Genomic DNA, 113,058 nt, shown 5'->3' on the forward strand with positions numbered 1-113,058 from the left:
GCAGCCCGTTCGCGGCGAGTCAGCAGATGAGCGATATTGTGACGGGTCTCACATCCGATGTTCTGGTGCCCGCCGTGGACGCCGGCTCGGCCGTCTCCCCCGATCAGCTGATCCTCGACGGCGCCCGCATCAACCTCGCAGCCCTGCGCGACGCCGCACCGGTCCTCGAGACCACCGCGGCGGCAGCGGCCGAACTCGACGCTCAAGCGAATGACATCGACGGCACCTACCTGAGCCTGATCGACGACGCACGCGTCCAATTGCAGGACCAGACAGGCGAATTGTCCGGTTTGCTCCACAACACTTCCCTCGCGGCCGAGATCGCACCTGCCATGCTGGGCGCCGACGGGCCACGCAGCTACTTCATTGGCTTCCAGACCAACGCCGAAGCCCGCGGCACGGGCGGACTGCTTGGCGGGTTCGGCATCGTGCGTGCCGCGGACGGCGCGGTACGGGTCGACGACCTGGCAAGCAACCGGGAACTGCGCACCAACTACCAACCCCTCGATCTCGGGCCGGACTTCGCCCGCACCTACGGGCACAGCCGGCCGACGGTGGACTTCCGCAACAGCAACGTCAGCTCGCACTTCCCGTACGCGGCGCAGATCTGGCAGTCGCTGTGGCAGCAGGAGTCGGGCGAGCGCGTCGACGGTGCGGTCGCGACCGACCCCGTGGCGTTGAGTTACGTCCTCGAGGTGGTCGGGCCCGTCACGTTGCCCAGCGGGGAGAAGATCACCGCCGACAACGTAGTCGAGCTGACCGAATCGACCGCCTACTCGCGATTTGCAGACAACAACGCCGCGCGCAAGCAGTACCTGCAAGACGTAGCAGCGGCAGTGGTCCAGAAGATGACGGGGAGCATCAGTCGGCCGCAAGCCCTGCTGGAAGCCCTCGGCCATGCAGCGAGCGAGGGGCGACTCGCGGTGTGGAGCGCCAACCCAGACGAGCAGGAAGTTCTTGCGGGAACACCACTCGGCCACACCGTTCCCGAGGATTCCGCCCCGTATGCGGGCGTCGTCGTCAACAACCTCGGCGGCAACAAGCTGGACTACTACCTGCGACGCGAGATCGAGTACACCGCAGGCTCGTGCGACGGCGACACACGGAACTCAAGGGTGACGGTGCGACTGAGCAACGACCTACCTGCCGGTGACTTCACCAACTACGTGGCCGGCATGTTCGACAACCCGGTGGGGGCGCCGTTCGGCGCCAACTTGACCGATCTGTCATTGATCGCCACGCAGGGCGCCAGACTCGAGAAGGTGACCGTGAACGGTAGCCCAGCCATGAACTTCACAGGCAAGGAACTGGGGCACCCCGTCTACAGCGTGCAGTTTCCGGTGCCGCGCGGCGAGACGTCCGAGATCATCTTCGAGCTGACGGAACCCGTCGTCGAGGGTGAGGCCCGCATCCCGGTGCAACCGCTGGTCGACGAGCCTGCACTCAGCATCGACGTGCCGGCCTGCGACTGAGGCCGACTGGGCACCCTACAGCCACCGGCCCGGTCCGCCGCGTCTGTACCGGCGGTAGGACGCCCAGAAGCCCCATGCTGCGATACCGAATCCGACGAACGACAGAAGGTCGGATTCGGTGAGACCGTGCCCCGGATTGAGCACGTACAGCACCCGACCTTCGAGGGGTCCGCTCAACGCGAGCCACAAGAACGATGCCACAGCGACAGCCGTGCTCGATAGAGCGTTCGGGCGCGCCAAGCACCACGCAGAGGCGGTGAAGAGCGAGCACATGAAGACCAGGGCATGGAAGATATCCGGACTGACGATCTTGCACCCCTGATCTCACGCTGCGACTGATGCGATGAGCTTCAATGCTAATGGCCGCGAGGAAGATCCTCGCGGCCAGCGCCTGCACTGTGCCTCGCTTTACGAACTCGGGCTGGCCGGTCGGTCACTTCCCGAGCACTGATTCGCCGGCATCACGGTACGCGGTCTCCGTGGCGTCCTTCTGCGGCCGCCACCAGTGCTCGTGCGTGCGGTACCAGTCGATCGTCGCGGCCAGTCCCTCGCGGAAGTCGCGGTAGCGCGGCTGCCAGCCGAGTTCGGTGCGCAGCCGGGTCGCGTCGATCGCGTAGCGCAGATCGTGGCCGGGCCGGTCGGTGACGAAGTCGAAGTCGCCGCGGTCCCTGCCGCACAACCCCAGGACGGTCTCGACGACGGTGCAGTTGTCGGTCTCCCCATCCGCGCCGATCAGGTAGGTCTGCCCGATCTCGCCCTTGTCGATGATCGTCCACACCGCCCGGTTGTGGTCGTCGACGTGGATCCAGTCCCGCACGTTCGCCCCGGTGCCGTACAGCTTCGGCCGCACCCCGTCGAGGACGTTGGTGATCTGCCGCGGGATGAACTTCTCCACGTGCTGGTACGGGCCGTAGTTGTTCGAGCAGTTCGAGATCGTCGCCGCCACCCCGAACGAGCGCACCCACGCCCGCACCAGCAGGTCCGAGCCGGCCTTGGTCGAGGAGTACGGACTCGACGGGTTGTACGCGGTGGCCTCGGTGAACCGCGCCGGATCGTCGAGGTCGAGGTCGCCGTACACCTCGTCGGTGGAGATGTGGTGGTAGCGCACCGCATGCCGGCGCACCGCCTCGAGCAGGGTGAACGTGCCGATCAGGTTGGTCTGCACGAACGGCGACGGATCGGTCAGGGAGTTGTCGTTGTGCGATTCGGCGGCGAAGTGCACCACCAGATCCGACTCGGCCACCAGCGCGTCCACCAGGTCGGCGTCGGCGACGTCGCCGCGGACGAAACGGATCCGCTCGGCGACCGGGTCGAGGGAGGCGAGGTTGCCGGCGTAGGTGAGCTTGTCGAGCACCGTCACCCGTGTGTCGGGTCGTTCCGCGACGGTCTGGTGGACGAAGTTCGCACCGATGAAACCGGCACCGCCGGTGACGAGCAAACGCATTGAATGAGCCCTCCGTGATACCTCGACTCGCCGGTAGCCAATGACAATGAAACACTGTGCCCCATGCGCGGAATCATTCTCGCCGGGGGGACCGGCTCGCGACTACATCCGATCACTCTCGGCCCCAGTAAGCAACTCGTGCCAGTCTACGACAAGCCGATGATCTACTACCCGCTCTCGACGCTCATGCTCGCCGGGATCCGCGACATCCTGATCATCACCACCCCACACGATTCGGACCAGTTTCAACGCCTGCTCGGCGACGGGTCGCGCTACGGGGTGAACCTGACCTACCGCGTCCAGCCGGAACCGAACGGCCTCGCCCAGGCGTTCGTCCTCGGCGCCGAGCACATCGGCAACGAATCCGCGGCGCTGGTGTTGGGGGACAATATTTTCTACGGACCCGGGATCGGCTCTACGTTGAGTCGATTCAGCAACATAGATGGCGGGGCGGTGTTCGCCTACCGCGTCTCCGACCCCAGCGCCTACGGCGTCATCGAATTCGATGACACTGGGCGTGCAATCTCCTTGGAGGAAAAGCCCGCGACTCCCAAATCCCCGTATGCGGTGCCCGGACTGTACTTCTACGACAACGACGTCGTCGCCGTCGCCCGCGACCTGCGCCCGTCGGACCGCGGCGAATACGAGATCACCGACATCAACCGCACCTACCTCGAGGCCGGCCGCCTCCAGGTCGAAGTCCTCCCCCGCGGCACCGCCTGGCTCGACACCGGCACCTTCGACTCGCTGCTCGACGCCGGCAACTACGTCCGTACCATCGAACAACGCCAGGGCCTGAAGATCGGCGCCCCCGAGGAGGTCGCGTGGCGGCGCGGCTTCATCACCGACGACGAGCTGCGCGCCCTGGCCGCGCCGCTGGTCAAATCCGGCTACGGCAGCTACCTGCTCGACCTGCTCGACCGGGAAGGACACTGACGGTGCACTACCGCGAACTGAAGATCCCCGGCGCCTTCGAGATCACCCCCCGCCAGTTCGGCGACGACCGCGGCGTGTTCTACGAGTGGTTCAAACAACCCACCTTCGCCGACGCCGCCGGCCGCCCGCTCGACCTGGCCCAGGCCAACTGCTCGGTCTCCGCCGCCGGGGTGCTGCGCGGCATCCACTACGCCGACGTCCCGCCCGGACAGGCCAAGTACGTCACCTGCGTCGCCGGCGCGGTCCTCGACGTCGCCGTCGACCTGCGCATCGACTCACCCACCTTCGGCCAGTGGGACGCGGTCCTGCTCGACGACGTCGACCGCCGCGCCCTCTACCTCACCGAAGGCCTCGGCCACGCCTTCTGCTCCCTCGCCGACGGCTCCACCGTCGTCTACCTGTGCTCGACCACCTACAACCCCGACCGCGAGCACGAGATCGACCCCCTCGACCCTCAGATCGACATCGACTGGCCCACCACCGGCCGCGACGGGACACCCCTGCACTACGAACTCTCCGACAAGGACAAGGCCGCACCGTCGCTCGCCGACGTGGTCGCCGCCGGGTCGCTGCCGCGCCAACAGTAACTCCTACCGGCAGGAAGGGCTACATCGCTCCGCATCAACAGTCAGCTCATACCGTCCGCGACGCAATCCCGATTCGCAGGTGCCCACCCCAGGAATCGAACACGAACCAGCTAAGGTTCACGCAACCACAACGGGACCTTTTCGGACCGCCGGAACCCCGACGTATACTGAATCTGCCTCACAATCGCGAATGACCACACTGCCTGCGCCAATAATCGTTCCCGCTCCGATCCTGACGCCTGGGAGAATCGTCACCCCGCCGCCGATCCAACACCCATCCTCAATGACGATTGGCGCATGCTTGGATTCTCCTGCCCGTCGCTCGCGGCCCCCGATCGCATGAGTACTTGTTATAAACAGGCAACACGTCGCAATATCACAATTCTTGCCGATCGTAATCCAGTCAAGCGAATCGAAAACGCAGCCATAACTAATATGCGTCCCCTCTCCGATCTGAACACGAGTACTACCAAAGAACGTACCAGGTGGAACCGAACACTTATCAACCGGGAACCGCGCGATCCGCATAGCCCTCCACCGCAGCGGTTTTGGAAGCAATGATGAACCAAGCACGCGATTTATAAACAGATCACGCCAGAAACTCCGCAACTCTACCCGTACAGACATCGAATTGCCCTTCCTCGTGAAGCTTGCCATTCGAGCGGCGAACAGTCATATCATCACCAGCGCCACAGCGAATCTCCATCTCCGCGGACGGCACCTACGGTCCGCATGCTGAACTTCCATCGCACCGATCGCAACCACCTAAGACCAACCAGGTGTCGGCCTCCACTCGAGTATCAACCGCAGGCAGCGACGCGCAGACGTCTTCGTACGTGCGCCGCGCTCGCAACGCAGAGACAATACTAAGCGCCAGCTCCTCACTCGTTGCTGACGGTTCGAGCACCACATGCCCGTGATCAGTGAGCCAAGATGCGATACCTGTTTCAGTGCTCGCCACAATTTCGCATCCGTGCGCGAGACCCTCCAAGATCGGCAGGCCAACCTGCTCCCGCCAACCACGACTAGGTTGCGATAACAACACCAAGCAGTGTGCGCTTCTAAGCAGCGAATGGATACGTCGACGGGACGGATCAACTAAAATTGATACATTTTCATGTGCACTACTCCAAGCGGTGACGCGATCGACACTCTCACCTTTTCCAGCCAAGGTAAGACTGGCCGTGGGAACAATTTGCACGACCAATTCCCACGCGTCCATTAACTTAAATACGCCCTTTCGATCCTCAAAGGCACCCACAAAGACAACCTCAAACTGAGACTTCAGAAATTCACTGGCACAATTACATCGCTGCGGCAAGGCCGGAAAATGCCTACACTCAATGGACTTTAATAGGAAGTCCCGCCCCAGGACTTCTCGGTAGAGCGCACAAGCGCCATGTGTTCCAAAGGCGACTCGCCGGACCCTTCGTATTAGTATCGAAACCACCATCCACACGACAAACTCGGCAAGAAAAATGGGAAATTTTGCACGCACAACCAGAGCCTCCACCGGACTCTTGTTCTCAATCGCGTAGACCACAATCTCGGGGCGCCGTCGGCGGACAATTTTAGAGAACATTGTAGCCACGAGCACGACGATTATTGTCGGCCATGCACTCACATAAACCGGTTCATTAATCTCGATAATGTCGGCCCTGCTTCGGAACACGTACCATCCAATCTGAAACCTGCTAAGTTGCCGCGCATGCACCCTCCGGGCAAGCGACTCATCGAAGTCATAGTACTTCCGCCGAAAAATTAGCTCACCCGGATACAGCGTATCCAAACGCTCCAAGTGTGCCGTGCGCGCAAAGTCGTAGACTCTCAACACCAACAGACGAGCATCCCGCTGACCGTTCTCGGCACCAGGCATTTGATCACCACCCATTCACGATTAAGTACAGACATACTGGGACGCCCGCCGCACTGATCCAAGAAAGAGCATATTGACGAAGACCAAGGCTGCATACCAGGACAGTCGCAAGCTGCGAGAGGCACAGCACCGCAAAGTACCCCGCAATACTAGGCCGAATCATCAAGAGAATGAGCCCGACCGAGGATAAAGTGAGATCAACAATGACTTTCGACGAAATCGCCCGGACGACTCTACGAGCGTTAACCTCGCGCAAAAGTAGTGCAGAGACCGTAAGTAGCAAGGTCCACGCACTCACAATCATGAAATATGCAGGAAAGGACTGAGCGCGACTAGCGAACGCGGCAGAGCCTAGCAAAACTCCCGAGACGACGCTGATTCCAAGGGTCCACCTTCCAGGGACCCATCCCGCGAACTCCCAATTGTACCGGGCAAGCAGAACAGAATTAACGCCAAGGCCGATAAGTGACGCACATACTTTGCTTACGACGAAGACCCAAGATGCACTACCTTCCCCAAGTTGGGTCACAGCGGCGAGCATAAGGGTCGGGAGGACGGAACTTGCCGCAACACCAGCTACTAGTGCGACCGTATGCTCGAACAGCGAACTATCATTGCCATCCTTAAGCATGGGAGTCTCTGAACCGCTCCGTGAAAATGCAGATTGCCTCTTCCGGAAGAGGCAGAGCGTGGCTAACGCCGCCAATAGCCATCCAAGAGAAGGAGCAAGATAGACAACCTGAGAACGATCGGCAAGCAGATAAACGATCGGAAGGCAGATCGCCACGCCGACATTGGGGAGAATTGAGACGGCCGACAAGGGGGCTGGAACACCGTGGCACGCCCATTTCACGCCATCTATTGCGGCCAACGCGAGGATACCGCCCCCTACCCCTTGGACCAGTATAACCGCAGATTGCAATACGCCGATATTGTCGGCCTGTATAGAGCCAATCAACGTAAGCACGAGTATGGTAACAATCGCTAGACCAGTTGAGAAGGCAAGAGCGAACGCCTTGCATACACGCCACGCGTCAAAACCAGGGCGACCAATCGCGAGGTTGTATACCACCCCTAACGCGATACCGCTTACGGCAACTGAACCGACCTGCAATCCGATGGCATACACATCTCGAAAGTCGCGGCCAAGTATTGGGATCATGCCGATGCCGAGAGCCGCGACCAACTGCGAGGCACCCGTTGCTGCCACAACATTAATAGTCTTCGAGTTTGGCCTAGCAAGTTTCAACATGTCGAAGCTTCGAGGTCCCGCTTGTGCACCCGACCGTCAGGGATGTTGGCCTTTGATTCACCTGGATGGGCGGTACACCAACTGCCCGCCAGGATCGCAACCAACAGCACGAACAAGCCAATATTCCACACGAGCAGGTCGAACGAGAAACTAAACACAAATAGCATCGCAATAAGCGGACGAGAATCCCGCACGCGGAGCATCGGAACCAGAAATACGAGTGCGGCCGACACGAGGCCAACTAGCCCCCAACTCAGAGTGACACTAACCCAGGCATTATCCACGGCGGCGAACCCTGAGTTTAGATAGCTAAATGCTTCAAGTTCATTCCGTTCCTGCTCGGAAGTTCCCATAGCGACGTGGGTAACTGGGCGGGAGAAAAGGGTTGGCCACGCCCGCCAGCCGTCCTGTCGATGAGTGAAGGAGTGTGTCGCTTCGATCCCCGAGAAGCCGAGAATCCGAACGATGTCGATCCACAAGATCAGAACACCTGCGAATACAGTAAGAACCGAGGTCCAGGCCAGCCGCTTCGATGAGCGCATATGGAGGACAGCGACGATAACACCAGCCACACACGCGAGAGCTGCCGTTCGCGTTCCGGATGCAAGTATGCCTGCAGAAAGAACCGCGATGGCGATCATCGTCGTGACACGAGAGCGAAAAACCGGCAACTGAATCAACAACACGATTGAGAAGGCGCACATCATACCCAACGGGATCGGGTGCGCTAAAGTCCCCATCCCGCGTAGATCAAACGACTGCACGAATTGATTCTGTTTTTCGTACTCGTTGACGTCTCCGAGGTATCCCCAGGCCGGCCGCGACAGGCGCGCGATTTCAATAATCCCCAACAGTGCCTCTACTACAGCAATCGCAATAAAGAATCGCAGAAAGCGAAGAACGGTAGTCCGATCCGCAATTGGATACAGCATCACGAGTGGCAGGACGGCTGCCAATTGTAGAAGCGCGGCATTGACGGCATCGATCTCGCCCCGAGTGGCGCCAACTAGGATGGTGGCGATTATGTATAGTGGGACGACCCACATGTACCGTCCGCAATTTCGGCGGTTGCGCACGCGCAGGAACACAACTACCGCTAGTACACACATTGCCAGGCTCGGAATGGCTTTGAATAGGTATGTCGGGCCAAAAGTGGGAATCCCTGTGAGAGCTGCTGCGCTCGCACACATAGTGACAAGAGTCGCCGACTGGATGTTAGCGCTCCCGACAAAGATGACGGTCACCGCAAAGACCGATACCCACAGCAGGTGAACTGGGTCTCCGACAACCACGAACAGCGCCGCAACAGCCGCCAGTGCACTAAAGCTGGCAAGGCCAAACAACGCGTCGGAACTTCCAAGAGTTGCGGACATTCGAACACGCGCCGGTGAGTTTGTGAATGTCATCGACTAGACCGATCTCCGGAAACCGAGCCATTTGGACACAGAGTCTTGGGGCACCCCGGACTCCCAGTTGGCGCGATTCCGTTCATAAAGATCGGCACCTTCGCGCGCCGCACGATGCCTGTCCATCAGAAGCGCGACGCAGCTCTCGACGATCTGATCTTCCGACCGATACGGGGTCAGATTCAGCACTCGACCGAGCGTCCCAACCGCAGCCTCGGTGCCTACGACCGGAAGACCCCGCGCACTGACCTCGAGAATTTTGACCCGAACTCCACCGCCCGTTCTGATCGGTGCGACCAGTGCTCGACACGCATGCATCACCCCTTCGAGGTCATCAACAAAGCCGAGGACGTCGACACCCTCCGGGGCTTGTGCTCGAAGTCGCGGATCTGGCCGGCCGACGATCTTCAATCTTGCATCGGGGACTCGGGTTCGAACCAACGGCCAGATCCGGTAGAGTCGCCGGACCGCGTCAAAGTTCGGACCCCACGTCTGGTCACCGATAAAGAGCATGTTCCGAGGTGAGTTCACAACATCAATCGATCTAGCGGCGGGTTCGAACGTGACGTCGAGAGATGTCAGCCAGGTGATTCCCGCCTCCCGGAATCTGTTTGCTTCGTCATCGTCGAAGCACCCGACAGACTGCGCGGCCTTCGCGACTCGCAACTCATCACGAAGCACGGCTTCCGCCTCGAGCTTTCGGATCCCGCCGCTTCCCTTTAGGACGTCGGCCTCCGACACGTGAGTATTGATCCATAAGCGGTCGGGACCTCCGAGTGTCCGAAGAACGGGCTCGGCCATGTACGTGTGTTCTGCCACGAGCTTGTCCGCGTCGGTGCGTTCGACGGCACGTCTGAACCCGTCCGTGTCAAATCGACAGTGGATCGTACTCCGCCTCGAACGCAGGACATTCCAGGCGACGTGACCGGGTCGGAGCGGAGGCTTCTGAATACCTGTGAACGTGCCACGCTTCCCGACATTGCCTGCGATCTCTACATATGCGAGCGCACTCACAGAATACGACTCCGCTGCGAGTCTCATCACGAGTCGACTGACCGCCACATCCCCGCCCTGGCGTTCTTCTGGGTGCTTTCCCAGAAGGAAACACACCGATTCAACCATTGCGTCTCCAATCGTGAAAGATCGCCTCGCGGAGGTCTTGTGGTGGAGGCCCTCCCCTCCCAGAGATGCCGTCGCGTATCCCCAGGCCGGCCCAAACAGGTCCCAAGAAGTCGCGGCGCAGGAGACACCCCACGACGCTCCTTACATACTGATAAGACACTGCAATCCCAGTCTGAAGCCGGCCAAATCTTGTTCCTGAGAACAAGATCTGATTTCGAAACTTGAGATACGGGGTGAAATTTCCGGGCTCCTGCGCTGCGCGTGCTTCCGCACATATCACGGTAGATGCACCGGAATCTGCGAGCCTATGGCAGTAGTCCACCTCCTCAAAGTAGAGAAAGTACTGTTCCTTAAATCCACGCACTCCGTCAAAAGCCGCTAATTTGTGTAGCATGATCGCTCCGTCGACCCACGGCACAACCCGAGAGGCGGTCGGAATATCCGTCATATGCGCAACTCGGCCACCGAACTTGACACGCCCGCCGCCCGAGTAGATCGTTCCTGGTTGAGACGCGCGTTCCAGGACGGGCCCGACTGCACCAACATCCTCGCTGCTGCGAATTAGCTCGAGCATCGCCGGGACGCAATTCCCGTCCATCAGAACGTCGTGTGTAACTACAAGCATATATTCTGACGCGTGACTTACAGCACCGCGCCCGATGTTCACCGCAGCCCCGTACCCTGGGTTATCTGCATAATAGATTCTCGGAGGCGGTTGAATTTCGGCAGGCAGATGTTCGGGGCGGAGGGTCCGTCCATTGTCAACGACGACTATTTCGCTTGGGCGGAGGGTCTGCGCCCAAAGCGCACGTAGAGCGCTTTCGAGGAGTTTGGGCTGGCGATAATGGATAACTACTGCGGCGTACATGTCTCTTTAGCTTCTTACTACCTCACTTCTGCCAGACCACTACTTGCCGTTTGCAGTTGCAGTTCGATCCGTCTCCATCTCTTCCCTACCAGTGAGTTGCAAGTACGCACATCGTAAGCCCTCAGCCATGAGCTGCCAATTGTTCGACTCCATAACGGATCGCGTCCTTTCGCGCACATACTGTGAATATGCGTCATCATTTCGGAATCTAAGTACACTGTCCCGCATCTCAAGAGGTGAAGTGCCAAGTAGCGCATATCCAAGTGAGGACATACTTGGAATTGACCGTGAAAGTACCGGCACGCCCGCGTGCGCAGCTTCTATAGCCGAGATCGGCGCCCCCTCCCATCGTGCGGTGTGGACATATAATGATGATGACGCGACGACTTCTCGCGCCGACTGCGGATCAATCCATCCTGTGACTTCTACCCCTGCACGTTCGAGTTGAGCCCGTAATTTGATATCTCCGTCGCCAACCCAGACTGCACGTACCCCGTCCTCACTTAGCATCTTGTAGGCCTCGGCGAAGAAGTCTGGGTCTTTTTGAGGGCAAAGGCGACCTACTGCACATATTTGGAATCTCCCAGAAGGATTATTCGCGTCATGGCCACGAATATTCCCCTCCAGCCTTGGCGGGGGATTCGGCACGATGTACACGGGCGTTGTTCGATGAAGCCGGCTCGCAATGGTCGCCTCGTGAGCACTGACGGCTACGATAGCTTGGGTTCGGCAACGAGTGAGTAACGTTTCCGTGAGATCAATTAACTTGATCGCAGTATTCCCCATGTCAAGGCGCTCCATCGCATAGCAGTGCGGGGAATAGGCTATAGGAATTGAGGCCGGGATGAGTGCCCGCAGCACGCCCGCGTAGCTGGAATGCAGATGAATCAACTCGGCGTCGCTCGCTCTCGCTACGGAAGCCGCCTTCCGTAAAAACCCGAGCTTTGTGCCATCTATCATCGTCAATGTTGTGTTCTCAGGCCAGGCGTACGTACCTTGCGACGGGCGCTCGCGAGCAACCACGGCATGCATGTACTCGGGCAGCGCGCGCGCGTAATTCACCAGTGCTGATTGAACACCTCCCCCAAGAGCCTCCGTGATGTGGAGCACCGAAGGGACACGGCCACCTCTGACGTGCCCCTTTGCGCTTTCCAGGACGCGCCGCTGCATAAAATGGCCCTTCTAGTTAAGTTCGCTTACAGGGTCCCTGCAATTACCGATCAGTGCGGTTTCCGTCATTTGCAGTACTAGATCGCGCGTCCCATGCCCCGGTACCGCCAGCCGGCGTTGATCCAACGAGCGGGATCAAGACAGTTCCGGCCGTCTATGATGGACCGGGTGCGGACGAGCTTCGCTAGACTACGCGGATCTATTTCTTTGAACTCGTCCCATTCAGTCAAGACGAGCACAAGGTCGGCGCCTGCGCATGCATCTAGGGCAGTAACCGCATAACTCAGTGTTGGGAATTGCTTCACTGAGTTCTCAATAGCCTTGGGGTCGTAGACACTCACCGTGGCACCCTGCAGCTGAAGTTGTCCAGCAATATTGAGGGCGGGCGAGTCCCGAACGTCGTCAGAATTCGGCTTGAATGCTGCACCCAAAATCCCTATCTGAGCTCCAATCAGGCTCCCGCCCACTGCCTCCCGAGCAATATCTACCACCCGGGTGCGTCGACGCATGTTGATGTTGTCGACTTCACGAAGGAATGTCAGGGCTTGATCGGCACCCAGTTCGCCAGCACGAGCCATAAAAGCTCGAATATCCTTCGGGAGACATCCACCACCAAATCCGATTCCTGCGTTCAGAAATTTCCGGCCGATTCGGTCGTCAAGCCCAATTGCGTCAGCCAGTACTGCTACATCCGCACCGGACGCCTCACAGACTTCTGCCATTGCGTTGATGAATGAGATTTTTGTCGCAAGAAAGGAGTTTGCGGCGGTTTTGACCAACTCTGCGGTCGCTAGGTCGGTTACAATAAACGGCGTTCCAGTTTCGATAGTTGAAGAATATATATCCCGGACAAGTTCCTCTGCGGAACTGCCAGAACGCTGGTGAATCCCCAATACGATTCGATCAGGGCGCAACGTGTCTTCGACTGCGTAGCCTTCTCGGAGGAATTCCGGGTTCCATGCAACTTCCACTTCCCGACCGACTGGAGCCAGGTCGCGCGCGCGCTGATTAAGGCGGTGCGCTGTCCCCACTGGCACCGTAGACTTTCCCAGTATTAGCGCCGGTCGATTTAGGAGGGGCGCAAGTACCTCTACAACTGTGTCCACCGCTGAGGTGTCCGCCGCAAGTTCACCCTTCTTCTGCGGAGTGCCAACGGCGATGAAGTGGACATCGGCAAAATTTGCGGCTTCCTCGTATGACGAGCTGAATCGCAGGCGTCCGGCCTGGCGATTTCGCTTCAGCACGTCCTCGAGTTCCGGTTCATAAAAGGGTAGTTCACCCTTCTGCAGCTTGGACACCTTCTCCGAGTCCACGTCGACTCCGACTACGTCATGGCCCAACTCCGCCATGCACGCAGCATGCGTGGCACCGAGATAGCCGGTACCGAACACTGCAATTCGACAGCTCATCTCGACGTGCGGCCTTTCACTGGTCGTCGGTTCCTACTGGGTAGTTCGCTGCAGAGCGATCGACATGGTCGACTCACCCCCGCTTAGATGTCGTTTGAAGTAGCTTGCACGCGGATGGTTTCCGGGTGGAATGGGCCGTTAGTAGGCCCCGTCACTTGCCGCCACGGCCTTGATCGTCTTGCAGACAATCAGCAGGTCGCTGATCATTGACCAGTTCTCCACATATGACAGGTCCAGTCGGACTGACTCGTCCCACGACAAGTCGGATCGTCCGCTGACTTGCCACAATCCTGTTATTCCTGGCCGGACCAAGAGTCGACGGCGAATCACGCCATCGTAGTTTTCGACCTCCCTGCGGAGTGGCGGCCGCGGCCCAACAACACTCATCTCTCGACGGACGACGTTGATGAACTGCGGAAGTTCGTCGATGCTGTATCGGCGAATAAACTTGCCGACACGGGTAATTCGCGGGTCGTCGCGCATCTTGAATAGCAGGCCGGCACCCTCGTTTCGGTCGAGAAGCGCGGTCACCTGCTTGTCGGCGTCGGTCACCATCGACCGGAACTTGATCATGCCGAAGGGCTCGCCGTCGAGACCGATGCGTTCGGAGCGATAGAACACCGGGCCCTTGCTGTCGAGCTTGATGGCGAGCGCCACGAGAGCGAACACGGGAGCCAAGAGCGCGAGAGCCGTGAGCGAGAAGACCAAGTCGAACGCGCGCTTTCCGCTGCGCTTGGCTCCGTGGTAGCTGGGCTTCTCCACATGGATAAGCGGCAGGCCGGCGACGGGACGCATCTCCATGCGAGGCCCCGCCACATCAACAACACCGGTGGCGACGACGAGATCCGCCTCATACGGTTCCAGTTCCCAGACCAAGTCGCGGATGCCCTCGTGCCCGAGGGTCTCGGTTGCGGTTACCACGACTGTGTCTGCGCCCGATTCGGCCAAGGCTTCGACGACTGACCGTTCATCGCCGTAGATTGCGATCCGGTTTCCGTCCACCTCGATGGACTCACCGCGTGCACCCGCATAGCGCGGAACGCAGACACCGACGACTCGGTATCCGTCAGAAGCTTCGCGCTGGAAGGTTCGCGTCATGTGGCGTACTGCGTGCTCGCCACCCACCACGAGGACCGACGTCTGGAACTCGCCGCGGCTCCGCTTTCGTGCCACCACCCGGCGCCACATCCATCGACTGAAGATCAGCATCATGAGCCCGGCTGGCAGAGCAATGGCGAGGTAGCCGCGGGCCAGGTCGAGCTTGAAGACCAGCGAGACGATCGCAATAGCGCCGAAAAGCCGCAGCGTTCCGGAGATTACGCGCTGGTACTCCTCGTAGCCGCTGCCGATGACGCGGCGCGAGCGGGTGCGGAAGAGTGCGAGAGTCCCGATCCACGCCGCAGCCAGACACACCGACACTACGGCGTAGTTCAACTCACTGAACGATGTGGCCGCGAGCAGGTCCGATTCCCCGAAGCGAACGAGATGCGCGAGTACGACGGCCATGACGACGGTGACGTTGTCGGTCCAGAACAGGCGCCGAACGTATGCGCTTTGCCACGACCATCGGGTGTTGCCGGAGCGGTCTCCGACCAGGTAAGGGCCGTGCCTTGCCGGCGCCTCCCTCGTGGAGTCGGCCGCGGTCCGTACCCGGTCCGACTGCTCCACTGCTGAATTCATTCCGTTCCCTCCCCGAGCCCCACACGGGCGAGTTGCCCGTACTGGTGCGATCACCTCGGACGGAACACGCGGACGGCATCGATGGTGTGCATGTACCTCCCCGTACCGCACACATCTCAAACCTGCGTTGCCCTCGGTAAGGAACATCTTGGGTCATTCGGCCGCGACTTGCATCTCGATCGGGACACGACTGGGACTGACGCTGGTGCCCGCTGACCTGCGAAAACTACCTACTTCTTAGTAACTTCTCAGGAAGTACCAGGTCAGACGGTATGTTCATGCTCTAGCCGCGGCGACCGTTCGGTTGCAAGCGATTCTTCGTTACAGTGTGAAATGTCACATGCGGCCATTGCGAGGGATTATTCGGCGTCGAGTTGGACGCATGACCAGTTTTCCGGAACGTACAGACAGAAGGATGCAAACGCTAGTACATAACGAGTATCGGCCGTGGAAGATTTCGAATCGCGAAGCAGCGGATCTTGCCGGGTCCTCGGGCGCGGCATTGCGGGCAGGTCTCCTGGAGGTCAACCGGCGAGACTGACATGCCTTGACCTGGAAGAACCTTCGAAGGTCATCGACGACGTCCCCGTTCGCTACCCCGGTGTCCCACTGAGTCGCCCGAGTGAGGTCGCGAATTTCACCCGATGCGTTAAACTCCGCACGATCGCGCATTACTGCGGGAACTCTCCCCCACCGCAACCACTCGGCGCGTGCCTATTCCGATCGATATTCCCGCTGCCACGGGTACGTCCACGAACGAATATCCGATGTGGCCCATTCGAGAGACGAGGTGTCGCCATGGGCGAATTGATCGCCGAGAATCCGTGCGTGTTCAAGACGGCGGTGGTGCCGGCTGCCGGCATGGGCACGCGGTTCCTGCCCGCCACGAAGACGGTTCCCAAGGAACTTCTGCCGGTCGTGGACACTCCCGGTATCGAACTGGTCGCGTCGGAGGCCGCCGAGTCGGGTGCGGGCCGCCTCGTCATTGTCACCGCACCGGGCAAGGCCGGCGTGGTCGCGCACTTCGTCGAGGACCTGGTTCTCGAGAATCACCTGGAAGCGAAGGGCAAGCACCACCTGCTCGAAAAGGTGCGCAAGGCACCGAGGTTGCTCGATGTCGAATCCGTCGTGCAGGCCGAGCCGCTCGGGCTCGGGCACGCCGTCGGCTGCGCCGAGCAGGCCCTCGACGACGACGAGGACGCCATCGCGGTCCTCCTTCCCGACGACCTGGTCCAGCCCTGCGGCGTTCTCGAGGTGATGGCCCGTGTCCGCGCCAAGCGTGGTGGCACTGTCCTGTGCGCCATCGACGTGCCCAAATCCCAGGTCAGCTCGTACGGCATCTTCGAAGTCCAGGAGGATCCGGGCGTCGCGAACCCCGACGTTATGAAGGTGCTCGGCATGGTCGAGAAGCCGAAACTCAAGGACGCGCCCTCCACCCTTGCCGCGGCCGGCCGCTACCTCCTCGATCGCGCGATCTTCGATGCGCTGCGCCGCGTGAAGCCCGGGGTGGGCGGCGAACTGCAGCTCACCGATGCCATCTCGCTGCTGATCGACGAGGGTCACCCCGTTCATGTCGTGGTCCACCGTGGCTCGCGGCACGACCTCGGCAATCCCGGCGGCTATCTGCGAGCCTGTGTCGACTCCGCCCTCGCCAGCCCGGAGTACGGCCCGGTGCTGCGCTCATGGCTGACGGACCGGCTCAAGCAGATCGACCCCGACGCACAGCAGTAGGGGCTGGGCCACCGGCGAACTGCTTACCGGCCCATGCCGTGATAGCGCCAGCCATGGGAACGCCACCGCTGCGCGTCGAGGCAGTTACGCCCGTCCAGAACGGTGCGGGCTCGAACCACTGCGCCGATCTCTTCCGGATCCAGGGCCCTGAACTCCTCCCATTCGGTCAGCACCAGGACTGCGTCGGCTCCCTTGCATGCCTCGGGGATGTCGGCCGCATAGGCGAGGGTGGGGAACAGCCGTCGTGAGTTCTCCATTGCCTTCGGATCGAAGACCGTCACGGCTGCGCCCTGCAGTTGAAGTTGTCCCGCCACGTTGAGTGCCGGGGAATCCCGGACGTCGTCGGAGTCGGGTTTGAAGGCCGCGCCCAGGACTGCGATGCGGGTGCCCAGGAGAGATCCGCCGCAGGCTTCCCTCGTCATCTCCACCATTGTGCTGCGACGCCCCATGTTGATGCCGTCCACCTCCCGGAGCAGGTGCAGAACGTTGTTGGCGCCGAGCTCGCCGGCCCTCGCCATGAAAGCTCGAATATCCTTCGGGAGGCACCCACCTCCGAATCCGAGTCCGGCATTGAGGAATCGCCGTCCGATCCGGGCGTCGTAGCCGAGCGCGTCGGCCAGCTCGACTACGTCCGCGCCACTCGCGTCGCACACCTCGGCGACGGCGTTGATGAAGGAGATCTTCGTCGCCAGGAATGCGTTCGCAGCAGCCTTCACGAGTTCGGCGGTGGCGATGTTCGTGACCAGGAAGGGCGTGCCCTCGGCGATCTGGCATGCATAGAAGTCGCGCAGGGTCGCTTCGGCTCGCCCGCCGCGACTGCGGTCGACCCCGACGACCAACCGGTCCGGGGTGAGCGTGTCGCGCACGGCGTACCCCTCGCGCAGGAATTCGGGGTTCCACGCCACCTCGACGTCGCCTCCGGCCGGGGCGGCGCTCCTGGCGCGCTCTGCCAGTTGCTCGGCCGTTCCGACGGGCACCGTCGACTTCCCGACGATCAGTGCCGGGCGGGTCAGGAGCGGGGCGAGCGCGTCGACGACCGCATGCAGCTGGGACAGATCCGCGGCGAACTCACCGCTCTTCTGCGGCGTGCCGACACCGATGAAGTGCAGGTCCGCGAAGTCGGCGGCCTCGGCGTAGGACGTCGTGAAACGCAGCCGTCCGCTGTCGAGATTGCGTCGCAGTGTCTCTTCGAGTCCGGGCTCGAAGAAGGGCACCTCCCCTGCCGCCAACTTCGCGATCTTCCCGGCATCGATGTCGACGCCCAGGACGTCATGCCCTAGTTCTGCCATGCAGGCGGCATGAGTGGCGCCGAGGTATCCCGTGCCGAAGACTGTGCAGCGCATGCACCCAGAGGTACCCAGTAAGGGTGTTCAGCACACCGATGCACGCTGAGGTCTGAACCAACAGTGCATGAAGAGTAGGCGCTGTCGGCCGATCAGGCCGATTCGGACCGAACCGGCGAGGTTGCCACGAACACCGTCGCGTGAGAGCTCCGGACGACGAGTTCGGGGTCCGAGCTCGGAGCCCACGCCGCCTCGCCCTGCCCGAGGTTCAAGATCCGATCGTCACACCGCAGCTGCACTGATCCCTGCACGCACAGCAGGATCCGTGGGGTCGAGCCGGCGAATGCGGCCGTGGCGGGTTCCGGCGTGCCCGAGTTGTGCAGCCTCACCCGCCACAACTCGAACTCGTGCACCGGCGGCGCGTACAGGCGTTCGTGTCCGTCGCGGCGGGCGCGCACCCACGGCACACCCACCGAGTCGAAGTCGAGCACGCGCAGCAGCTCCGGCACGTCCACGTGTTTGGACGTGAGCCCGCCGCGGAGCACGTTGTCCGAGTTCGCCATGATCTCCACGGCGGTGCCCCGCAGATACGCGTGGAGGTTGCCCGCCGGGAGGAACAGGGCGTCACCCGGCTCCATGCTCACCCGGTTGAGCAGGAGCGAGGCGAGGACGCCGGGGTCCTCCGGATACGCGAGACCGAGCTCGATGGCCGTCCGCGCCGCGACGGTGAACTCGTTCTCCGACCCGGATCGTGCTTCGAGGTAGCGCTCACAGCCCGAGAGGACGGCGTCCGTCAGCCCCACGAGCGATTTGGTCGGCAGCGTCATCCATGCGGTGAACAGGGCGCGGAGTCCTGTTGCATCGAGGTTGTCACCGAGTTCGGAGGCGTACGGCGTCAGCTCCGACACCCCGAGGTCGCGGAGGAATTCGACCGTCTCGGCGGGTACCCGGAATCCGGCCAGCGCCTCGAATCTGCTCAGCGCGACGACCATCTCGGGCTTGTGGTTGTCGTCGCGGTAGTTCCGGTGTGGGGCGTCCAGCGGAATTCCTGCCGCGTTCTCGCGCGCGAAACCTTCCCGGGCCTGCGCCCCGCTCGGGTGCGCCTGCAACGAGAGCGGCTGCTCGGCCGCGAGGACTTTCAGCAGGAACGGCAGCCGGCCGTCGAACTGCCGAGCACAGTCCGGTCCGAGCTGACCTTCGGGGTCGCGAGCAATGAGATCGCACAACGGCACCGCGCCATCTTCGGTGTCCACCGTCGCCGGGGCCACCGGATGGGCACCGAGCCACAGCTCGGCCTCCGGCTCCTCGGTCGGCGCAGGCCGGCCGGTCAGCTCGGCCAGCGCGGTGTGCGAACCCCACGAATAGTGTCGAACGGCCCCGCGAAGCGGATACATCGAACTCCTCTCCGGAACCGGATCAGCTTGTCCTGCACGTCGCTACACGTCGGTCGAGAATCGGACCCCGCCGTCCGGCAACACGACTCCCGGCCACACCCGCGCTCCGCGCAGCAGCTCGCAGCGGGCACCGACCTCGGCGCCGTCGCCGATCACCGCGTCCCGGACGAGTGCGCGCGGCCCGATGCGGGCTCCGAATCCCACGATCGACCGCTCCACCACCGCCCCGGCGTCGATGCGCGCGCCGTCGAACACGGCAACACCGTCCAGGCGGGCACCGCCGCCGACCACGACGTCGCGGCCGATCACTGTCCCACCGATCAGCATCGCGCCGGGCGCGACCCGAGCGGTGGGGTGCACGCGGGATTCGCCGCACTCCCCCGCGAGCACCGGCGACGGCGCGATGCCGCGCACCAGGTCGGACGAGCCCTGCACGAAGTCACCGGGCGTGCCCATGTCCCGCCAGTAGGCGGAGTCGACGTGCCCGAACACGCGTGCGCCGTCCACGAGCAACGCCGGGAACATCTCTCGCTCCACCGAGACGGGACGTCCGGCCGGGATCTTCTCGATCCACTCGCGGCGGAACACGTAGCAGCCCGCATTGATCTGATCGGTCGGCGGATCCTGCGTCTTCTCCAGGAACGCCGTGACCCGTCCTTCTGAATCGGTGGGCACACACCCGAAAGCCCGTGGATCGGCGACGCGCACCAGGTGCAGCGTCACGTCGGCGTCGTTGGTCTCGTGCGTGTGCAGGATCTCGCGCAGGTCGCTGCCGCCGAGCACGTCGCCGTTGAACACCATGACGTTGTCGGCGCGCAGCTGCGGGAGCACGTTCCGGATGCCGCCGCCGGTGCCGAGCGGTTCGGTCTCGGTGACGTACTCGATCTCGAGGCCGAGGCTCGTGCCGTCCCCGAAGTGCTCCTCGAAGACCTCCGCCTTGAACGAGGTACTGAGCACCACGTGAGTGATGCCGGCTGCCTCGAGCCGAGCCAGCAGGTGCGTCAGGAACGGCACGCCCGCGGTGGGCAGCATGGGCTTGGGAGCCGACAGGGTGAGGGGACGCAGCCGGGTTCCCTTACCTCCGACCAGGATCACCGCATCCGGTGCGTGTTCTGCATTCATGATTCCCCCGGTGCGACGCATGAGCGAGACGTGCGCGCACGAAGTCGTCGTCCCGGAAGCACGCCGTGGCGACATCCCGTCGAGGGATGCCGCCAGCGGGCGCTCGGGATCAGCTCTGCGAGAGGTCCGGCAGTCCGCCGAAGAGGTCGATCACGAGACCGATCAGTTCCTCGGGGGTGTCGATGATGTCGTCGGTGCTCGGCCCGTCCTCGGTCTCGGCCTGCGGCACGGTGCCCTCGGACTTGGTCGGCGCGGACTGCGCGGCCGGGGCAGCAGGCGCCGGAGCGGCGCCGTCACCGGCGATGTTCACGACGATCGGATCCTGGAACGGCGCTCCGGAGCGGAGGCCGACGTTGTCCCACTGGGTGCCGGCGGCGTCCTGGCAACCCCAGTACACGTAGTAGGTGCCGGCGGCGATGGGCTGCGGGCCCTGCGAGACGGGCTGGCCGTCCTGCACGAAGGTGATCGCGGAGGTGCTGGTGTTCTCGATGGAGAACTTCGAGCCCGGGGCCTGCGCGTCCGCGCGGCCCGACGGGTCGGCGGCGTCGAGACCGCTCTGCTTGGTCGACACGTACGACACGCAGGTGACGCCGGCGGACACGTCGACCCCGGCGAAGTCGAAGTCGACGGTGATCGAGCCCGGCGTGCCCGAGGCCGAGACGTTCGGATTGCCTGCGGCGGACGCGGTCCCCGGCACGCACAGCGCCAGCGCTCCCACCCCGGCCACGGTCACGGCAGTCTTCTTCAGAACGGATTGCATCAAAGCTCCCTCGAGTACGGCGTCTCCGCGAGAAGTCGCGGCGTCCACTTCGACCCCCCGGTCGGAATGTTCGGAGACACCGTAACCCGAGGCGGCCTCACATGCGAGTCGGTCGGTCTGTTTCCGGCGGCGCTCCACGCGCCCGCACCCCACGCCTCCAATCTGCACTCTCGGTGTCGTTTCAGCGGACTATTCCAGTCCGCGCCCGTCGCCGAGGACGAAACGATGGACTCGGGTCGGCATCGTTTAGGGTTCGACCCATGGACATCGTCTTGTGCCTGTTGGTTTTGTGGGCAGCGCTGTCGGTGCTGGTCGCGGTCGTGGCCGGTGACGCCGTCCGGCTCAGGGAGGAACGGTCCCGCCCGGCGCGTGCCACGGAAGTGCCGGCCGAACCGACCAGGCCCGAAACGATCGTCCGTGCGCCGGTCGGAGTCTGAACACGTCCGCCTCGGTCCTACCCGGCCACGGGAAGGGGCGCCGGATCGGGAGCGCCGATCACGCCGCCCGGCGCGGGAAGCGGAACGAGGGCGCAATTACCGGAACCGGATGAGATCACGCAGAGTGCAGCGGGAAGGATGTAGGGAAGCAGATCGGTACTCCCGGTAGCCGCACTTGCGGTGGCCGGCCGGGCGACGGTGCAGCACCCGCAGTGCTCGGCTCTCGACGTCACGGCGTTGGAGCGCGCTCCCGCGAGAAGAAGACCGGAACCACGAGGACGACGATCAGGCCCACCCCGGCCAGGGCCGCGGACCACGCATTCAAACGACCTTCCCGCTTCTCGAATTCGACACTCTGTTGCGCGGATTCCGCTATTGCGTTGTTTCGCTCGAGAACCGCCCGCCGGAATTCGTCGACTTGGATGAGGAACAATTCGACCGCGCGGGGCTGCAGAGCCGGGTCTGTCGCGGCCGGCGCGGTCGGCGGGGTGGGCATGGCAGGAATGTCGGGAGGGCGCGGACTGCTGACGAAAGGGGCGACGATGAAGATGAGCCCCACCGCCAGACTGAGCACACTCGCCTGAATGAAGTACCGTCGCTGCCCCGTCGCGCGATTGACCCATTCCATGAAGAAGATCAACCTCTGCATCTGGTGGTTGTGCAGGGTACCCACCGGTGGCTGCAACGTGGATCGACTCGCCGGCATGAGGAAGGCCAGATAGAACCCGGAGAAGGCGACGGCCATACCCAGGAAGAGCGGGGCGAAGACCCCGCGCAGGGGTAGCGAATTGTCGGTGACGGAGAACGAGACACCCAGCACGCCGATATAGATGGTTCCGATGGCAGCGGCGGCGGTCTGCACGAATTTCGCGCTGTCGCGACTCCGCTCGAAGCCGCCCTTCGATGCGTCGTACAGGTTCTCCTGGAACACCTTCCGCAGTTCGTACTCGGCAGCCCAGCCGGCCATCTGGAAATCGGTCGTCGCCTTGTCGAGTGCGGCGCGGCGCTCATCCTCCTCCGCACGCTCGGCCTCCAACCGGAGCCGTTCGAGTTCCTGCAATCGCCTCGTGGCAGGACACCACGATCGCACCACGGCGAGCGGTGATCTCAATCCGCTTCCTCGGCCGACTTGGACGGCATCACGTAACTGTCCGGAATTCCCCACGCTCGGCCCTGGCAGTGCATATGCACGTCGCCCCGGAACTCCTCCGCGGGGAAGAATTCGTTCTCGGCTTCGCACCACTTCTGACCGACTGGCATGGCCTGAGTGTGCTCCCGAAATCCGGGGACGGACATTGCGCAGCCACAACGACTGGGTATCGATACAGCGCACCGCACGCGCACCACCCGCCGACGACGATCGAAAACACGGGCACGGCCGGAAATGGGCCGTGACGACGACATCGGTGCCGGATACGGCCGTGGAAATCCTAGTCCTGCGCCCGGCGCGCGGAGTCCCCGTGCCCGAGATCGCGTTCGGGATCGACGACGTCGCGCACCCGCTGCTTGAGCGTGACGATGTCGGGGAAACCGCCGTCGACCTTGCGGTCCCACACCGTCCGGTCGCCGGCCGTGACGACGAAGATCCCGCCGGTGCCGGGAACGAGAGCGACCTCGCCGAGATCGGTGCCGAAGGTGTTGAGCAGTTCCTGTGCCATCCAACCGGCCCGCAGCAGCCAGTTGCACTGTGTGCAGTACGTGATGGTGATGCGGGGTGCGGTGTGCGGCTCGGTCACCGCCCGAGAGTATCGGCCGGCCGCTCGAAGAAGGTGAGGCCCCGCCGACCGTGGTGGCGAATCGGCGGGGCCTCGTCGCGAGCCGGTGATGGGGGGTAACCGGCTCGCGAGTTGTCGCCTTCGCAGGGGGGACAGGAAGGCGACACGGAAACACTAGTCCTATAGATAGTTACTCGCGAGTACAAATGATCTTGTGCCGGTCGAGGCGGTGACGCGCGGTCAGGACTGGGTGCTGTGACGGTCGCGTTCGCGCTCGGCGCGCTGGATTTCGACGAGGGATTCCTCGGTGTCGGCGACGCGCAGGACCCTGCCCAGCAGCAAGCCGAGCGCCAGCGAGACGATCAGCCAGGCGACGAGGATCGCCGCAACCCACCACCACATACACCCAGTGTGTACGAAGTTCGTCGCCGATGGGTAACGCGGACGCAAGTGTGACCGATATTGCGTCACCCTAGCGCGGCGTTGCCCCACTTGTCCCACATTCCGTACCGAACAACCGTAAAGTTCCCGACGTGCCGACCCAGACAATTCGCCGCGCCGGACACGCCCTCCTCGTCCCCGCCCTCGCCGCGCTGACCGTGCTGGCCGCGGGACCTGCCGCCGCGCAGGACCCCGTCGACCCGCCCGGCGACGTCGTCTTCGGCACGCAGACGCTGGGATTCGGCGACACCGTCGCCTTCCGCGGCCACAGCGACACCGCGACCCTCACCGTCCCGGTGCCGGACGGGCTGCGGCCCGCCACGCTCGACACGACGGTGCAGATGCCCGCCAACGTCTCCCGCGGCTGGATCGACGTCGAGTCGCAGGGCCTGCTGCTCGCCCGCATCGACCTGCCCGCCGCCGGAACCCTGGTGCCGGTGTCGCTGCCCCTGGAGGCGGCACCGATCGTCGATCGCGCCGTCACCGTCACCCTCACCGTCCACCTGCTGCCGTTCGACGGCATCTGCCCCGAGGACTGGACGGATCGTTCGGTGGTGCTGCGCGACGGACGCGTCCGCTACACCGGGGCACCGACCCCACCCGCCGTGGTCGCCGACTTCCTGCCGCCGATCCTCGAGTCGTTGGAACTCGCACTGCCCGCCGACCCCACCCCTGCCGAGTCGGCCACCGCGCTCGATCTCACCGCGGCCGTCACCGCCCAGTACACGGGCCGGCCACTGCGGGTGACGGTGCAGCCCCTGCCCGGCGACGACGCGGTGCCCCCTGCCCCGGCCGGCCCGTTCACCCGGCAGATCGCGATCGTCGAAACGGACGGTGACGGTGCCGCCACCCTCGTCGACGTGCCCGGCGGCGTTCCGGCCCTGGCGGTGACGGGTAACGCCGACGCGCTGCGCAACCAGGCCCGCCTCCTCACGAGCGACATCTCGTCGGTCGCGGTGGCCTCGGCCGCCACCGTCGGCACACTGGGCTCACCGCCGCGGCTGTCCCCCGACGCGACGACCCTCGGCGAACTGGGTCTCGGGGCCCTCACCGACACCGGGGTCGGCGTGGTGGAGGTGCCGCTCGGCATCGACCAGACCCGTCTGGGACGGCCGTCCCACAATCTGCGGATCAACCTGCAGGGCTCCTACACCCCGCTGCCCACGACCGAGGGCGGCCTGGTGTCGGTGACGGTCGGCGACACGGTCGTCGACTCGTGGCCCGCCGACGCGACGGGCCGCCTGGATCGGTGGATCACCGTGCCGGACACCGTGCTCGGGCGGGTCACCGACGTGGTAGTGTCCCTGCGCGCCACCGGCGGCACCCACCAGTGCGGCCTGGAGCAGCCGATGACGCTGACCGTCGACGCCGGCAGCCGCGTCACCACCGAACCCGCCGATCCGCCGCAGCCCGGCGGGTTCCGGTCGCTGCCGCAGGCGCTGCTGCCGAAGGTGAACGTCGCCGCCACCGAGGCCGGGATCGCCGACACGGCACGGGCCGTCGCGCTCGTGGCCGGGCTGCAGGGCCTGACGTCGGTGCCGCTCGACCCCGAGTGGGTGAGCCTCGACGAGGCCGCCACCGGCAGTACCCCCGCCATCGTCGTCGCCGCCGACGGCCGCGTCCCCGACCAGCTCGAGCTGCCGCTGGCCGGCACGCAGGGCCGCACCCTCGAACTCGTCGATCCGGCCACCGGCGATGCCACCACCGTCACCTTCCCCACCGACGTCGAATTCGCGTCGCTGCAGGTGGCGCGCGACGGCGAGCGTGCCGTCCTCGTCGCCACCGCGACCGACGTGCCCGCCGAACTCGACCGCACCCTCGGCTGGCTCGCCGCGCAACCGCAACGCTGGGCCGAGCTCGACGGCGACGTGCTGTTCACCACCGCGGACCGCGATCCCGTCGAACTCGCGCTCACCGACCCGGCCACCGAGACCACCGCGCAGCAGTCCCTCGCCGTCTCGACGAGGTGGGTGCTCGTCGGCGGCGGTCTCGTCCTCGCCGCCGGTCTCGCCGCGGCGCTGATCGGCGCGCTGCGATGGCGTCGCGGCCGTCCGCGCCCGCACTGATCGGACCCGCCATGAGCACCATGACGACCACCGAGCGCGCCGCACTGTTCGCGCACACCAGTGCCCGCTGGGCCATCGTCGTCGCCGCGACCCTGATCGGTTACTGGAGTACGTGGCAGGCGCTGGTCGAGGAGGTCGCGCGCGGCACCAGCGGCGGCTACGTGGCGCTGGTGCCGCCGTTCGCGGTGCTGGCCGCCGAGGGCGTCACCCGGCGCCGGCACGGCGAACTGCCGATCCACGACCGGCAGACCGACCGGATCGTCGGCGGTGCCGTCCTGCTGATCGCGATCGCCGTCAAGTGGCTGCTGCTGCCGCGGTACGGGCCGAACTACCAGATGATGCACCTGGATGTGCTGTCCGCGTGGCTGTTCGTGATCGGCATGTGCGTGCTGCTGTTCGGGCTGCGGGTCGCCTCCCGCTACTGGCCGGTGTGGCTGCTGCTGCTGGGCACCTCGCCGCTGGCCTACCGGGCGATGCTCGTGCAACTCGGGGGCAGCAAGTTCGCCGCCGGGTTCCTGATGGTGCTGCTGGGTTCGCTCGCGATCGCCGTCGCGGTCGGCCGCACCCGGCGCCGCGCGCTGATCGGTTTCTGCGCGACGCTGCTGCTCGGCCTGGCGCTGCTGGTCGCGGTGACCACCCGCTACCCGGATGCGCGGGTCGCCGTCGCGCAGATCGTGCCGTCGGCGGTGGCGGCGCTCGTCGTCGGCGCCGCGTTCTACCTGTACCGGTACCGGGGCCTCGCGCCGCGGACCCTGCCGCCGAACCCGGTGTCGCCGCGGGAGGCGGCCCGCACGTTGCTGCTCATCGTGCCGGCGACCGTCGTGCTGGCCGCGGCGCCGCTGCCCGATCAGCAGCTCACGCCCGTGTCGGTGGGCCCGCCGCCGAGCGGCAGCGTCAGCCAGGTCGTCCCCGCCGGGTGGTATCAACTCGAGTCCATCGACTACGACTGGCCGCGAAGGTACTTCGGGTCCACGGCCCAGCTGCGCCGGCAGATGATCCGCGCCGTCGAGCCGCGCGCCGACTGGGACCGGCTCTCGCGGCCGCGGACCGTCGCCGTGCAGACCCTGCAGGTGCGGCGGGTGGGGGTGTTCGAGGTGTATCCCGTACACACCACGTACGACCTCGGACAGGCGCGGGTGAGCCCGAAGATCCGGGTGGATCTCGGCCGGGGTGTGCAGGCCGACTTCTTCACCGTCGTCGACGACGAGCTGCTGCTCACGTGGAGCCTGATGAGTTTCATCTGGACACGCGGCGACGCCCTCGCACAGCGGGTGAGCCTGCTGACCGTCGACAATCACGAGCTCGACGCCCCCTTCCCCCAGCCCACCCCGAACATGGCGTCGAACGCGAGCGCGCTGCTGTCGGTGTTCCTGCGCGGCGGGGCGTCGGTGGAAGACTCCGACCCCGAGTACAAGGATCTGAACCTGCTGACGGAACTGGGTCGCGATCTGGTGGAGGCACAGTGGCGCGGAATCTAGTCGACGACGAATTCAAGGCCGCGGCGCTGCACGACGCCGTGTACGGGCTGCGGGAGAAGCGGCCGCTGTCGTCGGCATCGGTGGCGTTCGTGCCGTGGCAGAAGTGGTTGACGCTGAGCCTGGTCGCCGTGGCGGTCCTGGCGCTGGTGGTCGCGACGATCCCGACGCTGACCGTGCTCACGGCGGTGTGCACGGCCGGGTACATCGCCACGCTCGCCGACCGGTTGCTGCTGTTCTCCCGCGGCCTGGCGCGCGACGCGATTTTCACCGTCGACGACGACGTGGCCCGCGCGGTGCCCGAGCAGGACCTGCCGACGTACACGGTGCTGGTGCCGGCCTACAACGAGCCGGAGGTGGTGGGCGACCTGATCGCGGCGATGACCGCGATCGACTATCCGGCCGAGAAGCTGCAGGTGCTGTTGCTCCTCGAGGAGGACGACGCCGTCACCATCGCCGCGGCGCAGGAGGCGGGCCTCGGCGAGATCGTGGAGATCCTGCTGGTGCCGGCGGCGGATCCGCGGACCAAGCCGAAGGCGTGCAACTACGGGCTGCACTTCGCCACCGGCGACATCGTCACCATCTTCGACGCGGAGGATCTGCCGGAGCCGCTGCAGTTGCGGCGGGTGGCGGTGGCGTTCGACCGGCTCGGCGACGACGTCGCGTGCGTGCAGGCGAAGCTGGCGTTCCACAACGGCACGCAGAACATGCTCACCGGGTGGTTCACCGCCGACTACGCCCTGTGGTTCAACTTCGTGCTGCCCGGGCTCATGCGCTCGAATTCGCCCATCCCGCTGGGTGGTACGTCGAACCACATCCGGCGCAGCGTGTTCGACGAGATCGGCGCGTGGGATCCGTACAACGTCACCGAGGACGCCGACCTCGGGGTGCGCATCGCCGAGACGGGCTACCGTACGGCCGTATTGGACTCGACGACGCTCGAGGAGGCCAACAGCGATCCGATCAACTGGATCCGGCAGCGCTCCCGCTGGTACAAGGGATATCTGCAGACGTGGCTGGTGCACGTGCGCCGGCCCGTACAACTGTGGCGGGGCATCGGCACGGTCGGGATGCTGCGGTTCACCACCCTGCTCGCCGGGACGCCGATCATCGCGTGCCTGAACATGGTGTTCTGGCTGATCACCATCTCCTGGCTGCTGGGCCAGCCGTTCCTGGTCGAGGAGATCTTCCCGTGGTACGTGTACTTCCCCGCGCTGATCTCGCTGGTGTTCGGTAACTCCGCGGTGCTGTACATGAACCTGGTCGCGTGCCGAGAGACCGGCAACTCGGCGCTGTGGCTCGCGTGCCTGACCGTGCCGCTGTACTGGCTGATGATGTCGGTCGCGGCGATCAAGGGCACCTACCAGCTGATCCGCAATCCCTCCTACTGGGAGAAGACGTTCCACGGGCTGTCCTCATGAGGAGCAGCGCCGCCCGGGTGTTCTGGCTGTCCTGCCTGCTGTATGCGGCGGTGGGCCTGTATCTCGCGCTGGATGTCTCCTATTTCCAGGGTGATTCGCTCAGCCGCGTGGCGGCCGCGCGCAGCGCCCTGCACAGCCGCGATCCGCACCTGGCGGCGATCGGGTTCGTGTTCACTCCCCTGACGGCGCTGCTGCAGCTGCCGCTCGTGGCGCTGTCGGACTGGTGGCCGGCGCTGACCCGGTGGGGCATCACGGCGGTGGTGATGTCGGCGCCGTTCATGGCCGGGGCGGTCACCCAGGTGCACCTGTTCGCCCGCGACCGCGGGGCGTCGCCGTGGCTGGTGTGGACGGTGACCGTGCTGTTCGCGCTGAACCCGATGATCGTGTACTACGGCGCCAACGGCATGAGCGAGGCACCGTTCCTGATGCTGCTGTGCTGGGCGACCCGCCGGCTGGTGCGGTGGATCAGCACCGACGACGTGCACGACCTCGCCGTCGCCGGGATCGCGGTGGGCCTGGCGTATCTGGCGCGGTACGACGCGCTCGCCGTCGGCGCGGCCGTCACCGTCCTCGTCGCCGCGGTGACGCGGTGGCGCACGGGTGGGTGGCGCCCGGCGCTGCTCGACGCGATCCTCGTCGCGTCGCCGGTGGCGTTGTCGTTCCTGGTGTGGGCGGCGACGAGCTGGCTGATCACCGGCGAAGCGCTGCAGCAGTTCTCGTCGGCGTACGGCAACGCGGCCATCCTCGAGCAGAGCGGCGGCGGTTCGGCCGGGGGCCTGGCGGCGCTGGCGTTCTCCGTCGCCGAGATCCTGGTGCTGGGACCGGCGCTGCCGCTGCTCGCGCCGGTCGTCGCGGTGCTGGCGTGGCGCCGCCGGGACTTCGAGCCGGTCGTGCCGTTCGTGGTGCTGGGGGCGGTGCTGGCGTTCGCGGCCCTGTCGTACTTCCGGGGCATGACGTTCCCGTTCCTGCGGTTCTACCTGGCCGCGGTGCCGCTGGCGGCGATGTGGGTGGTGCAGCTCGCGCCCCGTCGCGGGCAGCTGAAGGCACGCCGGCTCGGCGCCCACGCGACGGCGCGCCCGCAGGACCACGGCTCCCTCGCGCCGGTCGGGGCGCTCGCGCTCGCGGTGTCGGTGCCGGTCACGTTCGTCGCGATGGGCGATGCGAACCTCTCGCAGGAGCAGCACGCGCTGCGCACCGTGCTGTTTCCCGACCCGGACGACACGTCGGAGCTGCGCGACCAGGAGAACCGGATCATCGCTTCGTTCGGCACGGAACGCCGCATCGCCGACTACCTCGACGACCTCGACCTGCCCGACGGCTCGGTGGTGATGGACACCGTGTACGGGTTCGCGGTGCTCACCGCCACCGACCGGCCCGAGCAGTTCGTCGTCCCCTCCGACGCCGACTTCACCCGCATCCTCAACGATCCCGCGGCGAACGGCGTGCGCTATCTGCTGACCGTGCCGAACGAGGGCCGCGGCGTGTCGGATGCGGTGAACCGCCGCTACCCCACCGTTTTCGAGAACGGCGCCGACATCGCGACCCTCGATCTGGAGATCCCCAACGACGGTGACAACCAGCCGACCTGGCGTCTGTACCGGATCGGTTGACGCACGGCGGGCAGCGTGCCACCATCGCTGCACCGACCCCGAAAACGGGGCGACCCCGGCCGGTGCGCCAACACCGAACCGGGGTCTGGGCACACGACAGAAGAGGCTGTCATGCACCGTGAGGTGGATTGTATCCACACGCCGATTCCAGGCGCGTATCCCCGGGAGTGGCCGCGTGCCTCACACCCCGACGTGGCGTCGTCCGCCGTCCTGAGCTGCGCGAGTCCGCCGACGACCTGACCTGCACCAGCCCCGCACCCGAGTACCGGGTCCGGGGCTGTCGGTGTTTCCCTGCGTGCGCGCGAGGGCCGTTCCGGTGACCGAGGCGCATGCGGTCACGTCGTTTTCCGTGCGGGTCCGACGCTAACCAACCGCATCCGGCATTCCACCGTCCCGGTGAACGGCACCGGGCACCCGATCGAGCACGGGTCGACACGTCCGACCGGGTCCAGCTCAGCCGCTTGCCTTTTCGGCAGGCGGCCAGACGTGCTGGCCGAGACGCGGTATCGGGGTATGGTCCGTGGGTTTGCTTGGGGAAGGGGCCGACGAGTCAGGGACCCGAAGGGTCTCCTTCTGCTTTGCCGTCCCGAAATCTTCTCTGCCGCGCCCGAACACGTGTACTCGATCCGGCGACGCGCACCGGCACGGATCCCCAGTGCCGGGTCTACAGCACCGGGATCAGCGCGGACTCGGCGGCAGTTCGTGCAATGCGCGCACCAGCGGCGCCAGCTCCGGGATCTCGCACGCCTCGCCGAGGGCGGCTTCGAGCGTGGCGTCGTGCGTCGGACGCGCACTGTCGAGCAGTTCGCGCCCGGCGGCGGTCAGTTCGGTGTAGATGCCGCGGCGATCGTCCTCGCACAGGATCCGCGTGAGCAACCCGCGCTTCTCGAGACGATTGACCAGGCGGGTCGTCGCGCTGCTGCTCAGCGCGGCCGCGCGGGCGAGCTGCGCCATCCGCATGTGCCAGCCGTCCTGCCGGCTCAGCGCGTCGAGCACGGTGTACTCGACCACCGAGAGCTGGTGCTGCTGCTGGAGGGCGCGTTCTAGCTCGGTGTCGAGCGCCCCGTGCAGTGCGGCCAGCGTGCGCCAACCTTGCGCGCGGATCTCCACCGCGTCGTCCGCAATGCCCACGTCGCCTCCTTGCTTTCTGCCCTCTCCGATACTACCCGCTTGCGCATGTATAGAGCGCGTGCAACTATTTATGAGGCGTCTGCAACTACTGCACACGCGCTCTATGCGCTGACGCGCAGATCTTCGAAAGGAACTCGACGTGCCTTCAGGCCTCATCGCCCTCGCCATGGGCGGATTCGGGATCGGCCTCACCGAATTCGTGATCATGGGACTGCTGCCGGAGGTCGCCGCGGACTTCGCCGTGAGCGAGTCCGTCGCCGGCTACCTCATCTCCGGGTACGCGCTCTCGGTCGCCCTCGGCGCCATCCTGCTCACCGCCGCCCTCACCCGCTTCGACCGGAAGCGGGCCCTGCTGTCCCTGATGGTGCTGTTCATCGTCGGCAACCTGCTGTCGGCCGTCGCCCCGTCGTACGAGGTCATGATGGGCGGACGCATCGTCGCGGCCCTGTGCCACGGCGCGTTCTTCGGCATCGGATCGGTCGTGGCTGCGGACATGGTCGCACCCTCCAGGCGCGCCGGCGCCATCGCCATCATGTTCGCCGGCCTCACCATCGCCAACGTCCTCGGCGTTCCGTTCGGCACCCTGCTCGGGCAGCAACTGGGGTGGCGCTCGACCTTCTGGGCGATCACCGCGATCGGCGTGGTGGCGCTCGTCGGCATCACCGCCCTGGTGCCGACCACTCCCCCGGCCGGCACACACGGCGGCCTGCGCGGCGAACTCCACGCGTTCCGCAACAAGCAGGTCTGGTTCTCGATCGCGCTGACCGTCCTCGGCTACGGCGGCATGTTCGGTGCCTTCACCTACATCGCCTTCACCCTGACCGAGGTCAGCGGCTTCGCGACATCCAGCGTGCCGTGGCTGCTCATCGTCTTCGGCTCCGGCCTGTTCGTCGGAAACTACCTGGGCGGCAAGGCAGCCGATCGGGCCCTCACCCCGGCGCTGACCTGGATTCTCGCGCTGGTGACCGCCGTCCTGGTCGTCTTCGCCGCGACCGCCGACAACCGGGCCATGACGATCCTCTCACTGTTCCTCATGGGCGCCTCCGGTTTTGCGACAGTCCCCGGCCTGCAGATGCGAATCATGAACTACGCCTCCACCGCCCCGACCATGGCCTCCGGCGCCAACATCGCTGCCTTCAACGTGGGTAACGCCCTCGGTGCCTGGCTCGGCGGTCTGACCATCGCAGCCGGCCTGGGCTTCACCTCCCCGATCTGGATGGGTGCAGTCGTCACGGCCGCCGGCCTCGTCGTGCTGCGGATGGCCACGGCGATGGACCGGCCGAGGGCCGAGGCGCCGGCGGACTCGGCGCTCGTGAAGATCTGACCCTGGTGCGCTGACCCCGCGTCCACCGGACCGCCGAAGCTCGCAGTTCGCGGTGGGCACGGGACGGGTACGCGACCGCCCATCCGCAATGCGGGGAGGGACTCGTAGCCGGTCATTCATGTTTCAGGCTCTGGAAGAACGACTTTGCCAGAGCGTTCTCGTAACTCCGCGCGGCCGCCGTCCAGCAGCAATAATTGCCGGGCCGCTCGAGTCATGAATCGCGTGGTGCATCCGTAGCTCGCCTGGAGGTGTATGCCCGATCAGTCGTGTTTCGCCTCGTAGCGCAGCAGGACCGTGCCACCCGGGAAGGTGCGGTTCTCCAACAGTCGCAGCGATATCCATGACGGCAGTGTCGGAAAGAACGGGGTGCCGCCGCCCACGGCGATGGGGGCGACCACGAGCCGGTATTCGTCCACCAGTCCCGCCTGCACGATCGGTGCGGCCAGCGTCGCGCCGGCCACCTCCAGCGTCCCGTCGGTTTCGGCCTTCAGCTTCGTCACCACCTCGACCGGGTCCCCGCGTTCCAGGCGGGAGTTCCAGTCGACGGACTCCAGGGTGCGCGAGAACACGACCTTGGGCATGTCGCGCCAGACGCGGGCGAAGTCGACGATCAGAGGGGTGGCGTCCGGGGCCTCGTCGGCAGTCGGCCAGTACGCGGCCATCAGTTCGTAGAGCCGCCGCCCGTAGAACGACAGGGCGGTCTCCCGCTCGAAGTCGTTCCAGTACTGGTGTAGTTCTTCGCTCGGATCGGTCCAGTCGATGTTTCCTTGCGCATCGGCGATGTACCCGTCCACCGACACGTTGAAGCCATAGATGAGTTTGCCCATGCAGATCAGACTGCCCCGGAGGGCAAAACTCATCGCGACGCCGCACAAGTTATTGCCGAATCGTTGTGGACGGACGCGCGTCAGGCGGCCCCCTCCCACTTGCAGGCCGGAAGCGCCGCCTCCGGTTCACGGCCGAACGATGCCGGAGTGGGCACCGGTGGCAGCGCCGGCTGACCGGAATCGACGAGATCGGGCTCTCGCTCGGTGTCAAGGGATTGGGGCGACCGGCTGTCGGAGTATGGTGCGCAGTCGGTCGGGCGCGGTCCTGCGGAAGTCGGTGAGATAGATCTCGTGATGCTTGCCGGTCAGGCGCAATCCGCTGTCCGGGACGAACTCTTCGTGAAGTTGCGCGAGTACGGCAGCTTCGTCGTCGAAGGGGCCGACGTGCAGTGTCTGCACGCATCGGCCCTCGTGAAGCGTCTCGAGGCGGACGTCGTCGAGGCCCTGGGGGCGATTCCCGGCTCCGGCGCGTTCGACGGCCGCGGCGAACATCGCGTGGTCGATCCAGTCCGGCGTCATTATCATCATGGTCCAGTCCCATCGTGATTTGTCCCGCGCCGCGGTAAACGAATCCATGTCGTCCGCCCACCACAATCCCTCGAGCGGCGGAACGACGTAGTCCCGGTCCAGATCGCGCTTGCTGGCAAACTTCAGCTTGTACGCCACGGGGTACAGAGCGCGGACTGCCCGGTCGAAGTCGGGAGAGGTATTGGGGTCGCCATGACCGTCGATCATCAGGTATTGCATCGTCGGTACGTCGACCAGGCGGAACTTGCCCCGTCGTGCCTGATAGGCGTCGAGGGTCTTCTTGAAATCAGTCTTCTCCGTCATCGGGTGCCTGGACTCGCGCTGCGAGCCACGTCCTTTCCGCCTCGAGGAGGCTGAGTGAGTACGAGAACACCTCGCGCGCGGGCCGCGGACGATACGGATCCGATCTCTGGACCGCGTGCAGCGCGGCGATTCGAGCGTCGATCTGGGCTGGTCGAGCGGTCTGAGAGTTGCGGCGTCAGGTGGAGAGAGTCACGGGGGCGAGCTGCAACTGTTCCGGCGTGATGACGGTCAGGAGAATCTGCGTCGGTAGATCATGACCGCTGCGGTGTACGAGGCGACCAGGATGCCGGCGCACCAGGCGAGGGCCACCCACAGGTCACCGGCCACGGGCTGGCCTGTGAGCAGGTCACGGACCGCGTTCACGATCGACGTCACGGGCTGGTTGTCGGCGAATGCCCGCACCGGGCCCGGCATCGACTCGGTGGGCACGAAGGCGGAGCTGACGAACGGCAGGAAGATGAGCGGGTAGGCAAATGCCCCCGCGCCGTCGACGGTGCTCGCCGACAGGCCGGCGATGACCGCGAGCCAGGTCAGCGCCAGCGTGAACAGGGTGAGGATTGCGGCGACCGTGAGCCATTCGAGGATATTTGCCCCGGAACGGAACCCCATGAGGACGGCGAACCCGACGACGAGGGCCAGTGCGGTCAGGTTGGCGACCAGTGAGGTCAGGACGTGTGACCACAACACCGAGGACCGGGAGATCGGCATCGACTGGAATCGTTCCACGATGCCGCCCTGCAGGTCGTTGAACAGTCGCACCGAGGTATATGCGACACCCGAGGCGACGGTGATGAGCAGGATGCCGGGCAGCAGGTAGCTCACATACGCGGCTGTGCCCGTTCCGGCGCCGGTGTCGATGGCGCCGCCGAGGACGAACACGAACAGCAACATGATGGCCACCGGCGTGACCGCGGTCGTGATGATGGTGTCGGGGCTGCGGGTGATGTGGCGCAGGGATCGTCCGGTGAGGGCCGCGGTGTCGGCGACGACATGGGTGGTCATTTCGGTTCCTTTCCATCTGTGGCACTGGGATTTTCGGCGCCGCCACCGACGATGCTGAGGAAGACCTCCTCGAGGGTGGGCTGCTTCTCGACGTATTCCACCTTCGAGGGAGGAAGCAGGCGCTTGAGTTCGGGGAGGGTGCCGTCGACGATGATCCGGCCCTCGTGCAGGATCGCGATCCGGTCGGCGAGCTGCTCGGCCTCCTCCAGGTACTGCGTGGTCAGGAGGACGGTCGTGCCCCTTGCGGTGAGGTCTCGAACGACCTGCCACACCTCCATGCGCGCTTGCGGATCGAGCCCGGTGGTGGGTTCGTCGAGGAACACGATCGGCGGGTTGCCGATGAGGCTCATCGCGATGTCGAGGCGCCGGCGCATGCCTCCCGAGTACGTCGAGACCCTTCGGTCCCCGGCTGCTGCCAGTGAGAAGCGCTCGAGCAGCTGGTCGGCCACCACCTGCGGATCGGGTAGATGACGCAGTTTGGCGATCAGCACGAGGTTCTCCCGGCCGCTGAGAATCTCGTCCACGGCGGCGAACTGGCCGGTGAGGCTGATCGATTCGCGCACGTCGGCGGCGTCGTCGACAACGTCGAAGCCGGCGACGGCGGCGTGCCCGGCGTCCGATTTCAGCAGCGTGGCGAGGATCTTCACGAGCGTGGTCTTGCCGGCGCCGTTCGAGCCGAGCAACGCGAAGATGCTGCCCGCCTCGACCTCGAAGTCGACGCCGCGCAACACGTGCAACTGCTCGTACGACTTCTCGACGCCCTTGACGCTGATGGCGGTGGTCATCGCTGCTCCTTGCGTTCGGCGTCCTCGATCGCCTTGGTGAGGCGAGCACGCTCCTTGTCGATCCACTGCGCGCCGGTGTAGGCCTGCGCGAACGTCTCGGCGAACTCGACGGGGTCTTCGCCGACGATCTCCCGGAGCGGAGTTCCGTCGGCCGCGGCGCGCTCCCACAAGTCGGCGGAGTCGCCGAGCATCGTCACGAGGGTGCCGCCGTCGGTGATGCCACCGTAGTAGGTGAGGTACCGCTGGAAGGCCTTCGCGGTGCTCGAGTAGGGTTCCGGGAGCTTCTCGATCCGGGCCTTGTACCGCTTGAACTGCTTCTTCTGCTCGAGTGATCCGGTGAGGAATTCGATCCATTTGGCGGCCATGATCACTTCTCTCCTTTGTGCAGCTGTTCGATACGTTCTGCGAGAAAGCTCCAGTTCCTCCAGAATTCGCCGAGTTGGTCTCGCCCCCGCGCGTTGAGGGTGTACACCTTGCGCGGCGGGCCCTTCTCGGATGGAACCTTTTCCACATCGACGAGGTCACGCTGCTCGACCCGGACGAGTAGGGCATAGACGGTGCCCTCCGCGATGTCCGTGAAGCCCTGCTCGCGTAGCTGTGCGGTGATCTCGTACCCGTAGGCGGGCCGTGTCGCGAGGATCGCGAGCACGATGCCCTCGAGGACTCCCTTGAGCATCTCGGTCGCCTGCTTGCCCATCACTCTCTCCCAGTACCTGGTGACACTGACTACCGGTACAAAGTAACACTGAGTACCGGTAGGTGGCAACACTTAGTAGTGGGAGAATTCTCGACCCTGCCGGACACGCGGAACCCGCCACTGGGACCGGCCCGAGCTTCTCGCCAGCTGGGCCGCGACGCACCTCCCGGCCCACCCGGCGACCGAACCGTCCAGCTGACCCGGACGGACGGCACCCACGACATTCAGTCGATCCTGCCTTCCCCTCCGGCAGACAAGACCTTCCGCAGCGAGAGGGAAGGATGATCCGGCGACAGCCTCTCCCCGTCGAGCAGCGCGCTCGAGCCCGGTATGGGCCGCAGCACGATCCGGAGGAGTGCAAGCGGGTTGTCGTCCCCGGCGCAGCGGTTGGCACCGAGCGTGCCGCAGGCGCGGCACCGGTGGATGATCACCCATTCCCCCGCCCCACGCACGGTTACCGAGATGGGCTCCATCCGGCCCCCACAGCCGGCGGCCCGGTCGCCGGGCACACGATCGACGTGCCTACTCGACAGGCAGTGCGGGCAGTGGTTGCGGTGCGCGGTTCCGGACGACTGCATCGGCACGTCCAGACCGCATCCGATGCAGCGGAACGATGTTCCGTGCCGTGCGGGTGCGTCGCGATGGGACGGCTTCGGCCGCTGCACCCGATCTGTTCGATTGTTCCTGCGGGACACCGAGCGCTCCTACAGTTGCGCAAGATGCTCGAGCGGAAACGGCGGCTGCGCCAGCGGTCTCACCGCGATGCGGATCAACAGCAGCTGGTTGTCGTCCTCGACCACCGGACACGCGTCGAGGGCAGCGCAGGCACTGCAGCGATGGATGAGCATCCACTCTCCACCCCGGAGCACCGCGATCGAGATCGGTTGCGTGCGTGCTCCGCACGTGGCGTCCGGACCGGGTCGGTGCTTGCCGGCGAGGCAGTTCGGACAGTGCGTCCGCGGCGCACCGGCAGGCGTCGCGGCGGGTACCGTCAGCCCGCACCGGATACATGTGAACGTAGAGAGTCGCGAGATGGATGTGCCACTGTGGGACACTTGGGTTCTCCTCTGTGAGATCAACTGTGCTGCAATGAGTGCCGAGCACTGCCGATCCCGCGAAGACCTCACACCGGACAGGCGATCCGATGGTGGTTGCGGATCACCGGTCCGAGCGCTTCACGAGATCGTGAAGGGGCTCGGCGGCTGTCCGGGGCATAGTTCACCACTTCCATCCGAGTTCGACCGGCTCTCCGCCGGATGCAGCAGACGGTATTCACCACGAGGTGAACGCGCAATCGAATTACTGCGTGCGCTCGCGGGCTCGTTCCGCGTCCGCCTGGCGGACGAGTCCGTGCGAGCGAACCGAGGGACGGTGGCTCGATACCGGACGACGGCCGGCGCAGTTCACCGGCTGCCGTGTCGCGCCAGCACCTCACGCACCGGATCGCCGGGGCCGATGTCGTAGGTGCACTGGTCGCCGCGCGGGTCGGGTACGAACGCCCACAGCAGCGCACCGGCGGCACCGGCTTCGCGGTAGCCGGTCAGGGCCTCGTCCACGCGCTGGGCACGCTCGGTGAGCGACAGGCAACTGCCGGCTTCGATGCCGAGTTCGGCCACCAGGATCGGCTTGGTCACCTGGCCGAGGCGCACCGGCAGCCACGCCGCGTCGTCGTAGTCGTGGTACTGCAGCACGTCGAGGTAGGGCGACTGCGCGAGTTGCGCGTAGCCGTCCCCGGCGCTGCCGCACTGGTCCCCGCCGATCAGACCGAGGGTGATCGGGTGCCGCGGATCTGTCTCGCGCACGATGCGGCCGACCGCGTCGGTCCACGACCGCAGCAGCTGCGCCGAATCGGCCGGGCACGAACGTCGCGGCAGGCTGCACGCCTCGTCGCCGCACACGCCCGGCTCGGGTTCGCCCAGCAGATCCCACGCGGCGAGCGCCGGGGAGACCCGCCAGCGGTCCACGGCCAGCCGCACCCAGTCCGCGAAGCTCACCGCGAAGGGTGCCCGGCGCTCGGTCCAGCCGTGCTCGTACCAGGCGCGATCCTTGTACAGCTCGTTGCCGCACGCGCCGTCCTGCGGGGACAGCACCGGCATCACGAGCTGCCCGTTTCGTTCCGCCGCGGCGAACACGGCGTCGATCGCGGAGAAGTCCAACGTCCCCGTCACCCGGTTCAGGGCGAGCGCCTGGAAGGCGTTGAACCGGGTCAGCGACGTCGGGGGCAGGGACGAGAAGTACGCATCCAGGTCCACCTGCGCGCCGCAGCCGCCGTTGACGTCCCAGTCGGAGGCGAGCTGGTACGCGTTGAGTCCGGCCGGCCACCACGGTTTTCCGTCCAAGGTCAGGTCACGGTGGTCGACGGCGACGCGCGCCGGTGGTGGCGGCTCCGGCGCCTCGGGTGGCGGTGGTGGCGCGCATGCGGTCGCCGCGATCAGACAGGCGACGACCACGGCTGCGCGCATGCGCGAACGGTAGCCTCTTGCCGGCCCGGCAGGAAGACCGTCCGCTCTGTCGACGGCAGGTGAAGACCGGTTCGGGTCCACTTGCCGCGCGAGCCCTCCGCCGGTGGTCGAAACAGAGCTCTGCAACCCGGCACTCGCCACGCACGAAGTCGAACTCCATAAGTAGCATTAGTGCTACCATCGGGTATGGAGAGTTTGGGGTTGAAGGAACTGCGCCAGCACGCCAGCGACTACGTCAAGCGTGCCGAAGCGGGAGAGACGATGCTGATCACAGTCGCCGGCCGCCCGAGTGCGATCCTCGGCCCGGCCGGCCGGAAGACGTGGTGTGCCTTCGACGAGGTCGCCGGCATCTTTCGAACCGACACCGATCCGACGTGGGAGGCCGACCGCAACCTGATCGACGACCCGATCGCGGACCCGTGGGCCCCGCAGTGAGGACGGTACTCGATACGAGCATCCTGATCGCGAGGGATGTTCCGCCCATTGACGGCGAGGTCGCGATCAGCGCCGTGAGTCTGGCGGAACTGCACTTCGGAGTCTTGGTCGCGACCACCGCGCAGCAGCGAGCTCAGCGGTTGCAGCGCCTGGTCGCCGTGGAGCGCGCGTTCGAGCCACTCCCTGTCGACGCCAGTGTCGCTCGAAGTTACGGACAGCTTGCCGCGGCCGTGCACGCGTACGGTCGCAAACCTCGGCCTCGAGCACTCGATCTGATGGTTGCCGCCACCGCGCATGCGAACAACGCCCGACTCGTCACCCGCAACGCGGACGATCTCCGCGGCATCGAACACCTACTGGAGGTCGACACCATCTGAAGGACAACCTGCGATCGCTGCAGGCTCCGATCACCGGGACTCGCTCAGTTCAGGAAGCTCCTCAGGCATGCCGGCGTGCTGCAGCGACGAGGACGAGACCGACACCGGCGTCGGGGGATTGCGGAGTTCGAGTCGACAGCGCGACCGATGCGGCAACATGTCGATCATGTGTTCCGATGTGGCGGCGAACCTGCTCGACACCGTGCCGGGCCGCATGCTCGTCCAGTGGTATCTGCGCGCCCACCGCACTGCCGATCCGCAGCCGTCCGTCACCGAGTTCGTCGAGGCGGACTCGCTCGAGGACTTCGTCGAGGACACGCTGCTGATCATCGGCGAATACCTCTACGGCAACGGCGCCAACGAGATCCTGGATCTGCCCGTCACCTCCCCCGCCGTCCGTGAGATGAGCGAGGCGATCTGCGCAGCCCTACGTGCGCCGAGCCGCGACACGCTGATCAGCCCGCAGGTGCATCAGGGCGCCGTCACCGAACTGAGCGTGCCGCGCGTGCGCAACCGCGCGCGGCCCGGGGCGCTGCCCGAGGGCGCGTTCTGGACCGCGACGCCCCTCGACGACGGGACATCCGACACGTGGGGTGCCAGCGGCGAGAACCTGCGCAGCGCGACCGACCCCGCCCGCTACACGGTGCACTTCGACCAGGACGTCGCGCGGATCGTCCGGATCGACACCGCCGACGACTGGGCCGAGCTGATCGCCGCGCATCCGCTCGAATACCGCGGGGCGCACGTCCCGGACTGGCCGTCGATCGCGGAGCGGTGGGACGCGGTGCACCTGTCGGCGCTCGGCCTGCTGTGCGCCCATCCACGGCTGTCGGAGGTGCCGTACGACCGGTACGAGGCGGGCGGCTACCGCCACAGCCAGTCCGGACCGTGGCCCGGCGTCGGAGACTGGTCGACGGTGAGCACCGCGTGGCTGCGGATCCCCGAGCGGTTCGAGATCCGCCCCACCACCCCGGTCAGGCGATGAGAACCGGGGTGACGGACTTCGACCGGCAAGGCGACAGCAACTCCCCCGCGACCGCCCGACCAGACCTCGTGGACGTCAACGCAGATCGAGATGCAGCCGTAGCGCTTCCTCGAGCGCTGCGAGTGTTCTGACCCCGAGCTTTCCGACAGGTTCGGTGTCCAGGCGGCGCACGGACACCGAACGTACCTGTTCTGCCTGAGCTTTCGACGCTCTGGCCAGACCTGACTCCTCGGGTTCCACGAGTACCTGGAACGGAAAGACGTGTGAGTGTTGGTGGTCTGTGAGGAACTGAAAAGAACTCGCGGCCGCCGCAGGCCGGCCTCTACGCTCGGCGCGATGACCGAGATCCGCCCTGCCGAACCCACCGACGTCGACCGCGCGACCCGTACCCTGGCGCGCGCCTTCGCGGACTATCCCTTCACTCGCCATACCGTCGACGCCCGAGACCACCTGCGGCGAGTCGAGGAGTTGCAGCGGTTGTACCTGACCGAGATCGGTCTGCGCTGCGGGCGGGTGTGGGTGTCCGACGACGCCACGGCCGTCGCGGTGTGGACCACCCCCGAATCCACCGGAATACCAGAGGCTTTCGCGCACATCGCCGGGCGCGTCGCCGAGCTGTCCGGCGATCGGGCCGCCGCGGCAACGGCCGCGGAGGAGGCGCTGGCTCCGCTGCGGCCGAGCGAGCCGGCGTGGTTCCTCGCGACCGTCGCCGTCGATCCGGACCGGCAGGGCTCGGGCCTCGGTGGCGCGGTCCTCGCCCCCGGCCTTCGGGAAGCCCGCAAGGCGGGGGTACCGGCGTATCTGGAGACGTCGTCGGAGCGGAACGTCGCGTTCTACCGCAGGCTCGGGTTCGACGTCGTCGGCACGGTGGACCTGCCCGGCGACGGGCCGCGCACGTGGACGATGATCCGCAAGTAGTGTCCCGTCACGCGAACCCCGTTCGCCTCGACGCTTCCGTCGGCAACGAGACCAGCTGCGCCTTCTCCGGCTCGGCGGGCACCAGCGGTTGCAGCGGCAACACGGCATCCGGGGCCGTCACCGTCGCCAGGTGCTGCAGCATCACGCCTTCGCGCAGCGCCCACGGACTGACGTCGAGGAGATCGACGTCGAGCGCCCGCATCGCCTCGTCGGCGACGATCGCGCCGGCGGGGATCTGCCGAGCCCGGGCCGGCGAGATGCCGCGCAGCCGCGCCCGCTCGCTTGTCGGCAGCTGCGTCAGCCGTCCCGCCCAGCGATGCACGTCGCTGCGGCGCAGGGTGCGCCGCACGAACGGACCGTGCCGCTGAGGCGCTCCGCCCGTCAATCGGGCCAGCTGCTTGAACGTCTTGGAGGTGCCCACCACCCGCCCGAACTCTCCCTCCCAGCGCAGCCGCTCCGCCGACTCGCTCAGCGTGTCACGCACGAAATGACGCAACGCCCTGACCTGACCCCGGCGCGGCGGATCGGAATGGAGATAGGTGCGGGTGAGCAGACCGGCGCCGAGCGGCAGCGACAGGACGAACTCCGGTTCGGCGTCGCGCCCGAATGCGATCTCCATCGACCCACCACCGATGTCGAGCATCAGGATGCGGCCCGCCGACCACCCGTACCAGCGGTGCACCGCCATGTAGGTCAACCGGGCCTCCTGCAACCCGGACAGGTACTGCGGACGAATCCCGCATTCGGTGTGGATCTGTTCGAGGACCGCATCCCGGTTCGCCGCGTCACGAATCGCCGCCGTGACGAACGGATACAGCTGTTCCACCTCGTACCGGTGTGCCGCCGCGAGCGTGCGGCTCACGGCCTGGCACACCCGTTCGATACCGGCCTCCTCCAGGCAGCCGTCGTCGCCGATCGCCTCCCCCAGCAGCGTGGAGGTCTTGACCGCGTGGATCGGCAGCGGCGGAGCCCCCGGCAACGCCTGCACGATCTGCAGTTGCGCCGAGTTCGAGCCGATGTCCAGGACTCCGAGCCGCATATCTTCGAGTATTCTCCGGTCGCCGCTCCCCCACCACCGCTCCGAACCCGGGGCCGCAGCGTCGTGCCCGTGACGACCGGCCACCGGCGGTGACGGCGTGTCGGTTTCCGATGTCACAACCGTGTCTTCGCGCGAACCGGCGGGGCCGGTGCGAACTGCCTCCGATAGGCCGTGGGGGTGACTGCGAAGGCGGCGCCGAAGTTCTGCCGGAAGGTGACGGCGCTGGTGAAGCCGCACGCGGACGCGACGGCGTCGATGCTCCAGTCGGTCGTCTCCGACTGGCTGTGCCGCGCCCCGTTCTGCGGTGGACGCTGCCGACTAGGCTCGACGCCGTGAGCGTGCGTGCAGGAATCGTCGTGACCGGGACCGAGGTACTGACCGGGAGGATCGCCGACCAGAACGGACCATGGCTGTCCCAACAGCTCCTGACGCTCGGCGTCGACGTCGCCCACATCACGATCTGCGGCGACCGGCCCGCCGACCTGACCGCACAACTACGCTTCCTCGCCGACCAGGGCGTCGACCTCGTCGTCACCAGCGGTGGGCTCGGCCCCACCGCCGACGACCTCACCGTCGCTACCATCGCCGAGTTCTGTCGTCGCGAGCTACTACTCGACCCCGAACTCGAAGAACACATCGCGGGCATCATCCGCCGCCACCGCCCGCACACCCCGGACCTCGACGCAGGGCCGACGCGAATCGGGATCCGCAAGCAGGCGCAGGTCCCCACCGATGCCACCGCCCTGCCGCCGACCGGCACAGCACCGGGCGTGGTCATCCCCGCAGTAACCGGTGACCGGCCGGTCCCGACCATCGTCGTCCTCCCCGGGCCGCCCGGTGAGTTGCAGGCGATGTGGCCGAGCGCGATCACCTCACCTGCGGTCGCCGAGGTGCTGACCCGAGCCGACGACCTGCAGCAGGGAACCGTGCGTGCCTACGGACTGCACGAGGCACAACTCGCCGAGACACTGCGCCGGGCCGAAGCAGAGATCGCAGACCTGGATCGACTCGAGATCACCACCTGCCTTCGAGACGGTGAACTCGACATGGTGACCAGATTCGCCTCCGGCGACGCGGACGTCTATCGCCGTCTTCTCGACGTTCTCGCCGAACACCACGGACCCCAGATCTTCTCGACCGATGGCTCCACCATCGACGACCAGCTGATCGACGCCCTCGACGGCCGGTCGATCGCGACTGCGGAGTCGTGCACCGGCGGGCTCGTCGCCGCGCGTCTCACCGCTCGCCCCGGTTCGTCGGCCTACGTCACGGGCGGCGTCGTCTCGTACTCCAACGACGCGAAGTCCGATCTGATCGACGTTCCGGCCGAGATGATCGCCGCGCACGGTGCGGTCAGCGAACAGGTCGCCGCAGCGATGGCCGAGGGCGCCCGACGCCGTCTCGAGGCCGACGTCGCGGTCTCCACCACCGGGATCGCCGGTCCCGACGGTGGCACCGAGACCAAGCCGGTGGGCACAGTCTGCTTCGGCGTCGCGATTGCCGGACGGCCGACATACACGCTCACCCGCCGCTTCCCCGGGGATCGCGAACGGGTCCGAACCCTCACCACCACCGCCGCACTGCATCTGGTTGTCGCACAACTCGAACGACGTTGAACCTGCACCGAACCACCGTTCACTGCGGCCGGGGTGGCAACAGCCGACGCATCGGCATGACCGACAACTGCGACCTCGCGACCGTCGCGGAAGCCGAGTCCCTGCACACCACGCTGATGGTGCTGCTGCAGTCCAACTTCGCCGCGGTCACCACGACCTCCGGGTGGATCGCGGCCGTGCGGTCCGGCGCGGCGCTACCCGAGCACAACCTGGTCGAGTCCGCCCTTCGCGGGAGGTCCGCGGTCACGGCGCATCCCACTCCGAACATCGTCAATTGATAACCGAAAGATAACAGTCGGGTTCGATTGGAGAACCAGTTTGGGAGGATGGGTGTCATGCACTCGCTCCCGCCCTCCCCTATCAGCCGCCATCGAGACCCACTCTGGGTCGATCTCTTCCGTGCGCAGCGGCTCACGGTCAACTGCTCGACCTTGCTGACCGACCTGCCGATTGCCGCCCGCGCGGAGGCCGTCCGCGCCGCGGGCTTCGGTGCGATGGAGATGTGGTGGCCGTTTCCGGGTCCGAATCCGTCCGACGCCGAGGTCGACGGTTTCGTCCGGGCGGTGCGCGATGCCGGCGTGAGGCTGTCGGCGCTGAACTTCACCGGTGGCGCGTTCGAGGCGGGCGAACGCGGGCTGGTGTCCCTGCCCGGACGCGAGAGCGAGTTCCGGGACAGTGTCGACATCGCCGTCGCGATCGGGTCCGCGCTCGGCAGCGCAGGCTTCAATGCGCTCTACGGCTGCCGCGACCACGCGCACCATCCGTCCCGCCAGGACGAGGTCGCCCGCGAGAACCTGCACTACGCCGCTCGTGCGGCTGCATCGATCGGGGCGACGGTGTACGTGGAGCCGTTGAGCGGCGTACCCGCCTATCCGGTACGTCGCATCGACCATGCCCGAGCAGTCGTCGACGCGGTGACCGGTGTGCCGCCGGGCTCGATCGGCGTACTGGCGGACCTGTACCACCTCGCGATGAACGACGACCCGGCCCTGGCCGATCCGACGGGCTGGGCCGGGGCGGTCGCGCACGTGCAGATCGCCGACGTTCCCGGTCGCGGCGCGCCGGGCAGCGGTCGCCTCGACCTGCACACGCCCCTGCGCACGCTGCACACGCAGGGCTATCGCGGATACGTGGGTCTCGAGTACTTCGACACCACGGACGACCCGTTCGGCTGGCTCCGAAAGGAGGTAGATTCATAACGAATTGATAACGTAAGTGGGTTACCGGTAGACCAATATTGGGTGCGCTTCCTACCGTAGGGGGTAATCCTCCTCACAGAGCAGACCCCGCTCCGCGACCAGCACCCCCTGACAAGGACACCCGTATGCCACCCTCCCTCCCCGACACGGAAACGATCGCGTCCCCGCCGCATCCGACCGTCGCGAAGAGCACGATGCGTCGAGCCGTCCTCGCCGGCGTCATCGGCAACTACACCGAGCAGTACGAGTTCGCCGTCTACGCCGCGATGGCCCCGGTCCTGGCCACCGTGTTCTTCCAGACCGACAACCCGACCGTCGGCACGCTCAGCGTCTACGCCGGCCTGGCCCTCGGATTCCTCATCCGCCCGCTCGGCGGCTTCATCTTCGGGCGTCTCGGCGACACGGTCGGCCGCAAGAAGATCCTGTCGCTCACCATCATCCTGATGGGCCTGCTCACGACGCTGATCGGCCTGCTGCCCAGCTACGCGAGCATCGGCATCGCCGCACCCCTGCTGCTGCTGCTCATCCGCCTCGGGCAGGGACTGGCAGCCGGCGGCGAGTACGCCGGTGCCGTGTCCTTCATCGTCGAGTACGGTCCGTCGCACCAACGAGCGCGGTACACCTCGTTCGTCTCCATCTCCGTGTTCGCGGGCCTGCTCACCGGCACCGGACTGACCTTCGCGCTCAGCGAACTCCTCGGCGACGACGCCATGCACGACTGGGCCTGGCGCATCCCGTTCCTGATCGCCCTGCCGATGACCGTCGCCGGCTTCTACATCCGCCGCGCCGTCGAGGAAACCCCCGAGTTCCGCCGCCAGAAGGCCCTCGAAGCCGAACTCGCAGAACAGCATTCGGAAGACGTCCCGGCCACCGGCATCCTCGAGACCCTGCGGACGCAGTGGAAGCCGATCCTGGTGTTCTCCGGCTTCGCGATGACCAACGCCGTGCTCTCCTACAGCTGGACGGCGTACATCCCCGGCTACCTCAAGGACAAGCAGGGCCTGACCCTGGGTCTGTCGACCCTCTCGACGAGCATCGCCCTGCTGGCCATTCTGCCGCTGCTGTACCTGTCCGGCCGCCTGTCCGATCGCATCGGCCGCCGGAAGATGCTCATCGCCGGCACCGTCACCCCGCTGTTCATCGTGCCGTTGTCGTTCACGATCGTCTCGCAGGGCGGATTCGGCAACGCGGTGATCGCCCAGCTGATCTACCTGGTGCCGCTGTTCTTCATCGCCGTGACGACCACGTGCTGCATCGCCGAGATGTTCCCCACCCGCCTGCGCTACACGGCCGGCTCGATCGCCTTCAACCTCGCCTTCTGCATCTTCGCCGGCACCTCCCCGTTCATCGCCTCGGCGCTGGTCGAGCAGACCGGCACGATCATGTCCGTCGCCTGGTACATCTGCGCGATCTCACTGGTTTCGCTCGTCGTCGTCCTCGCGTTCTACCGGGAGACCTACCGCAAGGACCTGGCCGCCGACGACTACAACGACACCCCCGCCGTCGGGCAGCGAGGCGTCTGACCATGCACTTCCCCACCGCACCGTTCACGCTTGTATTCGTTCCCGGAATGCAATGCACCGAGGACACTTTCGCCCCCGTCGTCAACTATCTGCGCGGCCGGTTCGGCGAGCGGGTACCGATGACGATCCGTCCCGTCCGAGCCTATTCGCTCGAGGAGGCCGTCGACGATCTGCTCGGGACCGGCGACCGGATCGTGCCGGTCGGGCATTCCCTGGGCGGCACCGTCGCTCTGGCTGCCGCCCGCCTCGCACCGCACCGGGTACCCGCACTGGCGACGGTGTGCGCCAATCCCCGCGGACCGCGACCCACCCAGCGGGCCGCGTGGAACGATCAGATCTCGCGGGTCGCCCGGGGCGAACTGGCCGGGTGCATCGACGAGGTGCTCCCCCAGCTCGTCGGTGACGCCTCACCGGACCTCGCGGCCCGTGTGCGCGCCATGATGGAGGCCACCGGGGAGCTGCGATACCTGCAGCAGTTGCAGATCCAGCACCAGCGGATCGACGAACGTCCGGCGCTGGCCGACTTCGACGGGCCCGTGCTGGCCGTCGCCGCGGAGAACGACAGACTCATCCCCGTTCCGGTGGCGACGGAGATCGCCGACACAGCCCCGAGGGGCACGTCGACCGTCGTCCCCGGGGCCGGTCACATGCTCCCCCTGGAACAGCCCGCCACCGTCGCCATCGCCCTCGGGTCGTGGGTCGAGCAGCTGCTCGACAGCTACGCCACCGCCCTGCAGTAACCGAGAAGGAAGAAACGTCATGTCCACCCGCCCCATCGTCGTCGACGCCGCCGAGGCCGAACGGCGCACCATTCGGCGCACCGCGCTGGTCTCCTGCAACCAGGCGTTCATCGACTGCCGCACTCCCGGATCCGACAAGAAGGAGAACTACTCCCTCATCGGCAACGGCGTCAGCCAGAATCCCGGGCAGGTCATCAACCTGCAGGAAGACCACGGCTACAACATCGGCGCCGCCGCGATGCCGAACGGTGTGACCAACAACCTGCACATGCACTTCACCGCCGAAGTGTTCCTCAATTTCCGTGGCGACTGGCTCTTCCGGTGGGGCAAGGACGGCACCGGCGGCGAGTACATCTCGCACGAGGGCGACATCGTGTCCATGCCCACGTGGATCTTCCGGGGCTTCACCAACGTCGGGCCCGACGACGGATGGCTGTTCACCGCCCTCGGGCGACCCGACACCGGTGGCATCATCTGGGGTCCTTCCGTGCTGAAGGAGGCCGAAGGCCACGGGCTGTACCTCACCGCCGACAACGAACTGATCGACACCGTCGCCGGCGATCCCCTCCCCGAGGAGGGCGCCCTGATCCGACCCATGCCCGAGGACGTGGTCGACAGCCTGCGCACCTACACCCCCGAGCAGATCCGTGCGCGCGTCACCACCGCCGCCGACCGTGTCTACTCCGAGCATCCCTTCGTCTGCTCGACCCTGCCCGGCGGCCGCGCCGAACTCGCACCGGTGATCGGGTACGGCATGATCGAGGACCGGGACGCCGCACCGCGGGTCACGAATCCCCACTCGTTCAACCTGGCGTGGATGCGGGCGACGGTGGGCGAAGGCATGCTGCGTCACTGGCATGCCGAAACGCAGGTGCTCATCGTCAAATCGGGTCGCTGGCGGATCACGCTCAACGAGCCCGGCGCCGAGACCGTCGTCGAACTCGGACCGTGGGACACCTTCTCGGTTCCGCCCCACGCCTGGCGGATGTTCACCGTGCTCGAGGCCGGCGACGACAGCGACTTCGCCGAAATGGTGGTCGTCAACGGCGGCGACGCCCGCGTGACGCTGCACTGGTCGAAGGACGTGTGGGAGGAAGCCAACCACAAGGGCCTGTCCCGTGACGCAGACGGTTACGTCGCCCCGATGTTCCTGCTCGCCATGACCACGCAGGACGACTGATCCACATGCGCGCCAACAACGTTCGCAGCATCATCGCCGACGGCCGATGCGCGGTCAACGCGTGGCTGTCGACGGACAGCCCCTACACGGCGGAAGCCCTCTCGCACTGCGGATTCGACAGCGTCACCGTCGACGCACAACACGGCATGTTCGGTCGCGACGCGCTGGTGCGGATGTTGCAGGCGATCGCCGCCGGACCCGCGACCCCGATGGCCCGGCCGTCCACCCTCGACCCGGCCGAGCTCGGCTGGCTCCTCGACGCCGGTGCCTACGGGATCGTCGCCCCGGGGATCGACACCGCCGAGGCGGCCGAGCATCTCGTCGCCGCCTGCACCTACCCGCCGCGCGGACGCCGATCGTTCGGCCCCTCCCGGGGTCTGTTGTACGGCGGTCCCGACTACCTCGACCAAGCCGACCGCACGGTCACCCTCTGGGCGATGATCGAGTCCGCGCAGGCGCTGGGCAACCTCGAGCAGATCGCCGCCGTCCCGGGACTGTACGGGCTGTACATCGGGCCGAACGACCTGGCGCTCGACCTCGGCGAACGGCCCGGCGGCCGCATCGGCGACACGGTCGCCCGGCACTGCGCCACCATCCGGGACGCCGCCCACCGGAACGGCCTGGCCGTCGGGGTGTTCTGCGCCGACGGCGACGAGGCGGCCCGGTGGCGTTTCGAAGGGTTCGACCTGGTCACGCCGGGCAACGACCTGTCGATGATCCGTGCGGAGGCGCAGAAGCGAATTGCTAGCGTGCGAGGAGTCGTAGGTGCAGCCGCTCCCGCGACCGGATCCGGATACTGAACGAGGAATGCTGTGAACGACCCGAGAAGCACCGCCACCGTCGGCTCCTTCCCGACTTCGACCCGGCACAGTGCCAGTGCCGGAGTGGAACTCACCCAGGATCTGTTGCGGTATCTCACCAGCGGACAGTTCCAGCCCAACCAGCGTCTGCCCGGGGAACGCGCCCTGGCCGAGCACATGGGCGTCGGCCGCACGGTCATCCGCGAAGCCATCCGGTCGCTCGTGCTGCTCGGCGTGCTGGAAGTGCGTCAAGGTGACGGCACCTATCTGCGTGGTGCTTCCTCGGACCTGCTGCCCCGGGTGATCGAGTGGGGCGTGCTGCTGGGCACCCACAGCATCGACTCACTCGCCGAAGCCCGCCAGTACATCGAGATCGATCTCGCCGGCCTGGCCGCCGGCAACCGGACCGACGTGGACCTGGCCCGCATCCAGCAGTGGTTCTACTTCATGGAGAGCGCTGCCGAGGCCGGGGACGTCGCCAAGTTCGTCGAGGCGGACACCGAATTCCACCTCGCCATCGCCGCTGCGAGCGGCAACACCGTCCTGGCCGGGGTCCTCACCAACATCCGCAGCCTGCTGCGCGTGTGGACCGAACGGGTGTTGACGACCAGCGTCCGCCTCGGCGACTCGCTCGACGTCCACCGGCCCATCTACCTCGCCATCGAGGCCGGCAACGTCGACGACGCCCGTGCCGCCATGAGCGAGCACATGCATCAGGCGATCGACAACCTGCGGCGGGTCCTCGACACCAGCCCGCTGTCCAACACACGAATGTAGGGAACTCATGCTCGGCGGTATCGCTGACGACTTCACCGGGGCCACCGACCTCGCCACCAATCTCGTAACCCGCGGATTCCGCACCACCGTCACCCTCGGCGTCCCCGACGGCGACCTCGACGACCTGCGCGACCACGACGCAGTCGTCGTCGCGCTCAAGAGCCGCACCGCCCCGGTCGCAGAGGCCGTCGCAGACAGCCGCGCCGCGCTGTCGGTGTTGCGCGATCTCGGTGCCGACCGCATCTACGACAAGTACTGTTCGACGTTCGACTCCACCCCGGAGGGCAACATCGGGCCCGTCGCCGACGCCTTGATGTCCGAACTCGGCGTCGACACCACGGTGGTGGTCCCGTCGTTCCCCGACAACGGCCGCACCGTCTACCAGGGGCACCTGTTCGTCGGCGACAGGCTGTTGTCGGACAGTTCGATGCGCCACCACCCCCTGACCCCGATGCGCGAGTCCGACGTCCTCCGGCTGCTCGCCCCGCAGACCACCCGTCCGGTCGGACTCGTCCCGCACGCCGTCGTCCGCGCCGGGGCCGATGCCGTGCGCACCGAACTCGCCGCCCGCAGTGGCCTGCAGGTGATCGACGCCGTCGACACCACCGATCTGTCGGTCGTCGCCGCCGCCACCTCGCACCTGCCGCTGGTCACCGGCGGATCGGGACTCGCACTGGGGATGCAGGGGCCGTCCGATGCCGCCGGCGCCCGCACCGTCGCCGTGCACCGCGGCTTCCGCGCGGTCCTCGCCGGCAGCGCGTCGCGCACTACCCAGGCGCAGATCGCGCACGCTCGACCTCACCTGACCCACCTCATGCTCGACGCCGAACGACTCGTCGACGACCACGACGACGTCCTGGGGCAGATCCTCGACTGTGCCACCGCGTCGTGGAACCGCGACCCGGAGCGACCCGTGATGATCTACTCGGTCGGCGAGCCGGCCGACGTGGCCGCCACGACCCGCTCCGGACATTCCAGCGCCGCACTGATCGAGGCCGCGCTCGCGGAACTGGCCGTCCGCTTCGTCGACGCAGGGGTCCGCCAACTCGTCGTCGCCGGAGGTGAGACCTCCGGAGCCGTGCTGCGCGGCCTCGGGGCCTGCCGTCTGCGCATCGGGCCGCAGATCGCGCCCGGCGTGGCGTGGGCCGAGACACGTTCCGGCTCCATCGCTCTCGACGTCGCGCTCAAGTCCGGGAACTTCGGGACGACCGACATGTTCACCTCCGCGTGGGATGTGCTGGCATGACCGACTCGCGCGACGAACTCGTCCGTGCCGGTGCCCGGTTGACCGATCTGGGCTTGAGTCCCGGATCGTCGGGCAACCTCAGCATCCGGGTGGGTTCGACGATGGTGATGAGCCCGACCGGTGTGTCCCTCGGCGCCCTCGATGCCGAGCGGCTCTCGGTGCTCGACCTGGACACGGGACAGCTGTTGGACGGTCCTCCGCCGTCGAAGGAGTTTCCACTCCACCGTGCGCTGTACGCGCGGTCCGGCGACGCCGGCGCGGTCGTGCACCTGCACTCGGCGTACGCCGCGGCCTGGTCGTGCACGCACCACCACGACAAGGCCAGCGCGGTCCCACCCGTCACGCCCTACTTCGTGATGAAGGTCGGCCGCACCCCGCTCATCGGCTACGCACCGCCGGGGGATCCCCGTCAGGCCGAGGCGTTGCACGCGCTTCCCGGCGCGTTCGAGGCCGCCCTGCTGCAGAACCACGGGCCGATCGTCGCGAAAGCCTCCCTCGCCGCGGCGGTGGACGCTGCGATCGAACTCGAAGAGGTCTGCAAGCTGTTGATCCTGCTCGGTCCGCACCCGGTGCGTCACCTCACCGACGACGAGGCCGCCCACCTCGCGGAGAAGTACCGCGTGCCGTGGGGCTCGCCGTAGTACCTCTCTTCGGGATACTCGGTCCCACGGCCGAGCACATCTGAGATTCTGGTGGACATGGCAACTGCTGCAGAGCCTTCCACCGCACCGAAGAACATGACCTGGATCCCCGGGGGAACGTTCTGGATGGGGTCGGAGGAGTTCTATCCCGAGGAGCGTCCCGTGCACCAGGTGCGGGTCGACGGGTTCTTCATGGACGAGCACCCGGTGACCGTCGCCGAGTTCCGGCGGTTCGTGAAGGACACCGGGCACGTCACCACCGCCGAGACGGCACCCGATCCGAAGGACTACCCCGGCGCGGAACCCGACCTGCTGGTTCCGGGGTCGCTGGTGTTCGTGCCGCCGCCCGGGCCGGTGCCGCTCGACGACTACCGCCGCTGGTGGGCGTGGACGCCGGGCGCGCAGTGGCGGCACCCGGAGGGGCCCGGCAGCACCGTGGCCGGACGCGACCGTCACCCGGTCACGCACGTGTCGTACTTCGATGCACTCGCCTACGCGCAGTGGGCCGGCAAGGAGCTGCCGACCGAGGCGGAATGGGAGTTCGCCGCACGCGGTGGCCTGGATCGGGCGCGGTTCGTGTGGGGCGACGAGTTCGCTCCGCGCGGCCGCTACCGCGCCAACACCTGGCAGGGCCGCTTCCCGTGGGAGAACACCGGCGAGGACGGTTTCGTGGGCACCTCGCCCGTCGGCTCCTACCGTCCCAACGGGTACGGACTGGTCGACGTGGCCGGCAACGTGTGGGAGTGGACGGCGGACCACTACACCGCGCACCACGGCGCCGACGGACGGGACACCGCCCCCGCGCACGCCTGCTGCATCCCCAGCAATCCCCGCACGGGTGCCGGCGACGAGTCCGGCCCGTACCCGCGGCGCGTGATCAAGGGTGGCTCGCACCTGTGCGCGCCGAACTACTGCCTCCGCTACCGTCCGGCGGCGCGGCAGGGCGAGTCGGTCGAGACGTCGACGTGCCACATCGGTTTCCGCTGCATCGTGCGCCCGGACATGTGACGAGGCCGGTGACCGCATCGCGGTCACCGGCCTCACCGCGCCGTACGGCGGTCAGCGCGGAACGTCGCCGAGGATCGACACCCGCTCCATCACGCGCCGGTGCGGGAAGTAGTCGCTGGCCGCGTAGTGCTGGGTGGCCCGGTTGTCCCAGAACGCAACAGAATTCGGTTCCCATCGGAATCGGCATTGGAAGTCGGGGACCTTGGCCTGGTCGAACAGGTGCTGCAGCAGCCGGCCGCCCTCGACGGGATCCATGTCGGGGATGTGCGTGGTGAACAGGCTGTTGACGAACAACGTCCTGCGTCCCGTCTCCGGATGCGTGCGCACGATCGGATGCCGCACCGGCGGGTACTGCTCCCTCATCTGCTCGAGGCGCTCGGCGGTCATGCCCCGGCCGAAGGACGGCACGAAGTCGTGCACGGCGTCGAGTCCGTCGATACGGTCCTTGATCTCGTCGGAGAGGCAGTCGTACGCGTTACCCATGTCGGCCCAGAGGGTGTCGCCGCCGGCGGGCGGGACCTGCAACGCCCGCAGCACCGACCCCATCGGGGGACGCTGCTGCCACGTGACGTCGACGTGCCAGATGTTCTCGGTGCCGGGGTTGTCCTCACCTCGTTCGAAGTGGACCACCTCGGGTACCTCACCCTGCGGGAGCAGCGGGTGGACCTCGAGTTCACCCCAGTGCCGGGCGAAGTCGCGGTGCTGAGCCCCGGTGATGCGCTGGTCGCGGAAGAACAGCACCTTCCATTCGAGGAGGGCGCGGCGCAGTTCGGCGATCTGCTCGGGCTGCGGGTCGCCCAGGTCCACGTCGGTGACCACGGCGCCGATGTAGGGCGTGACGGGCTCGAGGCGCAGGCTCACGTACGGTTCGTCGCTGGACGCACCGGAAGAGCGCCGCATGAACCTCGGACCGAACTCGATGGTGTGTGAGCCTATTTCGACGGAACGGGACGTGATCGTCGGGGGCATGGCGACTCCTGTCGGATAGCTGGCGAACGGGTCAGTGGTCGAGCCGGGCATGCGAGTCCTCGGCCTGCAGCGCCCCGACGGCCATGTCGATCAGGTGATCGACGGTTTCGTCGAAGTCGGCTCGCACCACTGGAATTCCTTTTTCCTGGCGCTGCTCGAAGATCGCCAGGGCGGATACGGACATGTTGAAGACGAGATCGATGCGCTCGACCGCGGTGCGGGGAGACAGGTGCGGCAACAGGCGCGTGAGGCGGCGGACGACTTCGGCATTGGCGTCCCGCAGGGCGGCGAACTCGTCGTCGAAGAAGTCCACCGAGGGCGATACTCTCGCGAGGAAGCGCGCGTAGTGGGTTGCCTCCGGCGCGGAGGCGAGGAAGTCGGTCAGCGGGCGGATGCCGGCCTCGACCAGGGCGCGCACGTCTTCACCGCGGCCCTGGCGGTCGAGCTCGTCGAGGCGGTCTCGCCGCACGTCGTTGATGGCGCTCATCCGGGATCTGAAGATGGCCGTCAGCAGCCCGTCCCGGTCGCCGAAGTGGTACTGCACCGCGGAGTTGTTGCGGTGACCGGCGGCCGCCGCGATGTCCCTCAGCGACACTCCGTCGATGCCCCTTGTGGCATAGAGCTTTTCGGCAACTTCGACCAGCGCGCGCCGGGACTCGTCCGTGGATGACATGACGCCACCGTACGGCGCCCGGCCCAGCGGCGTCAAGACACTGACTTAAATTCTGCCGAGGCGGTGAAATATCGTGTTTTCCAGCCAGTTTCGGGGTACGGTTCGATCGCGGACGCAGAGTGCACCCTCGGGTCCCACTCAGCGGGACGGCGTCCGCCGCACCCCGCAACCGTGATTAGCGTCACCGACCCGAGGCCCCTGCGCCGGTGGTGGACAGCTCCCCGCCGTGAAGCGCCCCGCCTGCTTCCCAACGCTTTCGGCCACCGTGCCGCCCCGCCCATCCGAACAAAGGAAAACGATGGTGCCCGACCCGCAGCCGCCCACGGCCACAACGTCCCGGCGACGACTGTTCGTCCTGCTCGCCGTGATCATCCTCTTCTCGGAGATCGCGACGTTCGAAATCCTGATGGTCTACCCGGCCGTCCCCCACATCGCCGCCGCGTTCGGCACCCTCGACGTCGCCTGGGTGATGTCGATCGTCACGCTCGCCGGCGCGACGCTGATGCCACTGATCGGCAAGGCCTCCGACAAACTCGGCAAGAAGCGCGTCATCCTGGGGCTCGCCGTGGTGTTCGTCCTCGGCAGCGTGACGAGCGCGGCCGCGACGTCGTTCGAGATGATGCTCGCCGGCCGCGCCGCCCAGGGCGCCCTCGTCGGCATCGTGGCCCTGTCGTACAGCCTCGTGCGCGACATCATGCCCCGCGACTTCGTGCCCGTTGCGCTCGGCGTCGTCGCCACCGGCATCGGGATGTCGGCGGTGGCCGGCCCGTTCGTCGCCGGCTGGCTGATCGACAGCTTCGGCTTCCGGTCGGTGTTCTGGTTCCTCGCCGTCTACGTCACGGCGCTCGTCCCCCTCTACGCGGCGGTGGTCCCGGAAAGCCCGGTCCGCGCCGACCGGCCGGTCGACTACCTCGGCACGCTGCTGCTCGGCCCCGGTGTGGCCGTCCTGCTGCTCGGCATCACCAAGGGCTCGGCGTGGGGCTGGTCGTCCACGCCGACGATCGCGCTGCTGGTCGTCGGCGCGGTGATGCTCGCGCTGTTCGTCGTCCGCCAGCGCACCGCGACCCACCCGCTGATCGACTTCGGCATCCTCTTCGGCCGCCGCTTCGGGCCGACCGTCGTCGCCGTCGGCTGCGTCGCCTACATGATGAACGCGCACGCATTCCTGATGCCCACACTGCTGCAGACCCCCGCCGGACTTCCCGGGATCTCGTACGGAGCTGGCCTGACCGCCACCCTGTACGCGCTGTGGACGTGTGCACTCGGTCTGTGTGCGATGGTCGCCGGCCCGCTCGGCGGATTCGCGGCGAAGAAGTTCGGGCCCCGCCAGGTCCTCATCGGCGCCGCGCTGCTGTTCCTGCTGGTGATGTTCCTCGGCACCCGGCTGCCCACGACGTTGTGGCAGGTCGTCGCACTCAGCGCCCTGGCCGGTTTCGCCGTCGGATTCCTGCACTCGTCCAACGCGAACCTCGTGCAGGACGCGCTGCCTGCCGAACAGAGCGGCGTCGGCACCACCATCGCCGGCGTCGGGATGCAGCTGACCTCCGCAATCGCGGTGACCGTCACCGGTGCCGTCATGGCCGGGCACGCCGCCGGCATGCGACCCGGCGGACGCGCGGTGCTCTATGCCGACACCGCCCTGGTACACGGCTTCCGCTACGCGGCCCTCGTCGGCGCCGCCGGGCTCGTGATCGCGCTGGTCATGAAGCACGGCCGCGCCCCCGCCACGGGCGGCCTGCGGACACCGGATCCCACCCCCGTCGCCGCCGCCCAGCCCCAGCGCGCCTGACCCCCAGGAGATCATCGATGAACCGCCATTCCCTCCCCATCGTCACCGACCTCCCGCAGCCGTCGGCCGCCGTCGACTACCGCAGTCAGAAGCGCCCGTTCCGCCGCCCCGACCCGGTGCGGCCCCCGGCGGGCGCCCCGAACGTCCTGCTCGTGATGATCGACGACGTCGGATTCGGTGCCGCGTCGGTGTTCGGCGGCCCGTGCCGGACGCCGACGGCCGAACGCCTCGCCGACGACGGCCTGAAGTACACCCGATTCCACACCACCGCGCTGTGCTCCCCCACCCGCGCCGCCACCCTCACCGGCCGCAACCACCACTCCGTCGGCATGGGCGTGATCTCCGAAATGGCCGGAGCTGCACCCGGATACAACGGGACACGACCGGCCTCGGCGGCGACGGTCGCCCGCATCCTGCAGGGCAACGGGTACGCGACGGGCGCCTTCGGGAAGATGCACCAGACTCCGACGTGGGAGATCACCCCGGCCGGGCCGTTCGACCGGTGGCCGCTGCGGGAGGGCTTCGACAAGTTCTACGGCTTCCTCGGCGCCGAGTCGGACCAGTTCTCCCCCGTCCTCTACGAGGGCTTCACCGTCGTGGACCCGCCCCGCACCCCGGAGCAGGGCTACCACCTGTCGGAAGACCTGGTCGACCGGGCCGCGGCGTGGATCGAGGGGGTCCGCGCCGTCGACGAGAACAAGCCGTGGTTCTGCTATCTGCCGTTCGGTGCTTGCCACGCGCCGCTGCAGGTACCGGCGAGCTATCTGGACATGTACCGCCACGAGTTCGATCACGGGTGGGATCGCCAGCGGGAGATCACCCTGGACTGTCAGCGCCGGCTCGGGGTCGTCGCGCCCGACACCGAACTGGCCCCATGGCCGGACGACCTGCCGCGGTGGGAATCGCTGAACGAGGACCAGCGGAGGGTGTCGGCGCGGCTGATGGAACTGTATGCGGCGTTCCTCGAGCACACCGACGACCAGGTCGGCCGGCTCGTCGACCGGTTGCAGGAACTCGGGGAACTGGACAACACCCTCGTGCTCTACATGCTCGGCGACAACGGCGCCTCTGCCGAGGGCGGATTCGAGGGATCGTTCAACTATCTGGCCGGGCTCAACGGCTATCCGAGCACCACCTCGGACGTCTTCGCGCGATTCGACGAGCTCGGCACCCCCACCAGCTACCCGCACTATCCGGCGGCGTGGGCGCTGGCCCTCGACACCCCGTACCAGTGGGCCAAGCAGGTCGCCTCCCACTACGGCGGCACCCGCAACGGGCTCATCGTGCGCTGGCCGGACGGCATCGCCGACAAGGGCGGGCTGCGCCACCAATGGCACCACTGCGTCGACATCACCCCCACCATCCTCGAGGCGGCCGGGATCCCGGCACCGCACAGCGTCGACGGCGTGACCCAGATGCCGATGGAAGGCGTCGCCATGAACTACACCTTCGACGACGCCACCGCACCGGACCGGCACACCACGCAGTACTTCGAGATCTTCGGCAACCGCGGCATCTACCACGAGGGCTGGACCGCGGTCACCGCGCACCGCGCGCCGTGGCTGATGGCCACGCACGGTCTCGAGCTCCCGAGCCTCGACGAGGACCGGTGGGAGCTGTACGACACCCGCACCGACTGGTCGCAGGCCCGCGACCTGGCGGACCGGCACCCGGACACCCTGGAGAAGCTGAAACAGCTGTTCCTCGTCGAGGCGGCCCGACACCAGGTCCTCCCGCTCGACGACCGCACCGTCGGCCGCCATGCCGATCCCGGCTCACGACCACCGCATCCGTTCGCGGGCCGGCGCACCGTCACCCTCTACCCGCACATGCAGGGCCTCGTGGAGAAGGCGGCGCCGTCGTTCTTCAACCGCTCGTTCACCCTCACGGCCCGGATCGACACCCACGACCGGCCCTGCCGGGGCATGCTCGCCGGAATCGGCGGGCGCTTCGGCGGATTCGCGTTCTACGTCCTCGCGTCCCGGCCGGTGTTCTGCTACAACTTCAGCGGCAGTCACCGCACCTTCGTGCGCTCACCCCGCCCGCTGACCGGCGACGTGCGCGAAGTGTCGCTGCACTTCGACTACGACGGCGGCATCGGGCAGGGCGGCGAGGCCGTGCTCTCCGTCGACGGCGAGGTCGTGGCGCGCGAGCGCATCGAGCGCACCGCACGGGCGATCTTCTCGATGAACGAGCAGCTCGACATCGGCGTCGACCGGGGCAGCCCGGTCGCGGAAGAGACCGCCGAGTTCGGACGGTTCGCGTTCACCGGCACCCTGCATCACGTCCGGGTCGATCTTCCGCCCGGCGGGGGTGCGCAGGCCGACGACCGCCGCCGGGTCGCGCTCGCCACCCACTGACCGGTCGACTGCGCAGTTGTCGTGACGCCACGCCGATGCGGGCGACGACAACTGCGCAGTCGCGGACGACCGATGTTCAGCGAGCGGCGCTGCGCGGCCCCACAGGCGATGCCGCGTCCGACGACTCCCCGCGTCTCCCGGCCGTGATCCAGAACGCCAGCACCGCGCCGGCGAGCGCGGCGACGGCAGCCACGAGGAACGCGACGAAGAAACCGCGGCTGTCGTAGACGATTCCCGTCGCGTCGGCTGTCACCACGTGCTGGGCCAGCAGCGCGAACCCGACGGACGAGAGCATGCCGCCGAACATGGACTGCGACAGGCCGGTGAAGTTGGCGCCGACGGCGCGTTGCTCGGCCGGCAGGGCGAGCATGACGAGGTTCGGCACCGCGGCGTAGATCATGGATCCGAAGCCGACGAGCCCGTACGCGGCGACGATCTGCCACGGGTGGGACGGCGTCGTGCCCAGGATCAGTGCCCCCACCGCGATCAGCACGGACCCGGCGATGAGGTGCTGCCGGAACCCGATCCGCCGAGCCGTGGCACCGACGAACACGCCGCTGACGACGATGAGGACGCCGCCGGGCAACAGCCACAGCGCCATCTCCGTCACCGACAGCCCGAATCCGTAGTCCGCGGCGGGTGTCTGCAGCAGCATCGGAATGAGGGTGGCGATCAGCGTGGTTGCGCCGTAGGCCACGCCACCGGCGAGCAGAGTGATACCGACTGCGCGGCTGGTCAGGACCTCGATGCTGATCAACGGTTCGGCGACTCGCCGTTCCCACGCCACCCACGTCGCGAACGCGGCGAGCGCGAGGCCGAGCACTCCGAGGGTCCTGCCGCTGAGCCAGCCCCATCCGGCGCCCATCGACAGCATCAGCATCGCGGCGAACAGACCCGCCGTAAGCAGCAGTGCACCGACCCAGTCCACCGAGACGCGGGCGCGCACAGGGGTTTCGGGCACGAACAGCAGCGTGAGCACGCCACCCACCGCGCAGAGCGCGAAGGAGAACCAGAACACGGAGGCGACACCCGTGCGGTCCAGCATGAATCCGGACACCAACGGCGCCAGGACGGTGACGACGCCGACCCCGGTGTTGGCGATGCCGATCGACATGGGCTGCAGCCGGGCCGGGAAGACGTCCCGGATCAGCGAATAGCCGAGGGCCGTGAACGCGAAACCCACCCCCGACAGGAAGCGACCCACCAGCAGGATCCCGAAGGTCGGGGCGAGGGCGGAGATCAACGCTCCGGTGCTCGCCACCGCGGCGGTCACCACCAGGATCCGCTTCTTGCCGTAGATGTCGGCGAGCTTGCCCAGGACGGGTGAGGCGATGGCGGCGGCGAGAACGAGCGCGGTCATCACCCACACCACCTGCGTGGTCTGGTAGTGCGCGGCGATCTTGGGCAGCGCCGGGGTGAACAGCGCGAAGGCGAGCGCGGCCTGCTCGGTGAGCAGGACGAGGATCAGCAGGATGCCGATCCAGCGAGCCGTCGACTCCGGCGCTTCGAGGGACGCATCCCCGGAGAGAGGCGGACGTTCGTCCGGTCCGAGTGAAACCGACATGGTTCGGCACCTGCATTTCTCGAGGGCGAAAGGGATTGCCGGACACAGTGCCCGAGCATTCGTCGGCCGTGCACCGGTTGTTCCGCTCAGCTGGACGGCTCTGTCGCAGGCTCGAACGGCATTCTGTAATGGCGGTCACATGTCGGCGCGAGGCCGACCGTGAGTCGAGGACGATGTGATGACAGGGTTGACAAGCACACCCGCTACCACCACCGGACCCGGTTGGACGCCACGACTGGTGCTGTCGCTGGTATCGATGGCTCTTGTACTGGAGATCATTTCGATCAGCTCGTACATGGTGGCCACCGCGTTGAAGCCGATCGGCGAACACTTCCGGACCGGTCAGATCGCCTGGGTGATGACGGCATGGTTGCTGATGGCGGCAATCGCGTGCCCGGTGGTCGGCAAGCTGGCCGACATCTACGGCAAGCGCCGCATGTTCCTGATTTCCCTCGGGGTTTCCGTCGTTGGGGCGGCCCTGTCGGCGATGGCCCCGACGTTCTGGGTGTTCATCGTCGGCCGGGCACTGTTCGGCTGCCTGATCACCTGCATGTTCCTGGCGTACTCGCTGATGCGCGACGTTTTTCCGCCCAGGACGCTGGCGCTGTCGGTCAGCGTCACCGCCGCCGGGATGGGGTTGATGTCGATCCCGTCGCCGTTCCTGACCGGGATGCTGCTGGACCTGTGGTCGTTCCGCAGCATCTTCTGGTTCTTCGTGGTCGTACTGGTCGTGTGCGCGCCGCTGGTGGTGATGACGACGCCGGAGTCCCCGGTGCGCACGCCGGCGCGGGTGGACGTACTCGGTGCCGCACTCCTGGGCACCGGCCTGGCGTCGGTCCTGGTCGGGGTCAGCTTCGGGCCGACGTGGGGATGGATTCACACCGAGACGCTCGGATTCCTCGGCGGCGGCACAGCCCTGCTCGCGATCTGGGCGGTGTCGAGCCTGCGCATGTCCTCGCCGCTCATCGACCTGAGGTTCTTCCGTGAGGGTCCGATGTTCCGGATCACCGCGGCGGCCGGCCTGGGATACGGGACGATCACCCTGTACACGACGGTCCTGCCGCTGATGTGCATGGCGCCGATCTCGCTGGGCCTCGGCTACGGTTTCGGCGTCCACGCCCGCCAGTTCGCGATCCTGCAGGCCCCCATCGGTGTCGGCAGCCTGGTCGGCGGACTGGCGGCGGGACGCGCCATCCGGTCCGCCAGGCCGGCACTCACCCTGGTCGTCGGTCTGTCGGTGATGGCATCGAGCTCTGTGCTCACCGCGTTCGCGCACTCGGCGAAGTTCCCGCTCGTGCTGTGGGTGCTGCTGTTCGGCATCGGTATGGGCATCACGACCGCGTCCATCCCCAACCTGGTGATCCACTCGGTGCCGGCCGACGTGCAGGCGTCGATGTCGAGCATGGTGCAGACCTCCCAGACGCTCATCGCGTCGATCTTCCCCGTCGCGGCGTTCACCATGCTCAACTCGCACGTGGCGACGGTGATCGAGGGCTACGCCTACTACACCGACACGGGCATGGTGGTGGCGTACCTGATGTGCGCCGGCGCATCCGCGGCGTCGCTCGCCGTCGCGGTGGGACTGCTCCGTCGTCGCGTCCACACCGCCGAGGATGCGAACGCGACGTCCCCGGAGGCGGCCGCGCTCGTCTGACCGAGTTTGTCGATACCGCTGCCGGGTGCGCTCTCGGGCGCACCCGGCAGCGGTCGTGTCCGTGCGGAACGCGGACACATTTCCGTCCTGTGTTTCTCTTCACGGCCCGTCGCGGAGCTGTTAGAGTCATCACAACCATTGATTGATCGCTTGATCAGTAGAAGGACCCTCTGTCGCAGTGGGAGGCATAGTGACGACGCACAACGATGTGCCGGTGGCGGTGATCGACCGCGCTGCCCGGCTGCTCGAGGCGTTCCGCGACAGCGAACGGCTCACCCTGGCCGAGCTCACCCGGCTGACGGGCATGCCCCGCTCGTCCACGCACCGGTTACTGAACCAGCTCGTCGAGATCGGCTGGGTCCGCCGGGACGCACCGGCGTACTCGCTGGGCACGAAGATGCTCGAGCTCGGCTCCCTCGTCCAGCACAACGACGCCCTGCACCGGGCAGCGCTACCCGTCATGCACGAGTTGCACGGCCGCACCGGTCTCGTCGTCCACCTGGCGGTGCTCACGGGCACCGAGGTGCTGTACCTGGAGAAGGTCGGCGGCCCCTACTCGATGCGGATCCCGTCCCGCGTGGGGGGCCGGCAGCCGGCCCACTGCACCGCGCTGGGCAAGGCTCTTCTCGCCCAGGGTCAATGCGACGTGGAAGCACTCTTCGCCGATCACCCTCTCCCCGCCCGGACCCCGCACAGCGTCACCGACCCGGACCGGCTGCGCAGTGAACTCGCCCGCATGCGCGAGCAGCACGTCGCGCACGAACGTGACGAGGCCGCGCCCGGCGTCTCCTGCGTTGCGGCGCCGATCGGACCGGCCGGCAAGTGCGTCGGGGCGATCTCCGTGAGCGGCCCGACGGCATCGATCCGAGCCACCGCCCTGGCTGCCCCGGTGCGCGTGGCCGCACTGGCCGCGTGGCGGCGCTTCACCCACCTGCGCGCCGGAAATGTCCGGACAGCGGTATGACACCGTATTGATCGGCTGATCAATAGATGTGGCACAATGGACCGGCCGACGACGACCGAGTCCTGAGGAGTGCCATGGATCCGCACGAGCGCCGCCGCCAGATCCTGGACAGCTCCGCGCAATTGTTTGCTTCCAAAGGGATTGCAGCAACTACAATCCGGGAGATCGCCGACGAGGTCGGCGTCTACTCCGGAGCGCTCTACCACTACTTCCCGTCCAAGGAAGCGATCGTCACCGAACTGATCCGCGAGTACATCGACGATCTGAACGGGCGGTGTCGCGAGATCACCGCGCGGTCCCAGACCCCGATCGAGCGGATCGAGGCGCTCGCGTTGCTGGCCCTGTCCACGTCGGAGGACTACCGTGGCGCCACGACGATCTGGCAGCGCGAGGGCGAGTACATGCGCGACCGCCTCGTCGAGGCCGACCTGGCCGAGACCGCCGACGAGGTCGAGAGAGCGTGGCGGGCGGCCATCGCCGACGGCGTGGCCGACGGTACGTTCCGCGACGACATCGACCAGGAGGTGTTCTACCAGTTGATCCGTGACGCCGTCTGGCAGGCATCGCGCTGGCACCGCCCGTCGGCGGAGCGTTCCAACGCCGATCTCGCTCGCGACGTCACCCGCATCTTCGTCGACGGATTCCGCCCCCGGGCCGGCTGACCGGCCACGGGGGCGCTCACGTATCGACCGTTCAGGCCTGGCGTGCCATGGTCTCGTCGACCTCCTTCTGCCAGTTCTCCAGCGCACGAGTGGTGTCCACCTCGAATTCGAAGCGTTGCACCATCTCCGGGGTGACGTCCTCGACGTCGACGAAGAACTGGCTGTACCAGCGACGCAACTGGTAGACCGGCCCGTCCTCCTCCGTCAGCAGCGGATTCTCGATCCGGGTCTTGTGCTTCCAGATCTCGACGTCCTGCTTGAACTGCGTCTCCACACCCTCGGTGAACATCGTCGCCATCGCGGCGGCCTCCTCGTCGCCGACGCCCTCCACCTTCCTGACGATGGTGCCGAACTGCAGCACGAACGAGTCCTGCGTGACCGGGTAGTGGCAGTTGACGAGTTTGGTCTCGACCGTCACATCCCCGGACACCGTGTAGACGGTGTCGAGCATGAAGGACGGACCGTAGTACATCGCGTCCGAGATGGTCTGGGAATCCGGAAGATCGAGCTGCACGCCCGTCTTGATGTCGTCACGGCCCGTCGAACGCATGTGCTGCGCGGCGATGTGGCCCTCGAAGACGTTCTTGAAGTACTGCGGCATCTGGAAATGGACGTAGAAGAAGTGCGCCATGTCGACGACGTTGTCGACGATCTCCCGGCAGTTCGACCCGGTGACGTGGAAAGTGTTCCACGTCCACTCGCTCCAGGCGTCGGTCCCGTAGTCGGGGATCTCCGGAATCGTCACGTCCGCCGGCGGCGGATTCCCCTGCGGGTCGTTCCACACGAACAGCAACCCGTTGCGCTCCATGCTGATCCACGACTTCGTCCGGGCGAGCTTCGGCGTGCGACGGGCGTACGGGACCTCGGCGCACCGACCGTCGCCACCCCACCGCCAGTCGTGGAACGGGCACGCGATCGTGTCGCCCTTGATCTCGCCCCGGGCCAGATTGCCGCCCATGTGGCGGCAGAACGCGTCGAGCACGTGCAGTGCGCCCTTCGAGTCCTCGAAGACCACCAGATCGGTTCCGAAAATCTGTATCTGGTGCGGCTTTCCGTCGTGGAATGTCTTGGCCAGGCCGAGGCAGTGCCAGCCGCGGGCATACCGCGTCGGGTTGCTCCCCGTCTCGATGCTCCGGACCTCGATGGTCTCGAGTTCAACAGTCATGAAGTCCTCCAGGTGATGTATGTCCGAGTGCGGCGGCGCCGGACCGGCTACGGCTCGTTCGGCCGGGATTCGATCGGCTGGGGTTCGACCCGGCGGGAGGGCACGAGCCGGCCGTCGCGCACGGCGCGATCGACCGACTCATGCAGCGCCCCACAGCGAGGCAGATAGTGCGTGTCCTCGTCCGCGATTGCCGCCGAGGCGAATTCGCGGCAGGTGTCGCGAGCCGGGCCGATCCATTGAATGCTCGTGTGCACGGGGCTGTACTTCGCCACCAGCACCTTGTTGCCACACGCGTGGCATTCGAGCGACTGCATCCGATCACTTCCTTCCTCGGGTACACCGAGCGTAGGAAGTTCCCCACACGGTGGCTGCCGGATGTCAGCTCAGCGGGACACCTTTTCGGAGAGGGGCTTCGGGGACCAGCACGCTTCTCTCTTTCGTCGGGTGTTCGTCGGTGGATCGGTTCATCGCATGAGCGCCTGGCCGCCGTCGACGGGCAGCGAGTGACCGGTGATGTAGTGCGCTGCCGGACTGCACAGGAACACCACCGCCGGGCCGATGTCGGCTTCGGGGTCGCCGAGGCGGCCGAGCGGCACGGTGTCGAGGTAGGCCCGCGCCTCGTCCGGACTCTCCTGCGCCCACACCTCGAGCGCGGGTGAATTCGCCAGCGGGAGAATCGCGTTGACGCGGATTCCGTCGGCCGCCCATTCGCACGCCGCCGCGCGGGTCAGAACCCGGATCGCCTCCTTGGCGGCCGCGTAGCCCCCGTACCCGGACGGGTCCCAGCGCACTCCCGCCGCGGACCCCAGGTTGACGATCGACCCCCGGCCCTTCAGGTGGGGGTGGCATGCCCGCATCAGGCGCAGGGTGGCGGTCGGCCCCGAGTCCATTCCCCGCTGGTAGACCTCCTCGTCCAACTCGAGCAGGCGGCCGTGGACCGTGGTCTGGGCGTTGTTCACCAGGATGGACAGCTCGCCGAATCGCGCGACGACCTGCTCGACCAGCCGGTCGATGCGATCCGCGTCGGTGACGTCGCACTCGAACGCGGCCGCGTGACCGCCCCGCTCCTCGATCTCCGCCGCCACCTTCTCGACCTTCTCCGCCGTACGGCCGGCGAGAGCCACGCGGGCCCCGGCCGCCGCGAGCGCGAGGGCGATACCGCGGCCGACGCCCTGGCCCGCCCCGGTCACCAGGGCCGTCTCCCCATTCAGACAGTTCACGTGCGTCCTCCTCCATTGAGTAATCGATCAATCAATCGGCAATGATGCCGCGCCGGTGCTGGTTCAGCGGCACGAACCGGCGAGTAACTTCCGCGGACAGTTCCACTGGATGGGAATCTGACAGCTGTGGAGATGGTGATTGCAGTGAACCCCGACCCGGCGTCCAAGCTGGGCTACCTGCTGCGCGTACCCCTCGACGGCGGACTGGTGTTCCGCACCTCCGGCACCTGGCCACGCACGAAGGCGCTGTACTGCCACCCCGTGCCGAGCGACGAATGGCCCGACGACCCCGAGGTCGTCGAACGCGTCGTCGTCCGATCGTGCGCACGCCGCGGCGCGGCGATCGACCTGGTACTCGACCGCGGCCGGGAGAATCGGTCGCAGATCGTGTACACCACCGCCCGCGGGCGCGACGTCGTGTTCTGGCAGTCCCCGCGCACCCGCAAACAGGCCCGCCCCAATGTCCGCACCCCCACCGCCCGCGCCGCGGGCGTCGCCGACCTGCCGATCGTCGTGGACTCGCACGAGCGCTACGCCTACCGGTTCGCCGACCAGCAGGTCGTCCTCACCAAGCGGGCGCTGCCGTGCGGCGACTACGGCGTCTTCCACGACGACCGACTCGTGGCCTCGGTCGAACGCAAGTCGGTTCCGGACCTGGTGACCAGCCTGACCAACGGCACCCTGCGCTACGCACTGGCCGAGCTGGCGGCACTGCCGCGCGCCGCGGTTGTCGTCGAGGACCGCTACTCGGCGATCTTCGCGCTCGACCGGGTGCGGCCCGCAATCGTCGCCGACGGCCTGGCCGAGCTGCAGGTGCGCTGGCCGAACGTACCGATCGTGTTCTGCGACACCCGCGCCCTCGCCGAACAGTGGACCTACCGGTATCTCGCGGCCGCGTACGTCTGGGCCGAGACCGAGAACCCGGCGATCGCCCGCATCGCCGCCCCCGCCACCACGACGCCGTCGACGGCCGAGGTCCGAGGCTGGGCCCGCACGCAGGGCCTACCCGTGCCGGACCGCGGCCGCCTCCGCCCCGAGGTCTGGCAGGCGTGGCGCGCGGCGCACCCTGACTGACGAGATCACCGAGCGTGCACTTCTCGTGGCGACACGCCGGGCGGTGGCACGAGAAGTGCGCATTCGCGGGTCGGTGCGATGCGGTACGCGACGGCCGCCGCGCCACCCGTTGTGCGCGCCTCCAAATGCCTCCTGGCAACGGTGTGTCGCCGGGGACATCCGATCCCTACTGTCGGCGGCACCGACGTGTCCTGCATCACATCGAGGACGTCGGGCCTCCATCGAACAGAAGGAAGTCGACGATGACACTCAACGGGAAGATCGCGATCGTCACCGGTGCCGCGCAGGGAATCGGCGCAGCCACCGCCCAGCGACTGGCCGCCGAGGGTGCGACGGTGATCGCGGCGGACATCCAGGACGCCGCGGCGACCGTGGACGCCGTCCTCACCGCCGGCGGCAAGGCCGAAGCGCACGCACTCGACGTACGCGTCAAGAGCAGCTGGGCCGACACGGTCCGCGAGGTGATCGAGCGGCACGGCCGCGTCGACCTGCTCGCCAACGTGGCCGGTGTCGTCAACATGATCAGCGAGGACAGCGTCGTCGGGCTCACCGAGGAGGCGTGGGATCACGTCATCGGCACCGACCTGAAGGGTGTGTGGCTCGGGATGCAGGCGGTGATCCCGAACATGATCGAGCGCGGCGGCGGCCGGATCGTCAACATCGCGTCGATGGCGGCGCTGCGCGGCCTGCCGAACCTCGCCTCGTACTCGGCGGCGAAGGGCGGCGTCGTCTCCCTCACCAAGCAGGCGGCATTCGAGTACGGCGACAAGAACGTCCTCGTCAACGCGATCTGCCCCGGCACGATCGACACCCCGATCCTGGCGGACATCACCGACGAGATGCGGGCCGCGAACGCCAACGCCCACATCGTCCGGCGTCTGGGCCGGCCGGAGGAGATCGCGTCGATGGTCGCCTACCTGATGCGGGAGGGCAGCTTCCTGAACGGCGAGATCTACCCCGTCGACGGCGGGTGGGCCGCCAAGGGCAACTTCTGATCGGACCGCCGCGCGAGCGTGGGTGGATCCGGCAGCACGGTTGGATCCGCCCACAATCGCCCTCGCATCCCCCTCTTCACCGTCGGGCCTCATCCCACCAAAGTGTGATCTGCGACATAGCTCGATCCGAATAGCCCGATCCGACTCGAAGGACGCGCACCGTGAACGATGAGCACTGCACTTTCGGCCTCTGGTACGACTTCCGCAACCCCACCCGATGGCCGCGCAGCTTCACCGACTTCTACCGGCAGAGCCTCGAACAGATCGCCTGGGCCGAACGCTGTGGGATCGGCTCGGTGTGGCTGACCGAGCATCACTTCATGGAGGACGGCTACACCCCGTCGCCGTTCGTGCTCGCCGCCGCGATCGGATCCCACACCGAGCACCTGCGGATCGGCACCAACCTGATCGTCGCCCCGCTGCACAACCCGATCCGGCTCGCCGAGGACGCGGCGACCGTGTCGCTCCTGACGGCGGGCCGCTTCGATCTCGGAGTCGGGCAGGGGTACTGGCAGCCGGAGTTCGCAGCGTTCGGGCGCTCGCTGCGGCACCGGCCGAGCCTGCTCGAGGAAGGCATCGCGCTGATCCGGCAGGCATGGGACGGCGACTGTGTCGAGTTCCGGGGCAGCCGCTTCGACTTCCCGGCACTGCCGGTGACGCCGCAGCCGGAGCGCACCCCGCAGGTGCTCGTCGGCGCGATGGCCGACCCGGCCATCGACCGGGCGGCGCGCATCGCCGACGGGTTCCTCAGCACCCAGAACGCGCACCACGAGACGTACCTCGACGCACTCGAGCGCCACGGACGCCCCCGCGACGCCGGCCGCATCTACGCCGGACAGTGGGCGGTGATCGCCGACGATCCGGAACGCGAATGGTCCCGGATCGGGGAGCACGCGCTGTACCAGATCAACGGTTACATCGGGATGGGGGCGTTCGGGCCGCCGGAGTCCACCCCGTTGTTCGACTCGCCGCAGGCCCTGGTCGACGCGGGGGCGTTCCAGTTGTGGGACGCGGCGACTGCGGTGCGGGAGCTCACCGCCCTGCTCGTGGCCCGGCCGCAGGTCAAGGACGTGCACTTCTGGGCGCAGCTGCCCGGCGAATCCGTCGACAGTGGTTCGGCCCGGATCGAACTGCTCACCTCGAAGGTGATGCCCGAAGTCCGTTCGGCGGTGGCCGCCGCCCGGCAGGAGGTGCCTGCATGACCCCGTCTCCGGGCAGCCCGCTGGTGATCACCGACTTCCTGTATCGCGCGCGGGAGTTGTTCTCGGCCAAGACGATCACGCAGTACCAGGACGGCGGGGCGATCTCGCGGTACACGTACCGCGAGTACACCGACCGGGTGTTCCGGCTGGCGGCGGCCCTGATCGATCTCGGGGTGCGGCCCGGTGACCGGGTGGCGACCCTGGCCTGGAACCATCGCCGTCACCTCGAGCTGTACCTGGCGGTGCCCCTGGCGGGTGCGGTGTTGCACACCGTCAACCTGCGGCTCGAGTCCGACGAGATCGCCTACATCGTCGACCACGCCGACGACCGGCTGATCTTCGCCGACACCGCGCTGCTGCCGCTGCTCGACACCACTCGCGCGCAGCGGCCCGACATGCTCGTCGTCACCACCGACGGCGACGGGATCGGCCTGCCCACCCAGGACGCACTCACCGACGCCGCCACACCCCTGACCGAGCCGGTTCCCCGCGACGAGAACGACCTCGCCGCACTGTGCTACACGTCCGGCACCACCGGTTTCCCCAAGGGCGTGGGGTATTCGCACCGCGCCCTGTACCTGCACACGTTCACCGCGTGCCTGGCCGACGGGCACGCGATCTGCGAGCGCGACACCGTCTGCCACGTCGTGCCGATGTTCCACGCCAATGCGTGGGGAATTCCGTTCGCGGCGTTGATGACCGGCGCGAACCAGGTGCTGCCGGGTGCGCACCCCGCGGTACCGGACATCGCCCGCGTCATCGAGGCCGAACGCGTCACCTATGTCGGGATGGTGCCAACGGTCGCCGTCGAGCTGGTGCGCCACGCCCTGGCGACGGGAACGGACCTGACGAGTCTGCGCGCGCTGGTGCTCGGCGGCTCGACCCCGACCCGGGAACTGATCCGCAGCATCGAAGAGGACCTCGGGGTCCCGGCCTACCAGGGCTGGGGCATGACGGAGATGTCGCCGATGGGCACGTTCGCCCGGCCTCCCCGCGCCGCCGACGACGATCCGGGCACGCGCTACGAGTACATCCGCCGGCAGGGGCGGTTGCTGCCCGGTCTGCGGTGGAAGCTCGTCGACGACGACGGCGCTGTAGTTCCCCACAACGGTGTCGATCGGGGTGAGCTGCTCATGCGGGGCCCGTGGGTGGCCGAACGCTACTTCCGCGACGAGCACCCGGAGGCGTTCACCGACGGCTGGCTGCGCACCGGCGACATCGCCACCATCGACGAGGAGGGTTATCTCACCATCGTCGACCGGGCGAAGGACCTGATCAAGAGTGGCGGCGAGTGGATCAGTTCGGTCGCGCTCGAACAGGCATTGGTGCAGGTCCCGCACGTCGCCGACGCCGCCGTGGTGGCCGTGCCGCACGAGAAGTGGCAGGAGCGGCCCCTGGCGTTCGTCGTCGCCGAGGAAGGGCACGTTCTGGACCCGGAAGCGGTGCGTACCGCGCTCACCGACCTCGCACCCCGCTGGTGGCTGCCCGAGCAGGTGGTGGTCGTCGAGTCGTTGCCGCGCACCAGCGTCGGCAAGGTCGACAAGAAACGCCTGCGCAGCACCGTCGACGCCCAGGCGTTTGTGGACTCCCACAACGACGGCGGGGCGAGGTTCCCCGCCTGAACCGGGTGCCGCTCTAACGTCGGGCCAACCGGTGCGGCGCGGGTGGCCCCGCCGGAGGCGTCGTCCCGAGGAGGCACACCGTGAAGTTCGGCATCTTCTACGTTCTCGAATGCCCGGACCGGGACTTCTCCCGCGCCTACCGCGAGATGCTCGAGCAGATCGCCTACGCCGAGCAGCTCGGATTCGACGAGGTGTGGCTGGCCGAACACCACGGCAGCGACTACGGGTCGATGCCGTCGCCCCAGGTGGCGGCGGCGGCGATCGCCGCCCGCACCGAACGGATGCGGATCGGCATCGCGGTGAGCAACCTGACGTTCGACTGGCCGGTGCGCATCGCGGAGGACTATGCGATGGTCGACGTCATCTCCGGTGGCCGCCTCGATTTCGGGGTCGGGCGCGGCTACCAGCCGGACGAGTTCCACAACATGGGCGTCGCCGATCTGCAGGGCGAGAGCCGCGAGGTATTCGTCGAGGCGCTCGAGATCGTGCGGGGCCTGTGGAGCAAGAGGCCAGGCGAACCGTTCTCCTACCACGGCAAGCACTTCGACCTCGACAACGTCGACTGCCGTCCCACCCCGGTGCAGCGGCCCACCCCGCCGATCTACATCGCCTCGATCAGCCCGGAGACCCTGGATCTGGCCGCCGATCAGGGCTACAACATGCTGGTCACGCCGACGTTGATGACGATGCCGGAGCTGAACGCGTTCGTCGTCGACGCCAAACGACGGCTGCGCGACCTCGGCCGGGACGTGCTGAGCCTGGATTTCCCGATGAACTGGCAGATCCACCTCGCGGACACCGAGGACGCCGCGGTCGAGAACGCGCGGGACGCCCTGACCTGGTACTTCGATGCGGCGCTCGCCGCGGTGCCGCAGGGTCCGGACGTGCCGCCGACCTACGAACGCTACGCCGAGTTGGTCACCGCGGCCGACGAGGCCGGCGGCATGACCGTCGAGGGTCTGCGCGACGGCGGCGTCGTGTACGTCGGTGATCCCGACGGCCTGACCCGGCAGCTCGAGGCCCTGCACGACGAGACCGGCCTGCAACACCTGATCTGCTGGATGCGGTTCGGCGGGCTGGCCCACGAGAAGGTGATGCGCTCACTCGAACTGTTCGCCGAACACGTCATGCCCCGGTTCCGTCATCGCCCGGCCGTGGTGCCGCGGGCCTTGCGGCACGACCCGGCCACCCCTCTGCTTCCCCATCCGTTCCATCCCACTTCCCCACTCGCACAGGAGGACACCATGGGTTATCTGCCCGTCGAGAACGACCGCCGAATCTACTTCGAACACCACCGCGGGGAGGGCCGGCCGATCGTGCTGATCCACGGCTGGGGTGCCACGGCCCGCGCCTGGGACACGACCCTGCCGGCGCTGCGCGCCCACGGCAACGAGGTCGTGACGCTCGATCTGCGGTGCTGCGGCCGGTCCGACAAGGACTTCGACGACGTGTCGATCGCCGCGCTGGCCGCCGACGTGGTGGCGCTGGTCGAGCATCTGGACCTGGACCGGCCGGTGATCAACGGTTGGTCGCTCGGCGGGGCGGTGGCGACCGCGGCCGCCGCGCAGCTCGGGGAGCGGGCGTCGGCCTTGGTGCTCACCGGCGGGGCATCGCCGCGATACACCGCCACCGACGACTGGCCGCACGGGGGGACGGTCGCCGACGTCGAGGGTGTGCTCGCCGGGGTCGCCGCGAACCGGGCCGAGACGTTCCGCGGGGTCGCTGCGGCGGTGTGCGCCCAGGACCCCGGCGAGGCCGTGCTCGAGTCGATCTGGGACATGTTCATGTCGATGGGGCCGCGGGGCGACGACTCGCTGCGTGATCTGGCGACGATCGACCTGCGCAAGGAGATCGCGGCGCTCGAGGTGCCGATCCTGCTGCTCCACGGCCGGCTCGATGCGTTCGTGCCGTTCTCCGGGGCCGAGGCGGTGCCGACGCTCAACGACCGCGCCGAGGTCGTGGAGTTCCCGTCGAGCGGGCATGCCCCGTTCCTCGAGGAGCGGGACCGCTATCTCGCCGCGTTGACGGGATTCCTGAACCGATGAGCGGCGTCAGGACGTGGCTGGTCACCGGCGGTTCCCGGGGCATCGGACGGGCCGTGGCGGAGGCCGCGGCCGCCCGCGGCGACAACGTCGCGGTGTTCGCCCGCAAGCCGGCGACGGCACCGTGGACACACCCCGACCGGGTGGTGGAGATCAACACCGACATCAGCGATACGGCGTCGGTCGGGCTCGGGGTGGACGCGGTGTTCGACCGGTTCGGTGCGCTCGACGTAGTGGTCAACGCCGCGGGTGTGCACCGCGGCGGCCGGATCGACGATCTGCCCCGCGCCCACTGGGACGAGGTGCTGGCCACCAACCTCACCGGTGCGTTCGAGGTGGCCCGTACCGTCGTTCCCCGGCTGTCCGCGGGGGCGGCGATAGTCAATGTCGGTGCGGTGGTGGGCTTCCGGGGGTTCCCCGGCGACGTCGCCTACGGTGCGGCGAAGGCCGGGCTGAGTGGGCTGACCCAGGTGCTCGCCGTCGAGCTGGCACCGCGGGACATCCGCGTCAATCTCGTCATCCCCGGTTTCGTGGACACCGACATGACCTCGGCGTTGACGGGCCGGGCCCGGGAGCGGGTCGTCGCGGCGATCCCGATGGGCCGAACGGGCCGCCCCGAGGAGATTGCGCAGGTCGTCGTGGGTGTCGCGGACGCGCCGTACATGACCGGCTCGGTGGTGGCCACCGACGGTGGGCTGATGTCCTCGTTCAGCTCGCGGGCGTGACCGTCCGGTCGTTGTAGCGGCCTACAACGACCGGAAAACCGGCGTGACCCACACCACAGTCTTCCGGATACCGTCGGAGGCAGCAGTTGGGAAGTTCTTCCCCCGCTCCCTGATTCGTCCTCACTCGAAGGAGCTCAGATGGACAACGTCGCGACCGCCGGAAGCCTCGAAGCGGCCAACAAGAAGCTCGTCGCCGAGTTCATGGAGGTGTTCACCTCCGGCGACGTCGAGGCGATCCTCGGCTACCTCGCCCCCACCGCCACGTGGTGGGTGGCCGGCACCATCGACGGAATCTCCGGGACCAAGACCAAGGAGGAGTTCCGCGAGATGCTCTCGGGCCTGTCCGCGACCACCAGGACCGGGGCGATCGCCCTGACCCCGCGGGCGTGGACGGCCGAGGGCGACCGGGTCGCCGTCGAAACCGAGTCGTACTCGGAGATGGCCAACGGCCGCGTCTACAACAACCTCTACCACTTCGTCTTCGAGATCCGGGACGGCCTGATCCAGTCGGTCAAGGAGTACCTCGACACCGAACACACCCGGGCCGTGTTCCTCGCACCCTGATCCGCTTCCCGTCTCCCTCCATCCCCCCTCACACAAGGAGTTACGTCCATGGACGTCGGCATGCTGCTCGTGTTCCAGAACTACCACGAAAACGTCAGCGACCAGGAAGTGTTCGTCCGCGAACTCGAGATGGGCGTCGCCGCGGAGAAGTACGGCTTCGATGCCGTCTGGTCCGCCGAACACCACTTCGACGACTACTCGATGTGCCCGGACAACATGCAGATCATGTCGTACCTCGCGGCCCGCACGTCGACCGTCAAGCTGGGCACCGGCGCGGTGATCCTGCCGTGGAACAATCCCGTCCGCGTCGTCGAGAAGATGACGATGCTCGACATGATGTCCGAGGGTCGCGCCCTGTTCGGCATGGGCCGCGGACTGGCCAAGATGGAGTACGACGCGTTCGGCATCCCGATGGACGAAGCGCGTGGACGGTTCATCGAAGCCGCCAACCTCGCGATCGAGGGGCTGCGCACCGGTGTGGTGGACCAGCCGGACGGCGAGTTCTACCCGCAGCAGCGCGTCGAGATCCGTCCGGCCCCGAACCCGGCCTACGAGTGGGGACGCGACCGCCTGTTCGGCGCCGCGATGTCGCCCGACTCGGTTCCGGTCATCGCCGATCTCGGCGTCCGCATGATGACGTTCATGCAGTTCGAGTTCGGCAAGCACGCCGAGGCGATCAATCGGTGGCGCGACCTGTACCGCGAGCGCTGGAACACCGAGCCGCTGCCGCCGGTCATCCAGGACTTCGTGATCTGCCACGAGGACGCGGAGGAGGCTCGCCGCCTCGCCTACGAGCACGTCGCGCGGTATTTCCTGTCGGTGATCAAGCACTACGACTTCGCCGGCGAGCACTGGCGCGAGACGAAGGGCTACGAGACCTACCAGGTCGGCGCCGACATGATCCGCGAGGCCGGAATGGAAGCCGCGGCCGACGCCTACGTCGAGGCCAACGTGTACGGCACGCCCGAGCAGATCGTCGAGAAGTACGCCGCCCGGCACGAGATGATCGGCGACTTCTTCGCCAATGCGGCGTTCGCGTTCGGCGGCCTGCCGATCGAGCAGGCGGAGAAGGCCCTGAAGCTCTACGGCGAGAAGGTCGTCCCCGAGCTCCACAAGATGAAGGCGCCGGTTCCGGCGAACGCCTGAGCCGTTCGGGGCGGTGCCCGGTCCCGACGGGCACCGCTCCGGCCGACCCCGTCGGAGGACGAGATGAATCCAATTGCCGCCCAAGAGTTCACCGCCGAGTTCCGGGACGTGATGGCCAGTGTGTGCACCCCGGTGACGGTGGTGACCGCACTCGACGGTGCCCGCCCGCACGGCACCACCGTCAGCGCCTTCGCCTCGCTGTCGCTCGATCCTCCGATGGTCCTGGTGGCCCTCGACCGCGGGTCCGACCTGCTCACGGTCGTGCGGTCCGGAGGACGGTTCGGGGTCAACGTCCTCGGCCACGGCCAGGACGCCCTCGCCCTGACGTTCGCCCGCAAGGGCACCGACAAGTTCGACGGGGTCGACTGGTCGCTGTCGGCCGGGGTGCCGCGGGTCGACGCGGCGCCGGGGTGGTTGGCGTGCCGGGTCGCCGACCTCGTCGACGGCGGCGACCACGTCGTCGTCCTCGGGCACGTCGAAGCCGCCGCCCGCGTCGACCATCCGCCGCTGACGTACCACCGGCGCACCTTCGGCACCCACAGCGCAGAACAGGAGTAGTCGCCATGCCACGGACCAGCCCCGCTCAGGACGTCGAACTCGCGGTCGAGACCCTCGCCGCCGGCGGCATGGTCGTCGTCGTGGACGACGACGACCGGGAGAACGAAGGCGACCTCGTCGCGGCCGCCGCCACGATGACCGCCGAGCAGATGGCGTTCATCGTCCGGCACACCACCGGCATCGTCTGCGCGCCGATGACCGCGCACCGCGCCGACACCCTCGACCTGCCGCTGATGGTCGAACACAACACCGACGCGCACGGCACGGCGTTCACCGTCACCGTCGACCACGTCTCCACCGGGACCGGGGTCAGCGCGCAGGACCGGGCCGCGACCGTGCGGGCACTCGCCGACGACACGACCGAACCTGCGGATCTGCGCCGGCCGGGCCACGTCTTCCCGCTGCGCGCCCGCGAGGGCGGGGTGCTCGCCCGCGCCGGGCACACCGAGGCGACCGTGGATCTGCTGCGTCTCGCCGGGGCCGGAGACGTGGGGGTGATCGGGGAGATCGTCGCCGAGGACGGCTCGATGCGCCGCGGCGCCGATCTCGTCGCGTTCGCCCGGGAGCACGGCCTGCCCCTGCTGCGGATCGCCGACCTGGTGCGATACCGGGCTGCGACGGAGCCGTTCGTCGAGCTCGTCGCCGAGGCGACGATGCCCACCGAGTTCGGGGAGTTCCGGGCCGTGGCGTTCCGGTCGGTGCTCGACGGCACCGAGCATCTCGCGCTGGTCATGGGCGACGTCGCCGCCGCCGGACGCACCTCCGACGGGGTGCTGGTGCGGGTGCACAGCGAGTGCCTGACCGGCGACATCCTCGGTTCGCTGCGATGCGACTGCGGGGCGCAGCTCGAGCGTGCGCTCGCCGAGATCGCCCGGGAAGGGTGCGGGGTGCTCGTGTACCTGCGCGGCCACGAGGGCCGGGGCATCGGGCTGGCCCACAAGATCCGCGCGTACTCGCTGCAGGAGCAGGGCCTCGACACCGTCGATGCGAACCGGGCGCTCGGTCTGCCCGACGACTCGCGCAGCTACGGGGTGGGCGCCCGGATCCTCGCCGACCTGGGCGTGCGGCGGATGCGGCTGATCACCAACAATCCCGGCAAACTCGGTGGGCTGGAGGGCTATTCGATCGAGATCGTCGGGCGGGTGGCGTTGCCGACCGTCGTCACCGCACACAACGTGCGCTACCTGCGGGCCAAGCGGGACCGGATGGGCCACGAGCTCGACGGCGCACTGGCGACTGTGATCGCGACCTGATTTCCCGTAGATTGTGATAATGAACAACATCGACACGTGGCGGCGCCGCACCCTCGGGCGCCGGGAGGTGAGGTAGACGCATGGCGCTGCCGAGCGGGAACGTCGAGCCGACGACGCCTGAGCACGGCTCCGCCCGTGCGACGGTCCCGACCGCCGCCCACGCGCCCACCCTGGTGGCCCACCCCGCGACCCGGCCCCGCGAACGCGACGTCATCACCGCGTTCGCCGAGATCACCGGGGAAGCCATCGGCGACGCCGACCTCGAACAACTGCTCCGCTCGGTGTGCGTGAAACTGTGCACCGTGCTCGGGGTGTCCCGCAGTTCGCTCTACCTCCGACGCCCCGACGGCCGGTTCCGCGGCGCCGCGGGACACTGCGCCGACGAGGGCGACATCACCGAAGCCGTCAAGCGCCAGGAATCCGGGATCGCCGGCGACCACTTCAGCCGGGAGATCATCGAGACCGCCCGGTCGGTGCTCATCGAGGACGTCCCCAACGACCCGCGCCCCCATCGCCGGACCATGGAGCACTGGCGGGTCCGCGCCATGCTCGGGGTGCCGTTGGTGTTCGACGGAGAGGTCATCGGCCTGCTCTTCGTCGACAACAAGGATCTTCCCCGCCGTTACACCGCCGAGGACATCGAGATCGCCGAGATGTTCGCCCAGCTCAGCGCGTTGTTCCTCACCCAGGCGATGCTCAACTCGCGGCTGCGGGCACAGGCCTCGGAGATCACCCGCAGCCGCAACACGCTCGCCTACCTCGCGGACGTGCACCGCAAGCTCACCAACGCCGTGCTCGAGGGCGCCGACATCCAGCGCGTGGTGCGGCTGCTCAGCGACCTGTCGACCAAGCCCGTCGTCCTCTACGACGAGGACTTCCGGGTACTCGCCTGGGCGGCGCCGGTCACCCTCGGATTGGACCGCGCCCCGGTGATCTCGGAGCAGATCCGGCGCATGCCCTCGGTCGAGGCCGAACTCGCCGGCCTGAGCCCGGACCGGCCGTCGGCCGTGGTGCCGCCCACGTTGTCCGTCGGCCTCGGCCGCCGGCATCTGCTGTGCCGGCTGATGATCGAGGGCAAACCCAACGGCTACCTGGGCATCGTCGAGGTCGGCCGTTCGCTCGAGCAGGTCGACGCGAACATCGCCGAACACGGCGCGACGGTGCTGTCCCTGCAGATCCTCTCCGAACGCCGGCAGATCGAGACCCAGGGCCAGGCCCGCGACGACTACCTGTCGGATCTGCTGCGCAACACCCGCGACAAGGAACACCTGGTGCGGCGCGGCCCGCAGTTCGGTATCGACCTCACGTATCCGCACGTGCTGGTCCGGTTCACCCTCGCGGCGAACCAGCGGATGTCCGCCTCCGCCGCGCAGCGTCTGGTCACCCGCCGCTTCCAGGAGGTGCTCGGGATCGACGAGCCGGCGGCGGTGAAACTGCCCGGCAGCGTGATCGTCCTGGTGCCGCTGCCCGACGATGGCTGCGCGGAGGAACTGCAGCGGGTGCGCGGCGCGGTGTCGCGGATCCGCGCGTCGCTGCAGCCGCAGCTGGCGACCGGCGCCACCGTCATCTCCGGTGTGTGCCGGGAGGTCACCGACTTCCCGCAGGCCGCCCGGGAGATGCGGGAGGTCGCCGAGATCGCGCGATCGTTCGAATGGTCCGCCGGGGTCCTCGACGTCACCGAGCTCGGACTGTTCCGGCTGGTCGTCAGCTCCGGCCGGGTCAAGGAGGCGGTGCACTTCGCGCACGAGTACCTGCACGCCGTGCAGACGGCCGACGACGGCGTCCTGCTCGACACGTGGCGCGCGTTCGTCACCGCCGAGGGGCGGGTCCAGGGCGCCGCACAGACGCTGGACGTGCACGAGAACACGGTGCGCTACCGGATGGGCAAGATCAAGGAACTGACCCGGCTCGATCCGGCCAGTCTCGACGTCATGCTCTCGGCGCGGCTCGCCTTCCAGATCCTCGACTTCTCCGGCCGCTGACCAGCGCGGACCCTACTCCCACGGCGGTTGTGGAAACCCACAACGGGCGACGAAAGCCGCACTGCCCCCACCGGACCCGGCCGATACCGTCGTGGTATGCCGACCGATACGACAGACAGCGAACTGACGGGGATCGATCTCCCCGCGCTGCGCGACTGGATGGACGCAAGCGGCCTCGGTGCCGGCGACCTCACCGAGGTCTCCCCGATCGGCGGCGGAACGCAGAACATCATGCTCGCGTTCGAGCGGGCGGGAACCCGCTACGTTCTCCGCCGCGGACCGAAACACCTTCGCCCGCACTCGAACCGGATGATGCTGCGGGAGATGACCCTGCTGCGTGCCCTGGCCGGGACCGCGGTGCCGCACCCGAGCTTCATCGCCGGGTGCGAGGATACCGACGTCCTCGGCGCCGTCTTCTATCTGATGCACGCTGTGGACGGCTACAACGCAGCGGAGAGCCTGTCCCCCGCCCACGCCGCCGACCGGGACACCCGCCGTCGCATGGGCCTGGCAATGGTCGACGCGCTCACCGAACTCGGCCGGGTCGACCCTGCCGCGATCGGTCTGACGGGATTCGGACGCCCGGAGGGGTTCCTCGAACGGCAGGTGGGCCGCTGGACCAGCGAACTCGAGTCCTACACGCTGCTGTCCGGATATCCCACGGTGCTGCTGCCCGGCGTCGACCGCCTCGCGTCGTGGCTCGACGACAACCGGCCCCGGCAGTGGACACCCGGCATCCTGCACGGCGACTACCACGTCTCCAACGTCATGTTCGATCGGATCGCCCCCACGGTGAATGCGATCGTCGACTGGGAGATGGCCACCGTCGGCGATCCGCTGCTCGACCTCGGCTGGATGCTCGCGATCTGGCCCGAGACCGACGGCGAGCCCGACCTGCTCGAAAGCCGCCTCGCCGACGCCGGTGGACTGCCCACCCGTGCGGAACTGGTGCGGCGGTACGCCGAGAACACCGACCGCGATCTCGCCGCCCTCGACTGGTACACCGCGCTGGCCGCGTTCAAACTCGGCATCATCCTCGAAGGCACCTACGCCCGCGCCTGTTCCGGGCAGGCCCCCCGCCCGGTCGGCGACCGGCTGCACCGGTACGCCCTCCACCTGTTCGAGCGCACCCTGCGCTTCCTCGACTGACCCGCCGACCCCGGAGGTAGACACACATGGCATGGGATTTCTCCACCGAACCCGAATTCCAGCAGAAGCTGGACTGGATGACCGCCTTCGTGCGCGAGGAGATCCGTCCGCTCGAAACCCTCGAGCTGACCTGGCCGCAACTGCTCACCGCGATTGCTCCGCTGCAGCAGAAGGTCAAGACGCAGCAGCTGTGGGCCGCGCACCTCGACCCCGAACTCGGCGGACAGGGCTACGGCCAGGTCAAGCTCGGTCTGATGCACGAGATCCTCGGTTCGTCACCCCTCGGTCCGATCGTGTTCGGCTGCCAGGCACCGGATTCCGGCAATGCGGAGATCCTCGCCGCGGTCGGCACCGACGACCAGAAGCGCCGCTGGCTCGACCCGCTGCTCGCCGGTGAGAAGTACTCCGCCTTCGCCCTGACCGAACCGGACAACGCCGGCGCCGACCCGACCAACCTGCAGACCACCGCCGTCCGCGACGGCGACGACTGGGTGCTGAGCGGCGACAAGTGGTTCATCAGCAACGCCTCGACCGCCGACTTCGTCATCGTCGTCGCAGTCACCGATCCCGACGCCGAACGACACCGCCGCGCCTCGCAGTTCATCGTCCCCATCGACGCCCCCGGCCTGGACGTGGTGCGCGACATCGCCTCGATGGAGAACCCGTCGCCGCGCGAGAACACCTACGGCTCGCACTGCGAGGTGACCCTGCGCGACGTGCGGGTCGGCGCCGACGCGCTGCTCGGCAATCCCGGCGACGGCTTCCTCATCGCCCAGAAGCGACTCGGCCCCGGCCGCATTCACCACTGCATGCGGTGGATCGGCCAGGCCAACCGCGCCTTCGACATGATGTGCGAACGCGCCACCTATCGCTTCGCGCACGGCAGCGTCCTCGGCGAGAAGCAGACGGTGCGCAACTGGATCGCCGACTCCGCCGCCGAGATGCAGGCGCTGCGGCTGATGACGCTGCAGGCCGCCTGGGTGATCGACACCCAGGGCACCAAGGCGGCCCGCAAGGAGATCGCCATGATCAAGTACTTCGGCGCGAAGATCCTCCACGACATCATCGACCGGGCCGTGCAGACCCACGGCTCCCTCGGCTACAGCTCCGACCTGCCGCTCGACTTCATGTACCGCGCGGCGCGCGCCGCGCGGCTCTACGACGGCCCGGACGAGGTGCACCGCGACACCGTCGCCAAGCTGATCCTGCGTGACTACGAGGCGCCGGCCGACCGGATTCCCACCGAGCACGTGCCCACGCGGCGCCGCGCCGCACAGGAACGCTACGCCGCACTGTTCGACGAGGTGCTCGCGTCTGTGTGAGGCTGGGCGCGCCCCCCCGCGCCCGAGCGTGCACTTCTCGTGACGACACGCCGGGCGGTGGCACGAGAAGTGCACGCTTGCCGGAACATTGGGCGCCAACGCTACGGACGGGGCCCGATCACCTGGCGCGAGCACCGGTGTCCGGCACCACCAGGACGTCCGTGGTGGCGTGTCGCAGCACGTGCTGGGCGACGCTGCCGAGCACTGCGTATTCGAGGGCGGAACGCTCCCCGGTTCCGACGACGATCAGCTCGGCGCGATGCTCGGCTCCGATCTCCGGAATCATCGAGGGCGCATGGCCGGATTCGATGCGGGTGTCGGCGGGCTCGGGGATCAGGGTCGCGGCGAGTTCGTCGAGGTGGAGGCGGATCTGTTCGGTGCTGACGTGCCGCAGCTGCGCCAGCGCGGCGTCGTCGGCGCCGTGCAGTCGCATGAGTTGTTCGCCCATCACGACGGACACGTGTACGAGAACGTGGTCGGCCTCGGGGGTCCAGGCTGCGGCGGTGTGGGCGGCCGAGGTGGCGGCACGAGAGGTGTCGACGGCCAGGAGGACGGTCCGGTAGGGGCCGGCCGGTGGATTCTTGACCACCAGTACGGGCGCGGTGCTGGTGCCGACGAGACGTTCGGCGGTGCTGCCCGGCAACGCTCCGGCGAGCCGGCGGGCTCCGTGCGCGCCGACGACCAGCAGGTCGGTGTCGCGTTCCCGGGCGAGGGCGCCGACGGTGGAGGCGACCTCACCGGCCCGGACCACGCCCTCGATGTCCCCGCCGCAGCGGCGCAGATGGTCCGTCAGGAGAGTGTGCGCGCGCCGCGTTGTTTCCGGTGCGGCCGGGGACGGCACGACCTGCACGGCGGTGAGCTGCGCGTGGTGCTCGCGGGCGAGTTGTGCAGCGCGGCGCACCGCGTCGGCCGCGCCGTCGGACAGGTCGGTGGCGACCAGGATGTGCCGAAGAGGGGACGTGTCCATCGTGCTCACGACTCGGCACGTCGGGCACGGATGCGGCGGACCACCCACTTCTCCGCCTCGGCGACGAAGAAGACCGTCAGCCCGACGCCGAGCACCTTCGCCCACTCCACGAGCGTCAGTCCCGCGGAGCCGAACACGGTCTGGAAGAACGACGTGTAGGTGTAGAGCAGCTGCAGCCCGATGCAGGCGGTGATCGCACCCAGCACGTAGCGGTTGCCGAACAGCCCCTCCCGGTTCAGGACCGAGCCCTCGATGCGGCGGCTGTTGATCAGGTAGAACATCTCGGCCACGACGATCGCGTTGACCGCGATCGTGCGGGCCACCTCCACAGTCGTACCCGCTTCCAGCTCCCACAGGAACAGCCCCAGCGCGCCGGCCATCATGAGCACCGACACCATCGCCACGCGCCACACGAAGAACGCCGACAACAGCGACTCGGTGGGCGGACGCGGCGGCCTGCGCATCACGGACGCCTCGGTCGGTTCGAACGCGAGTGCCAGGCCCAGGGTGCTGACCGTGGCCAGGTTGATCCACAGCACCTGGGCCGGGGTGAGCGGCAGCGTCAGCTGGAACAGGATCGCGGCGATCACCACGAGTGCTTCGCCGCCGTTGGTGGGCAGCATGAACAGCACGAACTTCTTGAGGTTGTCGTAGACGCCGCGACCCTCGCGCACCGCCGCGGCGATCGTCGCGAAGTTGTCGTCCGCCAGCACCATGTCGGCGGCTTCCTTGGCGGCCTCGGTGCCGCCGGCACCCATCGCCACACCGACGTCGGCGCGGGTGAGGGCCGGGGCGTCGTTGACGCCGTCGCCGGTCATCGCCACCACGTGGCCGTTCTCCTGCAGTGCCCGCACCAGGCGCAACTTGTGTTCGGGGCTGGCCCGGGCGAACACGTCGGTGTCGGCGACCACGCGCCGCAGCGCAGGTTCGTCGAGTGCTTCGATCTCGGCGCCGGTGACGGGCCGCGAGCCGATGCCCAGTCCCATCTGGGTGCCGATCTCAGCGGCCGTGTCGGCGTGATCGCCGGTGATCATCTTGACCGTGATGCCCGCCCGGTGGCATTCGCGGACCGCGACGACGGCTTCCTCGCGGGGCGGGTCGATGATCCCGACAAGCGCGAGCAGGGTGAAGTCGTGCTCGGCGTCCTCGAAGTCGAGGGTGGCACCGACGGCGTCGCGGTCCCGGTAGGCCAGGGCCAGCACGCGCAGTCCCTGCGTGGCGGTCTCCGTCGCGCGGGTGCTCCAGTAGGCCGTGTCGACGACGGTCCGCGAGCCGTCCTTCTCGAGCTGATGGGTGCACGCCGCGAGCACCTTCTCCGGCGCGCCCTTGAGGAAGATCCGCTCGTGCACATCGTCGTCGGCGCGGTGCAGGGTGGCCATGAATCGGTGTTCGGATTCGAAGGGCACGACGTCCAGACGCGGCCAGGCGTGCTCGGCGTCCTGCTGAGTCAGCCCCGCCTTGCGTCCGAGTACGAGCAGCGCCGCCTCGGTGGGGTCGCCCTCGATCTGCCATGCCCCGTCCACGTCGAGCAGGCGCGCGTCGTTGCACAGCACACCGGCCCGCACGGCCAGATCCAGCGGGGGGACGGATGCCCGATCCGCGACGGTGCCTTCGCCGGCGGTCAGCGCCCCGACCGGGGCGTAGCCGATCCCGCCGACGTCGATGCGGTGGTGCGCGCACAACACCTTCTGCACGGTCATCTCGTTGCGGGTGAGCGTGCCGGTCTTGTCGGAGCAGATCACGGTGACCGAACCGAGCGTCTCGACCGCCGGTAGTCGCCGGATCACCGCGTTGCGCCGGGCCATCCGCTGCACCCCGAGCGAGAGGGTGACCGTCATGATCGCCGGCAGCCCCTCGGGGATGGCCGAGGCGGCGAGCGCGACGACGAGGGTGAACATCTGCGCCGGGGATTCGCCGCGCCACGCGATTCCGAGTACGAACGTCGCCGCAGCGACGACCAGGATGACCACGGCCAGCCACCGGGCGAACCGGCCGATCTGCCGCAGCAGCGGCGTCGTGGTCTTCGGGATTCCGGCGAGGAGGGCATTGATGCGGCCGAGTTCGGTGTGGACACCGGTGGCGGTGACCACGCCGTCACCCTGCCCGAACACGGCAACGGTTCCGGCGTAGGCGGCCGACCGGCGGTCCCCGAGTTCGCTGTCCGCGTGCACCGGGCGGGACGTCTTGTCCACCGGGACGGATTCCCCGGTCAGGGCCGCCTCGTCGACTCGGAGTTCGCGCACGCGGATCAACCGCAGGTCGGCGGGCACCCGGTCTCCGGAGACGAGCCGGACGACGTCGCCGGGCACCAGGTCGGCCGCGGGGAGATCGACGATCCGTCCGTCCCGGTGCACGCGGGCGCGGGGTGCGAGCATCGCCCGGATCGAGTCGAGCGCCGATTCGGCCCGCCCCTCCTGCACAAATCCGAGGAGCGCATTGATCACGACGGCGGCGAGCAGCACCGCCGTGTCGATCCAGTGCTGCAGGAACGCGGTGATGACCGCGGCGCCGAGCATCACGTAGAGCAGGACGTTGTGGAACTGCCGTAGCAGCCGCCACCACCAGCGGTCCGACGGGGGACGCGGCAGCTCGTTCGGACCGTGCTCGGTCAGCCGCCGCTCCGCTTCGTCCGAGCTCAGCCCGGTCGGCGAGGTGCCCAGACGATCCAGCGTTGCGGTGGTGTCGAGCGCGTGCCATTGGTGCATTACTTGCACTTTACCAAATCAGTTGTGGCGGGTGCTGAATCTTCGCGCCGAGGGCGCGCGCACGGAGAGGACCGACCGGGTCGGCAAGGGCTGACGTCCGTCAGGATCGACGGCGCGTGCCGTCTCGTCACGAACCGGCCGAGGACGCCACGTGAACAGCAGCGCGACGGCGAGGAGCAGTTCAGCGATGTCCCCGCCGTAGTACATGAGCTCGCCGGCTCCCCGCAGCTGCGCCGCGGGAACCGGAACCTGGACGAACAGTTCCGCGTACATCACCTGAAAGATGACGGCGTGCGCGGTGATCGCGAGACCGAGCACCACGAGCCGCACCGGCACGGAGGGACGGCGCGGGGCGGGATCCGGGCCGGCGACGACCCACGCGAACAGGCAGCCGGCGAGCAGGAAGTGGACGTGGACGAGCACGTGCAGCAACTCGTTCCGGGTGGTCGCGACGTAGAGCGGCGAGAAGTACAGAACCGCCAGACCGCCGACGTTGAGGGCCAGGGCGACGAAGGGATTCGCGACGAGGTGCACGGGCGAGGAGCGCAGTACGCGGCCGATCGTGCGGCCGCGCGCCGGGGACACCGACCGCAGGACGAGGGTGATCGGGGCGCCGAGCACCAGACCGAGCGGGGATGTCGGGCGCTGCGGGTCAGCGCCGGGCACTGCCCACGGTCTCGTGTGTCCCCGTGTAGTGCATGGGGCTGTCCAACAGGTGCGCCGGCGGCAGGTTGCGGTCGGGGGTGTGCACGACGGGTGCGTCCGCCGGGACGCGGCCCCGGGCCCGGTCCCAGCCGGCGCGAGCGCGCGGATGGTAGCGGTAGCGCCGGGGAACGAGCTTCTCCCCCAGCCCGATCGATCGGCCGACGAGGCGGTGCAGGCGCTGCTCCCGGCGTGAGAAGGTATACCCGAGCAGGTCGCGCACCGCCGGATCGTACAGGCCGATCGTCAGCCAGAGGAACCCGTGGGTCACCGGCGGCCGCAGCACCGCCCATACGCTCGCGGGCATCCACCGCAGGAACGGCGGCCGGCCCAGGTGCGAGAGGTCGAGCACGTCGCGGGTCGCCTTGTTGTCCTCGAGCACCTCGCGGCACATGCGGTCCCAGTAGCGCAGGAAGTCCTCCCAGCTGTCGGGGACGGGCCGCATCGACATCCCGTAGAGCCGGTACCACTGCACGTGCTCGTCGAACAGCCGGTGCTTGTCGGCGAGCGGGAGCGGGCCGTCGAACCATTCGATCGAGACGACGAGGCTGTAGAAGAACGTCGAGTGCGCCCAGTAGAACGTGTCGGGGTCGAGGGCGTGGTAGCGCCGGCCCTGCTTGTCGATCCCCTTGATCGTGTCGTGGTAGCCGCGCACCCGCGTGGCGGTCTCCGGGGCGCGCGGCCCGTCGAAGACGACCCCGTAGATGGGGTACAGCGAGCGGTACAGCCGTTCCCACCGCTCGTCGAAGAACTGCGAGTGCTCCTCCACGGCCGCGCCGAGACCGGGGTGCATGTTCTGCATCGACCCGGCCCACGGCCCGAACACCATTCCGCGCCAGCCACCGAAGTACTTCCACGTCAGGCTGTCGGGACCGAGCGGCACGACCTCGTTTTGACTACGCACGTTGTCAGTTTGGGGCGCGCCTCGGAAGGTGTCAAGGGCACGTGGACTTACTCGCATCTTCGGAATCCGCCCACGCCGTGCACCGCGCAATTTCCGGAAACACGGGGATCTGCGATCGGTCGGGCATGCACCACCAACTCGGGGCTCGACGATCCTGACCCGCGACCGCCGCCCGATCACGACGGTTGGTGCGTCCGATGGGCGGCGGAGTGCACCGGCACTCGCCTGAGAACACGGCACGGCACCGCACCGGCCGGGTGCAGCAGCAGATCGGTGGTCACCACCACCGACCCAGGAGGGGAACGGAACTCGAACTCACGCAACAGGATCGCCAAGGTCACCGCTGCCTCCAGCATGGCGAAACGCTGACCGATACAGCCGCGGGGACCGTGACCGAAGGGAAACCACGCATACTTGTGACGCTCCTTCACCCTGTCCGGAGTGAAGCGATCCGGGTCGAACCGGAACGGATCCGGCCACAGATCGGCACGATGGTGAATCACCCACGGCGCCAGGTTGACGTCCGCTCCGGCAGGGATCCGGTACCCGCACACCTCGCTCTCCTCGACAGCCCGCCGTGTCAGGTACGGCGAGGGTGGATACAACCGGGCAGCCTCCTCGAGCACCATCGTCGTGTACGTCAGCCTGTGGACATCGGAGGCAGTCGGTGTCCCGGTGCCCAGCACTCGTTCGGCTTCGTCCCGCGCCCGATCCTGCACGCCGGCGTCCTTGCCGAGCAGGTGCAGCGCGAACGTCAACATGGTGGCCGTGGTGTCGTGCCCTGCCAGCAGGAACACCTTGACCTGATCGCGGATTTCCTCGGTGGACAACGTGTCGCCATCTTCTCGGGCCGCCACCAGGCGCCCGAGCAGGTCCGTCCCCGCTTCGGCGGCGGTGCGGCGATGCTCGATGATCGCGTCACACAACCCGTCGAGACGCGATTCTGCACGCGCGATTCTCCGATTCCCCGGTGTCGGCCACGTCGAGGGAATCCGAACTGCGGATACCCCCCGCTGCAGGACGGCGCGTCCGAGGACGGGCAACGTCATGCGCAGGACCGGCAGCATCCGGGGCGCCTGCACGCCGAAAAGGATGCGAGCGGCGACACCGAGCGTCAGCGCTCTCATCTCCCCGTCGAGGTCGACGAGGTGACTCGGGCAGTTGTGCCACCGGATGGCCACTCGCTCCGCTTCCTCGACGATCGGTGTCACGTAACCATCCACACTGCGCGGGGTGAACAGGGGCTGGATGAACCGACGCTGACGCAACCATGTCTCGTCCTGACTCGTGACAAGACCGTTCCCGTACAGGTCGCGCATCGCGCGGTAGAACTCCGAGTCCTTCCGGTAGCCGAGGTGGTGCGGGGCGTTCAGCAGTTCCCCGACCCCGTCCGGGTGATTGACCGTGAAGAACTCGCGGCGCCGGCCCGGCAGCCCGACGACGTAGCGTACGACGTCGCCGCCCTCGTCATACCCACGCAGGCCGAGTTCGAGGGGATCGCGAAGCAGTTCCCTCGTGGATCCCAGGAGCCACGTTCCCCGGACGGTCGGTGGCTCCCGTGACGGTGTGCACGGTGGGGGCGTTCGCCTCGGCTGCGGCGGTGACAGCGGGCTGCGGATGCTGTTGGATGACATGGCTGTCCTTGTCGTTCGGATGGTCCGGGCAGGAATTCGACGCGGTGACGACCTGCCGGGCGGCCCGGATCCCAGGACCGCACACTCAGCATCGGACGCCCGACGCCGGAGGATGCGAGTAGCGCACTACCCCAATCCGGCCTTCGCGCCGGGCCGTGGTACGCATGGGGCACGACGCATCCGTACCGGTCCCGCCGGCACCGATGCGAATCGAGTACCTCCCTACGCGTGCCACCCCCACGCGGCAGCGCAACCCTGGATGCATGGACGAGAACGTCGAGACCTGGGATGCCATGTCGAAGAAGCTCCCGGAGCCGTACGCGACAGCGCGACCGACACGGGCAGGGAAAGCCGGCAACGAGCCGATCGCCGAGTACATGGACGTGGGCGCGCCGGACAGAGTCGTGCGCGTCGCGGAGACCGAACCGGAGACCCTCCAGGTGTCGTTCGACGCTGGAGCACCGCTGCTGTGGTGAACTGGAATTCGCATGTGCTCAGTGCGTGGCCGCTGACCGGCCGGGGGGACGAACTGCGAATCGTCCGCGGCGCGATCGCCGGGGACAGCTCCTGCGCCGGCGCCGTACCTACTGGACGGCTGGAACGGAGTCGTCCCGAAGCGTCCCGCTCGGTGCGTTCGCCGACGTCGTCGCCGGCTTCGGTGCCGACCTGCTCATGCGGGTTCGTGACGTTCTCACCGAGCCGGCAGGGGGTCCGACCGAGTTGTCCACTACCCGACGCGGGATCGCTCATCTCGCCTGCGTCGGCACCACGATCGGTGAAGCGGATATCCGAATCGGTTGTGCATCAATGCCACTGCTCGCGAAGCAGAGCCGCGAGTTCGTGCCGGTCGTGAGTTCCGGTCTTGACCTGGGCTCGATACAGATGGCCCTCGACCGTTCGTACCGACATTGTCAGCGCCTCGGCGATCTGCCTATTCGTCAGTCCCCGCATCACCATCGAGATGACCTCGCGCTCACGGGGGGTCAGGGGGAGGTCGCGGTCCGCCATCTCACGGAGGGCGGGGGTGGTCAGCCCTCCGCACTCCTGGGCGAGGCGTTGCGCACGGGCGCCCAGCGTCAACGACGACCCGCGCAGGTTCGCACGAGCGAACGCGAGGGCGGCGCGCGCAGCAGCATCTGCGGCCGCAGCGGTATCCCCCATCTCTTCGAATTGCGTTGCCACCGAGGACAGAGCTTCTGCGTCGTGGGCGGACACGGCGGAAGCGAACGCGGCCGCGATACACGCGCGACGGTTTCGGGTGTTCTCCGCAAGCTGCGCCAGCCGCACTCTTCCCGTCGCGTCACCCAGGTGGACTGCGACCTGTAGGCACATCACTTCCCGGGCCTTCTGATGATGCGCGACGGCGTACTCCGCGGCCCGGAGCGCGACCGCCGCCGCGGTACTGATTTCCCCCAGCGCCGCATGGTTCCAGGCGTGAGCGAGCAACCGCTCCGAGTCGACGAAGTCGAAGGCCGGGTGCCGGTGCTGGTCGACGTCGGACAGCAGCGCCGTCGCCGCAGTACTGCGGCCCGCCATTGCCAGTGCCTGAGCGAGGAGTATGCCGTACCGGTACATCAGGACCGGGTAGTCGAGCGACTTGAACTCGGCGAAGGCCCGCTCGAGGTGTTCGAGGGCGAGTGCCAGCCGCCCGCCCCCGAGGGCGGCCATGCCCGCGATCGCGGTTCCCACCGCGCTCGTCACACCGGGGAGCCGAATGCACTCGCGATAGGTGCGAGCGGCAACGGCTTCGGCTTCGGCCACCTCGCCGGCGAGGAGCATCGCGCCGACATGGAACTCGACGAGGCCTACGCGCTGGTACGAGGCTTCCTGCCAGGATGCCGCCAGCCTGTAGCCCATCGATGCGGTTTCCGAGGCCAGGTCCGACTCGCCCACATCCCCTGCCGCGATGACAGTTCCCCAGATCGCGCACATCGCCGCCGACGGGGGCACCCGTGTCGTGTCGACATCCCGGCCGAGTTCGAGTGCGGCCAGGGGATCACCCGCGACAGCGCTCTGTACGGTTCGAACGGCGCGCAACGACTCCGCCACGGTCGGCGGGGCGTCGCCGAGCGCGTCGTCGACGATCCGTTTCGACTCCTCCGACCGCGCAAGGATCCACAGCATGTTCGTAGCCCGGAGCGTCAGAAGACGCGCGAGCCGATCGTCCGTCAGGCTTTCCAGCGTCATGGCGGCGAGCACATCCTCGGCCTCGGTTCCCCGGTTCAGCAGCAGGAGGGCGTGAGCACGACAAAGGTCGGCTTCGGCCCCGCCTCCGGCGAGCGAACTCGCATGCGCCAGCCGCTCGCAGAGCGACAGATCCAGCAGCGCCATCGCACCCCGAGCGGCGCTCAGGAACAGGTCCGGGTCGATCGGCAGGTCCGAGTCGGTGTGCAGGACTGCCCGCCGTACGACGTCCTCGGGTCCGGACGGCGGGCGAGCCGCGAGCGCCGACACGACACGCCCCCGCAGGCGCCGCAGGCGCGTGTCCCCGGCTCGTGCTCGACGCAACTCTCCGTACAGCGGATGAGCCATTCGTGCAGTTCTCGGGCGACCTTCGGCGTCTATCCGAATGAGCCCGCGGTTCTCCGCCTCTTCCACCGCATCGAGATCGGACACCTCCGACAGCACCGCGACGGGCAGCGGTTCGGCCACCGCGACCGTGTCCAGGACCGTGCGCACCGCCTCCGGAAGCCGACGGATCTGCTCGCCGAGCAGATCCGCGATACTGTCGGAAACGGTGAATTCACCCTGCCAGCACCATGATCCGTGGCATTCGCGCAGACGGCCGCTGGTCATCTCCTGTGCGACGAGATGACGCAGGTACAAGGCGTTGCCCCGCGTCAGGTTCCACACTCGTGACGCCGATTTCTCGTCGACGGGACTGCCGAGCACACTGGCAAGCAGTGCGTCGGACTCGGATCGCGACAAGGGCTGAAGGTCGAGCCGGTGAAGCATGCCGTCCTTCCACAGCGCGGTCACGGCATCGGGTGCCGGCTCTCCGGACCGCACCGTGACGATCAGCCTGGCGGTCCCACGCACTGCCACATGGTGGATCACGAATGCCGAAAGTTCGTCGAGCAGATGCGCATCGTCGACCGACAGCACCTCGTCCGAACCTCCGGAAGCGGACGACTGCACGAGCTGGTCGATCAACTGAAGGGGGTTGGAGGTGGGATGGTCGCACCATCCGGCCAATGCCCCCAGCGGAACCGTCCGTGCCGATGCCGTCCCCACCGCCGACCGCACCGAGAAACCGGCGGACATCGCTCTGAGCACCAACTCGTGCGCCAGTCGGCTCTTGCCCACCCCGGCCTGGCCCGCGATCACGCAACCGCGGTAACCGTCGGTACCGTCGAGTGCCCCCTCGAGCAGACGCAATTCCTCGGTGCGTCCGATGAGCGGCCCTTCCCCCGCCATAACGGCATGGTAGGGACGTCGCTCGTGCCCTGTCCACCGTCACGTGGGCGCCAGGAGGGTGCCATGGGCGCCCGGACTTGCCCGCATCTTCGGAATCTGCCCATGCCGTGGCCTGTGCGAATCCCGAAGATGCGAGCAAGTCCTTCCCCATGGCGGTTCGCTCAACCGAAGGAGAAATGCTCGCTTCCGATGAACCGGGTCTGCGCCGGGCCCGGGATCGAGACGTCGATCGATCCGACGCTCCGGTACACGTGGTCGTCGTCCTGGCAGTCCGCATCGACCGTGTAGTCGCCGTCGGGCACGTTGTCGAAATGCACGGTTTCGTAGTCGGCGTAGTAGATCTCCGCACTCTTCACCAGGGGAATCTCGTCGATCACCGCGTTGCAGTAGTGCGGGTAGTCCGCCTCGGGAGCCCGGTAGTAGATGAACTTGACCGTGATCGTGTGCTCCCGCACGCTCACGCTCCAGCTGCCGTACGGGTAGGGATCCACTGCCGATGCCGTGGGCGCGAGGCCCGTCGTCAATGCGAGCGGCGCCGCAAGGGCGATCGCTGCGCGTCCGAGCTTCGAGCCCTTCATGGGCGTTCCTTTCGACCGTCGACCAGCCCCGACCGGTTCAATGGTCAGCTCAGGAACGGGTACAGGAACTGCAAAGCGCCGCAGTCGATCACAACCCGTGATCGACTGCGGTCGTCCGTCATCTCACCGTGACGCAGTGGGTCACGAAGCAGTCACGCCGTGGCATCGCCGGTGCAGCGCACGCACCTCGTCGACGAGTTCCGGCACCGGACCCTCGACCGTCACCCCGGGCGCGACCTCCCGGATCGGCAGAGACCGGACGGGCGCCGGCGGCACACCCAGCTCCTCGAGCCAGCGGGCGAGTTGCGCCGAGGACGCCACGTACACGACGCGTCCGAGCCCGACCCAGCCGTGCGCGGCCGCGCACATCGGGCAGTGCTCACCGGAGGTGTACACCGTCGCGCCGGCGCGCTCGGCCTCGCTCATATGTGCGGCGGCCCAGCGGGCCAGTTCGAACTCGGGATGCCTGGTCCGGTCGCCGCCCGCGACCCGGTTGCGGTCCTCCGCGAGCCGCGTGCCGTCGGCCGACACCAGCACCGAGCCGAACGGTTCGTCGCCGGCGTCGAGCGCCTCCCGTGCCAGCTCGACGCACCGTCGCAAGTGCGTCATCTCCGATTCGTCGATCACGTGGTCCTCCCGGTGTCGCGGTCGCCGACCGCATCATGTCACCGCGGTCGCCGACCGCATCATGTCACCGCGGCCGGCAGGCCGGTCTCAGCCCGCGCAGGTGTCCTCGTCGGGCATGCCGGCGAACCGCCGGTCCATCCAGTCCATCCCCTCCACGGCGGCGGGAAGCAGGCCGATCCCGTGACCCGCGCCGGTCCCAGGCAGCACCGGCGGAATGGCGTAGCGCCGATAGGTGACGGATGTGCCTCCGGCACACCATTTCCCGACCATCGTGTCGACGCCGCTCACCTGGACGAAGTCGTCCGTCGCGTTCTGCGCGACGAATGTCGGGATCGTAGGGGCGATGTTGCCGAGTTCCTGCTCGCGCACGAGCGAGGCCCACGGTTCGGCGGCCAGGTGGTCGGCGATGGGCCGGCCGTCGACCGTGTACCAGGCCGTGGGGAAGAACGGGTTCATGCGGGGCGCGTCGTAGACGCAGTACGTCTCGGCGCGCGCGAGAATGTCGCGTCCGGCGGGATTGAACACTTCGAGCAGTTCCTCCCGCACCTGCGGATAGGCGGCCGCGAAGCCGTTGACGACCCAGCCGATCCCGCCGGAGAGCAGCGATCCGTCGCCGGCGACGGCGAGGTCGGCGAGCGACGCGGGCGGGGAACCCGCGACCGCGGCGACGACGGGCAGTTCGGGGGCGTAGGTGTCGGCCAGCTCCGCGGCCGCCGCCGACGACATGCCGCCCTGCGAGTAGCCCCAGAAGCCGATGCGGGTGTCCTCGTCGATACCGCGGTCGGTCAGTTGCAGCGCCGCACGGGCCATGTCGAGCATGGCGTGCCCCTGAGAGACGCGGTTCAGGTAGGGATGCCCACCGGGCGTGCCGAGGCCCTCGTAGTCGGTCATCGCGACGGCGTAGCCCCGCGCGAGCAGCGGCACGATGTGCAGGTATTCGTACTCCTGGAGGTGGTTCGTCAACTTCGACGGCGCGCACTGGTCGCCCATGCCCTGCGTGCCCGGACCGAGGACGACCGTCGGGCGCGGACCGTCGCCGGCCCAGGGCCGCGACGGCACGAATACCGTGCCGGTGACCGCGATCGGGCCGCCCGTGGCGTTCTCGCTGCGGTACATCACCCGGGTGGCGAGAGCGTCGAGCGCCGGTGCGACGACGGGCTCGGCGCGCAGGACGTCGCCGGCCGCGCCGCCGGGCAGCGGATCGGGTGGGAGGTAGAACGCGTCGTGGCCCGATGCGGACCCCGTGGGAGCGGCGGCCGCGACGGACCCTGCGACGAGTGGCGCCAGCAGCATCGTCAGGGCGGCGGTGAACAGGCGGGCGGTGGGCGTCGGCATGCCGAGCATTCTGCACACATATGTACTCCGAAGGAAGGCGCCGCGACGAGGTTTCTGAAACGAGTTCTACGATCGTTCCGGTGCTGCGGCCCGATGAGCGGGACGAGCGCCGCCGGCATTCTCCCGCCGCGGCTAGGGTCCGGGTCGCCGCTGTATCCGCAGGACGGAAGGGACGCGACCATGACCGTCGAAGAGCGACTGGCCCGGCTCGAGGCGCTCGAGGAGATCCGGATGCTCAAGCACCGGTACTTCCGTGCGTGCGACGCCAAGGACCCGGAGGGCATGCGCGCCTGCTTCGTCGCCGAGGGTGCCGACATCTACTACGGCCCCGCGCTGGGCAGCTTCGACGACGCCGACGGTCTCGTCGAGGTCTACGCCCGCCTCGCCCTCGAGCGCCTTGACGACCGGTACGTCATCCTCGACATGCACCACGGCATGCACCCGAGCATCGAGATCACCGGCGAGGGCACCGCCACCGGGGCGTGGACGCTGCGGTTCCGGCAGGTTGACCTGCGGGCCCGCACCGAGCGGGTCAGCGCACTCGACTACGACGACGACTACGTCGTGGAGGACGACCGGTGGAAGATCGCCCGGTGCCACGTGCGGGTGCACTGGTCCATCGAACGCCCACTGACCGACGACGCGAAAGTGGTGCATTAACGCCTCTCCTTCCCGAAGGCAGGAGATTCCCGACTCAGACCGCAACCGCACCACCACCGGGAGGGAGGTGATCCGCTTGACTCACGTCGTCGACACCGGTGTGGCCACGCTCCGCCACAGCCAGAATCACTCTGGCAGCGTTCCGGTCCCGGCACGCGGTATGCCCGCACGCCCGGCACCGGAAGATACGTTCCTCGAGTCCGAGGGGTTGCTTGGCTCTCGCGAAACACCTCGAACACGTCATGGTCGTGTACGCGGGCCGCACCAGCACCACCTTCCGGCCGGCCCGCCTGCCCTGCTCGAGCAACTCCCGTTTCACCGTCGCGATCGCGGCATCGGCGGCCGTGCGCGCCATCGTCGACCTCGACAGGAACCGGGGTCGGAAATCCTCCACCGCGACCAGATGATGCGCCTCGACCACGGCCCGGGCCCAGATCCGGCCGTCGTGCCGGTTCTGTCGGGCCGCCTTCTTCTGCACCTTCGCGACCCGGGTGCGGGCCCGGCGATAGCCCCTCGAGGGTGGGTGCCCCGTGCCTCGGCGGCGCCGCGCCATCGTCCGCTGCGCTCTCGCCACCTGCGCCGCACACCGTTTCCGGTGCCCGTGCTGCGGCAGGTCGAACCCCTCCTCGGTGGCCGTCGCGGTGCGGGCCACGCCCCAGTCGATCCCGACCGCGCTGCCCGGGTCGGCGGCCGGGATCGGCTCCACCTCGCGGGTCACCACGAACGAGGCGTACCAGTGCCCCAACGAATCGCGGGTGATGCGCACACTCGACGGCTCCGACGGCAGTGCCCGCGACCACACCACCGGCACACGCACGCCTTTGGGCAGCACCAACCGGCCGTGGCGGATCCGGAACCCGCGGCGGGTGTACTCGAGCGACGGCAGGGTCTTCCTCCGCGCCTTGAACCGCGGCCGGCCCCGGCCCTCGACCGTGAACGACGCGTCCAACGCCTGCGCGTAGGTACGCAGCATCTGCTGCTGGGCGACCTGGGAGCCGTCCCGCAACCACGACGAGCGGGCTCGGGCTTCGGTCAACTGTTTGCCGAGTGTCCCGAAACTCGGTGGGCGGCCCGTGGCGAACTGGTGGACGGCTTCGTTCCACAGGAACCGGCAGCGATGCCACTCGGCGATCAGGGCAGCCGCGGCGGTGGTGCCCGGCCGCAACCGGTAGTTGTAGCGCACCACCTCGACCCCCATGCCGGCACGCTAACCGACCCCACCGACAGGTTCGCCCGACACCACCACTCCCCCGAAAGGAGGACGGCGCTTCCTCTCCCTCGTGAATGAGGCAGTATCGCGCCGCACATCAGATGACCGAAGACATGACCGAACACAAGGTAGCCCTCGTCACCGGCGCGAGCCGCAGCGTCGGCAAGGGCATCGCGTGCGCACTCGGCTCCGACGGCTGGACGGTCTACGTCACCGCCCGCGGCCCGGTCGGCACCGACGGCCCACTGGACCGCACCGCCGCCGAGGTCACCGCCCGCGGCGGGACCGGCATCGCCGTGCAGTGCGACCACACCGACGACGAGCAGATCCAGGCGCTGTTCCGGCGCATCGCCGACGAGCAGGGCGGCCGGCTGGACCTGCTGGTGAACAACGTGTGGGCCGGGCCGCCCGGGTTCGCGGGTTTCTCCGAGCCGTTCTGGCAGCGCCCGCTCTCGGACTGGGACTCGCTCGTCGGCCTCGGGCTACGTGCGCACTACGTCGCGTCCGTCGAGGCGGCGAAGCTCATGGTGCCGCGCGGCAGCGGAACGATCGTCAACATCTCCTCGTTCGGCACGCGCGGCTACCTGCACTCGGTGCTGTACGGCATCTCGAAGGCGGGGCTGGACAAGATGGCCGCCGACATGGCCGTGGACCTGCGCGGGACCGGTGTGACCGCCCTGTCGGTGTGGCCGGGGCTCGTCAAGAACGAGGCCATGCTCGCCCGCGGCATCGACAACTTCGAGGGCTTCTCCCTCGCCAACGCCGAGACCCCCGAATTCGTCGGACGAGTGATCGTCGCGCTCGCGAACGACCCGAAGGTGAACAAGCGCAGCGGGCACACCCTGATCACCGCCGAGACCGCCCTCGACTACGGGGTCGTCGACGTCGAAGGCAATCAACCGGATTCGCACCGCGGGGCGTTCGGCGGCGGCCCGCTGTACTGATCCGCGGAGGGCGCCGAATCCTCTGTGGTCCCTCCCAGGAACGAGATAGCCTCCGGGAAAGGGCGAGAGGGCGGGCACCATGCACAGCGAGAAGATCCCCGTCGCCGGCTCCGGCGGCACGGAATCGACGGCGGTGCTGGATCTGCCGGAAGGCCCGCCGCGCGCGTTCGCACTGTTCGCCCACCGCTCCGGCACGGCAGCGTCGCGGATCTCGGAGACCCTCACCGAGCACGGCATCGGCGTCCTGCGCGTCGCCTGCGAGGGCACCGCCTCGGATTCCGAGGTCGCCGCCCTCGTGCACGCCGCAGATCACCTACGCGACCACTACGCCGCTCCCAGCATCCTGATCGGCCACTCCTTCGGGGGCGCGGCCGTCCTCGCGGCGACCGAGCACGTGCCCGAGACGCGAGCCGTGGTCACGATCGGCGCCCCTGCGGCGACCGAGCAGATCGACAAGCTCGGTGCCGCCCTGCTGGTGATGCACTCCCCCGACGACGACACCGTCGACATCGACAACGCCCGGCAGATCTTCGAGGCGGCCCGTCACCCCAAGTCCTTCCTGTCCGTCGACGGCGCCGATCACCTGCTCACCCGGCAGTCCGACGCCCGGTTCGTCGCCTCGATGCTGGCGGTCTGGGTGGGCAGGTACCTCGACGAGCACCCGCGGCCCGAGCCGCCCCCGGCCGAGGGCGTCGTCGAAGTCTCGTGGAACGGAGCCACCCGGTTCGGGCAGCGCATCGCCATGGGCCGGCACCTGATGACCGCCGACGAACCCACACCCGTGGGGGACGACACCGGGCCGTCACCGTACGACCTGCTGCTCGCCTCCCTCGGTGCCTGCACGTCGATGACGTTGCGCATGTATGCCGACCGCAAGCAGTGGCCGCTCGAGAACGTGTCGGTTTCCCTGCGCCACAGCCGGATCCACGCCGCCGACTGCGAGGACTGCGAGACCCGGACGGGGCGGCTCGACAGGATCGAACGCGTGATCCGGCTCGCCGGTGATCTCGACGAGCAACAGCGGCAGCGTCTGCTCGAGATCGCCGACCGCTGCCCGGTGCACCGGACCCTGCACTCGGAGATCGTGGTGGACACCGCCCTGGCAGCCGGTGATCGGACCGACGACGCGCCGCCCTGAACTCGCGCTGCCCGTCACGCGAGGTGGCAGGCCACCTGCCCGCCCCCGGGCACCTCGGTGATCTCGGGCCGGCGTTCCCGGCACACCGGCAGCACCTTCGGGCAGCGGGAACTGAACGCGCACCCGGCGGGCGGATTCGCCGGGTCGGGCAGCTCGCCCGTGAGCCGGATCCGTTCGCGGCGGCGCTGCCGGGCCGGGTCCGGCACGGGCACCGCCGACAGCAGCGCTTGCGTGTACGGGTGCGCCGGCTCGGTGAACAGCCGCTCCGACGGACCCCACTCGACGATCCGGCCCAGGTACATCACCGCCGTGGTGTGGGCAATGTGCCGGACCACCGCGAGGTCGTGCGCAATGAACAGGTACGCGATGCCCAGCTCGGCGGACAGCTCCTCGAGCAGCGCGATCACCTGGTTCTGGGTGGAGACGTCGAGGGCGCTCACCGCCTCGTCGGCGACGACCAGTTTCGGCTCCACCGCGATGGCCCGGGCGATGGCGATGCGCTGGCGCTGCCCGCCCGAGAACTCGTACGGGTAGCGTTCGGCGTGTTCGGGCCGCAGCCCCACCTGTTCGAGCAGCTGCCCGACCTTCCGGCGGCGGGCAGCGGCGTCGAGATCGGTGTGCACCTCGAGTGGTTCGGCGACGGCGTCGCCGACCGTGCGCGACGGATCCAGCGACGAGTACGGGTCCTGGAACACCATCTGCATGTCGCGGCGCGCGGCGCGCAGCTCGGACTTCCCCAGGGCGGTGACGTCGACACCGTCGAGTACCACCGATCCGGCGGCGACGTCCACCAGCCGCAGGATGCCGCGCGCGGTGGTGGACTTCCCGGAGCCGGATTCTCCGACCAGGGCGAAGGTTTCGCCGGCCCGGATGTCGAACCCCACCTCGTCCACCGCGCGGATCGTGCGCTTCTTCGCGAACGCGCGCCCCCGCACCGGGAACTCGACCCGCAGGCCCCGCACGCTCAGCAGCGGCGCGTTCGTGTCCTTCTCGACGACGGTCATACGGTTCCCTCCAGGATCAGATCGGTCACCCGGGCGCAGCGCGCCGTCCGGTCGTCGCCCACGGCGAGCAGCGGCACGTCGGCGGCGCACTCGTCGGCCCGGTGGGGGCAGCGCGGCGCGAAGCGGCAGCCGACGGGGATCGAGCCGGGCGGCGGCGGTGAGCCGGCGATGGTGTGCAGTTCGCTGCGCCCGCCCACGTCGGGCACCGAACGCAGCAGGCCCGCGGTGTACGGGTGGCGGGGCGTCGCGTACAGCGGCTCGGTGCGGGCCCGTTCGACGACCTGCCCCGCATACATCACGACGACCTCGGTGCACAGGTCGGCGACCACCCCCAGGTCGTGGGTCACGAACAGCACGCCCATCCCGAACCGGCCGGCCATCTCGCGGATCAGGTCGAGCACCTGCGCCTGGATGGTGACGTCGAGCGCGGTGGTGGGTTCGTCGGCGATGAGGAGCTTCGGCTCGCACGCCAGCGCCATCGCGATCATCACCCTCTGCCGCATGCCGCCGGAGAATTCGTGCGGGTACTGACGGATCCGGCGGGCGGCGTCGGGGATGCCGACGAGGTCGAGCACCTCCACCGCGCGGGCCGTCGCCGCCTTCCGGTTCACGCGACGGTGCCGCCGTACCACTTCGGCGATCTGGTCGCCGACGGTGAACACCGGGTTCAGGCTCGTCATGGGTTCCTGGAAGATCATGGCGATGTCGTTGCCGCGCACCGCTTCCAGCTCGCGCGGCGGCATGGTCAGCAGGTCGCGGCCCTGGAAGCGGATGCTGCCGGCGACGGTGCGGGACTGCCGGGACGGCAGCAGCCGCAGCACCGACGAGCAGGTGACGGATTTTCCGGATCCGGACTCGCCGACGAGCCCGACGAGTTGACCGGCCGCGACGTCGAAGGACACGTCCTGCAGCACCGGTGTCCAGCCGGACGCGGTGGCGAACTCGACGCCGAGACCGTCGACGCTCAACAGTGGTTCGGTCACTTCTCGCTCCGATTCTCGCGGCCCACCGAGTCGCGGATCCCGTCGCCGAGGGTGTTGCAGGCGAGCACGGCGAGGATGATCGCGACGGCGGGGATCAGCACGGGCCAGGTGGTGTAGTTCCATGCCTCGCGGCCCTCGGCCAGCATCCGCCCCCAGCTCGGATCCGGTGGTTGCACCCCGAGTCCGAGGAAGCTGAGCGAGGATTCGGCGAGCATCGCGAAGCCGCACGCGAGGCTGATCTGCACGATCAGCGGGGAGAGGGTGTGCGGGAGGATGTGCTGGCGCACGATCCGCGTGGTGGGGGTGCCGATGCTGCGGGACGCCTCGATGAAGGTGTTCTCCCGCACCGCGATCACCGCGCCGCGCACGACGCGGAAGAATCTCGGGCCGAACACGATTCCGATCGCGAACATGGCGTTGGTGAGATCGGGTCCCATGACGCCGACGATCGCCATCGCCAGCAGCAGCGGCGGGAAGCTGAGGAACGCGTCGGCGATGCGCGAGAGCAGCGCGTCCCAGCGGCCACCGAGGAATCCGGCCGCGAGGGCTGGGATCACGCCGAGGAGCAGACCGACCGTCACCGAGATCGCCGCGGCCGTGACCGCGACGCGGGCCCCGTAGAGCAGCCGCGAGAGGGTGTCCCGGCCGAGGTTGTCGGTGCCGAGCAGATAGCCGTCGGACAGCGGCGGCAGCCGGCGGGCCGTGAGTTCCTGCATCAGCGGGTCGTGCGGGGCGATCAGCGGTGCGGCGAGCCCGAGGACGGTGATCAGGGCCAGGAACACCGCCGCGGCGACGGCGGCCCGCCGGCCTCGGAACCGGCGCAGGAACCGGCGGCGCGGCGATTCGACGGCGGCCGGCGCCGTTTCCGCGACGGGGTTCGGGGAGGTGAGGGTTTCGCTCATGCCGCGCTCCTGGTCCGAGGGTTCAGGTACCCGTAAGAGATGTCGACGAGCAGGCTCATCACGACGGTGGCGAAGACACCGAAGATGACGACGCCCTGGATGGCGGGCAGGTCGCCGGACAGCACCGCCTGCACGGCGAAGTCGCCGAGTCCCTTGAGGCCGAACACCGACTCGATGACGGCCGTGCCGCCGAGCAGGAACGCGATCTGCATGCCGAGCACGGTCGCGGTCGGGATGAAGGCGTTCTTCAGGGCGTGCTTCCACAGGACCGAGCGCCGCCCGAGCCCCTTGGCGGTGGCGGTGCGCACGTAGTCCTGCTGCATCACCTCGATCATCGAACTGCGCAACTGGCGGGCGATCTCGGCGGCGGCGGCGAGGCCGAGCGCGATCGCCGGCAGCAGCAGGTGACTGAGCCAGGGCCACACGCCCTTGGCGAGCGGGGTGTAACCGGTGGCGGGCAGGACCCTCAGCTGCAGCGCGAAGACGAGGACCAGGATCAGGCCGAGCACGAAGTTCGGGGTCGCGACGCCCAGGGTGGATCCGACGCTGGTGGCCCGGTCCTGCCAGCTGCCCGGCCGGCTGCCGCCGACGATGCCGGCCGGGATGCCGACGGCCAGCGCGACGAGCACCGCCACCAGGGTCAGGGACACGGTGACCGGCAGGCGGTCGACGATCATCTCGAGCACCGGCGCCTTGTAGGTGAAGCTGGTCCCCAGGTCGCCCCGCACCAGTCCGCCGAGGAAGTCGGCGTACTGCACGACGACGGGCTGGTCGAGCCCGAGTTCGGTGCGCACCAGCTCGATCTGTTCCGGGGTCGCGGTCTCGCCGGCGATCCGGTGTGCGGGATCACCCGGGATGAGGAAGATCAGGCCGAAGGTGATGGCGGTGGCGATCAGCAGCAGCGGTAGCACCGCGAGCAGCCGTTGCCCGATCAATCGAAGCATCCTGCCGGTCCTTTACATCGTGTCGAGGTGTCGCTCGGGACGCTGCCGCCCCGGTCACTCGGCGGCGGTGAGGCCGATCCCGCCCCATTCGTCCAGCGCCCGGTACGGCCGGTAGCCGACGACCCGGTCGGTGAGGGTGGCGCCGAGGTCGGAGAAGGCCAGCGGGATCATCAGTGCCTGGTCCACGACCGTGGCGGAGACGTCGCCGATGAGCCGTCCGCGGGCCTGCTGGTCCGGTTCGGCGTTCGCGGCCGCGAGGGCCTCCGCGAAGCCGGGGGTGACGTCGTGCGACGGGTTCTGCGGCGAATCCGGCGCGAAGTACGTGGTCAGCAGCAGCGACGGATCGGCCCGTCCGGAGAAGGTGGTCAGCACGGCGTCCAGCTCGCCGCGGTTGAAGACCGGCGACATCTCGGCGGGGCTGAGCAGCCGGATCTGCATGGTGACGCCGATCGCGTCGAGCTGCTGCTGGACGATCTGTGCGATCCGCTCGTTCTCGGGCAGGTTCATCACGCCCGCGGTGAACGTGAACCCGGCCGGCAGCCCGGCCGCGGCGAGCGTCTCGCGGGCGGCCTGCTCGTCGTAGGCGTACCTGTCGGCCAGCTCCGGGTTGTAGGCGAAGTAGCCCTGCGGGAAGTTCTGGCTGGCCGCCTCGCCGTGGCCTTCGAGTGCGGAATCGACGAGGGCCTGCCGGTCGATCGCGGTGCTCAGCGCCCGGCGCACGTCGACGTTGCCGAACTCGCTGCGGGTGCGGTTGAAGTGCAGGACGTAGTGGTTCAGGCTCGTCTGCACCTGCGAGTCCAGGCCCTGCGCGGCAGCGGGGTCGATCGAGAGCGGCGTGGCCATCGCGATGTCGAGTTCGCCCGACGCCAGCGCGTTGATGCGGGTCTGCGGGTCGGTGACGACCTCCCATTCGAAGCTCTCGGCGGTCACCGACTCCGGATCCCAGTAGCCGTCCCACGCCACGAAGTCGTACGACGCGCCGGGCTGCGCGTCGGCGACGGTGTACCGGCCCGCGCCGACCGGCCGCAGCACCAGGGCGGCGTCCTTGTCCGGCGTGCCGAAGGCGTTCGGGCTGACCATCATTCCCGGCAGATCGGACAGGGTCAGGACGAGCTGGGTGCCGGGCCCGTTCAACCGCAGCACCACCGTGGTGGCATCGGGGGTCTCGATCGCCTCGACCGGTGCGAGCATCGTCGTGGTGATCGAGTCCGGCTCCTGGGCACGTTCGAGATTGGCCCGGACCGCCTGCGCGTCCAGGGGGGTGCCGTCCTGGAACTGCAGGCCCTCCCGCAGGTGGAAGGTGAGGGTGCGACCGTCGTCGGAGAACTCCCACGACTCGGCCAGTCCTGGAACCGGATTCGCGTCCCGGTCGCGGTGCACCAGCCGGTCGTACACCTGGGTCAGCATGATGTTGTCCTGCGCGACCCGGGTCTTGTGCGGGTCGAAGGACGACGCCCCGTAGGTGGTCGCGTACCGCAGCGTCGCCTGCGGGTCGACGGCGTCCGACGTCGGGGCGGAACCGCACCCGGCGAGGAGCGCGACGGCCAGTGCGGCGCCCAGGGCGAGTCTCGTGCGACGGGCCATGATGTTCTCCGTTTCTCAGGGGATGGAGACGGGCGTTACGGTGCGGCCACTCCCACGCCGCGCCACTCGTCGAGCACCCGGCTCGGCTCGTAGCCGACGACGGTGCCGGAGGTGATCGCGCCGAGTTCGGCGAACGCGACGGGCAGCATCGCGGCGTGGTCCATCACCACGGCGTTGACCTCCCCGAGCAGAACGGCCCGTTCGTCGGGGTCGGTGGCCCGGTTGGCCGCCTCCATCGCCTCCCGGAAGCCAGGGATGTCGTCGTGCGACGGGTTCTGCGGCGAGTCCTGCCCGTAGTACGACGTCAGCAGCAGCGACGGTTCGGCGCGACCGGTCAGGGTGGTGAGGATGGCGTCGAGTTCACCGCGGTTGAACGCGGGATTGAGGTCGGTCGGCGTCATCGACCGGATCTCCATCGTGATGCCCACCCGCGCCAGCTGTTCCTGCATGATCTGCGCGATGAGCTGGTTCTCCGGCAGGTTCGACGCGCCGGCGACGAAGGAGAATCCGTTCGGCACACCGGCCTGCGCGAGCAGGGCCTTCGCGCGTTCGGGGTCGAAGGCGTACTGGCCGTCGAGGGCGGCGTTGTGCGCGAAGTACCCGGAGGGGAAGTTCTGGCTGGCGGCTTCGCCGTGCCCCTCGAGGGCGGTCTCGACCACGGCTTCCCGGTCGACGGCGTGGGCGAGGGCCTGCCGCACCTCGAGCCGGCCGAATTCGCTGCGGGTCCGGTTGAGGTTGAGCACGTAGTTGTTGAGGGTGGTCTGCACGTCCGCTTCGAGGCCCTGCTGCTCGGCCGGGTCGACGGACAGCGGCGTGGCGATCGCGGCGTCGAGCTGGCCGGAGGCCACCGCGCTCACCCGGGTCTGCGGATCGGTCATGACGATCCACTCGAAGGCGCGGGACTGCACCGCCTCCGGATCCCAGTAGCCGTCCCGGGCGACGAATTCGTACTGCGCACCGGGCTGTGCCTGCGCGACGGTGTAGCGACCGGTGCCGGCCGGGGTCAGTACGAGGGCGGCGTCCTTGTCGGAGGTGCCGAACGCGTTGGGGTTGACCATCATTCCGGGCAGGTCGGAGAGGGTGAGCACGAGCTGCCCGCCCGGGCCGTCGAGCCGCAGCACCACGGTCTGCGGGTCGGGCGCCTCGACCGCGGCGACACCGGCGAGCATGGCGGCGGTGATCGAGTCGGGCTGCATCGCGCGTTCGAGGTTGGCCACCACCGCGGCCGCGTCGAACGGGGTGCCGTCGGAGAACGTCACGTCCTGCCGCAGACGCAGCGTCAGGGTGGAGCCGTCGTCGGCGAACTCCCACGACTCGGCGAGCCCGGGAATCGGGTTCGCGTCCCGGTCACGGTGCACCAGCCGGTCGTAGACCAGATTGAGCATGATCGAGTCGCTGGTGATTCTCGTCTTGTGCGGGTCGAACGACGACGCGCCGTAGGTGGTGGCGTAGCGCAACGTCGCGTTCGGGTCGGCGGTCTGTGCGACGTCCGTCGCCGCGGAGCTGCCGCACCCGGCCACCGCGACGGTCACGGCGAGCACGGACAGGGCGGCCTTCATCGATCTGCGAAACATGACAGTCCTCGGGGTGATTCGGTTCGTCGAACGGTTCACGGGGCGGCGACGCCGACGCCGCGCCACTCGTCGACGAGCAGGGTGGGTTCGTAGCCCACGACCTCGTCGGTCAGGGTGGAGCCGAGTTCGAAGAACACCAGCGGGATTGCGAGCGCGTTGTCGCTGACGAGTTTCGACACGTCGCCGAGCTTGTCGGCACGCGCCTGGAGGTCGGACTCGCGGTTGGCCGCATCCAAAGCTTCCTGGAATCCGGGAGCCGTGCTGCGGGACGGGTTCTGCGGCGACTGCGCCCCGTACAGCGCGGAGAACAGCAGAGCGGGATCGGACCGGCCGGTGAAGGTGGTGACGATGGCGTCGGCGTCGCCGCGGTTGAACGTCGGGGAGGCTTCGGACGGCGGCATCGGCTTCAGCTGCATGTCGATGCCGACCTCGGCGAGCTGTTGCTGCACGATCTGCGCCACCTGCACGTTCTCGGGCAGGTTGAGCAGGATCGCGGTGAAGGAGAACCCGTTCGGCAGTCCTGCCTGCGCCAGGAGCTTCCGTGCCCGGTCGGGGTCGTACGGGTAGGCGCCGGCCAGGTCGGGATCGTAGGCGAAGTAGTCCTTCGGGAAGTTCTGGGTCGCGGCCTCGGCGTGACCTTCCATCGCGGTGTCGGCGATGGCCTGCCGGTCGATCGCGTACGCCAGCGCCTGCCGCACCTCGAGCTTGCCGAACTCTCCGCGCGACCGGTTGAGGTTGACGGCCATGTGGTCGAGCCGCAGGGCCGTCTCGACCCGCAGGCCCTGCTGCTCGGCGGCATCGATGGTCAGCGGGGTCGTGATGGCGGCGTGGAGGTCTCCGGAGGTGACGCCGGCGAGCCGGGCCTGCGGGTCGGTCATCACCGTCCACACCACACTGTCCGTGCGGACCGCGTCGGGATCCCAGTAGCCGGGCCGGGCCGTGAACTCGTACTCGGCGCCCGGCTGTGCGCGGGTCACCGTGTAGCGGCCGGCGCCGGCCGGGGTGAGCGCCAGCGCGGCGTTCTTCTCGGGGGTGCCGAAAGCGTCCGGGTCGACGATCATTCCGGGCAGGTCGGACAGTGCGAGGACGAGTTGCGCGCCGGGCCGGTCCAGGGCGAGCACGACGGTGCGCTCGTCGGGGGTCGTGATGCCGGTGACCCCGGCGAGCATCGGTGCCGTCACCGAGTCCGGTTCGAGCGCGCGGTTCAGGTTGGCCTGGACGGCGGCTGCGTCCACCGGGGAACCGTCGGCGAAGCTCACCCCCTCACGCAGATGCAGGGTGAGCGACTCGTCGGTCAGCTCCCACGATTCGGCCAGGCCGGGGACGGGTTGTGCGTCGACGTCGCGGTGCACGAGCCGGTCGTAGACCAGGTTGAGCATCGTGGCGTCACTGGTGATCCTCGTCTTGTGCGGGTCGAAGGAGGACGCGCCGAAGACCGTCGCGTAGCGCAGCGGGATCGCGGGATCGGCGACCCCCGAGTTCTCGGACACCTCGGAGCCGCATGCGGCCACCAGCACCGCGCACGTCCCGACGGCGGCCGTCCACCGCCGGACGGCAAACCTGCCCATAGCGACCGGCATCTCACCCCTTCCTCGAAGCGCTCGCGCGCACAGTCGATTTCAGGACGGACGACGATGCGCACGGCCCTGTTGCCGACCGAACCTAAGGGGTTGTGACGTGCCGCACATCGCCGTTCCCACTGAACGAGACCGCGCGGGAATCGGTGGTCAGCCGAGCGCGCCGAGGAGGGCGGCGTTCACCTCCGCGGCCGGGACCATGGGCATCGTGTGGTGCGTCGCGCCCTCGAGGAGCACCGCTCGCAACCGCGGATTCGCGGCCGCGACCGCGGCCGCCACCTTCGCGCTGTCGTGGACCTTGCTGCCGGCCGCGAGGACGACCGTCGTGTCCACCGCGAGCCCGGCGAGGGCGCGGCGTGCGGGGCGTTTCGGGACGACGAGCCTGCCCGTCGGGAAGTGCTCGGCACCGAGGGCGACGAGCTCGAGCCAGTCCTCGTCGAGTGGCCGGCCGCCGGTCTCCCAGCGCAGGAATCGGCGCTGACGGTCGCCGCTGGGCCGCAGCAGCAGCGGGACCGCGCGAGCCAGGTACCCGGCGCGCATTCGGGCGAAGCACGAATTCGGATCGAGCAACACCATGTTCCGGATCCGCTCGGGGCGTTCGAGTGCGTAGGCGAGCGCGACCATCGCCCCGTACGAGTGGCCGACCAGGTGGAACGATGACACACCGAGCGCCGCGGCGACGCCGTCGAGCCACACCCGCAGATCGTCCACGCCGCGCATCGGCTTTCCGTGCGCGATGCTCCGGCCCACGTCACCGAGCGGATCCACGGCCAGGACCCGGTACCGTCCGGCGAGCGCCGAGGCATTGGCGAACCACACCGCCGACGTCGCTCCCCCGCCGGGCAGCAGGACGACCGGCGGCGCGTCCTCGGGGCCGCAGACATTGACATGCGTTGTGCCGAAGTCCGATTCGACCGTCACCGCGCGGACGTCTGCCGGCCACTTCGCGAGCACGGCATCGTAGGCGCGGAGAAACCGCTCTCCCTCGGCGGTGGTGGCGAACTCTGTCGACGCACGCGGCATCGTCTCCCCTTCGTCCGGATCAGCCCGTCGGCCCGGCCATACCGTAGAACCGTTCCACCCGCATCCGCAGCACGAGCCGGCGATCGGCGACCATCGCGGCCCGGAACTCGTCCCAGTCCGGATGTTCGCCCTGCACCGTCCGGTACAGCGCGACGAGGTCCTCGACGGTGGCGTCGTGCGGATCCGCCGCCACGGGCGACAGCTCGGCCGTGCCCTCGGCGACCGCGTACGCCCAGCCGTCGGCGGCGCTGACGTACAGGCTCACGCGCGGGTCGCGGCGCACGTTCGCGGTCTTGGCTCGGCCGTCGGTGACGGAGACCGCGAAGGTCCGGGCGCCCGGGTCGTAGTGGTAGACGATGTTGGACAGCTGCGGCCGCCCGTCCCTCTTCAGAGTGACGAGGGCACCGATCTTCGAAGTGGCGAAAAGTTTTTCGAGTCCGTCGGCAGTCACGACATCACCATCGCTTTCCGTGGGATCGGTAGCGTTTGACGTACTCCACCCAGTTCCAGGTGGACAGGAAACCCTGCGCTGCCTCGTACCCCTTGGCGAACTGCGCCTCGATCTCGGACTTGTCGATGTCGAAGTCCAGGACGCCGACCTCGGTGGAGTCGACGCGGATCGTGCGGGCGCTCACCCACGGCTGGTTGAGGTGCGCCTGGTCGCGGCCGACGAGGACGGTGGTGACGATGCCCTCGATCAGCTCCGGGGAGTCGCCGAGCGCCGAGAACGGGCGCAGCAGCCGCAGCGGTGGCAGGACCTTGTCGTTGCCGGCGGGCAGGTTCGGCAACACGGTGACACCGAACGTGGGCCAGCGGGGCTGGTCGGTGTCGATCCGGTCGAGCGAGTCGATGGGGAAGTTCGACAGCAACCCGCCGTCGACCAGCGTCGACCGCAACCCGGATGTGGCCGTGAGTGTCGCAGGCCGGAAGTAGAAGGGGATCGACATGGACGCGCGCACGGCGTCGGCCACCGACTGCTCGTCCGGGTCGAGCCCGTAGACCGAGCGGTAGTCCCACGGCAGCCGGACCAGCAGCCCGCGCGTGATGTCCGTGACCGTGACCACCAGGCGGTACCGTCGTTCCTCGGGGATCTGGTCGTCGGCGATGCGCAGATCCCCGAACGTGCTGATGCCCAGGTCCTTCAGTGTGTCCCGGATCCAGGCGTGGGCGTAGTCGCCGCGATAGATGCCCGATCCGCGCAGCACCCCGATCGCGGGGCCCAGCAGGGGAATCCGTTCGACCGGACCCGAGTCGAGGAACTTGTGGTACTCGAGGCCGAAGACGGCGTCGCGCATCTGCTCGCCCGTCCACCCGGCCTTCGATCCGGCCGCGACGACGGCGCCGACCACCGCACCCGCCGACGTTCCCGAGACCCGGTTGAGCCGGTACCCGGCGTCGGCGAGAGCGACGACGGCGCCGGCCAGTCCGATGCCTTTCACCCCGCCACCGGCGAGGACGAGGTCGGCGGGACCCGCGGTCATCGCCCACCTCCGAGGTCGCGTCCGCCGCTCGGGACGATCCGTTCGCACCCGTCCATGGCCGCCCCCTCCTGCAGCATCCGGGAAAGGAGTCTGGCTCCCCGTGCTCCCACCCTATGCCGCACATCACGGAGCGTCGGCGGTAATCGCAACGTGTCCCCGCTCAGGCCACGATGCTGTCGAGGGCGGCGATGATGCGGGACGGCGCGTGCTTGCTCTCCGTGCGCCGGATCATCCGGATCCAGGTGGCGAGCGGTTCTTCGGGTCTGGCAATCAACTGGCCGAGAACTGCGGCGGAGTTGTCGAGGTGGGTCTCCATGAGCGGCCGCTGCTGCGGTGGAAGAGCGGCGATCAGCGTCGCCGCGTTCCACGCGTTGTCCCGGGCGCGGTCGAGGCTGAAGTCGAGCATGCGGTCCGAACTGTCCCCGAAGTCGCCGAGCAGACCCAGCAGCGGTGAGAACTGCCCGATTGTGGCGCGCACCCGGGGGATCAACGAGGAGAGGATGTCGTTGATGCGGACGAAGTCGTCGTGGAAGCCGGCGAGCGCGGCGCCTTGGAAGGTCTGTCCGGTCACCACGGCGAGGTCGAGATTGATGTGGGCGTTGATGCCGAGCAGCAGGTTCTGCAGGATCACGGACTGCCCCGAGCGGACGGCGTCGAACGCGACACGCCAGCACCGGGCCGCTGCCGCATCCGCGAGGTAGGCGTCGAAGTAGCGGTTGGCGAACAGGGCGTCGAACCGGCTCATCCGCGGGCCGTCGTCGAACCAGCCGTCCACGATGCGGGTGCGGACCTCGAGCGTCACCTGCCGGTACAGCGCTGCGAAGTACCCGCGCGGGTCCTCGGCGCTGCGGGCGCCGGCCACGATCCCGTCGAGGATCGTGAGCACCTCGTCCACGTTCGTGGCGCGCATGGTTCCCCAGTGTGGCAGCGCCGGGGGCGGAATCGGGCACATGGACGGTCGTTGCGATTGAATCGCAACCGGACGGGTACGCCTCGGGCAGTGAAGACCACGACCGGAGGAGACAAGCCCTTGAACACGCATGTCACCGCGGACACGCTGCGCACGCTGCTCGAGTCGTCGCTCGACGGTGCGACGCTGATCCTGCAGGGCGGCCGGCCGCAGGTCGTCGCCGCGGACGAGCTGAGTGACGAGAACCGCGCGCTGGTGATCGTCACCCGCGACGAGCTGCGCGGGCAGTTGCCGAAAGACCGGGACTACAACGACACCGATCTCGAACTCCACGCCGCGACGCTCGAGGCGACCGTCTCGAATCTCGGCGGCTGAACGGCACGAGCCGGCGCGGCGGGCGCCCGGTCAGCTCGGCCGGGCGTCGGGATGCTCGCGCACGAAGTTGAGATACGCCTTCGACGGCGTCGGCCCGCGCTGGCCCTGGTACTTGGAGCCGACGGCGGCGCTGCCGTAGGGGTGCTCGGCGGGGCTGGTCAGCCGGAACAGGCACAGCTGCCCGATCTTCATCCCCGGCCACAGCGTGATCGGCAGGTTGGCGACGTTGGAGAGCTCGAGGGTGATGTGCCCGCTGAAGCCCGGGTCGATGAATCCGGCCGTGGAATGGGTCAGCAGCCCGAGCCGGCCGAGCGACGACTTGCCCTCGAGACGACCGGCGAGATCGTCGGGCAAGCTGCACGTCTCCATCGTCGACCCGAGCACGAATTCCCCCGGGTGCAGGACGAACGGTTCCCCGGGCGGGGCCTGCACGAGCGAGGTGAGTTCGTCCTGGCGCAGCGCAGGGTCGATGTGCGTGTAGCGGGTGTTGTTGAAGACCCGGAACAGGCTGTCGAGCCGCACGTCCACGCTCGACGGCTGCACCATCGCGACGTCGAAGGGGTCGATGCCGAGACGCCCGGAGGCGACCTCGGCGCGGATGTCGCGATCGGAGAGCAGCACGGGGTAGAGACTAACAACCCGCCCCGGGCGGTCCCGCGGCTCGAGGCCCACGGCGACGGGGGCAGGCGGCCGGGCTCGGCGACTAAGCTCGATCACACATGGTGCACGATCGGTCCCTCGCGCCGTGCCCGGTGACGGACTGGAGCAACGAGCGTCGCAAAGAGTGCCTGCGCTCCACCCGGCTCGGGCACCGCTGGCGGCGGTTCGGGCGCGCGCGCCGCGGTCTCGCGTGGCTGGCGCTGCTGGCGGTCCCGGTCTCGATCCTGGGCGGGCAGTACTGGATCCACGACGTCGCCCCCGAACGCGACCGGCTGGCCCACACCCGGCCGCACCTGCATCCGATCTTCGACGCCGCGGATCCGGCCGATCGTGCCACCGCGGTGGT

The 113,058-nt window shown here is 67.9% G+C and carries 108 protein-coding genes and 1 pseudogene (2 of these 109 cut by a window edge); 49 read left to right on the plus strand and 60 right to left on the minus strand.

Going from position 1 to position 113,058, the window contains the following annotated elements; genetic code table 11:
• A protein-coding gene (locus AC2IPW_RS19790; RefSeq protein ID WP_486377036.1) for a DUF4012 domain-containing protein crosses the window boundary here: on the plus strand, nt 1-1,472 show its 3' portion. The gene continues 310 nt to the left of window position 1, outside the view; the window shows 1,472 of its 1,782 coding nt (coding positions 311-1,782); its start codon lies off the left edge, out of view; the stop codon is at nt 1,470-1,472.
• 15 nt (nt 1,473-1,487) lie between these two features.
• On the opposite strand, the gene AC2IPW_RS19795 is transcribed toward AC2IPW_RS19790, so the two are convergent.
• Complete coding sequence (locus AC2IPW_RS19795) at nt 1,488-1,673, minus strand: hypothetical protein (protein ID WP_486375453.1); 186 nt, start codon at nt 1,671-1,673, stop codon at nt 1,488-1,490.
• A gap of 232 nt (nt 1,674-1,905) precedes the next feature.
• On the minus strand, nt 1,906-2,916 hold the full coding sequence (gene rfbB, locus AC2IPW_RS19800; RefSeq protein WP_486375454.1) for a dTDP-glucose 4,6-dehydratase: 1,011 nt from the start codon (nt 2,914-2,916) through the stop codon (nt 1,906-1,908).
• Nucleotides 2,917-2,979: 63 nt separating this feature from the next.
• Between rfbB and rfbA the strand changes: the two genes are divergently transcribed.
• Both rfbA and rfbC read left to right on the plus strand, forming a co-directional pair.
• Nucleotides 2,980-3,852, plus strand: coding sequence for a glucose-1-phosphate thymidylyltransferase RfbA (gene rfbA, locus AC2IPW_RS19805; protein ID WP_486375455.1), 873 nt, complete (start codon nt 2,980-2,982; stop codon nt 3,850-3,852).
• Nucleotides 3,853-3,854: 2 nt separating this feature from the next.
• Nucleotides 3,855-4,439, plus strand: a complete 585-nt coding sequence (gene rfbC, locus AC2IPW_RS19810) for a dTDP-4-dehydrorhamnose 3,5-epimerase (RefSeq protein ID WP_486375456.1) — start codon at nt 3,855-3,857, stop codon at nt 4,437-4,439.
• A 117-nt stretch (nt 4,440-4,556) separates the two neighbouring features.
• On the opposite strand, the gene AC2IPW_RS19815 is transcribed toward rfbC, so the two are convergent.
• From AC2IPW_RS19815 to AC2IPW_RS19855, 9 genes are all read right to left on the minus strand, one after another.
• The gene (locus tag AC2IPW_RS19815) at nt 4,557-5,096 is read right to left on the minus strand and encodes an acyltransferase (protein WP_486375457.1); all 540 of its coding nucleotides are present in this window, start codon (nt 5,094-5,096) and stop codon (nt 4,557-4,559) included.
• 64 nt (nt 5,097-5,160) lie between these two features.
• Nucleotides 5,161-6,315, minus strand: coding sequence for a glycosyltransferase (locus tag AC2IPW_RS19820; protein ID WP_486375458.1), 1,155 nt, complete (start codon nt 6,313-6,315; stop codon nt 5,161-5,163).
• A gap of 4 nt (nt 6,316-6,319) precedes the next feature.
• Nucleotides 6,320-7,567, minus strand: a complete 1,248-nt coding sequence (locus tag AC2IPW_RS19825; protein ID WP_486375459.1) for a hypothetical protein — start codon at nt 7,565-7,567, stop codon at nt 6,320-6,322.
• Nucleotides 7,561-8,940, minus strand: coding sequence for an O-antigen ligase family protein (locus AC2IPW_RS19830; protein ID WP_486375460.1), 1,380 nt, complete (start codon nt 8,938-8,940; stop codon nt 7,561-7,563). The genes AC2IPW_RS19825 and AC2IPW_RS19830 overlap by 7 nt, the downstream gene beginning before the upstream one ends.
• Before the next feature lie 36 nt (nt 8,941-8,976).
• Complete coding sequence (locus AC2IPW_RS19835; RefSeq protein ID WP_486375461.1) at nt 8,977-10,095, minus strand: glycosyltransferase; 1,119 nt, start codon at nt 10,093-10,095, stop codon at nt 8,977-8,979.
• On the minus strand, nt 10,088-10,963 hold the full coding sequence (locus AC2IPW_RS19840; RefSeq protein ID WP_486375462.1) for a glycosyltransferase: 876 nt from the start codon (nt 10,961-10,963) through the stop codon (nt 10,088-10,090). Before AC2IPW_RS19840 ends, AC2IPW_RS19835 begins: the two co-directional genes overlap by 8 nt.
• Before the next feature lie 39 nt (nt 10,964-11,002).
• Entirely contained in the window at nt 11,003-12,133 is a 1,131-nt protein-coding gene (locus AC2IPW_RS19845) for a glycosyltransferase family 4 protein (RefSeq protein ID WP_486375463.1), read from the minus strand.
• A 77-nt stretch (nt 12,134-12,210) separates the two neighbouring features.
• Nucleotides 12,211-13,542: a UDP-glucose dehydrogenase family protein gene (locus AC2IPW_RS19850; RefSeq protein WP_486375464.1), complete on the minus strand. Its 1,332-nt coding sequence runs from the start codon at nt 13,540-13,542 to the stop codon at nt 12,211-12,213.
• 138 nt (nt 13,543-13,680) lie between these two features.
• On the minus strand, nt 13,681-15,222 hold the full coding sequence (locus tag AC2IPW_RS19855; protein ID WP_486375465.1) for a sugar transferase: 1,542 nt from the start codon (nt 15,220-15,222) through the stop codon (nt 13,681-13,683).
• Between the two features lie 798 nt (nt 15,223-16,020).
• Here AC2IPW_RS19855 and AC2IPW_RS19860 point away from each other — a divergent pair.
• Nucleotides 16,021-16,953 (plus strand): UTP--glucose-1-phosphate uridylyltransferase, encoded by a 933-nt coding sequence (locus AC2IPW_RS19860; protein ID WP_486375466.1) that lies wholly within the window; start codon nt 16,021-16,023, stop codon nt 16,951-16,953.
• Between the two features lie 23 nt (nt 16,954-16,976).
• Here the strand turns inward: AC2IPW_RS19860 and AC2IPW_RS19865 are convergent, their stop codons facing one another.
• The 4 genes from AC2IPW_RS19865 to AC2IPW_RS19880 all read right to left on the minus strand — a co-directional run bounded on the left by AC2IPW_RS19865 (nt 16,977) and on the right by AC2IPW_RS19880 (nt 21,512).
• Nucleotides 16,977-18,296 (minus strand): UDP-glucose dehydrogenase family protein, encoded by a 1,320-nt coding sequence (locus AC2IPW_RS19865; protein ID WP_486375467.1) that lies wholly within the window; start codon nt 18,294-18,296, stop codon nt 16,977-16,979.
• 92 nt (nt 18,297-18,388) lie between these two features.
• Nucleotides 18,389-19,630 carry a mannose-6-phosphate isomerase, class I gene (gene manA / locus AC2IPW_RS19870; RefSeq protein WP_486375468.1) on the minus strand — a complete coding sequence of 414 codons (1,242 nt, stop codon included), beginning with the start codon at nt 19,628-19,630 and terminating at the stop codon, nt 18,389-18,391.
• 42 nt (nt 19,631-19,672) lie between these two features.
• A complete protein-coding gene (gene manB, locus AC2IPW_RS19875; protein ID WP_486375469.1) occupies nt 19,673-20,752 on the minus strand; it encodes a mannose-1-phosphate guanylyltransferase in 1,080 nt (359 codons plus the stop codon).
• A 109-nt stretch (nt 20,753-20,861) separates the two neighbouring features.
• Nucleotides 20,862-21,512: a hypothetical protein gene (locus AC2IPW_RS19880; RefSeq protein ID WP_017681459.1), complete on the minus strand. Its 651-nt coding sequence runs from the start codon at nt 21,510-21,512 to the stop codon at nt 20,862-20,864.
• A 260-nt stretch (nt 21,513-21,772) separates the two neighbouring features.
• On the opposite strand from AC2IPW_RS19880, the gene AC2IPW_RS19885 reads away from it, so the two are divergent.
• Nucleotides 21,773-21,949, plus strand: a complete 177-nt coding sequence (locus AC2IPW_RS19885) for a hypothetical protein (RefSeq protein WP_486375470.1) — start codon at nt 21,773-21,775, stop codon at nt 21,947-21,949.
• A 229-nt stretch (nt 21,950-22,178) separates the two neighbouring features.
• On the opposite strand, the gene AC2IPW_RS19890 is transcribed toward AC2IPW_RS19885, so the two are convergent.
• From AC2IPW_RS19890 to AC2IPW_RS19905, 4 genes are all read right to left on the minus strand, one after another.
• Entirely contained in the window at nt 22,179-23,009 is an 831-nt protein-coding gene (locus AC2IPW_RS19890; RefSeq protein ID WP_486375471.1) for a hypothetical protein, read from the minus strand.
• A 47-nt stretch (nt 23,010-23,056) separates the two neighbouring features.
• Nucleotides 23,057-23,209 carry a hypothetical protein gene (locus tag AC2IPW_RS19895; protein WP_160320122.1) on the minus strand — a complete coding sequence of 51 codons (153 nt, stop codon included), beginning with the start codon at nt 23,207-23,209 and terminating at the stop codon, nt 23,057-23,059.
• A 170-nt stretch (nt 23,210-23,379) separates the two neighbouring features.
• A complete protein-coding gene (locus AC2IPW_RS19900) occupies nt 23,380-23,685 on the minus strand; it encodes an Rdx family protein (protein WP_486375472.1) in 306 nt (101 codons plus the stop codon).
• A 219-nt stretch (nt 23,686-23,904) separates the two neighbouring features.
• A complete protein-coding gene (locus AC2IPW_RS19905; protein WP_193788730.1) occupies nt 23,905-24,066 on the minus strand; it encodes a hypothetical protein in 162 nt (53 codons plus the stop codon).
• Nucleotides 24,067-24,197: 131 nt separating this feature from the next.
• Between AC2IPW_RS19905 and AC2IPW_RS19910 the strand changes: the two genes are divergently transcribed.
• The 4 genes from AC2IPW_RS19910 to AC2IPW_RS19925 are packed head-to-tail and all read left to right on the plus strand — an operon-like array spanning nt 24,198 to nt 30,677.
• Nucleotides 24,198-26,171 (plus strand): hypothetical protein, encoded by a 1,974-nt coding sequence (locus AC2IPW_RS19910; protein ID WP_486375473.1) that lies wholly within the window; start codon nt 24,198-24,200, stop codon nt 26,169-26,171.
• Nucleotides 26,141-27,649 (plus strand): hypothetical protein, encoded by a 1,509-nt coding sequence (locus tag AC2IPW_RS19915; RefSeq protein ID WP_486375474.1) that lies wholly within the window; start codon nt 26,141-26,143, stop codon nt 27,647-27,649. The genes AC2IPW_RS19910 and AC2IPW_RS19915 overlap by 31 nt, the downstream gene beginning before the upstream one ends.
• Entirely contained in the window at nt 27,634-29,067 is a 1,434-nt protein-coding gene (locus AC2IPW_RS19920; RefSeq protein WP_003939564.1) for a glycosyltransferase, read from the plus strand. The genes AC2IPW_RS19915 and AC2IPW_RS19920 overlap by 16 nt, the downstream gene beginning before the upstream one ends.
• On the plus strand, nt 29,064-30,677 hold the full coding sequence (locus AC2IPW_RS19925) for an ArnT family glycosyltransferase (RefSeq protein ID WP_486375475.1): 1,614 nt from the start codon (nt 29,064-29,066) through the stop codon (nt 30,675-30,677). The genes AC2IPW_RS19920 and AC2IPW_RS19925 overlap by 4 nt, the downstream gene beginning before the upstream one ends.
• Nucleotides 30,678-31,355: 678 nt before the next feature.
• Here the strand turns inward: AC2IPW_RS19925 and AC2IPW_RS19930 are convergent.
• Complete coding sequence (locus AC2IPW_RS19930; RefSeq protein ID WP_040270333.1) at nt 31,356-31,808, minus strand: MarR family winged helix-turn-helix transcriptional regulator; 453 nt, start codon at nt 31,806-31,808, stop codon at nt 31,356-31,358.
• Nucleotides 31,809-31,947: 139 nt separating this feature from the next.
• Here AC2IPW_RS19930 and AC2IPW_RS19935 point away from each other — a divergent pair, with 139 nt between their 5' ends.
• Complete coding sequence (locus AC2IPW_RS19935) at nt 31,948-33,132, plus strand: MFS transporter (RefSeq protein ID WP_486375476.1); 1,185 nt, start codon at nt 31,948-31,950, stop codon at nt 33,130-33,132.
• Nucleotides 33,133-33,392: 260 nt separating this feature from the next.
• Here the strand turns inward: AC2IPW_RS19935 and AC2IPW_RS19940 are convergent, their stop codons facing one another.
• The 9 genes from AC2IPW_RS19940 to AC2IPW_RS19980 form a co-directional block, all read right to left on the minus strand.
• The gene (locus AC2IPW_RS19940) at nt 33,393-33,959 is read right to left on the minus strand and encodes a dihydrofolate reductase family protein (protein WP_003939556.1); all 567 of its coding nucleotides are present in this window, start codon (nt 33,957-33,959) and stop codon (nt 33,393-33,395) included.
• Between the two features lie 207 nt (nt 33,960-34,166).
• On the minus strand, nt 34,167-34,790 hold the full coding sequence (locus AC2IPW_RS19945; protein WP_450120200.1) for a GyrI-like domain-containing protein: 624 nt from the start codon (nt 34,788-34,790) through the stop codon (nt 34,167-34,169).
• Between the two features lie 228 nt (nt 34,791-35,018).
• A complete protein-coding gene (locus tag AC2IPW_RS19950) occupies nt 35,019-35,792 on the minus strand; it encodes an ABC transporter permease (protein ID WP_450120199.1) in 774 nt (257 codons plus the stop codon).
• Nucleotides 35,789-36,577 (minus strand): ABC transporter ATP-binding protein, encoded by a 789-nt coding sequence (locus AC2IPW_RS19955; protein WP_486375477.1) that lies wholly within the window; start codon nt 36,575-36,577, stop codon nt 35,789-35,791. The genes AC2IPW_RS19950 and AC2IPW_RS19955 overlap by 4 nt, the downstream gene beginning before the upstream one ends.
• Entirely contained in the window at nt 36,574-36,942 is a 369-nt protein-coding gene (locus AC2IPW_RS19960) for a DUF1048 domain-containing protein (RefSeq protein ID WP_054371969.1), read from the minus strand. Before AC2IPW_RS19960 ends, AC2IPW_RS19955 begins: the two co-directional genes overlap by 4 nt.
• A gap of 2 nt (nt 36,943-36,944) precedes the next feature.
• Nucleotides 36,945-37,274 (minus strand): PadR family transcriptional regulator, encoded by a 330-nt coding sequence (locus AC2IPW_RS19965; protein WP_461877117.1) that lies wholly within the window; start codon nt 37,272-37,274, stop codon nt 36,945-36,947.
• A gap of 224 nt (nt 37,275-37,498) precedes the next feature.
• Nucleotides 37,499-37,969 (minus strand): RNHCP domain-containing protein, encoded by a 471-nt coding sequence (locus AC2IPW_RS19970; RefSeq protein ID WP_486375478.1) that lies wholly within the window; start codon nt 37,967-37,969, stop codon nt 37,499-37,501.
• Between the two features lie 9 nt (nt 37,970-37,978).
• The gene (locus AC2IPW_RS19975) at nt 37,979-38,401 is read right to left on the minus strand and encodes an RNHCP domain-containing protein (protein WP_486375479.1); all 423 of its coding nucleotides are present in this window, start codon (nt 38,399-38,401) and stop codon (nt 37,979-37,981) included.
• A 276-nt stretch (nt 38,402-38,677) separates the two neighbouring features.
• Nucleotides 38,678-39,736 (minus strand): glycoside hydrolase 5 family protein, encoded by a 1,059-nt coding sequence (locus tag AC2IPW_RS19980; protein ID WP_486375480.1) that lies wholly within the window; start codon nt 39,734-39,736, stop codon nt 38,678-38,680.
• 186 nt (nt 39,737-39,922) lie between these two features.
• On the opposite strand from AC2IPW_RS19980, the gene AC2IPW_RS19985 reads away from it, so the two are divergent.
• From AC2IPW_RS19985 to AC2IPW_RS19995, 3 genes are all read left to right on the plus strand, one after another.
• Nucleotides 39,923-40,171, plus strand: coding sequence for a type II toxin-antitoxin system Phd/YefM family antitoxin (locus AC2IPW_RS19985; RefSeq protein WP_486375481.1), 249 nt, complete (start codon nt 39,923-39,925; stop codon nt 40,169-40,171).
• The gene (locus tag AC2IPW_RS19990; RefSeq protein ID WP_486375482.1) at nt 40,168-40,548 is read left to right on the plus strand and encodes a PIN domain-containing protein; all 381 of its coding nucleotides are present in this window, start codon (nt 40,168-40,170) and stop codon (nt 40,546-40,548) included. The genes AC2IPW_RS19985 and AC2IPW_RS19990 overlap by 4 nt, the downstream gene beginning before the upstream one ends.
• 166 nt (nt 40,549-40,714) lie before the next feature.
• Nucleotides 40,715-41,533, plus strand: coding sequence for a hypothetical protein (locus tag AC2IPW_RS19995; protein ID WP_416061723.1), 819 nt, complete (start codon nt 40,715-40,717; stop codon nt 41,531-41,533).
• Nucleotides 41,534-41,608: 75 nt separating this feature from the next.
• Here the strand turns inward: AC2IPW_RS19995 and AC2IPW_RS20000 are convergent, their stop codons facing one another.
• Nucleotides 41,609-41,962 carry a type II toxin-antitoxin system PemK/MazF family toxin gene (locus tag AC2IPW_RS20000; RefSeq protein ID WP_486375483.1) on the minus strand — a complete coding sequence of 118 codons (354 nt, stop codon included), beginning with the start codon at nt 41,960-41,962 and terminating at the stop codon, nt 41,609-41,611.
• Between AC2IPW_RS20000 and AC2IPW_RS20005 the strand changes: the two genes are divergently transcribed.
• Nucleotides 41,870-42,451 carry a GNAT family N-acetyltransferase gene (locus tag AC2IPW_RS20005; protein ID WP_486375484.1) on the plus strand — a complete coding sequence of 194 codons (582 nt, stop codon included), beginning with the start codon at nt 41,870-41,872 and terminating at the stop codon, nt 42,449-42,451. The two genes, AC2IPW_RS20000 and AC2IPW_RS20005, sit on opposite strands and share 93 nt — an antisense overlap.
• Before the next feature lie 7 nt (nt 42,452-42,458).
• Here AC2IPW_RS20005 and AC2IPW_RS20010 read toward each other — a convergent pair whose 3' ends face one another.
• Entirely contained in the window at nt 42,459-43,490 is a 1,032-nt protein-coding gene (locus AC2IPW_RS20010) for a Ppx/GppA phosphatase family protein (RefSeq protein ID WP_486375485.1), read from the minus strand.
• Nucleotides 43,491-43,603: 113 nt separating this feature from the next.
• Nucleotides 43,604-43,942: an AraC family transcriptional regulator gene (locus AC2IPW_RS20015; protein WP_486375486.1), complete on the minus strand. Its 339-nt coding sequence runs from the start codon at nt 43,940-43,942 to the stop codon at nt 43,604-43,606.
• Between AC2IPW_RS20015 and AC2IPW_RS20020 the strand changes: the two genes are divergently transcribed.
• The 11 genes and pseudogenes from AC2IPW_RS20020 (at nt 43,823) to AC2IPW_RS20070 (ending at nt 54,220) form a co-directional block, all read left to right on the plus strand.
• The gene (locus AC2IPW_RS20020) at nt 43,823-45,106 is read left to right on the plus strand and encodes a competence/damage-inducible protein A (RefSeq protein WP_486375487.1); all 1,284 of its coding nucleotides are present in this window, start codon (nt 43,823-43,825) and stop codon (nt 45,104-45,106) included. The genes AC2IPW_RS20015 and AC2IPW_RS20020 overlap by 120 nt on opposite strands.
• 56 nt (nt 45,107-45,162) lie before the next feature.
• Nucleotides 45,163-45,384: pseudogene (locus AC2IPW_RS20025) on the plus strand (hypothetical protein); the annotation flags it as partial.
• Between the two features lie 57 nt (nt 45,385-45,441).
• On the plus strand, nt 45,442-46,305 hold the full coding sequence (locus AC2IPW_RS20030; protein WP_486375488.1) for a TIM barrel protein: 864 nt from the start codon (nt 45,442-45,444) through the stop codon (nt 46,303-46,305).
• A gap of 125 nt (nt 46,306-46,430) precedes the next feature.
• Entirely contained in the window at nt 46,431-47,828 is a 1,398-nt protein-coding gene (locus tag AC2IPW_RS20035) for an MFS transporter (RefSeq protein WP_450120189.1), read from the plus strand.
• Between the two features lie 2 nt (nt 47,829-47,830).
• Entirely contained in the window at nt 47,831-48,568 is a 738-nt protein-coding gene (locus tag AC2IPW_RS20040) for an alpha/beta fold hydrolase (RefSeq protein WP_003934560.1), read from the plus strand.
• A 19-nt stretch (nt 48,569-48,587) separates the two neighbouring features.
• Nucleotides 48,588-49,748, plus strand: coding sequence for a cupin domain-containing protein (locus tag AC2IPW_RS20045; protein WP_003934561.1), 1,161 nt, complete (start codon nt 48,588-48,590; stop codon nt 49,746-49,748).
• Nucleotides 49,749-49,753: 5 nt separating this feature from the next.
• Nucleotides 49,754-50,548 (plus strand): HpcH/HpaI aldolase family protein, encoded by a 795-nt coding sequence (locus AC2IPW_RS20050; protein WP_486375489.1) that lies wholly within the window; start codon nt 49,754-49,756, stop codon nt 50,546-50,548.
• Between the two features lie 12 nt (nt 50,549-50,560).
• Complete coding sequence (locus AC2IPW_RS20055) at nt 50,561-51,325, plus strand: FadR/GntR family transcriptional regulator (RefSeq protein ID WP_416061732.1); 765 nt, start codon at nt 50,561-50,563, stop codon at nt 51,323-51,325.
• Nucleotides 51,326-51,332: 7 nt separating this feature from the next.
• The gene (gene otnK, locus AC2IPW_RS20060) at nt 51,333-52,571 is read left to right on the plus strand and encodes a 3-oxo-tetronate kinase (RefSeq protein WP_486375490.1); all 1,239 of its coding nucleotides are present in this window, start codon (nt 51,333-51,335) and stop codon (nt 52,569-52,571) included.
• On the plus strand, nt 52,568-53,212 hold the full coding sequence (locus tag AC2IPW_RS20065; protein WP_486375491.1) for a class II aldolase/adducin family protein: 645 nt from the start codon (nt 52,568-52,570) through the stop codon (nt 53,210-53,212). Before otnK ends, AC2IPW_RS20065 begins: the two co-directional genes overlap by 4 nt.
• 96 nt (nt 53,213-53,308) lie before the next feature.
• Entirely contained in the window at nt 53,309-54,220 is a 912-nt protein-coding gene (locus AC2IPW_RS20070; protein ID WP_486377037.1) for a formylglycine-generating enzyme family protein, read from the plus strand.
• A gap of 51 nt (nt 54,221-54,271) precedes the next feature.
• On the opposite strand, the gene AC2IPW_RS20075 is transcribed toward AC2IPW_RS20070, so the two are convergent.
• Together AC2IPW_RS20075 and AC2IPW_RS20080 are read right to left on the minus strand one after the other, a co-directional pair.
• Nucleotides 54,272-55,189 (minus strand): TauD/TfdA dioxygenase family protein, encoded by a 918-nt coding sequence (locus AC2IPW_RS20075; protein ID WP_450120185.1) that lies wholly within the window; start codon nt 55,187-55,189, stop codon nt 54,272-54,274.
• Nucleotides 55,190-55,220: 31 nt separating this feature from the next.
• Nucleotides 55,221-55,898, minus strand: coding sequence for a TetR/AcrR family transcriptional regulator (locus AC2IPW_RS20080; protein WP_486375492.1), 678 nt, complete (start codon nt 55,896-55,898; stop codon nt 55,221-55,223).
• Between the two features lie 262 nt (nt 55,899-56,160).
• On the opposite strand from AC2IPW_RS20080, the gene AC2IPW_RS20085 reads away from it, so the two are divergent.
• On the plus strand, nt 56,161-57,651 hold the full coding sequence (locus AC2IPW_RS20085) for an MFS transporter (RefSeq protein ID WP_003934569.1): 1,491 nt from the start codon (nt 56,161-56,163) through the stop codon (nt 57,649-57,651).
• A 17-nt stretch (nt 57,652-57,668) separates the two neighbouring features.
• Complete coding sequence (locus tag AC2IPW_RS20090) at nt 57,669-60,011, plus strand: arylsulfatase (RefSeq protein WP_486375493.1); 2,343 nt, start codon at nt 57,669-57,671, stop codon at nt 60,009-60,011.
• 76 nt (nt 60,012-60,087) lie between these two features.
• On the opposite strand, the gene AC2IPW_RS20095 is transcribed toward AC2IPW_RS20090, so the two are convergent.
• Entirely contained in the window at nt 60,088-61,575 is a 1,488-nt protein-coding gene (locus AC2IPW_RS20095; RefSeq protein WP_416061737.1) for an MFS transporter, read from the minus strand.
• A gap of 178 nt (nt 61,576-61,753) precedes the next feature.
• Between AC2IPW_RS20095 and AC2IPW_RS20100 the strand changes: the two genes are divergently transcribed.
• The 3 genes from AC2IPW_RS20100 to AC2IPW_RS20110 all read left to right on the plus strand — a co-directional run bounded on the left by AC2IPW_RS20100 (nt 61,754) and on the right by AC2IPW_RS20110 (nt 64,855).
• Nucleotides 61,754-63,229, plus strand: coding sequence for an MFS transporter (locus AC2IPW_RS20100; RefSeq protein ID WP_486375494.1), 1,476 nt, complete (start codon nt 61,754-61,756; stop codon nt 63,227-63,229).
• A gap of 190 nt (nt 63,230-63,419) precedes the next feature.
• Entirely contained in the window at nt 63,420-64,193 is a 774-nt protein-coding gene (locus AC2IPW_RS20105; protein ID WP_416061739.1) for an IclR family transcriptional regulator, read from the plus strand.
• 74 nt (nt 64,194-64,267) lie between these two features.
• Nucleotides 64,268-64,855 (plus strand): TetR/AcrR family transcriptional regulator, encoded by a 588-nt coding sequence (locus AC2IPW_RS20110; RefSeq protein WP_486375495.1) that lies wholly within the window; start codon nt 64,268-64,270, stop codon nt 64,853-64,855.
• Nucleotides 64,856-64,886: 31 nt separating this feature from the next.
• Here AC2IPW_RS20110 and AC2IPW_RS20115 read toward each other — a convergent pair whose 3' ends face one another.
• The 3 genes from AC2IPW_RS20115 to AC2IPW_RS20125 form a co-directional block, all read right to left on the minus strand.
• Nucleotides 64,887-66,020: a 3-ketosteroid-9-alpha-monooxygenase, oxygenase component gene (locus AC2IPW_RS20115; RefSeq protein ID WP_416061741.1), complete on the minus strand. Its 1,134-nt coding sequence runs from the start codon at nt 66,018-66,020 to the stop codon at nt 64,887-64,889.
• A 47-nt stretch (nt 66,021-66,067) separates the two neighbouring features.
• Nucleotides 66,068-66,334, minus strand: a complete 267-nt coding sequence (locus AC2IPW_RS20120; RefSeq protein WP_003934576.1) for a hypothetical protein — start codon at nt 66,332-66,334, stop codon at nt 66,068-66,070.
• Nucleotides 66,335-66,484: 150 nt separating this feature from the next.
• Nucleotides 66,485-67,240 carry an SDR family NAD(P)-dependent oxidoreductase gene (locus tag AC2IPW_RS20125; RefSeq protein ID WP_486375496.1) on the minus strand — a complete coding sequence of 252 codons (756 nt, stop codon included), beginning with the start codon at nt 67,238-67,240 and terminating at the stop codon, nt 66,485-66,487.
• Between the two features lie 126 nt (nt 67,241-67,366).
• On the opposite strand from AC2IPW_RS20125, the gene AC2IPW_RS20130 reads away from it, so the two are divergent.
• The 13 genes from AC2IPW_RS20130 (at nt 67,367) to AC2IPW_RS20190 (ending at nt 82,874) form a co-directional block, all read left to right on the plus strand.
• Nucleotides 67,367-68,314: an ERCC4 domain-containing protein gene (locus tag AC2IPW_RS20130; RefSeq protein WP_463366407.1), complete on the plus strand. Its 948-nt coding sequence runs from the start codon at nt 67,367-67,369 to the stop codon at nt 68,312-68,314.
• Nucleotides 68,315-68,556: 242 nt separating this feature from the next.
• Nucleotides 68,557-69,309, plus strand: a complete 753-nt coding sequence (locus AC2IPW_RS20135; RefSeq protein ID WP_486375497.1) for an SDR family NAD(P)-dependent oxidoreductase — start codon at nt 68,557-68,559, stop codon at nt 69,307-69,309.
• 161 nt (nt 69,310-69,470) lie between these two features.
• On the plus strand, nt 69,471-70,511 hold the full coding sequence (locus AC2IPW_RS20140) for an LLM class flavin-dependent oxidoreductase (protein WP_486375498.1): 1,041 nt from the start codon (nt 69,471-69,473) through the stop codon (nt 70,509-70,511).
• The gene (locus AC2IPW_RS20145) at nt 70,508-72,133 is read left to right on the plus strand and encodes a long-chain-fatty-acid--CoA ligase (RefSeq protein WP_486375499.1); all 1,626 of its coding nucleotides are present in this window, start codon (nt 70,508-70,510) and stop codon (nt 72,131-72,133) included. The genes AC2IPW_RS20140 and AC2IPW_RS20145 overlap by 4 nt, the downstream gene beginning before the upstream one ends.
• 80 nt (nt 72,134-72,213) lie before the next feature.
• Entirely contained in the window at nt 72,214-74,178 is a 1,965-nt protein-coding gene (locus tag AC2IPW_RS20150; RefSeq protein WP_486375500.1) for an LLM class flavin-dependent oxidoreductase, read from the plus strand.
• Nucleotides 74,175-74,900, plus strand: a complete 726-nt coding sequence (locus tag AC2IPW_RS20155; protein WP_486375501.1) for an SDR family NAD(P)-dependent oxidoreductase — start codon at nt 74,175-74,177, stop codon at nt 74,898-74,900. Before AC2IPW_RS20150 ends, AC2IPW_RS20155 begins: the two co-directional genes overlap by 4 nt.
• A 138-nt stretch (nt 74,901-75,038) precedes the next feature.
• Complete coding sequence (locus AC2IPW_RS20160; protein WP_017679954.1) at nt 75,039-75,464, plus strand: nuclear transport factor 2 family protein; 426 nt, start codon at nt 75,039-75,041, stop codon at nt 75,462-75,464.
• Nucleotides 75,465-75,512: 48 nt separating this feature from the next.
• Complete coding sequence (locus AC2IPW_RS20165; protein WP_017679953.1) at nt 75,513-76,610, plus strand: LLM class flavin-dependent oxidoreductase; 1,098 nt, start codon at nt 75,513-75,515, stop codon at nt 76,608-76,610.
• A 63-nt stretch (nt 76,611-76,673) separates the two neighbouring features.
• Nucleotides 76,674-77,168 (plus strand): flavin reductase family protein, encoded by a 495-nt coding sequence (locus AC2IPW_RS20170; RefSeq protein WP_017679952.1) that lies wholly within the window; start codon nt 76,674-76,676, stop codon nt 77,166-77,168.
• A 5-nt stretch (nt 77,169-77,173) separates the two neighbouring features.
• The gene (locus tag AC2IPW_RS20175) at nt 77,174-78,421 is read left to right on the plus strand and encodes a bifunctional 3,4-dihydroxy-2-butanone-4-phosphate synthase/GTP cyclohydrolase II (RefSeq protein ID WP_040270261.1); all 1,248 of its coding nucleotides are present in this window, start codon (nt 77,174-77,176) and stop codon (nt 78,419-78,421) included.
• Between the two features lie 80 nt (nt 78,422-78,501).
• Nucleotides 78,502-80,403 carry a helix-turn-helix domain-containing protein gene (locus AC2IPW_RS20180; RefSeq protein WP_486375502.1) on the plus strand — a complete coding sequence of 634 codons (1,902 nt, stop codon included), beginning with the start codon at nt 78,502-78,504 and terminating at the stop codon, nt 80,401-80,403.
• Between the two features lie 96 nt (nt 80,404-80,499).
• Nucleotides 80,500-81,552 (plus strand): phosphotransferase family protein, encoded by a 1,053-nt coding sequence (locus AC2IPW_RS20185; protein WP_040270257.1) that lies wholly within the window; start codon nt 80,500-80,502, stop codon nt 81,550-81,552.
• 26 nt (nt 81,553-81,578) lie between these two features.
• On the plus strand, nt 81,579-82,874 hold the full coding sequence (locus tag AC2IPW_RS20190) for an acyl-CoA dehydrogenase family protein (RefSeq protein WP_237210673.1): 1,296 nt from the start codon (nt 81,579-81,581) through the stop codon (nt 82,872-82,874).
• A gap of 118 nt (nt 82,875-82,992) precedes the next feature.
• On the opposite strand, the gene AC2IPW_RS20195 is transcribed toward AC2IPW_RS20190, so the two are convergent.
• From AC2IPW_RS20195 to AC2IPW_RS20215, 5 genes are all read right to left on the minus strand, one after another.
• Entirely contained in the window at nt 82,993-83,841 is an 849-nt protein-coding gene (locus AC2IPW_RS20195; protein ID WP_225223195.1) for a universal stress protein, read from the minus strand.
• Nucleotides 83,842-83,846: 5 nt separating this feature from the next.
• On the minus strand, nt 83,847-86,546 hold the full coding sequence (locus tag AC2IPW_RS20200) for a cation-transporting P-type ATPase (protein ID WP_010593339.1): 2,700 nt from the start codon (nt 86,544-86,546) through the stop codon (nt 83,847-83,849).
• 18 nt (nt 86,547-86,564) lie between these two features.
• Nucleotides 86,565-87,212, minus strand: a complete 648-nt coding sequence (locus AC2IPW_RS20205) for a cytochrome c oxidase assembly protein (RefSeq protein ID WP_486375503.1) — start codon at nt 87,210-87,212, stop codon at nt 86,565-86,567.
• Complete coding sequence (locus tag AC2IPW_RS20210; protein WP_486377038.1) at nt 87,199-88,131, minus strand: oxygenase MpaB family protein; 933 nt, start codon at nt 88,129-88,131, stop codon at nt 87,199-87,201. The genes AC2IPW_RS20205 and AC2IPW_RS20210 overlap by 14 nt, the downstream gene beginning before the upstream one ends.
• Before the next feature lie 197 nt (nt 88,132-88,328).
• Nucleotides 88,329-89,786, minus strand: a complete 1,458-nt coding sequence (locus AC2IPW_RS20215) for a cytochrome P450 (RefSeq protein ID WP_017679946.1) — start codon at nt 89,784-89,786, stop codon at nt 88,329-88,331.
• Nucleotides 89,787-90,049: 263 nt separating this feature from the next.
• Between AC2IPW_RS20215 and AC2IPW_RS20220 the strand changes: the two genes are divergently transcribed.
• A complete protein-coding gene (locus AC2IPW_RS20220) occupies nt 90,050-90,262 on the plus strand; it encodes a hypothetical protein (protein ID WP_017679945.1) in 213 nt (70 codons plus the stop codon).
• Between the two features lie 328 nt (nt 90,263-90,590).
• Here the strand turns inward: AC2IPW_RS20220 and AC2IPW_RS20225 are convergent, their stop codons facing one another.
• The 4 genes from AC2IPW_RS20225 to AC2IPW_RS20240 form a co-directional block, all read right to left on the minus strand.
• Nucleotides 90,591-93,203: a LuxR C-terminal-related transcriptional regulator gene (locus AC2IPW_RS20225; protein WP_017679944.1), complete on the minus strand. Its 2,613-nt coding sequence runs from the start codon at nt 93,201-93,203 to the stop codon at nt 90,591-90,593.
• 161 nt (nt 93,204-93,364) lie between these two features.
• Complete coding sequence (locus tag AC2IPW_RS20230; RefSeq protein WP_017679943.1) at nt 93,365-93,781, minus strand: hypothetical protein; 417 nt, start codon at nt 93,779-93,781, stop codon at nt 93,365-93,367.
• Between the two features lie 141 nt (nt 93,782-93,922).
• Nucleotides 93,923-94,408, minus strand: coding sequence for a nucleoside deaminase (locus AC2IPW_RS20235; protein WP_017679942.1), 486 nt, complete (start codon nt 94,406-94,408; stop codon nt 93,923-93,925).
• A gap of 87 nt (nt 94,409-94,495) precedes the next feature.
• The gene (locus AC2IPW_RS20240; protein ID WP_017679941.1) at nt 94,496-95,752 is read right to left on the minus strand and encodes a lipase family protein; all 1,257 of its coding nucleotides are present in this window, start codon (nt 95,750-95,752) and stop codon (nt 94,496-94,498) included.
• Nucleotides 95,753-95,923: 171 nt separating this feature from the next.
• On the opposite strand from AC2IPW_RS20240, the gene AC2IPW_RS20245 reads away from it, so the two are divergent.
• Nucleotides 95,924-96,403, plus strand: a complete 480-nt coding sequence (locus AC2IPW_RS20245) for a nuclear transport factor 2 family protein (protein ID WP_017679940.1) — start codon at nt 95,924-95,926, stop codon at nt 96,401-96,403.
• A gap of 34 nt (nt 96,404-96,437) precedes the next feature.
• Here the strand turns inward: AC2IPW_RS20245 and AC2IPW_RS20250 are convergent, their stop codons facing one another.
• The gene (locus AC2IPW_RS20250; RefSeq protein WP_486375504.1) at nt 96,438-97,601 is read right to left on the minus strand and encodes an RNA-guided endonuclease InsQ/TnpB family protein; all 1,164 of its coding nucleotides are present in this window, start codon (nt 97,599-97,601) and stop codon (nt 96,438-96,440) included.
• Nucleotides 97,602-97,726: 125 nt separating this feature from the next.
• On the opposite strand from AC2IPW_RS20250, the gene AC2IPW_RS20255 reads away from it, so the two are divergent.
• Nucleotides 97,727-98,557 carry an SDR family NAD(P)-dependent oxidoreductase gene (locus AC2IPW_RS20255; RefSeq protein WP_302069351.1) on the plus strand — a complete coding sequence of 277 codons (831 nt, stop codon included), beginning with the start codon at nt 97,727-97,729 and terminating at the stop codon, nt 98,555-98,557.
• A 79-nt stretch (nt 98,558-98,636) separates the two neighbouring features.
• On the plus strand, nt 98,637-99,695 hold the full coding sequence (locus AC2IPW_RS20260) for a bifunctional alpha/beta hydrolase/OsmC family protein (protein WP_486375505.1): 1,059 nt from the start codon (nt 98,637-98,639) through the stop codon (nt 99,693-99,695).
• A 14-nt stretch (nt 99,696-99,709) separates the two neighbouring features.
• Here AC2IPW_RS20260 and AC2IPW_RS20265 read toward each other — a convergent pair whose 3' ends face one another.
• From AC2IPW_RS20265 to AC2IPW_RS20315, 11 genes are all read right to left on the minus strand, one after another.
• Nucleotides 99,710-100,699: an ABC transporter ATP-binding protein gene (locus AC2IPW_RS20265; RefSeq protein WP_371382322.1), complete on the minus strand. Its 990-nt coding sequence runs from the start codon at nt 100,697-100,699 to the stop codon at nt 99,710-99,712.
• The gene (locus tag AC2IPW_RS20270) at nt 100,696-101,682 is read right to left on the minus strand and encodes an ABC transporter ATP-binding protein (protein ID WP_371382321.1); all 987 of its coding nucleotides are present in this window, start codon (nt 101,680-101,682) and stop codon (nt 100,696-100,698) included. Before AC2IPW_RS20270 ends, AC2IPW_RS20265 begins: the two co-directional genes overlap by 4 nt.
• Nucleotides 101,679-102,584, minus strand: coding sequence for an ABC transporter permease (locus tag AC2IPW_RS20275; protein WP_003934602.1), 906 nt, complete (start codon nt 102,582-102,584; stop codon nt 101,679-101,681). The genes AC2IPW_RS20270 and AC2IPW_RS20275 overlap by 4 nt, the downstream gene beginning before the upstream one ends.
• A complete protein-coding gene (locus tag AC2IPW_RS20280) occupies nt 102,581-103,528 on the minus strand; it encodes an ABC transporter permease (RefSeq protein ID WP_003934603.1) in 948 nt (315 codons plus the stop codon). Before AC2IPW_RS20280 ends, AC2IPW_RS20275 begins: the two co-directional genes overlap by 4 nt.
• 54 nt (nt 103,529-103,582) lie before the next feature.
• Nucleotides 103,583-105,112 (minus strand): ABC transporter substrate-binding protein, encoded by a 1,530-nt coding sequence (locus AC2IPW_RS20285; protein ID WP_486375506.1) that lies wholly within the window; start codon nt 105,110-105,112, stop codon nt 103,583-103,585.
• 35 nt (nt 105,113-105,147) lie between these two features.
• Nucleotides 105,148-106,671, minus strand: a complete 1,524-nt coding sequence (locus tag AC2IPW_RS20290) for an ABC transporter substrate-binding protein (protein ID WP_486377039.1) — start codon at nt 106,669-106,671, stop codon at nt 105,148-105,150.
• A 50-nt stretch (nt 106,672-106,721) separates the two neighbouring features.
• Complete coding sequence (locus AC2IPW_RS20295; RefSeq protein WP_486375507.1) at nt 106,722-108,266, minus strand: ABC transporter substrate-binding protein; 1,545 nt, start codon at nt 108,264-108,266, stop codon at nt 106,722-106,724.
• Nucleotides 108,267-108,413: 147 nt separating this feature from the next.
• The gene (locus AC2IPW_RS20300; protein WP_486375508.1) at nt 108,414-109,286 is read right to left on the minus strand and encodes an alpha/beta fold hydrolase; all 873 of its coding nucleotides are present in this window, start codon (nt 109,284-109,286) and stop codon (nt 108,414-108,416) included.
• A 19-nt stretch (nt 109,287-109,305) separates the two neighbouring features.
• The gene (locus tag AC2IPW_RS20305; RefSeq protein WP_371382316.1) at nt 109,306-109,737 is read right to left on the minus strand and encodes a PPOX class F420-dependent oxidoreductase; all 432 of its coding nucleotides are present in this window, start codon (nt 109,735-109,737) and stop codon (nt 109,306-109,308) included.
• A gap of 4 nt (nt 109,738-109,741) precedes the next feature.
• A complete protein-coding gene (locus AC2IPW_RS20310; protein ID WP_003934609.1) occupies nt 109,742-110,767 on the minus strand; it encodes a patatin-like phospholipase family protein in 1,026 nt (341 codons plus the stop codon).
• Nucleotides 110,768-110,927: 160 nt separating this feature from the next.
• The gene (locus AC2IPW_RS20315) at nt 110,928-111,677 is read right to left on the minus strand and encodes a DUF5995 family protein (protein ID WP_486375509.1); all 750 of its coding nucleotides are present in this window, start codon (nt 111,675-111,677) and stop codon (nt 110,928-110,930) included.
• Nucleotides 111,678-111,797: 120 nt separating this feature from the next.
• On the opposite strand from AC2IPW_RS20315, the gene AC2IPW_RS20320 reads away from it, so the two are divergent.
• Complete coding sequence (locus AC2IPW_RS20320; protein WP_486375510.1) at nt 111,798-112,052, plus strand: hypothetical protein; 255 nt, start codon at nt 111,798-111,800, stop codon at nt 112,050-112,052.
• 30 nt (nt 112,053-112,082) lie between these two features.
• Here the strand turns inward: AC2IPW_RS20320 and dcd are convergent, their stop codons facing one another.
• Nucleotides 112,083-112,673 carry a dCTP deaminase gene (gene dcd / locus AC2IPW_RS20325; protein ID WP_003934612.1) on the minus strand — a complete coding sequence of 197 codons (591 nt, stop codon included), beginning with the start codon at nt 112,671-112,673 and terminating at the stop codon, nt 112,083-112,085.
• A 98-nt stretch (nt 112,674-112,771) separates the two neighbouring features.
• On the opposite strand from dcd, the gene AC2IPW_RS20330 reads away from it, so the two are divergent.
• On the plus strand, nt 112,772-113,058 hold the 5' end (the start) of the coding sequence (locus tag AC2IPW_RS20330; protein ID WP_486375511.1) for an alpha/beta fold hydrolase. It continues 877 nt past the right edge of the window; the window shows 287 of its 1,164 coding nt (coding positions 1-287); it begins with the start codon at nt 112,772-112,774; its stop codon lies off the right edge, out of view.

The organism is Rhodococcus sp. NS-SX18 (assembly GCF_057367935.1).

What these genes read in the sequence shown, in the direction of transcription:
- AC2IPW_RS20240 (WP_017679941.1), bottom strand. Translation starts at nt 95,752, where the DNA reads ATGCTCGGCATGCCGACGCCCACCGCCCGCCTGTTCACCGCCGCCCTG.
- rfbB (WP_486375454.1), bottom strand. Translation starts at nt 2,916, where the DNA reads ATGCGTTTGCTCGTCACCGGCGGTGCCGGTTTCATCGGTGCGAACTTC.
- AC2IPW_RS20285 (WP_486375506.1), bottom strand. Translation starts at nt 105,112, where the DNA reads ATGGCCCGTCGCACGAGACTCGCCCTGGGCGCCGCACTGGCCGTCGCG.
- AC2IPW_RS19985 (WP_486375481.1), top strand. Translation starts at nt 39,923, where the DNA reads ATGGAGAGTTTGGGGTTGAAGGAACTGCGCCAGCACGCCAGCGACTAC.
- AC2IPW_RS20050 (WP_486375489.1), top strand. Translation starts at nt 49,754, where the DNA reads ATGCGCGCCAACAACGTTCGCAGCATCATCGCCGACGGCCGATGCGCG.
- AC2IPW_RS19850 (WP_486375464.1), bottom strand. Translation starts at nt 13,542, where the DNA reads ATGAGCTGTCGAATTGCAGTGTTCGGTACCGGCTATCTCGGTGCCACG.
- AC2IPW_RS20295 (WP_486375507.1), bottom strand. Translation starts at nt 108,266, where the DNA reads ATGCCGGTCGCTATGGGCAGGTTTGCCGTCCGGCGGTGGACGGCCGCC.
- AC2IPW_RS20255 (WP_302069351.1), top strand. Translation starts at nt 97,727, where the DNA reads ATGACCGAACACAAGGTAGCCCTCGTCACCGGCGCGAGCCGCAGCGTC.
- AC2IPW_RS20045 (WP_003934561.1), top strand. Translation starts at nt 48,588, where the DNA reads ATGTCCACCCGCCCCATCGTCGTCGACGCCGCCGAGGCCGAACGGCGC.
- AC2IPW_RS19965 (WP_461877117.1), bottom strand. Translation starts at nt 37,274, where the DNA reads ATGGGCAAGCAGGCGACCGAGATGCTCAAGGGAGTCCTCGAGGGCATC.
- AC2IPW_RS19915 (WP_486375474.1), top strand. Translation starts at nt 26,141, where the DNA reads ATGGCGTCGCGGCCGTCCGCGCCCGCACTGATCGGACCCGCCATGAGC.
- AC2IPW_RS20220 (WP_017679945.1), top strand. Translation starts at nt 90,050, where the DNA reads ATGGACGAGAACGTCGAGACCTGGGATGCCATGTCGAAGAAGCTCCCG.
- AC2IPW_RS20200 (WP_010593339.1), bottom strand. Translation starts at nt 86,546, where the DNA reads ATGCACCAATGGCACGCGCTCGACACCACCGCAACGCTGGATCGTCTG.
- AC2IPW_RS19880 (WP_017681459.1), bottom strand. Translation starts at nt 21,512, where the DNA reads ATGCAATCCGTTCTGAAGAAGACTGCCGTGACCGTGGCCGGGGTGGGA.
- AC2IPW_RS20000 (WP_486375483.1), bottom strand. Translation starts at nt 41,962, where the DNA reads ATGGCGAGTGAAGGGATAGTCCGCGAAGGCGCGCGCCAGGGTACGGGT.
- AC2IPW_RS19860 (WP_486375466.1), top strand. Translation starts at nt 16,021, where the DNA reads ATGGGCGAATTGATCGCCGAGAATCCGTGCGTGTTCAAGACGGCGGTG.
- AC2IPW_RS20100 (WP_486375494.1), top strand. Translation starts at nt 61,754, where the DNA reads ATGACAGGGTTGACAAGCACACCCGCTACCACCACCGGACCCGGTTGG.
- AC2IPW_RS20230 (WP_017679943.1), bottom strand. Translation starts at nt 93,781, where the DNA reads ATGAAGGGCTCGAAGCTCGGACGCGCAGCGATCGCCCTTGCGGCGCCG.
- AC2IPW_RS20195 (WP_225223195.1), bottom strand. Translation starts at nt 83,841, where the DNA reads ATGGACACGTCCCCTCTTCGGCACATCCTGGTCGCCACCGACCTGTCC.
- AC2IPW_RS19845 (WP_486375463.1), bottom strand. Translation starts at nt 12,133, where the DNA reads ATGCAGCGGCGCGTCCTGGAAAGCGCAAAGGGGCACGTCAGAGGTGGC.
- AC2IPW_RS19820 (WP_486375458.1), bottom strand. Translation starts at nt 6,315, where the DNA reads ATGCCTGGTGCCGAGAACGGTCAGCGGGATGCTCGTCTGTTGGTGTTG.
- AC2IPW_RS19995 (WP_416061723.1), top strand. Translation starts at nt 40,715, where the DNA reads ATGTGTTCCGATGTGGCGGCGAACCTGCTCGACACCGTGCCGGGCCGC.
- AC2IPW_RS19835 (WP_486375461.1), bottom strand. Translation starts at nt 10,095, where the DNA reads ATGGTTGAATCGGTGTGTTTCCTTCTGGGAAAGCACCCAGAAGAACGC.
- AC2IPW_RS20155 (WP_486375501.1), top strand. Translation starts at nt 74,175, where the DNA reads ATGAGCGGCGTCAGGACGTGGCTGGTCACCGGCGGTTCCCGGGGCATC.
- AC2IPW_RS20265 (WP_371382322.1), bottom strand. Translation starts at nt 100,699, where the DNA reads ATGACCGTCGTCGAGAAGGACACGAACGCGCCGCTGCTGAGCGTGCGG.
- AC2IPW_RS20115 (WP_416061741.1), bottom strand. Translation starts at nt 66,020, where the DNA reads ATGACTGTTGAACTCGAGACCATCGAGGTCCGGAGCATCGAGACGGGG.
- AC2IPW_RS20250 (WP_486375504.1), bottom strand. Translation starts at nt 97,601, where the DNA reads ATGGGGGTCGAGGTGGTGCGCTACAACTACCGGTTGCGGCCGGGCACC.
- AC2IPW_RS20280 (WP_003934603.1), bottom strand. Translation starts at nt 103,528, where the DNA reads ATGCTTCGATTGATCGGGCAACGGCTGCTCGCGGTGCTACCGCTGCTG.
- AC2IPW_RS20290 (WP_486377039.1), bottom strand. Translation starts at nt 106,671, where the DNA reads ATGAAGGCCGCCCTGTCCGTGCTCGCCGTGACCGTCGCGGTGGCCGGG.
- rfbA (WP_486375455.1), top strand. Translation starts at nt 2,980, where the DNA reads ATGCGCGGAATCATTCTCGCCGGGGGGACCGGCTCGCGACTACATCCG.
- AC2IPW_RS19825 (WP_486375459.1), bottom strand. Translation starts at nt 7,567, where the DNA reads ATGTTGAAACTTGCTAGGCCAAACTCGAAGACTATTAATGTTGTGGCA.
- AC2IPW_RS20225 (WP_017679944.1), bottom strand. Translation starts at nt 93,203, where the DNA reads ATGGCGGGGGAAGGGCCGCTCATCGGACGCACCGAGGAATTGCGTCTG.
- AC2IPW_RS20110 (WP_486375495.1), top strand. Translation starts at nt 64,268, where the DNA reads ATGGATCCGCACGAGCGCCGCCGCCAGATCCTGGACAGCTCCGCGCAA.
- AC2IPW_RS19955 (WP_486375477.1), bottom strand. Translation starts at nt 36,577, where the DNA reads ATGACCACCGCCATCAGCGTCAAGGGCGTCGAGAAGTCGTACGAGCAG.
- AC2IPW_RS20065 (WP_486375491.1), top strand. Translation starts at nt 52,568, where the DNA reads ATGACCGACTCGCGCGACGAACTCGTCCGTGCCGGTGCCCGGTTGACC.
- manB (WP_486375469.1), bottom strand. Translation starts at nt 20,752, where the DNA reads ATGAATGCAGAACACGCACCGGATGCGGTGATCCTGGTCGGAGGTAAG.
- AC2IPW_RS20090 (WP_486375493.1), top strand. Translation starts at nt 57,669, where the DNA reads ATGAACCGCCATTCCCTCCCCATCGTCACCGACCTCCCGCAGCCGTCG.
- AC2IPW_RS20215 (WP_017679946.1), bottom strand. Translation starts at nt 89,786, where the DNA reads ATGTCATCCAACAGCATCCGCAGCCCGCTGTCACCGCCGCAGCCGAGG.
- otnK (WP_486375490.1), top strand. Translation starts at nt 51,333, where the DNA reads ATGCTCGGCGGTATCGCTGACGACTTCACCGGGGCCACCGACCTCGCC.
- AC2IPW_RS20120 (WP_003934576.1), bottom strand. Translation starts at nt 66,334, where the DNA reads ATGCAGTCGCTCGAATGCCACGCGTGTGGCAACAAGGTGCTGGTGGCG.
- AC2IPW_RS20165 (WP_017679953.1), top strand. Translation starts at nt 75,513, where the DNA reads ATGGACGTCGGCATGCTGCTCGTGTTCCAGAACTACCACGAAAACGTC.
- AC2IPW_RS20315 (WP_486375509.1), bottom strand. Translation starts at nt 111,677, where the DNA reads ATGCGCGCCACGAACGTGGACGAGGTGCTCACGATCCTCGACGGGATC.
- AC2IPW_RS20005 (WP_486375484.1), top strand. Translation starts at nt 41,870, where the DNA reads ATGACCGAGATCCGCCCTGCCGAACCCACCGACGTCGACCGCGCGACC.
- AC2IPW_RS19865 (WP_486375467.1), bottom strand. Translation starts at nt 18,296, where the DNA reads ATGCGCTGCACAGTCTTCGGCACGGGATACCTCGGCGCCACTCATGCC.
- AC2IPW_RS19840 (WP_486375462.1), bottom strand. Translation starts at nt 10,963, where the DNA reads ATGTACGCCGCAGTAGTTATCCATTATCGCCAGCCCAAACTCCTCGAA.
- AC2IPW_RS19960 (WP_054371969.1), bottom strand. Translation starts at nt 36,942, where the DNA reads ATGGCCGCCAAATGGATCGAATTCCTCACCGGATCACTCGAGCAGAAG.
- AC2IPW_RS19885 (WP_486375470.1), top strand. Translation starts at nt 21,773, where the DNA reads ATGGACATCGTCTTGTGCCTGTTGGTTTTGTGGGCAGCGCTGTCGGTG.
- AC2IPW_RS20170 (WP_017679952.1), top strand. Translation starts at nt 76,674, where the DNA reads ATGAATCCAATTGCCGCCCAAGAGTTCACCGCCGAGTTCCGGGACGTG.
- AC2IPW_RS20260 (WP_486375505.1), top strand. Translation starts at nt 98,637, where the DNA reads ATGCACAGCGAGAAGATCCCCGTCGCCGGCTCCGGCGGCACGGAATCG.
- AC2IPW_RS20030 (WP_486375488.1), top strand. Translation starts at nt 45,442, where the DNA reads ATGCACTCGCTCCCGCCCTCCCCTATCAGCCGCCATCGAGACCCACTC.
- AC2IPW_RS19855 (WP_486375465.1), bottom strand. Translation starts at nt 15,222, where the DNA reads ATGAATTCAGCAGTGGAGCAGTCGGACCGGGTACGGACCGCGGCCGAC.
- AC2IPW_RS19895 (WP_160320122.1), bottom strand. Translation starts at nt 23,209, where the DNA reads ATGCCAGTCGGTCAGAAGTGGTGCGAAGCCGAGAACGAATTCTTCCCC.
- AC2IPW_RS19945 (WP_450120200.1), bottom strand. Translation starts at nt 34,790, where the DNA reads ATGACGGAGAAGACTGATTTCAAGAAGACCCTCGACGCCTATCAGGCA.
- AC2IPW_RS19815 (WP_486375457.1), bottom strand. Translation starts at nt 5,096, where the DNA reads ATGGCAAGCTTCACGAGGAAGGGCAATTCGATGTCTGTACGGGTAGAG.
- AC2IPW_RS20185 (WP_040270257.1), top strand. Translation starts at nt 80,500, where the DNA reads ATGCCGACCGATACGACAGACAGCGAACTGACGGGGATCGATCTCCCC.
- AC2IPW_RS20245 (WP_017679940.1), top strand. Translation starts at nt 95,924, where the DNA reads ATGACCGTCGAAGAGCGACTGGCCCGGCTCGAGGCGCTCGAGGAGATC.
- AC2IPW_RS20135 (WP_486375497.1), top strand. Translation starts at nt 68,557, where the DNA reads ATGACACTCAACGGGAAGATCGCGATCGTCACCGGTGCCGCGCAGGGA.
- AC2IPW_RS20190 (WP_237210673.1), top strand. Translation starts at nt 81,579, where the DNA reads ATGGCATGGGATTTCTCCACCGAACCCGAATTCCAGCAGAAGCTGGAC.
- AC2IPW_RS20095 (WP_416061737.1), bottom strand. Translation starts at nt 61,575, where the DNA reads ATGTCGGTTTCACTCGGACCGGACGAACGTCCGCCTCTCTCCGGGGAT.
- AC2IPW_RS20035 (WP_450120189.1), top strand. Translation starts at nt 46,431, where the DNA reads ATGCCACCCTCCCTCCCCGACACGGAAACGATCGCGTCCCCGCCGCAT.
- AC2IPW_RS20310 (WP_003934609.1), bottom strand. Translation starts at nt 110,767, where the DNA reads ATGACCGCGGGTCCCGCCGACCTCGTCCTCGCCGGTGGCGGGGTGAAA.
- AC2IPW_RS20070 (WP_486377037.1), top strand. Translation starts at nt 53,309, where the DNA reads ATGACCTGGATCCCCGGGGGAACGTTCTGGATGGGGTCGGAGGAGTTC.
- AC2IPW_RS20040 (WP_003934560.1), top strand. Translation starts at nt 47,831, where the DNA reads ATGCACTTCCCCACCGCACCGTTCACGCTTGTATTCGTTCCCGGAATG.
- AC2IPW_RS19905 (WP_193788730.1), bottom strand. Translation starts at nt 24,066, where the DNA reads ATGTGGTGGTGGGTTGCGGCGATCCTCGTCGCCTGGCTGATCGTCTCG.
- AC2IPW_RS20085 (WP_003934569.1), top strand. Translation starts at nt 56,161, where the DNA reads ATGGTGCCCGACCCGCAGCCGCCCACGGCCACAACGTCCCGGCGACGA.
- AC2IPW_RS19925 (WP_486375475.1), top strand. Translation starts at nt 29,064, where the DNA reads ATGAGGAGCAGCGCCGCCCGGGTGTTCTGGCTGTCCTGCCTGCTGTAT.
- manA (WP_486375468.1), bottom strand. Translation starts at nt 19,630, where the DNA reads ATGTATCCGCTTCGCGGGGCCGTTCGACACTATTCGTGGGGTTCGCAC.
- AC2IPW_RS20300 (WP_486375508.1), bottom strand. Translation starts at nt 109,286, where the DNA reads ATGCCGCGTGCGTCGACAGAGTTCGCCACCACCGCCGAGGGAGAGCGG.
- AC2IPW_RS20180 (WP_486375502.1), top strand. Translation starts at nt 78,502, where the DNA reads ATGGCGCTGCCGAGCGGGAACGTCGAGCCGACGACGCCTGAGCACGGC.
- AC2IPW_RS19830 (WP_486375460.1), bottom strand. Translation starts at nt 8,940, where the DNA reads ATGTCCGCAACTCTTGGAAGTTCCGACGCGTTGTTTGGCCTTGCCAGC.
- AC2IPW_RS20175 (WP_040270261.1), top strand. Translation starts at nt 77,174, where the DNA reads ATGCCACGGACCAGCCCCGCTCAGGACGTCGAACTCGCGGTCGAGACC.
- AC2IPW_RS19950 (WP_450120199.1), bottom strand. Translation starts at nt 35,792, where the DNA reads ATGACCACCCATGTCGTCGCCGACACCGCGGCCCTCACCGGACGATCC.
- AC2IPW_RS20275 (WP_003934602.1), bottom strand. Translation starts at nt 102,584, where the DNA reads ATGAGCGAAACCCTCACCTCCCCGAACCCCGTCGCGGAAACGGCGCCG.
- AC2IPW_RS20010 (WP_486375485.1), bottom strand. Translation starts at nt 43,490, where the DNA reads ATGCGGCTCGGAGTCCTGGACATCGGCTCGAACTCGGCGCAACTGCAG.
- AC2IPW_RS20145 (WP_486375499.1), top strand. Translation starts at nt 70,508, where the DNA reads ATGACCCCGTCTCCGGGCAGCCCGCTGGTGATCACCGACTTCCTGTAT.
- AC2IPW_RS20160 (WP_017679954.1), top strand. Translation starts at nt 75,039, where the DNA reads ATGGACAACGTCGCGACCGCCGGAAGCCTCGAAGCGGCCAACAAGAAG.
- AC2IPW_RS19980 (WP_486375480.1), bottom strand. Translation starts at nt 39,736, where the DNA reads ATGCGCGCAGCCGTGGTCGTCGCCTGTCTGATCGCGGCGACCGCATGC.
- AC2IPW_RS19940 (WP_003939556.1), bottom strand. Translation starts at nt 33,959, where the DNA reads ATGGGCAAACTCATCTATGGCTTCAACGTGTCGGTGGACGGGTACATC.
- AC2IPW_RS20075 (WP_450120185.1), bottom strand. Translation starts at nt 55,189, where the DNA reads ATGCCCCCGACGATCACGTCCCGTTCCGTCGAAATAGGCTCACACACC.